The organism is Amycolatopsis albidoflavus (assembly GCF_039525725.1).
Lineage (GTDB): Bacteria > Actinomycetota > Actinomycetes > Mycobacteriales > Pseudonocardiaceae > Amycolatopsis > Amycolatopsis albidoflava.
This window is the reverse complement of record NZ_BAAAHV010000011.1, coordinates 257,991-370,111: the sequence shown is the minus strand read 5'-3', so window position 1 is coordinate 370,111 and position 112,121 is coordinate 257,991. Positions and strand designations below refer to the sequence as shown.

The 112,121-nt window shown below is 70.3% G+C and carries 107 protein-coding genes and 1 pseudogene (2 of these 108 cut by a window edge); 47 read left to right on the top strand and 61 right to left on the bottom strand.

What is annotated here, in order from left to right:
* Positions 1-1,687, bottom strand: the 5' portion of a protein-coding gene (locus tag ABD156_RS16330) for an AfsR/SARP family transcriptional regulator (RefSeq protein ID WP_344273303.1). 1,427 nt of this gene lie to the left of the window's left edge; 1,687 of the gene's 3,114 nt are visible here — the first part of the coding sequence; the start codon lies at positions 1,685-1,687; its stop codon lies beyond the left edge, outside the window.
* A gap of 391 nt (positions 1,688-2,078) precedes the next feature.
* On the opposite strand from ABD156_RS16330, the gene ABD156_RS16325 reads away from it, so the two are divergent.
* Both ABD156_RS16325 and ABD156_RS16320 read left to right on the top strand, forming a co-directional pair.
* Positions 2,079-2,693 carry a hypothetical protein gene (locus tag ABD156_RS16325; protein WP_344273300.1) on the top strand — a complete coding sequence of 205 codons (615 nt, stop codon included), beginning with the start codon at positions 2,079-2,081 and terminating at the stop codon, positions 2,691-2,693.
* A 115-nt stretch (positions 2,694-2,808) separates the two neighbouring features.
* A complete protein-coding gene (locus tag ABD156_RS16320) occupies positions 2,809-3,339 on the top strand; it encodes a hypothetical protein (RefSeq protein ID WP_344273297.1) in 531 nt (176 codons plus the stop codon).
* Between the two features lie 89 nt (positions 3,340-3,428).
* On the opposite strand, the gene ABD156_RS16315 is transcribed toward ABD156_RS16320, so the two are convergent.
* A complete protein-coding gene (locus tag ABD156_RS16315) occupies positions 3,429-4,001 on the bottom strand; it encodes a TIGR03086 family metal-binding protein (protein WP_344273293.1) in 573 nt (190 codons plus the stop codon).
* 458 nt (positions 4,002-4,459) lie between these two features.
* Here ABD156_RS16315 and ABD156_RS16310 point away from each other — a divergent pair, with 458 nt between their 5' ends.
* Entirely contained in the window at positions 4,460-8,413 is a 3,954-nt protein-coding gene (locus ABD156_RS16310; protein WP_344273291.1) for a Pls/PosA family non-ribosomal peptide synthetase, read from the top strand.
* On the opposite strand, the gene ABD156_RS16305 is transcribed toward ABD156_RS16310, so the two are convergent.
* Complete coding sequence (locus tag ABD156_RS16305; protein WP_344273288.1) at positions 8,410-9,246, bottom strand: SDR family oxidoreductase; 837 nt, start codon at positions 9,244-9,246, stop codon at positions 8,410-8,412. The two genes, ABD156_RS16310 and ABD156_RS16305, sit on opposite strands and share 4 nt — an antisense overlap.
* 107 nt (positions 9,247-9,353) lie before the next feature.
* On the opposite strand from ABD156_RS16305, the gene ABD156_RS16300 reads away from it, so the two are divergent.
* Both ABD156_RS16300 and ABD156_RS16295 read left to right on the top strand, forming a co-directional pair.
* Positions 9,354-10,286, top strand: coding sequence for a LysR family transcriptional regulator (locus ABD156_RS16300; RefSeq protein ID WP_344273285.1), 933 nt, complete (start codon positions 9,354-9,356; stop codon positions 10,284-10,286).
* 149 nt (positions 10,287-10,435) lie between these two features.
* Positions 10,436-10,903, top strand: coding sequence for a hypothetical protein (locus ABD156_RS16295; RefSeq protein ID WP_344273282.1), 468 nt, complete (start codon positions 10,436-10,438; stop codon positions 10,901-10,903).
* Positions 10,904-10,951: 48 nt separating this feature from the next.
* Here the strand turns inward: ABD156_RS16295 and ABD156_RS16290 are convergent, their stop codons facing one another.
* Positions 10,952-14,749 (bottom strand): nSTAND1 domain-containing NTPase, encoded by a 3,798-nt coding sequence (locus ABD156_RS16290; protein ID WP_344273278.1) that lies wholly within the window; start codon positions 14,747-14,749, stop codon positions 10,952-10,954.
* A 265-nt stretch (positions 14,750-15,014) separates the two neighbouring features.
* Entirely contained in the window at positions 15,015-15,989 is a 975-nt protein-coding gene (locus ABD156_RS16285; RefSeq protein ID WP_344273275.1) for an alpha/beta hydrolase family protein, read from the bottom strand.
* Positions 15,990-16,119: 130 nt separating this feature from the next.
* Here ABD156_RS16285 and ABD156_RS16280 point away from each other — a divergent pair, with 130 nt between their 5' ends.
* Positions 16,120-16,752 carry a transglycosylase SLT domain-containing protein gene (locus ABD156_RS16280; RefSeq protein WP_344273272.1) on the top strand — a complete coding sequence of 211 codons (633 nt, stop codon included), beginning with the start codon at positions 16,120-16,122 and terminating at the stop codon, positions 16,750-16,752.
* 28 nt (positions 16,753-16,780) lie between these two features.
* Here ABD156_RS16280 and ABD156_RS16275 read toward each other — a convergent pair whose 3' ends face one another.
* From ABD156_RS16275 to ABD156_RS16260, 4 genes are read right to left on the bottom strand one after another with little or no spacing between them, the layout of a single operon-like run.
* Positions 16,781-17,464 carry a hypothetical protein gene (locus tag ABD156_RS16275; RefSeq protein ID WP_344273269.1) on the bottom strand — a complete coding sequence of 228 codons (684 nt, stop codon included), beginning with the start codon at positions 17,462-17,464 and terminating at the stop codon, positions 16,781-16,783.
* On the bottom strand, positions 17,461-17,883 hold the full coding sequence (locus ABD156_RS16270) for a hypothetical protein (RefSeq protein ID WP_344273266.1): 423 nt from the start codon (positions 17,881-17,883) through the stop codon (positions 17,461-17,463). Before ABD156_RS16270 ends, ABD156_RS16275 begins: the two co-directional genes overlap by 4 nt.
* Positions 17,880-18,278 carry a DUF6389 family protein gene (locus ABD156_RS16265; RefSeq protein WP_344273264.1) on the bottom strand — a complete coding sequence of 133 codons (399 nt, stop codon included), beginning with the start codon at positions 18,276-18,278 and terminating at the stop codon, positions 17,880-17,882. The genes ABD156_RS16270 and ABD156_RS16265 overlap by 4 nt, the downstream gene beginning before the upstream one ends.
* 22 nt (positions 18,279-18,300) lie before the next feature.
* Positions 18,301-19,956, bottom strand: a complete 1,656-nt coding sequence (locus ABD156_RS16260; protein ID WP_344273260.1) for a hypothetical protein — start codon at positions 19,954-19,956, stop codon at positions 18,301-18,303.
* A gap of 316 nt (positions 19,957-20,272) precedes the next feature.
* Between ABD156_RS16260 and ABD156_RS16255 the strand changes: the two genes are divergently transcribed.
* Positions 20,273-21,463, top strand: a complete 1,191-nt coding sequence (locus ABD156_RS16255) for an epoxide hydrolase family protein (protein WP_344273258.1) — start codon at positions 20,273-20,275, stop codon at positions 21,461-21,463.
* A gap of 11 nt (positions 21,464-21,474) precedes the next feature.
* Here the strand turns inward: ABD156_RS16255 and ABD156_RS16250 are convergent, their stop codons facing one another.
* A complete protein-coding gene (locus tag ABD156_RS16250) occupies positions 21,475-22,365 on the bottom strand; it encodes an AraC family transcriptional regulator (RefSeq protein WP_344273255.1) in 891 nt (296 codons plus the stop codon).
* A gap of 38 nt (positions 22,366-22,403) precedes the next feature.
* On the opposite strand from ABD156_RS16250, the gene ABD156_RS16245 reads away from it, so the two are divergent.
* Entirely contained in the window at positions 22,404-22,805 is a 402-nt protein-coding gene (locus ABD156_RS16245) for a nuclear transport factor 2 family protein (protein WP_344273252.1), read from the top strand.
* Between the two features lie 3 nt (positions 22,806-22,808).
* Here the strand turns inward: ABD156_RS16245 and ABD156_RS16240 are convergent, their stop codons facing one another.
* The 3 genes from ABD156_RS16240 to ABD156_RS16230 form a co-directional block, all read right to left on the bottom strand.
* A complete protein-coding gene (locus ABD156_RS16240; protein ID WP_344273249.1) occupies positions 22,809-23,291 on the bottom strand; it encodes a hypothetical protein in 483 nt (160 codons plus the stop codon).
* A gap of 235 nt (positions 23,292-23,526) precedes the next feature.
* Positions 23,527-23,952 carry a hypothetical protein gene (locus tag ABD156_RS16235; RefSeq protein WP_344273246.1) on the bottom strand — a complete coding sequence of 142 codons (426 nt, stop codon included), beginning with the start codon at positions 23,950-23,952 and terminating at the stop codon, positions 23,527-23,529.
* A gap of 170 nt (positions 23,953-24,122) precedes the next feature.
* On the bottom strand, positions 24,123-24,770 hold the full coding sequence (locus ABD156_RS16230; RefSeq protein ID WP_344273243.1) for a hypothetical protein: 648 nt from the start codon (positions 24,768-24,770) through the stop codon (positions 24,123-24,125).
* A 68-nt stretch (positions 24,771-24,838) separates the two neighbouring features.
* Here ABD156_RS16230 and ABD156_RS16225 point away from each other — a divergent pair, with 68 nt between their 5' ends.
* The 4 genes from ABD156_RS16225 (at position 24,839) to ABD156_RS16210 (ending at position 27,534) form a co-directional block, all read left to right on the top strand.
* Complete coding sequence (locus ABD156_RS16225; RefSeq protein WP_344273241.1) at positions 24,839-25,147, top strand: hypothetical protein; 309 nt, start codon at positions 24,839-24,841, stop codon at positions 25,145-25,147.
* Positions 25,148-25,296: 149 nt separating this feature from the next.
* Positions 25,297-25,461 (top strand): hypothetical protein, encoded by a 165-nt coding sequence (locus ABD156_RS16220; protein ID WP_344273237.1) that lies wholly within the window; start codon positions 25,297-25,299, stop codon positions 25,459-25,461.
* Between the two features lie 82 nt (positions 25,462-25,543).
* Positions 25,544-26,188, top strand: a complete 645-nt coding sequence (locus ABD156_RS16215) for a carbonic anhydrase (protein ID WP_344273234.1) — start codon at positions 25,544-25,546, stop codon at positions 26,186-26,188.
* 224 nt (positions 26,189-26,412) lie between these two features.
* Positions 26,413-27,534 (top strand): glycosyltransferase, encoded by a 1,122-nt coding sequence (locus ABD156_RS16210; RefSeq protein WP_344273231.1) that lies wholly within the window; start codon positions 26,413-26,415, stop codon positions 27,532-27,534.
* Between the two features lie 89 nt (positions 27,535-27,623).
* Here ABD156_RS16210 and ABD156_RS16205 read toward each other — a convergent pair whose 3' ends face one another.
* From ABD156_RS16205 to ABD156_RS16195, 3 genes are read right to left on the bottom strand one after another with little or no spacing between them, the layout of a single operon-like run.
* Positions 27,624-28,064 carry a GlcG/HbpS family heme-binding protein gene (locus tag ABD156_RS16205; protein ID WP_344273226.1) on the bottom strand — a complete coding sequence of 147 codons (441 nt, stop codon included), beginning with the start codon at positions 28,062-28,064 and terminating at the stop codon, positions 27,624-27,626.
* 25 nt (positions 28,065-28,089) lie between these two features.
* Positions 28,090-28,410, bottom strand: a complete 321-nt coding sequence (locus tag ABD156_RS16200) for an NIPSNAP family protein (RefSeq protein ID WP_344273223.1) — start codon at positions 28,408-28,410, stop codon at positions 28,090-28,092.
* A gap of 7 nt (positions 28,411-28,417) precedes the next feature.
* Positions 28,418-29,368: an NADP-dependent oxidoreductase gene (locus ABD156_RS16195; RefSeq protein ID WP_344274474.1), complete on the bottom strand. Its 951-nt coding sequence runs from the start codon at positions 29,366-29,368 to the stop codon at positions 28,418-28,420.
* A gap of 136 nt (positions 29,369-29,504) precedes the next feature.
* Here ABD156_RS16195 and ABD156_RS16190 point away from each other — a divergent pair, with 136 nt between their 5' ends.
* The 3 genes and pseudogenes from ABD156_RS16190 to ABD156_RS16180 form a co-directional block, all read left to right on the top strand.
* Positions 29,505-30,485: a GlxA family transcriptional regulator gene (locus ABD156_RS16190; protein WP_344273220.1), complete on the top strand. Its 981-nt coding sequence runs from the start codon at positions 29,505-29,507 to the stop codon at positions 30,483-30,485.
* A gap of 519 nt (positions 30,486-31,004) precedes the next feature.
* A complete protein-coding gene (locus ABD156_RS16185; protein ID WP_344273217.1) occupies positions 31,005-32,618 on the top strand; it encodes a M4 family metallopeptidase in 1,614 nt (537 codons plus the stop codon).
* A gap of 108 nt (positions 32,619-32,726) precedes the next feature.
* A pseudogene (locus tag ABD156_RS16180) lies at positions 32,727-33,665 on the top strand (M28 family metallopeptidase); the annotation flags it as partial.
* Positions 33,666-33,682: 17 nt separating this feature from the next.
* On the opposite strand, the gene ABD156_RS16175 reads toward ABD156_RS16180, so the two are convergent.
* Positions 33,683-35,704, bottom strand: a complete 2,022-nt coding sequence (locus tag ABD156_RS16175; protein WP_344273211.1) for a hypothetical protein — start codon at positions 35,702-35,704, stop codon at positions 33,683-33,685.
* Positions 35,705-35,827: 123 nt separating this feature from the next.
* Positions 35,828-36,490, bottom strand: a complete 663-nt coding sequence (locus ABD156_RS16170; protein ID WP_344273208.1) for a FadR/GntR family transcriptional regulator — start codon at positions 36,488-36,490, stop codon at positions 35,828-35,830.
* A 171-nt stretch (positions 36,491-36,661) separates the two neighbouring features.
* Between ABD156_RS16170 and ABD156_RS16165 the strand changes: the two genes are divergently transcribed.
* Genes ABD156_RS16165 through ABD156_RS16150 form a run of 4 tightly spaced genes read left to right on the top strand, consistent with a single transcriptional unit; the run spans position 36,662 to position 41,349 of the window.
* Positions 36,662-37,675 carry an ABC transporter substrate-binding protein gene (locus ABD156_RS16165; protein ID WP_344273205.1) on the top strand — a complete coding sequence of 338 codons (1,014 nt, stop codon included), beginning with the start codon at positions 36,662-36,664 and terminating at the stop codon, positions 37,673-37,675.
* A gap of 4 nt (positions 37,676-37,679) precedes the next feature.
* Positions 37,680-38,492, top strand: coding sequence for an ABC transporter ATP-binding protein (locus ABD156_RS16160; RefSeq protein ID WP_344273202.1), 813 nt, complete (start codon positions 37,680-37,682; stop codon positions 38,490-38,492).
* Positions 38,493-40,082 carry an ABC transporter permease gene (locus tag ABD156_RS16155; protein ID WP_344273199.1) on the top strand — a complete coding sequence of 530 codons (1,590 nt, stop codon included), beginning with the start codon at positions 38,493-38,495 and terminating at the stop codon, positions 40,080-40,082.
* Between the two features lie 46 nt (positions 40,083-40,128).
* Positions 40,129-41,349: an amidohydrolase family protein gene (locus ABD156_RS16150; RefSeq protein ID WP_344273196.1), complete on the top strand. Its 1,221-nt coding sequence runs from the start codon at positions 40,129-40,131 to the stop codon at positions 41,347-41,349.
* Between the two features lie 12 nt (positions 41,350-41,361).
* Here the strand turns inward: ABD156_RS16150 and ABD156_RS16145 are convergent, their stop codons facing one another.
* Entirely contained in the window at positions 41,362-42,171 is an 810-nt protein-coding gene (locus tag ABD156_RS16145) for an IclR family transcriptional regulator domain-containing protein (RefSeq protein WP_377926387.1), read from the bottom strand.
* Positions 42,172-42,299: 128 nt separating this feature from the next.
* Here ABD156_RS16145 and ABD156_RS16140 point away from each other — a divergent pair, with 128 nt between their 5' ends.
* The 4 genes from ABD156_RS16140 (at position 42,300) to ABD156_RS16125 (ending at position 45,858) form a co-directional block, all read left to right on the top strand.
* Positions 42,300-42,863: a flavin reductase family protein gene (locus tag ABD156_RS16140; RefSeq protein WP_344273192.1), complete on the top strand. Its 564-nt coding sequence runs from the start codon at positions 42,300-42,302 to the stop codon at positions 42,861-42,863.
* Positions 42,864-42,886: 23 nt separating this feature from the next.
* Positions 42,887-44,455 (top strand): 4-hydroxyphenylacetate 3-hydroxylase family protein, encoded by a 1,569-nt coding sequence (locus ABD156_RS16135; RefSeq protein ID WP_344273189.1) that lies wholly within the window; start codon positions 42,887-42,889, stop codon positions 44,453-44,455.
* A gap of 79 nt (positions 44,456-44,534) precedes the next feature.
* On the top strand, positions 44,535-45,272 hold the full coding sequence (locus ABD156_RS16130) for an adenylyltransferase/cytidyltransferase family protein (RefSeq protein WP_344273186.1): 738 nt from the start codon (positions 44,535-44,537) through the stop codon (positions 45,270-45,272).
* Between the two features lie 97 nt (positions 45,273-45,369).
* Complete coding sequence (locus ABD156_RS16125) at positions 45,370-45,858, top strand: beta-class carbonic anhydrase (protein ID WP_344273183.1); 489 nt, start codon at positions 45,370-45,372, stop codon at positions 45,856-45,858.
* Here the strand turns inward: ABD156_RS16125 and ABD156_RS16120 are convergent.
* From ABD156_RS16120 to ABD156_RS16095, 6 genes are all read right to left on the bottom strand, one after another.
* The gene (locus ABD156_RS16120) at positions 45,855-47,021 is read right to left on the bottom strand and encodes an ROK family protein (RefSeq protein ID WP_344273180.1); all 1,167 of its coding nucleotides are present in this window, start codon (positions 47,019-47,021) and stop codon (positions 45,855-45,857) included. The two genes, ABD156_RS16125 and ABD156_RS16120, sit on opposite strands and share 4 nt — an antisense overlap.
* A 104-nt stretch (positions 47,022-47,125) precedes the next feature.
* Positions 47,126-47,479 carry a 4Fe-4S dicluster domain-containing protein gene (locus ABD156_RS16115; RefSeq protein WP_344273177.1) on the bottom strand — a complete coding sequence of 118 codons (354 nt, stop codon included), beginning with the start codon at positions 47,477-47,479 and terminating at the stop codon, positions 47,126-47,128.
* Complete coding sequence (locus ABD156_RS16110) at positions 47,476-49,053, bottom strand: FAD-dependent oxidoreductase (RefSeq protein WP_344273174.1); 1,578 nt, start codon at positions 49,051-49,053, stop codon at positions 47,476-47,478. The genes ABD156_RS16115 and ABD156_RS16110 overlap by 4 nt, the downstream gene beginning before the upstream one ends.
* Positions 49,053-49,892: an ABC transporter permease gene (locus ABD156_RS16105; RefSeq protein ID WP_344273171.1), complete on the bottom strand. Its 840-nt coding sequence runs from the start codon at positions 49,890-49,892 to the stop codon at positions 49,053-49,055. Before ABD156_RS16105 ends, ABD156_RS16110 begins: the two co-directional genes overlap by 1 nt.
* A complete protein-coding gene (locus ABD156_RS16100) occupies positions 49,889-50,707 on the bottom strand; it encodes an ABC transporter ATP-binding protein (protein WP_344273168.1) in 819 nt (272 codons plus the stop codon). The genes ABD156_RS16105 and ABD156_RS16100 overlap by 4 nt, the downstream gene beginning before the upstream one ends.
* Complete coding sequence (locus ABD156_RS16095) at positions 50,707-51,711, bottom strand: ABC transporter substrate-binding protein (RefSeq protein ID WP_344273165.1); 1,005 nt, start codon at positions 51,709-51,711, stop codon at positions 50,707-50,709. Before ABD156_RS16095 ends, ABD156_RS16100 begins: the two co-directional genes overlap by 1 nt.
* 234 nt (positions 51,712-51,945) lie before the next feature.
* On the opposite strand from ABD156_RS16095, the gene ABD156_RS16090 reads away from it, so the two are divergent.
* Both ABD156_RS16090 and ABD156_RS16085 read left to right on the top strand, forming a co-directional pair.
* Positions 51,946-52,872, top strand: a complete 927-nt coding sequence (locus ABD156_RS16090; RefSeq protein ID WP_344273162.1) for a TauD/TfdA dioxygenase family protein — start codon at positions 51,946-51,948, stop codon at positions 52,870-52,872.
* Between the two features lie 260 nt (positions 52,873-53,132).
* Positions 53,133-53,894: a helix-turn-helix domain-containing protein gene (locus ABD156_RS16085; RefSeq protein WP_344273159.1), complete on the top strand. Its 762-nt coding sequence runs from the start codon at positions 53,133-53,135 to the stop codon at positions 53,892-53,894.
* Here ABD156_RS16085 and ABD156_RS16080 read toward each other — a convergent pair.
* From ABD156_RS16080 to ABD156_RS16055, 6 genes are read right to left on the bottom strand one after another with little or no spacing between them, the layout of a single operon-like run.
* The gene (locus ABD156_RS16080; protein ID WP_344273157.1) at positions 53,861-54,751 is read right to left on the bottom strand and encodes an acyl-CoA dehydrogenase family protein; all 891 of its coding nucleotides are present in this window, start codon (positions 54,749-54,751) and stop codon (positions 53,861-53,863) included. The two genes, ABD156_RS16085 and ABD156_RS16080, sit on opposite strands and share 34 nt — an antisense overlap.
* Positions 54,751-55,818 carry an acyl-CoA dehydrogenase family protein gene (locus ABD156_RS16075; protein ID WP_344273155.1) on the bottom strand — a complete coding sequence of 356 codons (1,068 nt, stop codon included), beginning with the start codon at positions 55,816-55,818 and terminating at the stop codon, positions 54,751-54,753. The genes ABD156_RS16080 and ABD156_RS16075 overlap by 1 nt, the downstream gene beginning before the upstream one ends.
* 5 nt (positions 55,819-55,823) lie before the next feature.
* Positions 55,824-56,612, bottom strand: a complete 789-nt coding sequence (locus ABD156_RS16070) for an enoyl-CoA hydratase/isomerase family protein (protein WP_344273154.1) — start codon at positions 56,610-56,612, stop codon at positions 55,824-55,826.
* On the bottom strand, positions 56,609-57,379 hold the full coding sequence (locus tag ABD156_RS16065; RefSeq protein WP_344273151.1) for an enoyl-CoA hydratase family protein: 771 nt from the start codon (positions 57,377-57,379) through the stop codon (positions 56,609-56,611). Before ABD156_RS16065 ends, ABD156_RS16070 begins: the two co-directional genes overlap by 4 nt.
* Complete coding sequence (locus ABD156_RS16060; RefSeq protein ID WP_344273147.1) at positions 57,376-58,650, bottom strand: MFS transporter; 1,275 nt, start codon at positions 58,648-58,650, stop codon at positions 57,376-57,378. Before ABD156_RS16060 ends, ABD156_RS16065 begins: the two co-directional genes overlap by 4 nt.
* A 47-nt stretch (positions 58,651-58,697) precedes the next feature.
* Complete coding sequence (locus tag ABD156_RS16055) at positions 58,698-59,873, bottom strand: CaiB/BaiF CoA transferase family protein (protein WP_344273144.1); 1,176 nt, start codon at positions 59,871-59,873, stop codon at positions 58,698-58,700.
* A 100-nt stretch (positions 59,874-59,973) separates the two neighbouring features.
* On the opposite strand from ABD156_RS16055, the gene ABD156_RS16050 reads away from it, so the two are divergent.
* Positions 59,974-60,912, top strand: a complete 939-nt coding sequence (locus tag ABD156_RS16050) for a LysR family transcriptional regulator (RefSeq protein WP_344273140.1) — start codon at positions 59,974-59,976, stop codon at positions 60,910-60,912.
* Positions 60,913-61,034: 122 nt separating this feature from the next.
* Here the strand turns inward: ABD156_RS16050 and ABD156_RS16045 are convergent, their stop codons facing one another.
* Positions 61,035-61,859, bottom strand: a complete 825-nt coding sequence (locus ABD156_RS16045; protein ID WP_344274469.1) for a DUF72 domain-containing protein — start codon at positions 61,857-61,859, stop codon at positions 61,035-61,037.
* Between the two features lie 75 nt (positions 61,860-61,934).
* Positions 61,935-62,264, bottom strand: coding sequence for a hypothetical protein (locus ABD156_RS16040; RefSeq protein ID WP_344273137.1), 330 nt, complete (start codon positions 62,262-62,264; stop codon positions 61,935-61,937).
* 362 nt (positions 62,265-62,626) lie between these two features.
* Here ABD156_RS16040 and ABD156_RS16035 point away from each other — a divergent pair, with 362 nt between their 5' ends.
* Complete coding sequence (locus ABD156_RS16035; protein ID WP_344273134.1) at positions 62,627-63,343, top strand: GAF and ANTAR domain-containing protein; 717 nt, start codon at positions 62,627-62,629, stop codon at positions 63,341-63,343.
* Positions 63,340-64,113, top strand: coding sequence for a GAF and ANTAR domain-containing protein (locus tag ABD156_RS16030; RefSeq protein ID WP_344273131.1), 774 nt, complete (start codon positions 63,340-63,342; stop codon positions 64,111-64,113). The genes ABD156_RS16035 and ABD156_RS16030 overlap by 4 nt, the downstream gene beginning before the upstream one ends.
* 7 nt (positions 64,114-64,120) lie before the next feature.
* On the opposite strand, the gene ABD156_RS16025 is transcribed toward ABD156_RS16030, so the two are convergent.
* Positions 64,121-64,375, bottom strand: a complete 255-nt coding sequence (locus ABD156_RS16025) for a hypothetical protein (RefSeq protein ID WP_344273128.1) — start codon at positions 64,373-64,375, stop codon at positions 64,121-64,123.
* Positions 64,376-64,598: 223 nt separating this feature from the next.
* Here ABD156_RS16025 and ABD156_RS16020 point away from each other — a divergent pair, with 223 nt between their 5' ends.
* Entirely contained in the window at positions 64,599-65,567 is a 969-nt protein-coding gene (locus ABD156_RS16020; protein ID WP_344273126.1) for a nitroreductase family protein, read from the top strand.
* A gap of 88 nt (positions 65,568-65,655) precedes the next feature.
* Positions 65,656-66,714, top strand: a complete 1,059-nt coding sequence (locus ABD156_RS16015; RefSeq protein WP_344273124.1) for a LacI family DNA-binding transcriptional regulator — start codon at positions 65,656-65,658, stop codon at positions 66,712-66,714.
* 38 nt (positions 66,715-66,752) lie between these two features.
* On the opposite strand, the gene ABD156_RS16010 is transcribed toward ABD156_RS16015, so the two are convergent.
* Entirely contained in the window at positions 66,753-67,220 is a 468-nt protein-coding gene (locus tag ABD156_RS16010; protein ID WP_344273121.1) for a hypothetical protein, read from the bottom strand.
* A 170-nt stretch (positions 67,221-67,390) separates the two neighbouring features.
* On the opposite strand from ABD156_RS16010, the gene ABD156_RS16005 reads away from it, so the two are divergent.
* The 4 genes from ABD156_RS16005 to ABD156_RS15990 are packed head-to-tail and all read left to right on the top strand — an operon-like array spanning position 67,391 to position 72,420.
* Positions 67,391-68,896, top strand: coding sequence for an ABC transporter substrate-binding protein (locus tag ABD156_RS16005; protein ID WP_344273118.1), 1,506 nt, complete (start codon positions 67,391-67,393; stop codon positions 68,894-68,896).
* Positions 68,893-69,831 carry an ABC transporter permease gene (locus tag ABD156_RS16000; protein WP_344273116.1) on the top strand — a complete coding sequence of 313 codons (939 nt, stop codon included), beginning with the start codon at positions 68,893-68,895 and terminating at the stop codon, positions 69,829-69,831. The genes ABD156_RS16005 and ABD156_RS16000 overlap by 4 nt, the downstream gene beginning before the upstream one ends.
* The gene (locus ABD156_RS15995; protein WP_344273113.1) at positions 69,828-70,661 is read left to right on the top strand and encodes an ABC transporter permease; all 834 of its coding nucleotides are present in this window, start codon (positions 69,828-69,830) and stop codon (positions 70,659-70,661) included. Before ABD156_RS16000 ends, ABD156_RS15995 begins: the two co-directional genes overlap by 4 nt.
* A 1-nt stretch (position 70,662) precedes the next feature.
* Positions 70,663-72,420, top strand: coding sequence for an ABC transporter ATP-binding protein (locus ABD156_RS15990; protein WP_344273110.1), 1,758 nt, complete (start codon positions 70,663-70,665; stop codon positions 72,418-72,420).
* Here the strand turns inward: ABD156_RS15990 and ABD156_RS15985 are convergent.
* The 6 genes from ABD156_RS15985 to ABD156_RS15960 form a co-directional block, all read right to left on the bottom strand.
* Positions 72,407-72,997 (bottom strand): dihydrofolate reductase family protein, encoded by a 591-nt coding sequence (locus tag ABD156_RS15985; protein ID WP_352267611.1) that lies wholly within the window; start codon positions 72,995-72,997, stop codon positions 72,407-72,409. The two genes, ABD156_RS15990 and ABD156_RS15985, sit on opposite strands and share 14 nt — an antisense overlap.
* Positions 72,998-73,117: 120 nt before the next feature.
* Positions 73,118-74,350 carry a hypothetical protein gene (locus ABD156_RS15980; protein WP_344273104.1) on the bottom strand — a complete coding sequence of 411 codons (1,233 nt, stop codon included), beginning with the start codon at positions 74,348-74,350 and terminating at the stop codon, positions 73,118-73,120.
* A gap of 35 nt (positions 74,351-74,385) precedes the next feature.
* On the bottom strand, positions 74,386-74,847 hold the full coding sequence (locus ABD156_RS15975; protein WP_344273101.1) for a DoxX family membrane protein: 462 nt from the start codon (positions 74,845-74,847) through the stop codon (positions 74,386-74,388).
* A gap of 126 nt (positions 74,848-74,973) precedes the next feature.
* Positions 74,974-75,441, bottom strand: a complete 468-nt coding sequence (locus ABD156_RS15970; RefSeq protein ID WP_344273099.1) for a DUF3291 domain-containing protein — start codon at positions 75,439-75,441, stop codon at positions 74,974-74,976.
* A gap of 32 nt (positions 75,442-75,473) precedes the next feature.
* Positions 75,474-76,118: a helix-turn-helix transcriptional regulator gene (locus ABD156_RS15965; RefSeq protein WP_344273097.1), complete on the bottom strand. Its 645-nt coding sequence runs from the start codon at positions 76,116-76,118 to the stop codon at positions 75,474-75,476.
* Between the two features lie 31 nt (positions 76,119-76,149).
* The gene (locus tag ABD156_RS15960) at positions 76,150-76,650 is read right to left on the bottom strand and encodes a MarR family winged helix-turn-helix transcriptional regulator (RefSeq protein ID WP_344273095.1); all 501 of its coding nucleotides are present in this window, start codon (positions 76,648-76,650) and stop codon (positions 76,150-76,152) included.
* Positions 76,651-76,778: 128 nt separating this feature from the next.
* Between ABD156_RS15960 and ABD156_RS15955 the strand changes: the two genes are divergently transcribed.
* A complete protein-coding gene (locus tag ABD156_RS15955) occupies positions 76,779-77,714 on the top strand; it encodes an NADP-dependent oxidoreductase (protein WP_344273093.1) in 936 nt (311 codons plus the stop codon).
* Between the two features lie 52 nt (positions 77,715-77,766).
* Here ABD156_RS15955 and ABD156_RS15950 read toward each other — a convergent pair whose 3' ends face one another.
* Positions 77,767-79,023, bottom strand: a complete 1,257-nt coding sequence (locus ABD156_RS15950) for an alpha/beta hydrolase (protein ID WP_344273090.1) — start codon at positions 79,021-79,023, stop codon at positions 77,767-77,769.
* A 95-nt stretch (positions 79,024-79,118) separates the two neighbouring features.
* Between ABD156_RS15950 and ABD156_RS15945 the strand changes: the two genes are divergently transcribed.
* Genes ABD156_RS15945 through ABD156_RS15930 form a run of 4 tightly spaced genes read left to right on the top strand, consistent with a single transcriptional unit; the run spans position 79,119 to position 81,307 of the window.
* On the top strand, positions 79,119-79,556 hold the full coding sequence (locus tag ABD156_RS15945; RefSeq protein WP_344273087.1) for a MarR family winged helix-turn-helix transcriptional regulator: 438 nt from the start codon (positions 79,119-79,121) through the stop codon (positions 79,554-79,556).
* A gap of 59 nt (positions 79,557-79,615) precedes the next feature.
* Complete coding sequence (locus ABD156_RS15940; RefSeq protein ID WP_344273084.1) at positions 79,616-80,272, top strand: TetR/AcrR family transcriptional regulator; 657 nt, start codon at positions 79,616-79,618, stop codon at positions 80,270-80,272.
* Between the two features lie 7 nt (positions 80,273-80,279).
* Positions 80,280-80,786, top strand: coding sequence for a pyridoxamine 5'-phosphate oxidase family protein (locus ABD156_RS15935; protein WP_344273080.1), 507 nt, complete (start codon positions 80,280-80,282; stop codon positions 80,784-80,786).
* Positions 80,787-80,812: 26 nt separating this feature from the next.
* On the top strand, positions 80,813-81,307 hold the full coding sequence (locus ABD156_RS15930) for a nitroreductase family deazaflavin-dependent oxidoreductase (protein ID WP_344273077.1): 495 nt from the start codon (positions 80,813-80,815) through the stop codon (positions 81,305-81,307).
* Positions 81,308-81,333: 26 nt separating this feature from the next.
* On the opposite strand, the gene ABD156_RS15925 is transcribed toward ABD156_RS15930, so the two are convergent.
* A complete protein-coding gene (locus ABD156_RS15925) occupies positions 81,334-81,795 on the bottom strand; it encodes an Asp23/Gls24 family envelope stress response protein (protein WP_344273074.1) in 462 nt (153 codons plus the stop codon).
* Between the two features lie 185 nt (positions 81,796-81,980).
* Between ABD156_RS15925 and ABD156_RS15920 the strand changes: the two genes are divergently transcribed.
* Positions 81,981-82,190: a CsbD family protein gene (locus ABD156_RS15920; protein ID WP_037812879.1), complete on the top strand. Its 210-nt coding sequence runs from the start codon at positions 81,981-81,983 to the stop codon at positions 82,188-82,190.
* Between the two features lie 57 nt (positions 82,191-82,247).
* On the opposite strand, the gene ABD156_RS15915 is transcribed toward ABD156_RS15920, so the two are convergent.
* From ABD156_RS15915 to ABD156_RS15895, 5 genes are all read right to left on the bottom strand, one after another.
* Positions 82,248-82,967 carry an alpha/beta fold hydrolase gene (locus tag ABD156_RS15915; protein ID WP_344273063.1) on the bottom strand — a complete coding sequence of 240 codons (720 nt, stop codon included), beginning with the start codon at positions 82,965-82,967 and terminating at the stop codon, positions 82,248-82,250.
* 302 nt (positions 82,968-83,269) lie between these two features.
* Positions 83,270-84,661 carry an MFS transporter gene (locus tag ABD156_RS15910; protein ID WP_344273060.1) on the bottom strand — a complete coding sequence of 464 codons (1,392 nt, stop codon included), beginning with the start codon at positions 84,659-84,661 and terminating at the stop codon, positions 83,270-83,272.
* Positions 84,662-84,698: 37 nt separating this feature from the next.
* Entirely contained in the window at positions 84,699-85,721 is a 1,023-nt protein-coding gene (locus ABD156_RS15905) for an ADP-ribosylglycohydrolase family protein (protein ID WP_344274466.1), read from the bottom strand.
* Positions 85,722-85,735: 14 nt separating this feature from the next.
* Positions 85,736-86,671 carry a carbohydrate kinase family protein gene (locus ABD156_RS15900; RefSeq protein ID WP_344273057.1) on the bottom strand — a complete coding sequence of 312 codons (936 nt, stop codon included), beginning with the start codon at positions 86,669-86,671 and terminating at the stop codon, positions 85,736-85,738.
* On the bottom strand, positions 86,668-87,387 hold the full coding sequence (locus ABD156_RS15895) for a GntR family transcriptional regulator (RefSeq protein WP_344273053.1): 720 nt from the start codon (positions 87,385-87,387) through the stop codon (positions 86,668-86,670). Before ABD156_RS15895 ends, ABD156_RS15900 begins: the two co-directional genes overlap by 4 nt.
* Positions 87,388-87,911: 524 nt before the next feature.
* Between ABD156_RS15895 and ABD156_RS15890 the strand changes: the two genes are divergently transcribed.
* Positions 87,912-88,496 carry a helix-turn-helix domain-containing protein gene (locus tag ABD156_RS15890; protein WP_344273050.1) on the top strand — a complete coding sequence of 195 codons (585 nt, stop codon included), beginning with the start codon at positions 87,912-87,914 and terminating at the stop codon, positions 88,494-88,496.
* Positions 88,497-88,539: 43 nt separating this feature from the next.
* Here ABD156_RS15890 and ABD156_RS15885 read toward each other — a convergent pair whose 3' ends face one another.
* Positions 88,540-89,706 (bottom strand): LLM class flavin-dependent oxidoreductase, encoded by a 1,167-nt coding sequence (locus ABD156_RS15885; protein WP_344273048.1) that lies wholly within the window; start codon positions 89,704-89,706, stop codon positions 88,540-88,542.
* 209 nt (positions 89,707-89,915) lie between these two features.
* Here ABD156_RS15885 and ABD156_RS15880 point away from each other — a divergent pair, with 209 nt between their 5' ends.
* From ABD156_RS15880 to ABD156_RS15855, 6 genes are all read left to right on the top strand, one after another.
* Positions 89,916-91,283, top strand: a complete 1,368-nt coding sequence (locus tag ABD156_RS15880; protein WP_344273045.1) for a purine-cytosine permease family protein — start codon at positions 89,916-89,918, stop codon at positions 91,281-91,283.
* Positions 91,280-91,687, top strand: coding sequence for a RidA family protein (locus ABD156_RS15875; protein WP_344273042.1), 408 nt, complete (start codon positions 91,280-91,282; stop codon positions 91,685-91,687). The genes ABD156_RS15880 and ABD156_RS15875 overlap by 4 nt, the downstream gene beginning before the upstream one ends.
* A 23-nt stretch (positions 91,688-91,710) precedes the next feature.
* Positions 91,711-92,499, top strand: a complete 789-nt coding sequence (locus ABD156_RS15870) for a creatininase family protein (RefSeq protein WP_344273039.1) — start codon at positions 91,711-91,713, stop codon at positions 92,497-92,499.
* A gap of 33 nt (positions 92,500-92,532) precedes the next feature.
* Positions 92,533-93,105, top strand: coding sequence for an NADPH-dependent FMN reductase (locus ABD156_RS15865; RefSeq protein ID WP_344273036.1), 573 nt, complete (start codon positions 92,533-92,535; stop codon positions 93,103-93,105).
* Positions 93,102-93,704 carry a 3,4-dihydroxy-2-butanone-4-phosphate synthase gene (locus ABD156_RS15860; protein ID WP_344273033.1) on the top strand — a complete coding sequence of 201 codons (603 nt, stop codon included), beginning with the start codon at positions 93,102-93,104 and terminating at the stop codon, positions 93,702-93,704. The genes ABD156_RS15865 and ABD156_RS15860 overlap by 4 nt, the downstream gene beginning before the upstream one ends.
* A 458-nt stretch (positions 93,705-94,162) precedes the next feature.
* Positions 94,163-94,894: a twin-arginine translocation signal domain-containing protein gene (locus ABD156_RS15855; RefSeq protein WP_344273031.1), complete on the top strand. Its 732-nt coding sequence runs from the start codon at positions 94,163-94,165 to the stop codon at positions 94,892-94,894.
* A 405-nt stretch (positions 94,895-95,299) separates the two neighbouring features.
* On the opposite strand, the gene ABD156_RS15850 is transcribed toward ABD156_RS15855, so the two are convergent.
* From ABD156_RS15850 to ABD156_RS15795, 12 genes are all read right to left on the bottom strand, one after another.
* Complete coding sequence (locus tag ABD156_RS15850) at positions 95,300-95,980, bottom strand: winged helix-turn-helix transcriptional regulator (RefSeq protein WP_344273028.1); 681 nt, start codon at positions 95,978-95,980, stop codon at positions 95,300-95,302.
* Between the two features lie 12 nt (positions 95,981-95,992).
* Positions 95,993-96,424: an acyl-CoA thioesterase gene (locus tag ABD156_RS15845; protein WP_116201763.1), complete on the bottom strand. Its 432-nt coding sequence runs from the start codon at positions 96,422-96,424 to the stop codon at positions 95,993-95,995.
* Positions 96,421-101,625: an SDR family NAD(P)-dependent oxidoreductase gene (locus ABD156_RS15840; protein WP_344273024.1), complete on the bottom strand. Its 5,205-nt coding sequence runs from the start codon at positions 101,623-101,625 to the stop codon at positions 96,421-96,423. Before ABD156_RS15840 ends, ABD156_RS15845 begins: the two co-directional genes overlap by 4 nt.
* Complete coding sequence (locus ABD156_RS15835; RefSeq protein WP_344273021.1) at positions 101,622-102,554, bottom strand: enediyne biosynthesis protein UnbU; 933 nt, start codon at positions 102,552-102,554, stop codon at positions 101,622-101,624. Before ABD156_RS15835 ends, ABD156_RS15840 begins: the two co-directional genes overlap by 4 nt.
* Positions 102,551-104,470 carry a CRTAC1 family protein gene (locus tag ABD156_RS15830; RefSeq protein WP_344273018.1) on the bottom strand — a complete coding sequence of 640 codons (1,920 nt, stop codon included), beginning with the start codon at positions 104,468-104,470 and terminating at the stop codon, positions 102,551-102,553. Before ABD156_RS15830 ends, ABD156_RS15835 begins: the two co-directional genes overlap by 4 nt.
* On the bottom strand, positions 104,467-105,405 hold the full coding sequence (locus ABD156_RS15825; RefSeq protein ID WP_344273015.1) for a DUF1702 family protein: 939 nt from the start codon (positions 105,403-105,405) through the stop codon (positions 104,467-104,469). Before ABD156_RS15825 ends, ABD156_RS15830 begins: the two co-directional genes overlap by 4 nt.
* Positions 105,402-106,664, bottom strand: a complete 1,263-nt coding sequence (locus tag ABD156_RS15820) for an ABC1 kinase family protein (protein ID WP_344273012.1) — start codon at positions 106,662-106,664, stop codon at positions 105,402-105,404. The genes ABD156_RS15825 and ABD156_RS15820 overlap by 4 nt, the downstream gene beginning before the upstream one ends.
* 293 nt (positions 106,665-106,957) lie before the next feature.
* The gene (locus ABD156_RS15815; protein ID WP_344273010.1) at positions 106,958-108,076 is read right to left on the bottom strand and encodes a cobalamin-independent methionine synthase II family protein; all 1,119 of its coding nucleotides are present in this window, start codon (positions 108,074-108,076) and stop codon (positions 106,958-106,960) included.
* Positions 108,077-108,291: 215 nt separating this feature from the next.
* Entirely contained in the window at positions 108,292-110,400 is a 2,109-nt protein-coding gene (locus ABD156_RS15810) for an acyltransferase family protein (RefSeq protein WP_344273007.1), read from the bottom strand.
* Between the two features lie 142 nt (positions 110,401-110,542).
* Positions 110,543-111,565: an LLM class flavin-dependent oxidoreductase gene (locus ABD156_RS15805; RefSeq protein ID WP_344273004.1), complete on the bottom strand. Its 1,023-nt coding sequence runs from the start codon at positions 111,563-111,565 to the stop codon at positions 110,543-110,545.
* A 50-nt stretch (positions 111,566-111,615) separates the two neighbouring features.
* Positions 111,616-111,894, bottom strand: a complete 279-nt coding sequence (locus tag ABD156_RS15800; protein WP_344273000.1) for a DUF1905 domain-containing protein — start codon at positions 111,892-111,894, stop codon at positions 111,616-111,618.
* A gap of 75 nt (positions 111,895-111,969) precedes the next feature.
* Positions 111,970-112,121, bottom strand: the end of a protein-coding gene (locus ABD156_RS15795) for an amidohydrolase (RefSeq protein ID WP_344272998.1). The gene runs 1,471 nt beyond the window's last position; the window shows 152 of its 1,623 coding nt (coding positions 1,472-1,623); its start codon lies off the right edge, out of view; the stop codon is at positions 111,970-111,972.

Genomic DNA, 112,121 nt, shown 5'->3' with positions numbered 1-112,121 from the left:
GCCGGTCCAGCGCCGCGACCGCCTGCGCCGTCTCGACGCCGGCCAGCGCGGCCACGGCCTCGGCGTCGAAATCCGCGCCGGGGATCAGGCTCAGCAACCGGAACAGCCGCTGTGCGTCGGCGGACAGCGCGGCGTGGGACAGGTCGAAGGCGGCCCGCACCGCGGTCTGTTCGTCGCCCGGCACCGCGAGGGCGGCGAGAAGGTTGCCCTCGCGCAGTTCCGCGACGTAGTCCTCGATGTCGGAACTGGGCCGGTCGGCGAGATTGGCCGCGGCGATCCGCAGCGCGAGCGGGAGATGGACGCACAGCTTGGCGAATTCGGCGGCCGCCTCCGGCTCGGCGCGGACGCGCGCGCCCAGGACGCCCGCGAGCAGTTCGACGGCGTCGTCTGGGTTGAGCACGTCGATCGTCAGCCGGCGCGCGCCGTTCACGGCGACGAGCCCGGTCAGGCGGTCGCGTCCGGTCACCACCGTCAGGCACCCGGGCCCGGCGGGCAGCAGCGGCCGGACCTGCTCCGGGCTGACGGCGTTGTCCAGCAGGACCAGAATCCGCCGGTCGGTCGTCATGGTCCGGTACAGCGCCGCCGCGGTCTCCGGGTCCGAAGGGATGCGGGACGGCGAAATCCCCAGCGCGGCAAGGAATTGCGCGAGGATTTCGGCCGATGACGCCGGGGTGCCCGGTGCGTGGCCGCGCAGGTTCGCGTACAGCTGCCCGCCCGGGAAGCGGGACCGGACGCGGTGCGCCCAGTGCACGGCCAGCGCCGTCTTGCCGACGCCCGCAGTGCCGGAGACCACGGCGATGCCGCCGGTCGCCAGACTGTCCAAAAGCGACAGTTCGGCCGTCCGTCCGGCGAAGCCGCGCGGTTCGGCGGGCAGCTGCTTCGGGACCCGGTGCGTCTGCCGGGGCTCGGCGGGCACCGCGGCGCCGGGGTCGCGCAGCACCGCCGCGTGCGCGGCCTGCAGTTCGGGCCCGGGGTCGATGCCGAGTTCGTCGGCGAGCCGCGTCCGCATTTGCCCGTACAGCCGGAACGCCTCGCCCCGTTGCCCGAGCGCGTGATGGGCGCGGATCAGCAGCGCCTGCGCGGCTTCGTCGAGCGGCTGTTCCGCGGCGGCTTCGGCGATGCCGGGCAGGACCTCCGCGGCGGCGCCGGTGTCGATCATCGCCCCGGCGTACCGGCAAAACGTTTCGCGGCGCTCGGCGACCAGCGAAACGACCTTCGGGTGACCGGCGAGCGGCGGCAGGTCGGCCAGCGGCCTGCCGTGCCACAGCCGGAGCGCCTCGCCGAGCGCGACCACGACGCGGGCGGTGTCGGCGTCGCGGTGCGCGTCGTTCGCCTCGGCGATGAGTTCGCGGAACCGCCACAGGTCGACTTCGGCGGCGTCCCGGCGCACGGCGTAGCCGCCGCCGACATGCGGCAGCACCCCGCTGCCCGCTCGCGGCGCACGGCCGGGTTCCAGCAACCGCCGCAGGTGCTTGACGTGTGTCTGGACGACGTTCACCGCACTCGGCGGGGACCGGTCGCCCCACAACGCGTCCACGAGATCCCGCAACGCCACGGCGTCCCCGCCGGCGAGCGCGAGCAGCCCGAGCACCGCGCGCCTGCCGGGCGGGCCGAGGTCGAGTTCGGCGCCGTCGCGCCACGCGCGCAGCGATCCCAGCACTTGGATGTGTACCGATTTCGTCGCCACCGTGGCCCCCAGCTGTCGGCTGCGCGCCAGAACGCTCTCGGCTGCAGGACAAACGTAATGGGTTCGGCGGCCGGCACACAAGAAAGTGGCTCCGCCCGGGCTAAAATACCGCCGACAGCCGGGTGCACGCCAGGGCCGTCCGCCGTCACGGAAGACCATTTCCCGGTCGCGCGCAGTCCTTTGTGGACTCTCCGCGAATCGCCGGTGCGGGCGACCGCTTTCCCGGATCTCGTTGCGGACTCCCCGTTTCCGGCCGCGATCCGCAGTCCAATGGCCGTCCAGTCTCCGTCCAGTACCTCCTGATGAGGTGTTTCGGCGGCGGCCTCGCGCCGTCGAATGCCCAATTCCCGAAACGTGCCCCAAACCGGACAGGAACAGAAAAGAGACGGACATGGAAAATCGTGCCTGGAAGGCATGCGCCCGGGCGGCGGTGGCGATCGCGGTCGGCGTCATGGCGCTGACCACGGGAGTGACGGCGGCTTCCGCCGCGCCGCGTTCCTCGGTGATCGACGTGACCCAGGGCCCGTTCGACCTCGTTCTCGCGAATACCGGGGCCAGAGCCGCGACCCCGGCCGACGACCCGATCACCGCGTTCCACGGCTTCAGCACCTTCCAGAAGCTCGTCATCCAGTCGCAGGGCTTCGATCTCGAAGGAGAGATCCACGGCAGGCTGCGCAGCTACAACTTCAAGGCCCTGTACCAGGTCTACAACCTTCCGTCCTCGGACAGCTGGAAGGTGTGGGTCTTCAGCTTCAAGCACGACAGCAGCCGGAGCGTGCTGAAGGAGACCTACCGCAACGAGCAGCTGATCGACGTCAACATCGACCTCAAGTTCCACGTCGCGGCCGCCAACCTGCGGGGCGTTTCGTCCCTGCGGATCGGTTTCGAGACGCTGCGGCTGCAGTTCAACGGGACGACCAAGGACTTCACGGTCGTCAACGGCGCGTCCGGCGGCGCCAAGGACCAGAACAACAACGACGTCCCGGTGGACTTCCAGCAGGTCTGACCGGGACTCGCCGCCGGCCCTCCGACGTGCCGGCGACGGCGGCGGCCGGCGCGACGCCTCCCCTGGCGCCGGCCGCCGCCGGATTTCTCCCCGCTCGAGCACCGAAGGAGTCGGCATGCTTTTCACGGAACCTCGCGCACTGCTCGCCAGCCGTCGGCCCGGAACCTCGCACGACCGCGGATCGCCCGGCGCGGCTTGGCGGAATCCGGCGAGATTCGCGATAGCCGCCGCGACCGCGACGGCACTCCTGGCCGCCGGCTCCCCCGCCGCGCTGGCGGCCGACGCGCATTTCGTGCCGGAGGCCACCGTCGTCGGCTGGGACGGCACCGTCGCCACAGTCACGTTCCGAGAAGTGAATGTGGCGTTGGGAGGCCGCACGACCACGATTTCCACCAAACTGACCGCCGACGTGAAAGCTTTCTGCACGAACGGCGAGACGACTCTCGATGTCCACGCGTCCGCGACCGGCTTGACCACGGCGGACTACCCGATCAAAAACGGCACCGTCGCCGGAACCGCCAAATTCCCGGTCCAGGTGAAGATCGAGCACGATCCCGGCTACACCTGCGTGCTGCGCCACAAGGAGATCACCGCGTTCCTGGACGACTTCCGGACCGGCGCGACCCTGGTCCACCACCAGAACTGACTTGCCGGCCCGTCCGCGCCCCGCCGACGCCCTCGCGGCGGGGCGCATTCCACCGTCCGGAAGCAGCTTCGCAGCCTGCGAAAACCCCGTCAGTCCACAGTGGACGGACGACGGCCGAGGAAGCCGACGAGGCGGTCCAGCAGCGGCGCGTCGCCGGGCACGCGCACCGGGACGGCGAACATGTAGGGCTGGCGCAGATCCTGCTCGCTGAGCCCGCGCGCGATGCCGTCGGCGGCCTGGACCAGTGCGTCGCCGAAGGGGCTTTCCTGCCCGGTGGCGGTGGCGAGATCCCAGCCGTGCACGACGTGTTCCAGCACCAGATAGCCGAGCACGGCGCGGCCGGGCATCGGCCCCCACGGCAGCGAATGCTCGGCGGCGAGCACTTCTTCCCGCGACCACACGCCCACCGCCCGGACGGCCGCGGCACGGTAGGCGGCGAAGACGTCGGCGCCGGCGAGCCCGACGGTCAGCTCGGGGTCGAATCGCTTGGCGTCCGCCAGATCGGCGTACTGGATCAGGCTTTCGACAACGTGCTCCACGACACCCAGCGCGGTGAAGTCCGGGCACGGTGTCGGCAGCCGCCACTGGTCCGGCTCCACGGCGCGAACGAGGCCGCCGAATCCCTCGGCCGCTTCGTCCAGCATCCCCGCCAGCTCTGTCATCGCGCCACTGAACCACCCGGCGGAGGCGAGGTCAAACCTCCCGCGCGACCGAGCAGAGCACGCGTCCGCCGGTCGGACCGGACAGCTCCGGCCCGCCCCTCGGCCACCCGTTCGGGTAACAGCACCGTGCCGTCCGGCTTCCTCGCCCGCGACCGCCGGAATCGGTGCACAACTGCTGAACACCAGGGAAAAACACCCGGCCGGAATGCCCGGCTGAGCGTTTTGTCTTGTGTCGCGGGCCACCGGATCGCGGTTACTCAGGCTTCTCACAGCGTCGCGTTCATAGCCTGCGACGCGCTTGGGGGTCCCGAACGAACGAGGAGCACGTGACCGTGGCATCAGGTGCTGCCCGGAAATCAGCGCGGGCCAGGATCGCGGCGTCGTGTTCGATCACCGGATTGTCGGCTTAGGACACATCAGCGCGCTCTCCCCCGCCGCCCACCGCAGAAGGAAGCCTTGTGAGCGAGGAACTGTCGCTTTCCCTCGAGGACACCGCGCAGCTCCGCCCGGTGCCGCGCCGCACGCCCGGCCCGGTCCGGCTGCACGCGTTCTTCGAGCGGGCCTGTGACGAGACCCCGGACGCCGTCGCCCTCGAATGCGGACCGGACCGGCTCTCCTACCGGCAGCTCGACGAGCACGCGAACCGGCTCGCGCACACGCTGATCCGCCGGGGCATCGGCCCGCACCGGCGGGTCGGCCTCCTGATTCCGAGGTCGACGCCGATGTACGTCGCCCTGCTCGCGGTGCTGAAGACCGGAGCCGCGTTCGTGCCGATCGATCCCGCGGCGCCCGCGGACCGCGTCGCCTACGTCGCCGCCGACGCCGCGCTCGACCTCCTGCTCGTCGCCCCCGAACTGGCCTCGGCCGCGGCCGAGGTCCGCTGCCCGGTGCTCCGGCCCGGGGAACTCGCGGCCGAGGCGGCGAGCGCCAGCCCGGCGCGGCCCCGGCTCTGGCCGGCCGAGGACGAGGTGTGCTACGTGATCTACACCTCGGGGTCGACCGGGCGGCCGAAGGGCGTCGCGGTGAGCCAGGCGAGCATCTGCAACTTCATCGGGGTCGTCGCGGACATCTACGGCGTGCGCCGCACCGATCGCGTGTACCAGGGCATGACGATCGCGTTCGATTTCTCGATCGAAGAGGTCTGGCCCACCTGGGCGGCGGGGGCCACGCTCGTCGCGGGTCCGGTCGGCGCGGACCGCATCGGATCCGGCCTCGCGGACTTCCTCGAACGGCGCCGCGTCACGGTCCTGTACTGCGTGCCCACGGTGCTGGCCACGGTGGACCGCGACCTGCCGGGCATCCGCACGCTGCTGGTCGGCGGCGAGGCCTGCCCGGCCGAACTGGTCCAGCGGTGGAGCAGGCCGGGCCGCCGGATGCTCAACACCTACGGTCCCACCGAGGCGACGGTGACCGCGACCTGGTGCGAACTGCTCCCCGGCCGTCCGGTCACCATCGGCCGCGCCCTGCCGAGCTACCGGATCCGGCTGCTGGACGAGCGGCGGCGGCCGGTCCCGGACGGCGCCGTCGGGGAGATCTGCATCGGCGGGCCGGGCGTCGCGCTCGGCTACCTGAACCGGCCGGACCTGACCGCCGACCGGTTCCTCGACGACCCGCGGATCACCGGCGGGGGCAGGCTTTACCGCACCGGCGACCTCGGGCGGGTGCTGCCCGGCGGCGAGATCGAGTACCTCGGGCGCGCGGATTCCGAGGTCAAGATCCGCGGGCACCGCATCGACCTCCAGGAGATCGAGAGCGTCCTGATGGAACACGCGGAGGTGGCGGTCGCCGCCGTCGCCCCGCATCCCGCCGCGCCGACCGAGGACCTCGTCGCGTACCTCGCGTTCACCCGCGGCGGCCACGACCGGGACGCGATCGTCGCGCGGCTGCGGGAAAGCCTGCGCCGGCGGCTGCCCGCGCCGATGGTCCCCGGCTACGTCGACACGCTCGCCGAACTGCCCATGATGCCGAGCGGCAAGGTCGACCGCGCCCGCCTTCCCCGCCCGTCCGGCACCCGGTTCCACGCGGTCGCCGCCGCGGCCCCGGAAACCGGCGCGGAACGGGCGATCGCCGCGGTGTGGGGCGAACTGCTCGGCACCGCCGAGGTGTCGGTGACCGCCGATTTCTTCCACGACATCGGCGGCCATTCGCTGCTGGCCGCGCGAGCGGTTTCGCTGCTGCGCCAACGGGGAGTGGCCCCGGACGCGTCCGTCGCCGACGTCTACGCCCACCCCACGATTCGCGCGCTCGCCAAGGCATTCGAGAACCGCGCGCCCGCGCACTCGCCCCGCGAACCGGTCGAGGCGGAGCCGAGCGTCGGCCGGGCGCGGCTGTTCGGCTGGGGCACCGCGCAGGTCGGTGCGCTGTGCCTGCTTCTCCTGCTGCTCGGCGGACCGGCCGCGGCGGTTCTGGGGCAAAGCGCGGGCGTCCTGTCGCTCGGCACCGTGTGGCTGCTGGTCGCGATCGCGCCCGTCCTGTACCTGACCGCGCGGTTCCTGCTGCCGATCGCCGGCGTCCGCCTGCTGTCGCGCGGGATCCGGCCGGGCGAGTATCCATTGTGGAGCGCCGCGTACTTCCGGGTGTGGCTCGTCAGCGGGCTGCTGGCGCTCGCCCCGCTCGGGTCGATGAGCGGATCCCCTTTGCTGCCCTGGTATTTGCGGCTCCTCGGCGCCCGGGTGGGCCGGCACTGCCAGCTCGCGACCGCGAATCTGGGCCTGCCGTCGCTGCTGACGATCGGCGAGGACGTCAGCGTCGGCTACGGCGCGCACGTGCAGAGCGTGCGGGTGCGGGGCAACCGGGTCGAGATCGCCCCGGTCGTGCTGCACGACCGCGTGTTCGTCGGCGCGAACGCGGTCGTCGAGCCGGGCGCCCGGCTCGACGTCGGCTCCGGCCTGGCGGAAATGTCGGCCGCGACGGCCGGGCAGCGCATCCCGGCCGGGCAGTACTGGGCCGGTTCGCCCGCGCAGCGTTGTGCGGAGACCGACCCGCTCGTCGCGGCGTTGCGGGCCCGGGCCGGGCAGGCCCCGTCCCGGGCGTTGCAGGCCCGGTTCGCGGCGGCCTGGCTGGGCATCGAAATGCTGCCCCTGGTGTTCCTCGCCCCGTCCATCGCGCTCGGCAGCTGGCTGTATCTCACGCAGGGCGCTGTCGGCGGATGGTGGGCGTGCCTGCTCGCCGGACCGCTGACCGCGGGCACGGTGTGTTTCGTGGTCTTCACTGGCAAACTGCTCGTCCTTCCCGTCACCCGCCCCGGCGTCCGGTACGTCGCCTCCTCGTTCGGGCTGCGCAAGTGGATCGCGGACAAGCTTCTCGGCGCGAGCCTCGCCGCGACCAACTCGCTCTACTCCACGCTGTACACGCCCGGCTGGCTGCGCGCGCTCGGCGCCCGCATCGGGCCGCGCGCCGAGGTGTCGACGGCCTCCCAGCTCGACCCCGGCCTGCTCACGCTCGGCGCGGAAAGTTTCGTCGCCGACATGGCAGCGGTCGGAGCCGCGACGTACTGCCACGGCCAGGTCGCGGTCGGCCGCACGACAGTCGGGACCCGGTCGTTCCTCGGCAACGCCTCGTTCCTGCGCTCCGGCGCCACGGTCGGCGACGGCTGCCTGATCGGCGTGCACACCGCGGCTCCAGCGGACGGCAGCCCGGACGGCACGTCCTGGCTCGGCACCCCGCCGATCCGGCTCCCCCGCCGCCAGGACAGCGGCCAGTTCGCCGACGAGCTGATCTTCCGGCCGACCCGGCCGCGCGTCGTCGAACGGCTGGTCATCGAGTTCTTCCGGATCGTGGTTCCCGGCAGCCTGCTCGCCGCGGCCGGCTATCTCGTGCTGCTCGCCCAGCTGCAGGCCGGGAAATCGTCCGGCGTGCTCGCCGCCGTCCTCGTGACCCCGGCGGCGGCCCTGCTGAGCGGGTTCGCCGTGGTGCTCGCGGTCGCCGCCGCGAAATGGCTGATCGTCGGGCGGTACCGGCCGCGCGTCGAACCGCTGTGGAGCCGGTTCGTGCGCCGCACCGAGTTCGTCACCGCGCTGTACGAAACCGCCGCCGTGCCCGCGCTGCTGGGATCGCTGGCGGGCACCCCGCTGATGGGCCCGCTGCTTCGGCTGTTCGGCGCGCGGATCGGCAAGCGCTGCTGGATCTCCACGACGTACCTGACCGAATTCGACCTGGTCCGGCTCGGCGACGACGTGTGCGTCGGCCCGGCGACCTCGCTCCAGACCCACCTCTTCGAGGACCGGGTGATGAAAATGTCCACTGTGGACATCCGGGGCGGCGCGAGCGTCGGCGCGCGGTCGGTGGTGCTGTACGACAGCGTGGTCGGCGATCGCACGGAGGTGGACGCGATGTCCCTGGTGATGAAGGGAGAACAGCTTCCCCCGGGGACCGCTTGGCGCGGCATCCCGGCGCGGGGAGTGTCCGGCTAGCCCGCGCGGACGCGCAGGTCCTCGACATCCGCGGTGGCAGCGTTGTCCCGCTGAGCCTCGATTTCTTCCAGCCGCTCCCGCAGCGCGCCGGTCATCAGCCGCCAGGCATCCGAGCCCAGCACCAGGCGGCGCGGCGGATTCGGCGACACCGCGGCGCGGATGACGCCCGCCACCGTGCGTTCCTGGCTGTCGGTCATCTCCTCGACCGGGATCGGCTCCTGGTCGGCCGGCCCGCCTCGGTACGGCGCGCTGACCGGCACCCGGGTCGCCGCGTCGAAGAACCCGGTGCGGACCATGCCCGGCTCGATCAGGGTCGTGCGGACGCCGAACGGCTCCACCTCCGCGGCCAGCGCGTCGAAGAAGCCCTCGATGCCCCATTTGGTCACGTGGTACAGCGAGAACGAGGGAAACGCGAGCTGCCCGCCCATGCTCGACATCTGCATCAGCAACCCGCCGCCCTGCGCTCGCAGGTGCGGCACCACCGCACGGGCGAGCTGGATCGAGCCGGTCAGGTTGGTCGCGATCATCTGGTCGATCTGCGCGTCGGTCAGGTCCTCGGCGGTGGCGAACACGCCGTAGCCCGCGTTGGACACGACGACGTCGATGCGCCCGTGCGCGGCGAACGCCTCCCCGACGACGGCACGCACCCGCGCGGTGTCGGTCACGTCCAGCGCCCGCACCCAGAGGCGGTCGCCGTAGCGCGCCGCGAGGTCGTCCACCTGCTCGGGCCGGCGCAACGTGGCCGCGACCCGGTCCCCGCGCGCCAGCACCTGCTCGACGAGTTCCCGGCCCATCCCCCGGGAAGCACCGGTCACGAACCAGCTTTTCGACATGATCGTCTCCTGTCTGTTTGAGCCTGCCGGAATCAACAACCTCAAGCATGCCAACAAAACTCCATGCGCGGGATGACACTTCCGGATCGAAGCCATACGCTCGCCGTATGGGTGAGGTAACCGTGTCCGGGCTGCGGGTCGTCCGGGAAATCGCGCTGACCGGATCGTTCACCGCGGCGGCGCGGCTGCTCGGCTATTCGCAACCGGCGATCTCGCGTCAGGTCGCCGCGATGGAGACGGCGACCGGATCCGCGCTGTTCCTCCGCGAAGGCCGCGGCGTGCGGCTCACCCCGGCGGGCGCCGTCGTGATGGACCACGCGGGCCGGATCCTGGCCGGCGTCGAGGCGTTGCACCAGGATCTCTCGGCCCTGGACGACCGCTTGTCCGGCCGGATCAAGCTGGGCGCCTTCCCCGCCGCGACCGCCGTCCTGGTCCCCCTGGCGATGGCCCGGCTGCGCACCGAACATCCGGGCCTTGAAGTGACGCTGGCCGAAGGACCGACACCCACCCTCCTGCGGCAACTGCGCGCCCGGCGCTTGACGCTGGCCGTCATCGGCGCCGGCGCCGGACTCCCGGACTACGACCTGTCCGGCCTCGGGCAAGAGATCGTGTCCGCCGGCGGCCTGTGCGTCGCCGTGCCCGCCGGTCACCGGCTTGCCAACACCGACACTGTCCCCGTCGCCGAACTCGCCGGCGAAACCTGGATCGCCGGGTCGGGCACCGGCGGCGACCCCCAGTTCCAGGCTTGGCCCACTCTCGCCGACCCGGTCGTCGGCCACGCCGTGCGCGGCTGGCCCGCCCGGCTCGGCCTGGTCGCCGCGGGACTGGGCGTATGCCTGGTGCCGGAGGTCGCCGCACTGTCCATCCCGGCCGGGGTGACCACCGTCGACGTCGACGACCCGGCCTGGCTCGGCCGGTCGACTGTCGCGGTCACCCCGCCGGACCCGGACGCCGAAACCGCCGCGGTGGTCGCCGCTCTGCGCCACGCCGGCGAGGAAATCCGGCACCGCCGCCGGAATCCCGCGCGGCCCGGGACGTAATGCGCGAACCGCCCAGCGCGTTGTTCACAACCGGTTGTTCACGTCTGCGTTTTCCGGCGGTGAACAACGGGGCCGCCCTACAACGAACTCCGGACGGGCCCGAGGCCGTCGACGCGACGGCCGCGGCAACGGGTCCGGAAAGGGGAATCATGTTGCGGACAATCGTCACCAGGGCGATGGCAGTCGCCGCGGTGGGAATGCTGCTGGCGGCGCCGGCCGCCTCGGCCACGACAGCGCAAGTCCGGGCCGGCGACCACCTGACCGGCGCGTTCGTGAAGTTCCACACCACCGACAACGACAAGGACGGCGATTCGCACGTCACTGTCTTCGTCAAGGAGCGGGACGGGACCATCGCCGCACGCGTCGACAACGATTTCGGGCGGTTCCCGGACAACAGCGACAACGGCCCGTTCGGGCTGGAGATCGTGGACCCCGCCTCGCGCGACGACTTCGCCGGCGGGCAGGTCATCGTCCGGATGGACCCCAAGGGCCACGACACCTGGGAGTTCACCATGTACGTCGAGCTGCAGTTCGACAACGGCCGCAAGAAGAACGTGCAGTCGGAGAACCTCCGGCTCACGCAGGACGGCCGCCAGCAGGCGTTCCCGATTCCCTGACGGTTCGCGCCGCGTTGTCCTCCTCTCGGGGCGGGGAGGGCAACGCGCTCAGGGACAGGGCGGCCGGTAGTCCAGCTCGGGGAAAGAGGCGTCCCATTCGGCGCGGCTGATCCGGGGGTAGCCGAGCGCGCAGGCCCGCGCCGCCGCCCGCTCGGGGCTCGTCTCCCACAGCCGCACCGTGTGATCGCTCGACGCGGTGAGCACGAACCGGCCGTCCGGGCTGAACGCCGCCCCGGTCACCCCGTCGCTGTGCCCGCTCAGCACGCCCTGGTCGACCGGCTTGCCCGGATCGCCGACGTCCCACAGCCGGACCGTGCGGTCCTGGCCGCCGGTGACGAGCCGGCGGCCGTCCGGGCTGAAGGCCACCCCGTAGACCGCGTCGGAGTGCCCGCCGACGACCGCGGTCGTCCGGGGACTCCTGGGGTCGCTGAAATCCCACAACCGGACGGTGTGGTCGTTGCTTCCGGTGGCGAGATGCCTGCCGTCGGGGCTGAAGGCGAGCCGGCCGATCGAGTCGGCGTGCCCGGTTCCGGCCGACACGAGCCGGGGGTGCCCGGGATCGGCGACGTCCCACAGCCGGAGCACGCCGTCCTCGGCCCCGGTGCCGAGCAGCCGCCCGTCCGGGCTGAAGGCGACCGCGTCCGCACCGCCGGAATGGCCGGCCGCGACGCCCAGCAGCCGCGGCCGGGACCGGTCGGCGAGGTCCCACAACCGCACGGTGCCGTCCCAGCTCGCGGTGGCCGCCAGCCGCCCGTCCGGGCTCAGCACGGCCCGGCTCACCGCGGCCGTGTGTCCGGTGAGGACACTCAGCTCGCGCGGGCGGGCGGGATCGGCGAGGTCCCACAGCCGCGCGGTCCGATCGCGGCTCGCGGTGATCAGCGACCGCCCGTCGCGGCTGAACTCCGCGGTGAACATCGCGTCCGGCTGCCGGATCGTCGCCAGCGGCCGCGGTCGCAGCGGATCGGCCGCGTCGAGGAGGCGGACCGTGCGGTCCATGCCCGCGGTGGCGATCATCCGGCCGTCGGCGGAGAACGCCGCCGAGACGACGGTGTCCGCATGGTCGGCGAGCGGGAGCGCCGCGAGGTCCGTCAGCCGGAGCGTCCGGTCGCCGCCGCCGGAGGCGAGTGTGCTGCCGTCCGGGCTGAACGCCAGCGCGTAAACGGTGTTGGTGTGGCCGGCCAGCGCGGCGATCCGCGGCGCGCGGGCCGGGTCGGTGACGTCCCAGAGCAGCACGGTGTTGTCGTCGCCGGCGGTGGCGAGCAGCTTCCCGTCCGGAGAGAACCGGAGCGTGGTGACGGCCGCGGTGTGTCCAGCGAGGACGGACACCCGCCGCGGGCGTTCCGGATCGCTGACCTCCCACAGGTTCGGCGAGTAGTCCCGGTCGTCGGCGGTGGCGAGCAGCCGCCCGTCCGGGCTGAACGCGGACCTGCTCTGGCCGTCCACAGTGGACATTCGGCGGGGCTGCGCCGGATCGCGCACGTTCCACAGCGCGGTGCCGTGGTCCGGGCCGGTGAGGGCGAGCAGCGAGCCGTCCGGGCTGAGTTCGGCGGAGCGGACCGAGCCCGCCGAGACGGGGACGGCGCCGACTTCCCTCGGCGCGCGAAGGTTGGTGAGATCCCACAGCCGCACCGTTTCGCCGCCGGTGGCGAGCAGCCGACCGTCGCGGCTGAACGAGACGGCGGTGACGTTCGAGGTATGTCCAGTGAGGACAGTCAGCCGCCGCGGGCGAGCCGGGTCGGCGAGGTCCCACAACCGCACCGTGCGGTCCGCGCCCGCGGTGGCGAGCACCCGGCCGCCCGGCCGGAACCGTGCCGCACCGGTGTTGTCGCCGATCGTGCCCAGCTGCCGGGGCTGGAAGGGATTGGCGACGTCCCACAGCCGTACCGTGCGGTCGGCGCTCGCGGTGGCGAGCAGGCGCCCGTCCTCGCTGTAGCTCGCCGAGTAGACCCGGTCGGTGTGCGCGGTGATCCTCGCGGCGTACGGCGTCGCCAACGTGCTGAGCAGGCCGTCGCGGGTCTCCGGCATCGGAGCCAGCCGGTACGCGGCGAGACTCAACTGCACCGAGAGCGCCGGATTGGTCGCACGGATCGCGGCGGCGTCCCCGACCGCCTTGCGGGCGAGCGCGGTGTCGCGCCGTTCGGTTGCGGTGTTCTCCGCCCGCACCGCGACCACGATGGCCCCGGCGGCGAGCAGCAACAGCACCGCGAGCAGCCCGGCGAACTGCTGCAGCCTGCGGGTCCGGCGGCGCACCGCGGCCTGTTCCCGGGCCCGCGCGGCCAGGCTGGCGGCGAGGAATTCCCGTTCCGCCGGATTCAGCGCTCCGCCGTGGTCGCGCGCCCAGTCGTCGGCGAGGGTGAGCCGGGTGCCGCGGTGGAGGGCGCCGGGGTCTCGGTCGACCGACTCCCACGCCTTGGCCGCCTCGGTCAGTTCCCGGTGCACGCGCAGCCCGTCGCGGTCTTCGGCGAGCCAGTCGCTCAGCCGGGGCCAGTTCCGGATCAGCGCTTCGTGGGTGATCTCGACGGTTTCGCGGTCGATGGTGAGCAGCCGAGCCGCAGCCAGCACTTCGAGGACCGCGGCGTCGTCCTCGCCGGTGTCCACTTCGGCCAGGTCGACCCGGCGCTTGGTGTCCTCAGTCCCCTCGCCCAGCGCTGTCAACCGCACGAACAGCCGCCGCGCGATCTCCCGCTGCCGCTCGGTCAGTGCGGTGTAGACCGTCTCGGCGGTGCGGGCGACCGCGTGCTCGATCCCGCCTGCCGCCTCGTACCCGGCCACGGTCAGCGTTGCGCCGCTTCGCCGCCGCCAGGTCTCCAGCAGCGCGTGCGAAACCAGCGGCAGCACCGAGGGCCTGCCGACCGCGTCCGCGACCAGCCGCGACACGAGCGCCGCCTCGACCATGCACCCCGCGGCCGCGGCGGGCCGGGTGATCGTTTCCCGCAGGTCCTCCGGGGTCATCGGCCCGACGAGCACCTGCGCGCCGCGCAGCGCGTCCACCAGCGCGGGATAGCGGGCGCAGTGCCCGTAGAAATCCGCCCGGACCCCGATGACGACGCGAGCCCTGCTCGTCGGCCCGGATGCCGCGGCGACCAGCGCGTCGATCAGCCACTCCCGCTCGTCCTCGGCACGGCAGAGCGTGAAGACTTCCTCGAACTGGTCCACGACGAGCAGCAGGTCCACATCGGACGGCCGGTCCGCCATCGCCTGCCGGATCAGCAGACGCGCGTGCGCCGGGTCGGCGGCGAGTTCGGCCCGCAGCGCGGGCGCGGATCGCCCGGTCGGCCCGGCGAGCGCGACCGCGAACTCCTCCACCGGACACGCGCCCGGGGTCAGCACCACCACCGGACTGCCGCCGCGCCCGGCCCGCGCCGCGAGCCCCGCCCGCAGCACCGAGGACTTGCCCGAGCCCGAGGCGCCGAACACCCCGGTGAACCGGCGCCGCGCCGCCAGGTCCGCCAGTTCCTCGACCACCCGGTCCCGGCCGAAGAACCGGTCCGCCTGAGCCGCCTGGAACGCGGCGAGCCCCAGATACGGCGCCCGCTCTCCCGGCTCGCGCTCCTCCTCCGGCCCGGCGGACCGCTCGGCGGCGATCTCGGCGACCAGGGCGTGCCAGCGCTCGCGCCACTCCTCGACGTCGCCGCCGCAGCCGCGCACGTAAGCCAGCGTCACCACCAGACTGGGCACCCGGCGGCCGCTCGCGGCCGTCGACAACGCGGCCACCGAGTAGTTCACCCGCCCGGCGAGCTCGCGGTAGGTGGGAGTGCCCGCTTTGTCCCGCAACCGGCGCAGCCCAGCGGCGAACCTCCCCAGCGCGCTGTCCTCCGCGTCCAGCGGGCGCTCACTACGCGGCACCGTCACGCTCCCTCGACCGATGCCATTGTTGACAGCCGCGTTGTGCACCGTCCAGCTTTCCGGCGGCAGACAACACTGTTGCCTTACCAAGATCTCCGCGCGAACGGTCAGGACGCGCGGAGATTCGGGGCGATCTTGGGGCCTCAAATGGCGAGATCGGCTGATGTGTCGAATATGCAGCCAGACGAAGCGTTCTCGCTCTTTTCCGCGGCCGAATGCATGCTTCGCTGCCGGATCAGCAATTCTTCCCGAGTTGCTTCAGCCCTTACCGCAGGCGGCTGGAGAAGAACGACACGATCTCGCGGACCGCGTCGCCGCGCTGCTGAGCCGGTGTCAGCTTGCCGACGCAGCTCGCGGGCGCGTCGTCCTCGCCGCCGATTTTGCCGGGCGACCATTCGGTGTTGTAGAAGTTGTGGTTCGCGCCGGCGAGCGTCACCGAGCTGACGTCGGGGTTCTTTCCCTTGGCGTCCTTGACGTACTGCAGGCCTACCGTGCCGACAGCGCCGTCACAGCTGCTGACTACGACCTTGAACGGCACCCGGGTGACCAGGACGTCGCTGTTGTCGTCCTCGGTCGAGTTGAAGTAGACCGGCGCGAGCGGGACGACCGCGCGGATCCGCACGCCGGCGGGCCATTCCGGCGTGTGTTTGTCGGAGGCCTGCCACATCACTCCCTTGCCGCCGCGGGAATGGCCCATCGTTCCGACGCGCGAGAGGTCGACATGTCCGCGGAACCGCCCGAGAGTGCTCGCCAGGGGGCCTTCGCCGCGGGCGAGGTCGCGCCACAGCTGCAGGTGCTTGTTGACCAGGTGGGCGCGGGCGAAGTAGCCCTCGTCGCCGAGGACGTGCGCGTTGATGGCGTTGGCGCTGATCGACACGACGACGAAGCCGCGTTCGGCCAGCTTCTCGCCGAGGTAGTCGTAGCCGCGGTAGCTCGGCAGCGTCCGCTGTCCCGGCGGGCAGGGCCAGTCGCCGCCCGGGGTTTTCGCGACCGGGTCCTGGCAGCTCCACCAGCTGCCGTGCTCCTGGACGATCAGCGGATGCGGGCGGGCGCCGAGGTCGCGCGGATAGTGCACGACGGCGGCCAGCTCCATCGGCACGGACACGGTGGGGTCGCGGAAAGCCTGATCGCCGAGGTTGTACTCGACGACGCCGACGCCCTGCGCCGCGGACGCCTGCGGTGCCGCGATGGTCACCAAGGCCAGCGCCAGTACGGCGAGGGCCGTGCGAAGGAAGTTCATGGCGCACAGGGTGCCGAAGAAGTGTCAAGGACTCATGAGCGTCGGCCGGGCCGGTCGCTTCGCGAACTTGGCCGCCGAACGGCGACTTCTGCCAAGGTGGAAGCATCGAGGCGGAGGAAAGGCGGACACGATGCGGAATTGGCGAAGATGGCTGGCGGCGGCGGTGCCGGGATTGTGCCTCGCCGCCTGCACTGGCGCCACCAGCCAGCCGGAATCCGCACCGGCGGCCCCGAAGACGCCGGTTTCCGCGACGTCGGCCCCCTCGCTCAGCGGAAGCCAGGACACGGCGAAGTTCGCCCCGACGGCCCGGAAGCGCGCGCAGGAGGCCGGGGTGTCGCCGCGGCTGGTCATGGCGATCCTGTTCAACGAGTCGTACAAACCGCACGACCCTGGTCTCGAGCGCGCCTGGCAGCGGATGAAACCGGGAGCCGCGTTCGGGGTCGCGAACATGCACGAGGCGACCTTCGACGCCACGAAGAAGGGCAGGGCGTTCGCCGGGCGCGCCTGGGACCAGCTGCCCGACGATCCGGACCTGGCCATCCAGGCTGAAGCCTGGTACCTGCACGACCTGGCCGCGCAGCTGCCCTCGCACCGATCCGGCTCGATCACCTCCGACGAGCTCCTCGCGCTCGGCTACAACGCCGGGCCCGGCGCGATGAAGACCTTCGCGCGCGGGACCAAACCCGGCCCGCAGGCACAGTCCTATTTGGACACACTGCGCGGGAACTGGGGAAAGGCCGGCCAGGCGCTCGGCGAGTCCTGAACGGATTCGCGTCCCGGCGGGCCGGCACTCACCTGACGTCCGGCGAAGGGATTTTGACCGACCGGTACCCGGTGCCGTCGCGGCGCGGCGTCCAGCGTCGCCAGTGCTTGGCCGAGAGCCGCACCGGGGCATTCTCCCGCACCTGGGCGGCCGCGGCATCCAACCGGTCGTCACCCGGGAACGAAAGCCACAGCGACAGCGAGCAGGACGCGGAGCCGATCGTCGCCCGCACCCCGGAGGCGCCGAGCGTCCGGCCGTATCCGTCGACCGCGAACCCAGCGGTGTCCTCAGTGGACACTCCGGCGTACGGTTCGCGTGTGCCCGCGTCGACCAGACGCACGGGAATGTTCAGCACCAGGCAGGCAAGGGACCGACTGTATTGCGTGACGTCCTCCGGCCCAGCGGCGTCGAGCGCATCGAGAACCGCGCGCACGCTGTCCTCCCGGACGCCCCATTCCCGGTGCGTGCGCACAGTTCGCCTCGGCCCGCCGAGCAGCTCCGCCGCGATTTCCTGCCAGCGTTGGGTCCGCTCGCCGGGCCCGCCTGCCCAGAGCTGGAAGGTCAACGCCGATGCGCCGACAGGTTCCGTGCAGGCGTCGAGGAACGCGCGCACTTTCGCGTGGGCCGCCGAGGGCTTGCGGATGCGCAGCGCGTGCGCGCCTCCCGAAGCAGCCGGAAGACCGTCGTAGGTCACGATGTCCGGGCACGTCATGATGGCGCCGCACCTGAGGCGTTGTCCCGAAGGAAGGCGAACCGGGCTCGCTCGGATTCCGCGTCGAAGTCGGGAACGCGCGCCGCTACGCGTGTGACGAGTTCGTCGAGCGCGGCATGCACGGCCGGGCGCAGCAGCGCGGCTGGATCCGTCGTCTGCAGCGCTTCCTCGCTGTTGAAGCGAAGCTCTCCGCTCACAGTGCGCTTGGCGAGCATGACCCGGGGCCGACGCAGTCCGGTCGGCTCGGTGACGACAGAGAGGTCGCCGCCGACGGTCACGAACAGGTCGAAGTCGAACTGCCATTCGAGCCGGCTGAGTTCGGCGCGGATCCGGGTCAGTTCGGAGATCACGTCGAGCGGGATCGCCGGTCCGCCGTAGACAGTCCGGAAGGACAGGCGGTCCGGAAGCACCGTGCTCACGCGGCGGTTCCGATCCGCCAGAACCCCTCGGGCGCGCCAGCGGGCATCAACGGCGTGATCCACTGCGTGACGACGTCGACGACAGCCGCTTCGAGGTCGTCGCGCGTCCAGCCGCGCGGCCGCGGCGGAACCTCGGGCGCCCAGCCGTCTTCGCCCCACACCACCCCGAAAAGATGCCGACCGTCGTCGAACCGCCGGTCGAGCGCGAACGCGTCGCGCCCCTCGAAGCGGGCCCACACGTCGAACGGGCCTTCGCCGTCCTGATCGACGAAGACGTCGATCACGATGCCGTCGGCGCCCGCCGCGGCCCAGAATTTCTCGAGCCTGGCGGAAATTTCCTGCGCCGCGACGCCGAGGATTCCGGTCACCGCGGCCCGGTAGTCACCCGTGTCCACGGGGCGAGCTTATCGCCGAAGGTCAGGAACGGGTCAGAAGCGTCCAGTCCGCTGTGGACTCGGCCACCCGGAAGTGCTGCGCCAGATAGCCGCCGTAGATCCGGGTCATCGCCTCGACAGTGTCCTGGCAGCAGCCCTGTCCGGCCCGCAGCTTCGGCACCATGACCCACTGCGCGTCCCGGAATACCTGGTCGGCCGCCGGGTGGGTGCGTTCGTCGAAGCTGATCTCCAGGTCCCACCAAAGCGGGCCGCCGGTCACCGGCGCCAGATCGAGCGCGAACGCGAAGGGGTTGGCCAAGGACATGCTCGCCACGCGATCGCCGGGCCGGACGTGGCGGCGCAGCAACGCGAGACCGTCGTCCAGCATGGCCGGGACCTCGGCGGCATTGCGGTACGCGGTCTGCCACGTCGCGTCGGCCGGGACGACGAAGTCGCCGAGGTGCGGGCTGGCGATCCGCTGCGACGGCGGAGGAACGGCGACCACATCCTGGCGTGCCGCGCTGATGCCGAGCGCCAGCGCGTCTTTCCCGGCGATCGGCGCCGTCGTCACCACGAGCAGCAAGACGAGCCCGGCGAGCAACGGCACCGGAATCCGGCGGCCGCCGTCCCCTCCGGTCCAGCGCGGCAGCTCCGGTTTCAAGACCGCCACGAGCACGAGCGGGATGACGACCAGCGCGGCGAGGTCGGACTTTTCCGGGCTGTCCGCGGCGGAGATCACGACGCTCGAACCGAGCACGAACAAGGTGATCAAGAGAAGACGCCACGGCCGCGCCGAATCTCCGCGCCGTCGGGCGAGGAAGAAGAGACCGGCCACGACGAGCAAGGCGAGCGCGCCGACCGGAGCGTTGTACGCGACGGCGTGCAGCAGGAGACTCAGCCGCTTTCCGCTGCCCTGTGCGGCGAACGCCGTCGCGACGTCGCCCGCGTAGCCGATCGGGCTGATCCCGAAACCCAGCCAGAACACCGCCACGATCAGCCCGAAACCGCCGGCCAGGCCAGGCAGCTCCCGCGCGACGAGGGTCCGCAGGAACAACCCGAGCACTACCGCGACCACGCCCATCAGGAAGAAGTTCGCCTTGTCGTAGGCGAGCAGCCCGAGCAGCACGCCGAGGACGGCACCGTCGGCGTGCGGCCGCCGGGTGCGCGGCCGAAGCAGCACGGCGAGCAGAAGCGCGGAGTAGAGCAGCCAGCCGAATTTGTTGTAGAGCATCGCGTAGGTCGTGGTGCCCGGCGAGTAGCCCGGCGGCCGGACGGAAATGACCAGCAAGGCCATGAAGACGGTGAATCCTGTCGCATACCCGCCGGGCAACCGCCGATGGGAAACGTATCCGGCGAGCACCGCCGCGACCGGGAGAAACAGCAAACAGCCGTACGTGACTGCGGCAAGCGAAGGAACCGCTTGCATCTTCATGCCGAGCGAAGTCAGCATATAGACCAGCGGGCCGATGGCGTTCGAGAAATCGGTTCCCGGAACCTGCCCCTGCGCGATCCGGTACCCGCCGTCGAGCAGGATGAAATTGTCCCACGGCGCCACGAGCGCGACCGGCCCGAGCCACCAGGAGTACAGGCCCAGCAGGACAACTCCGGTCACTGTCAGCAGCGGCCACCGCACCCGCCGGCGTTCCTCGGGCACGGAAACCTCGGAATCGCCGAGGCGGACATCATTTTCTGCCGACATGCGTTTCCCATCCCCGGGATTCGTTCGACTGATCATTTCTGGGCGGCAGAGACCCGGCCGCCCCGCGATGCCTCGTAATCGAGAGGGAAACACCAGGCGTTACATTCTCCGGCCCGTCATTTCGAGAAGGGAAAATTATCGACAAGATAATTGCTTGCACTATTTTCGACTGCTCCGGCAGCGGGATAATTTACGCCTGCGGGCGCTCCCGGTGTGCCGCCGACGGGGACGACGCGTCGACGCAGAGCAATTATCGACTCGCACACAGCAATCTCAGACCTGGAGCCGGGATCCGCCCGGGCCTACGGTTCGTTCCGTGGCTGATATTTCCGCGGACGACCCGCTGCCCCGCCCCGAGCCCTTCGCCATCGGCGTCGCCGAAGAGGATCTGGCCGATCTGCGCACCAGGCTGGACCGGGTCCGGCTGCCCGAACACGAGACCGTGCCCGACACGGCCCAGGGACTCCAGCTGGCGCACCTGGCAACTCTGCTGACTGCCTGGCGCGAGCACGACTGGCACGCGCGGCAGGAACAGTGGAACGCCATCCCCCATTACCGGGCGGTTCTCGACGGCCTGAGCATCGCGTTCTGGCACGTGCGCTCCCCCGAACCGGGCGCGCTGCCGCTGCTCCTGACACACGGCTGGCCCGGCTCGATCCTCGAATTCGAGAAGGTCATCGGGCCGCTGAGCGATCCGGTCACGCACGGCGGTTCCGCGCGCGACGCCTTCCACCTGGTGATCCCGGCGCTGCCCGGGTTCGGGTTCAGCGAGCGGCCCCGGGAGCAAGGCTGGGATCCCGGCCGCACCGCACGCGCGTGGGCACAGTTGATGACGGTGCTCGGCTATCCGCGTTTCGGCGCGCACGGCGGGGACTGGGGCGCGTTCGTGAGCACCGAACTCGCGCGAATCGTGCCCGAGCGCGTCGCGGGCCTGCATCTCACGATGCCGGTGGCCTCGCCGATGCCCGACGACCTGCTCGCGCCCAGCCCCGCCGAACAACGCGTCCTCGACCGGCGCACCCGGCACCTGACCGACGGCTACGGCTTCGGCGTGCAAATGAGCACACGCCCGCAGACCTTGGGTTATTCGCTGGTCGACTCCCCCGCCGGGCTGGCCGCGTGGCTGGGCGAGAAATTCGCCGCCTACTCCGACAACCGTCCCGAAATCGGTGGCGGCGTAAGCATTTCGCAGCAGATCGACAACATCGCCCTGTACTGGCTGACCGGCACCGGCGCCTCGTCGTCCCGGTGGTACTGGGAGGCGATGCGCTGGGTGCCGCGCAGCGCGGAAGCGGAGAACGCGCAACCGGTGACCGTGCCGACCGCCTGCTCGATTTTCCCGGCCGACCCGTGGCCGACCGTCCGGCACTGGGCCGAACGCCGGTACCTCGATCTGCGCTCGTGGCACGAACTCGACCGCGGCGGCCACTTCCCCGGTCTGGAGCAGCCGGACCTGCTGGTGTCCGAGATCAGGGAAGCGTTCCGGCACGCGCGAACCGGTTCCTGATGCCGTCTCGGTCAGGAATCGCGGTACACCGAGGGCCGCATCCCGGTGTGTCGCAGGAAAGCCGTCGACAGCACCGCCGGGTTCGCGAAGCCGCATCGTCCGGCGATTTGGGAGATCGTCAGATCGGTGTCGCGCAACAGCCGTTTCGCCTCGTCGATCCGCAGCCGGGTCAGATACCGGTACGGCGTAGCCCCGGTCGCCTCCTTGAAGACCCGCACCAGGTGGTACACGCTCAGGTGCGCCTCCGCGGCAAGGTCGGCGAGGGTGATCGGCTCGGCGAGCCGCTCGCGCATCGTCGCGACCACTGTCCGGACCCGCGGGTTCTCCCGCTTCGGCGGTGCCCCAGCGGACAGCCGGGCATGGCGGGTGAGCAGTTGCATCGTCAGGAACGCCGCCGCGGACTCGGCGTACAGATCGTCGGCCTCGCCCGCGCCGCCGAGGGCTCGGACGATCTCCTCGACCAGCGGATCCCCGGCGGTCAACGACGCGGCCATCGCGGCGAAGTCCACCGCCGCACCACCGAGCTGGGCTGCGGTCGCGTCGACGGTGGTCCGCGGAAGGTGAACCTGCACGCTGTTCAGCACCTCGTCCGCCCGATAGCGGCGCACGGCGGGCTGATCCGGCGGCATCAGCTCGAGGCGCCCCGGTGTCCACGGAGTGCGCGTCCACCGGCCGCCTCTGCGCGTCTCCATCACCGCGCGTCCCCTGGTCGGCAGCACCAGGTGCAGATCCGCCGCGGCCGGGAGTTCCATCTCCTCGGCCACCGGGACGTGCTCGAACCGCTGCACCAGCAAGGACTCCCAGCCGGAATCCTCCCAGCTGCAGTACGTCCGCCGGACGTAGCGGCCCATTTCGAAACCGGCATACGGCTGGAGATCCAGCCGCGTGGAGTCGAACACCATGATTCACAGGCTATCGACGCTCGACACCAGGAGGTTCCATGACCGCCGCCCGCACCGCCGCCCAGGCTTTGCACGCCGCCGTCCGGAGGCGGGACAAAGCGGCGTGGCTCGATCTGTTCGCCGCGGACGCTCTGGTCGAAGACCCGGTCGGCCCCTCGCAGTTCGACCCGGAAGGCGCCGGGCACCGGGGCCGCGACGCCATCTCGGCGTTCTGGGACCAGGCCATCGCACCCAACGAGTCGATCGAGTTCCTCTTCGACGATTCTTTCGCCTGCGGACACGAAGTCGCCTTCACCGGCCACGTCCGCAGCCGGCACGACGGACAGGTGCTCGAGGCCGAGGGCGTGTTCGTCTACCGGGTGGACGAGGCGGGCAAGATCGCCGCCGTGCGGGCTTTCTGGGAGGTCGAGCGCACCATGCGGACGATGCGGCCCGCCTGACCGCTACGCGCGGCCCGAGAGCCGGAGATGGGCTGCGGTCCTCCGCCAGGACAGCCAGAACGCCGCGTAGGGAATCCCCGCGAGCAACCCTAAAACGGAACTGCCCAGGCCGACGAAGTAGATCGCATAAGCACCGAGCCGGTCGAAGTGCACGGTTTGCTGAAGGAGCCAGATGATTCCCGCGCTCTGCAGGACGGCCCCTGCAGCGATCAGGATCACCGCCGCCACGGTCAAGCGGCGGAGACGGTGTTCCCAAGGCAGCAGAGGGACGGCGTGACGCCGCTCGTCCTTGGGGACCCGCCGCCAAGTCACCGCCGCCACCACGCCGGCCGCCAGGCCCAACCCGGTGCAGCACATCCCGAAAGCGAAAGCGGCGGCACCGCCGATATCGGCACCGCTGTGGGGCGGCGCGGTGATCTCGGCGAGGAATCCCAGGCCCAGCAGCACCGCTCCGGCGCCGAAGAGCCAGATCGCGACGAACTTCAACGTCCTGACAGTAGTTCTCATGGTTCCTTCCGACTGAATGACGCTTCTGCGAGGCGCCCCGACAACCGGGTCGCCTCGCAGTCCCCCCTGATCACTCAGCCGTTCGCGTCGGACACCAGCAGTGAACAAAACGCATGAACAACTGATTTCAGGCAAACGCATCTTATCCGGTCGTAACCCGCCTGGCGGAGCCGTGGAACGGTGTCGCCGAATGGTTATCGAGCGCCGCTCCCGCTCAACCCTCGCGAGGGGCCGGGATCACGACCCCGTCCGCGGGCCGGTTGCCGCGATAGCGGGCCACCGCGACGCGGACGCCGTTGCGGAACGCGTCCGGCATCGCCGCGAGGACGGTGCTGCGCGGCACCGGACGCGGAACGTCGAGCCCGGTCATCGGCCGCGCGAGGCCGATCCCGCGGACCGTCCAGCGCGGCCGCCCGTCCTTGTCCAGGTCGGTGAATTCCAGCGAGACCGGGCGCATCGCCGCCACGCGCACGAGCCCGCTGTCCGGCCCGGTCGGGATCAGGACGTCGCCCGCGTCGAGAAGGAGGCACACGCGCGGGACCGGCTGGAGGCCGTCGATCGCGACGATGCCGCGGCGGCCGCGTTCGGGCGACCGGAGCAGCCGGACGCATTCGCGATGCGTCAGCTCCACGTCGACCATCGCCCCGCTCCTCCCCTGCGCCGTGTCCCGATTCCACCCCGCGACGGGCGGGAACGCCCACCGCCGGACGTCACTTCCTCAAGGGACTCAAGGCCTTCACTGCCCCAGGGATGAACTATTCGCCAGAAAAGTCGATCACGCCAGCCCTGTTCACCGGGTCGTGGAGCACGCTAGCCGCGGCTGTCCCACGGACTTCCGGCACTCGTTCGGGTCGCGCTGCCGCCGGGCGGCAGGTCGAGAATGTCGAGCAGGCTTGGGTCTTCGTCGATAGCGTGGTGCAGATGCCCGGTCTTGGCGGTGCCGCGGTCGAGGTCCGAGGCGCCGAGAAGATGCCAGACGCCGTCGCCGCCGTGCTGGACCCGCAGAATCGGCTCGCGGAGCTCGAACACCTCGGCGCTCTGGACGCAGGTCGTGCCCAGCAGCCAGTGCCGCAGCCACCAGGCCCGCCGGTCGCGCTCCATGACCAGATCGGCCACCGCCCAGACGAACGGCAGGTCCCCATGGGCACGCGCCTGCTCCGCGGTCAGGTGCGGGCCGCCCTCCGGCACGCGCTCGAACGGGTCGTCGACCAGGGAGAACGCGTGCCCGTCCCCGTGGTCGAAGATGACGGCGTGGAAGGTCCCGCCGCCCGGGTTGCCCGCCCCGATCCCGACCGAAAGCCGGGCGACGTGCGGTTCCGCCCCGGTGGTCCAGCCGAGCGCGTACGACGCCAGCTCTCCCCGAGGCCCGACGAACTCGCCGAACGCCCGCCGATCCATGCCGGTGACCGCGCTGGTCGGCACCTCGACCAGGGTGCCCTCCACTACCTCGATGTCCACTGGCGAAAGATAGCGGATCAGCTGGTCGGAGCCGGGGCCAACGCCGATGTCGTGAGTACGGTGACGCGATGGACTCCCGGGATTGGCACGCACTGCCCGGACCGACGTGGTACCGGCCGGCGGAAGCCGCTGCCGCTGCGGGAGATCTGGCCAAGTCAGCGTCTGCGGACGACGCCGCCTCGGCGGTCCGCCGTTTGGTCGACGCAGTCGGCAACGACCATGCCGGGACCCTGTACCCGGCCGCGGTCCCGGCGGTACAGAAGAGTCCTCCCGATGATCTGCCCACCCGCCGCCGACGTGAAGCGGCTTCGATCGTCCCGTTCCGCCGCAGCACTGGTTGCGCGTCGCTGTCCGGACACCGTGCACTCCGTTCCTGAGCCGAGCTCGTCGGCGGCAAGAGTGCGCTGCCCCGGAGGGAGGGGTCCCGGGATCGTCGGCGCGCAACCCGGCCGCAGCCCGCATAGCCCGGGCGCGCCGGGGTACCCGTCGGGTGAACCGCGATTTCCCGCGACGGTCAGGAGGACCCATGCTCGCGCTGCTCGGTCTGCTTTTGGTGATCTGGCTGGTGTGCATCGTGCTCGGGGTGGTGATCAAGGGCCTGTTCTGGCTGATCGTGGTGGGCGCGGTCCTGTTCGTGGCGACCGCGCTGGTCGGGTTCGTCAAACGGGAGGCGCTGGGACGCGGACGCTAACCGCTCCGGCCCGCGTCGAAACCTCCCGGCGGCGAGACGATCGCAACACCCGGACCGGCCCTTCCCGGCTTAGGCTGAAGCCATGGCCGACACGACACCGCCGACTCCGCAGGAAGCGTTCGACCTGCTCATGGCCGGCAACCAGCGCTTCGTCACCAGCGCCCCGGAACACCCGAACCAGGACGCGGCCCGGCGCGCGGCGATCGCGCCGAACCAGTACCCGTTCGCGGTCCTGTTCGGCTGTTCCGACTCCCGTCTCGCCGCCGAGATCATCTTCGACCGCGGTCTCGGCGACCTGTTCGTCGTGCGCACCGCGGGCCAGGTGATCGGCGGCGAGGTGCTCGGCAGCATTGAATACGGCGTCGACCTGCTGAGCTGCCCCCTCGTTGTCGTCCTCGGCCACGACTCGTGCGGCGCCGTCGGCGCGGCCCGGGCGGCGCTGGAGGACGGGCTCGCGCCGGTCGGCTACGTCCGCGACGTCGTCGAGAAGGTGACGCCGAGCGTCCTCGCCGCGCGGGCGGCGGGCCGGGTCGAACCGCACGAGATTCTCGCTGAGCACGTCAAGCACACCGTCGACCTGTTGCTCGACCGCTCCCGCGTGCTCGCCGACCGGGTCGCGGACGGCCGGGCCGCCGTCGTCGGCCTGCGCTACCGCCTGGCCGACGGCAGCGCCGAAGTCGTGGCCGCGCACGGCATCGACGTGCCCGCCGCCAACTCCCCGGCCTGAGCGACCGGCTTCGCCGCCCTGCGAGGCGGCGAAGCCCGTCCGTGAGTCCCATGTGGACAGACCGGCGCGCGACGGCCTTTCGGGCAGCGTCGGTGCGCGGGAAAGGCAGCACCGCAACGGTTTCGCCCCTTGCCGTCCTTCGACCGGCATAAGATCGTCTCCGACACCAGGAAAGCTGCGCGGAATTCCCTGCGGCGCCGCCGCGTCGAAGGACGAACGATGCCATGAAACTCCTCTTCAGCGCGACCCCCGCTTTCGGCCACGTCCTGCCGCTGGTTCCGCTCATGCAAGCGGCGCTCGACGCGGGGCACGCCGTCGGATTGCTGTCGAGCGCCGGATTCCGGGCCTCGGTCGCGGACGAACTTCCGCCGGAGGTCGAATTCCTCGCCGCCGGAGCGATGCCGGGCGAGTTCTCCGAGGAAGCGGCCCGGCGCACCGGAGCCGACGTGTTCCATCCGACGCCCGCGGTCATCGGCGAGATCTTCGGCGGAGCGCGGGTCGACCTCGGACTCTCCGAGAGCATCGGCAAAGCCGCGGACTGGCGTGCTGATCTGGTTGTCGCCGAACCTTTCGACGCCATCGGCCCCGCCGTCGCCGCTCGGCTCGGAATCGCCTGGCACCGCGCCGGAATCGGTCCGGCGCTGCCGGCGGCGATCAGCGACGAGATCGATCGCGCGGCCTCGGCCCGATCCGGCCGATCGGTCCCGGCGTCGAGCTATCTCGACCCGTGCCCGCCGCAACTGCAGGACCCGGACTGGTCCCCCGCCTCCCCGGTGCGCCCGGTCCGGCCCCAGGCCCACCGCCGAGCCAAGGACGCCGCGCTCGAACTGCCCGAATTCGACACCCCCGGCAAGCCGACGGTGCTCGTCACCTTCGGCACCATCTTCTCCGACCCGGACGTTCTTGCCACGGCCGTGGCAGCAGTCGCCGACAGCGGGGCCACCGCGATCGCCACGCTCGGCGCGTCGCTCCGGCATCCCGCCGCGAGCCAAGAGGTTCGAGCCGATCCGACGGGCGTGCGGTACGTGCCCTTCGTGCCGCTGGGCCAGTTGTTCGACCGGGCCGATCTGGTGGTCGGCGCGGGCGGCGTCGGCACCATTCTCGGCGCCCTGGCGCACGGACTCCCCATGGTGCTCTGGCCGCAGGGCGCCGACCAGCCGATCAACGCCGCCCGCGCGGCCGCGTCCGGGACGTCGATCACGGTGGACTCGGCGGCCGGGATTCGCGCCGCGGTGACGGAAGCGCTCGAGAACAGCGCCTATCGCCGCGAGGCCGGGAAGGTCGCCGCCGAGATCGCCGGCCGTCCCGATCCTGGTGCCGTGATCGCCGAGATCGCCCAGCCGTAGCAACGATTTGTCTGCCACCCGCGGCGACCTTCCTGATGGACGCGTCTCGACAAAGCCGCGGACCCGCCGTCCGGCACCCGGCGGGTCAGTCAGCGTCCGGACACCTCGAATCCGACCGCGGCCAGCGCCTCCTCGGCCGCCGCCCGGTCCTGCTCGTCGCTGCCGCCGGAAACGCCCAGCCCGCCGACGCACTGGCCGTTCTCCACGATCGGACAGCCACCGCCCACCGCCGTCATCCGCGGGTGCCCGGCCGGCGGAGCGACCCTCGGGTCGGCGACGTACTCGTTCCACGTGTGGGTCGGGATGCGGAAGGACGCCGCGGTCCAGGCCTTTTCGAACGCGACCTCGGCGGTGAGGAACGGCGCGTCGTCGGCCCGGTCGAAGGCCTTCAGGTGCCCGCCCGCGTCGGTGATCGCGACGGCCGCCGCGAAACCGATCCGGGCCGCGGCGCCGTGCACCGCGGCGACGAGCGCGGCGGCAGCGGCCTGGGTGACCGACGAGACGGGTGTCGTTTTCCGGAGGGTGCTCATCGAACTTCCTTGCCCGGCAAGCAGTTCATCGCAGCGGCGACGCCGGAGTCGGAGCCACCCGCGTGACGACGCTCTTCTCCGCGATCAGCAACTCCCGGACCGCCGGGCCGATCTCGTTCTTCCAGCGGTCGTGCTGGTACACGGCCTGGTAAAGCGCCTCGCTCTGCGCCTCGTCCTCGAAACGGCGCATCCAGACGTAGCCGTCCTCGTGCTCGGCGTCCACAAAGGACGCCGTCACGTCCATGCCCAGCGAGGCCTGGAACGGGATGACCACGTCTTCCATGTAGCGCACCCACTCCGCGCGGCGTCCGGGCCGGGCCTGGTAATGGCGGATTTCGTAGTACACGGCCGGGTCACTCCGTCACTTCGAGAACGAGCTTGCCGCGAGTGCGGCCCGCCTCGCCGCGGGCATGAGCGACGGCTGCCTGCTCGAGCGGGAAGGTTTCCTCCACCTCGACAACGACCTCGCCGGCGTCGATCAGGCCCGCGATCGCGGTCAGCGCGGCCCCGTCCGGCTCGACCAGGAATGGCGTGACGCGCACGTCGGCCGCTCTGGCCGACTGGGCCAGTTCCGGCGAGACACCGGCCGGGACGGCGACCAGCAGGCCACCAGGACGCAAGACCTGGAGCGAACGGGTGCTGGTCTGGTCCTGCGCATCGCCGACCAGGTCGATGACGACGTCCACGTCGGCGACGGCTTCCTCGAAACGGGTGGTGGTGTAGTCGATGGTCTCGTCGGCACCGAGTTCCTTGAGCCACGGATGCCGGGCGGCGCTGGCGGTGGCGATCACGTGGGCACCGAGGTGCCGTGCGAACTGGACCGCGAAGTGCCCCACCCCGCCGGCGGCGGCCGTGATCAGGACGCGCTGGCCAGCCTGTACGTCAGCGGTGTCGACCAACGCCTGCCAGGCGGTCAGCGCCGCCAGCGGCACGGCGGCCGCGTGCACATGGTCGATGCTGGCCGGTTTGCGGGCCCACTGACGGGCCGGTGCCGTGACGTACTCGGCATAACCGCCCGCCGCGCGCGGGAACCACGGCATGGCGTAGACCTCGTCGCCCTTCGCGAGCGTCGTGACGCCGAAGCCGACCTCCTCGACGACGCCGGACACGTCCCAGCCCAGTACCAGCGGGAACGTCTGCATCCCCGCCATTCCCTGTCCCTCGCGGGTCTTCCAGTCCACCGGGTTGATCCCGGCGGCGCGCACGCGCACCAGCACCTCCGTCGGCAACGGCACCGGCCGCCCGACCTGCTCGACGGCCAGCGCCTCCGGCCCGCCGAATTCCCGGATCGTGACTGCCCGCATGTGCTCGCTCATGGTGTTCTCGCTCATTCCCGTCCCACTCTGGTCCTGCGCCGGGAGTGCGGCGCGAGACCAGCGTGGCGCGCGCTCGCGACCAGGAGTGAGTGGCCGGGCAGACACCTATCGTACTATTCCAGCCATGCCCCATCGCGTAGTCGTGCTTGCCCTCGACGGAGTCCTGCCGCTCGATCTGGGCATCCCGGCGCGGGTGTTCAACGAGGCCTGCGAACCGGACGGCACCCGGCTGTACTCCGTCACCACCTGTTCGCTCGGCGGGAAACCGGTGCGCACGCACGAGGACTACCGGCTCGTCGTCGAGCACGACGAGTCGGCACTGGAGACCGCGGACACCGTCGTGCTCGCCACGCAGGAGCCCAGCGAACACCTCCTCAAGACCGGAGAACTCCCGTCGGAAGTCGCCGCCGCCCTGGCCCGGATCGGACCGCGGACCCGCGTCGTCAGCCTGTGCACGTCGGCCTTCCTGCTCGCGGCCGCCGGACTGCTCGACGGCCGGCGAGCCACCACGCACTGGGCGCTGTGCGACGCCCTGGCACGGCTTTTCCCCGACGTCGCCGTCGATCCGGACGTGTTGTTCGTCGACAACGGGCGCATCCTGACCTCCGCGGGCGGAGCGGCAGGCATTGACCTCTGCCTGCACCTGGTCCGCCGCGACCACGGAACCGCGGTGGCCTCAGCGGCCGCGCGACGCTGCGTCGTCGCGCCGTGGCGCGAAGGCGGGCAGGCGCAGTTCATCGAGCACCCGGTACCGCAGGACACCGACCGTTCCACTTCCGCGACCCGGCAATGGGCGCTGGACCGCCTCGCCGAGCCGATCACGCTCGACGAAATGGCCCAGCACGCGCACATGAGCGCCCGCACCTTCACCCGGCGCTTCCGCGGCGAGGTCGGCAGCAGCCCGCTGAAATGGCTGGCGCAGCAACGGCTCGCGCACGCCCGGCTGCTGCTGGAATCGACCGACCTTCCCGTCGCGCGGATCGCGACCGCCTGCGGTTTCGGCGATCCGGTCGCCCTGCGCAAGCACTTCTACACCAATCTGGGCATGTCACCTCTCGCTTACCGTCGCGCCCATCACGTGCCGGAGCCGTTGGCAGCACAGTGAAATCCAGTCACCCATCCTCGAAGAACCCCGTTGAAAACGGCGGCCGCTGAAGTCATAACCCCGGACCTCGCCGAGGCGTCGGCGTAGCGCATCGCACGCGCGAGTTCGCCCGGGCGGGTCACGACCCCGAGGCTCACCCCTCGTCGACGCCCGGGCGACGCGACCTGGCCGCACTGGTGCGCAAGAAAGCTCGCAACGTCGCCGTCGTCCCAGGCAGTGAAGCAGGAAGCCGGAACAGCCGGCCGTTTCCGCGCGAACTTTTCCGACATTCGTACGGCACCCGGGACATTCCCTACGAAAGTCGGCCCGGCGCCGAACGCACCGAGAATCCCAGCACCGGCAAGGCATATACCAATTGACCGGCGAATCCGGAACATTCCGTTGGTCCGTTTGGAGCATTGACGCCCCGATGCGCCGATCCTTTACTCGACTGTGCTCGGCCGCATACCCACCGTAAGCGGCCGGGCGCGTTCCCTCTCCCCGCACCCATCGTCCTGCCTTCATGGAAGGAAGACCTCGATGCCCCATCGCGGATTCACGACGGGCCTGGCGGCTGCCGCCGGGCTCGCAATGACGCTCGTACTGCCGACGGCCCCGGCCAGCGCGGCCTCGGAAGCGCAGCCCGCGTCCCCGGACGCGGCCGCCGCTCGCGCCGCTGACCAGGCGGTCGCCTCCGGGCTCGCCGCGCTCAGCCGCGGTCCGGCGGAGGCGTTCCGGCGCGTCGGCCTGACCGCGGGCGACGCCGGACTCTTCTACGGCGCCTACGAGCGCACCTACCAGGGCCTGCGGGTCGTGGGCGGGGACGCGGTCGTCGTCGCAGACGGGGCCGGGAACGTCCGCGGCACCAGCGCCGCGGAAACCGCGCCCATCTCCGTGGGGACGCAAGCCGTTCTCGACGCCGCCAAGGCAGTTTCCGCCGCGCGCGCTCAACTGCCCACTGTGGACAGTGTGAGCACGCCGGAGAAGGTGGTGCTGGCCGGGACGAATCCGAAGCTGGCCTACGAGGTAGTCGTCTCCGGGCGCACCGCCATGGCACCGAGCAAGCTGCACGTGTTCGTCGACGCCGTCACCGGCGCGGTGCTCGACAAGCGGGACGACATCAAGACCTTCAGCTCCGGGGCCAAGTCCCAGCCGCAGTCGAACGCGGTGAACGCCGCGGGCACCGGCAACAGCTACTACGTCGGCACCGTCTCCCTCGACACGACGCAGTCCGGCTCCACCTACTCCCTGCGCGACCCCGGCCGCCCCGGCCTCAGCTGCGGCCGCGAGGGCGGGTCTGTCTACAGCGGACCGGACAACAGCTGGGGCAACGGCTCGGGCACGAACCTCGAAACCGGCTGCGTCGACGCCCTCTTCAGCGTCCAGACCGAGTGGAAGATGCTGAAGGACTGGCTGGGCCGCAACGGCATCAGCGGCACCGGCCGGGGCTACCCGGCGTCCGTCGGCCTGAACGACGTCAACGCCTACTGGGACGGCTCTTCGACGCACTTCGGCCACTCGCAGGACAACCGGCGCCAGGCCACCTCGATGGACGTCGTGGGCCACGAGTTCGGGCACGGCATCTTCCAGACCACCCCGGGCGGCGCGGGTTCCGGCAACGAGAACGGCGGCTTGAACGAGTCGACCGGCGACATCTTCGGGGCGATGACCGAGGCGTACGCGAACAACGCGAAGGACCGTCCGGACTACGAGGTCGGCGAAGGCGTCAACCTGGTCGGCCAGGGCCCGATCCGCTACATGTACAACCCGTCGAAGGTCGGCGACCCGAACTGCTATTCGTCGTCGATCCCCAGCACCGAGGTGCACGCCGCGGCCGGTCCGCAGAACCACTGGTTCTACCTGCTCGCCGAGGGCTCGAACCCGGGCGGCGGCAAGCCGGCCAGCCCCACGTGCAACAACAGCAGCGTCACCGGGGTCGGCATCCAGAAGGCCGCCAAGATCTTCTACAACGGCCTGCTGAAGAAGACCTCGTCGTGGAACCACCGGGCCGCCCGCAAGGCGACGCTGGAGGCCGCGATCGCGCTCTACCCGGGCAGCTGCACCGAGTTCAACGCCACCAAGGCAGCCTGGAACGCCGTCTCCGTGCCCGCCGTCTCCGGCGAGCCGACCTGCACGGCGCGGCCCGTGCGCTGACCTGACGCGGCCGGGTCCCGCTCCCCGCCGACCGGCGGGACCCGGCCGCGCATCAGGCAGTCCCCGTCCCCGAAATCCCCGCTCCCCCAACCGAAGGAACGCATCGTCATGAAGTGGAAGACAAGACTCGGCGCCGGGGTCACCGCCCTGGTGGCCGTGCTGGGCGTCGTCAGCGTGCCCGCGGCCACCGCCGCGCCCGCCTCGACGCTCGCCGCGCCGGACATCTCGCTCGCCAACATCAAGACGCATCTCAACCAGCTGCAGACCATCGCCCGCAACAACGGCGGCACGCGTTCGCCGCGCGGCGGCGGTTACGCGGCCTCGGTGTCCTATGTGGAGAACCTGCTCAAGAACGCGGGCTACACGACGAAACGGCAGACGTGCACGAGCTGCACCGGCCAGTCGCAGAACCTGATCGCCGAATGGCCGCAGGGCGACGCGAACCAGCTCCTCATGCTCGGCGCGCACCTCGACTCGGTGAGCGCCGGTCCCGGCATCAACGACAACGGTTCCGGCAGCGCGTCGATCCTCGAGGTCGCGCTGACGCTGGCCCGCACCAACCCGGCGATGGCCAAACGCGTGCGCTTCGCGTGGTGGGCCGACGAGGAATCCGGCATGGTCGGCTCGCGGTACTACGTGAGCACGCTGTCGGCCGCCGAGCGCGCGAAGATCAAGACCTATCTCAACTTCGACATGATCGGCTCGAAGAACTGGGGCTACTTCGTCTACGACGACGTCGCTTCGGTCAAGGCCGTCTTCGACGAGTACTTCGCTTCCATCGGCATCGAGACGGAAGGAGACACCGAGGGCGACGGCCGGTCCGACCACGCGTCGTTCAAGCGCGCGGGCATCCCGGTCGGCGGCCTCGCGACCGGAGCCGGCGACATCAAGAGCTACGAACAGGCCGACAAGTGGGGCGGCACGGCGGGCGCACCGTTCGACAACTGCTACCACCGCGCCTGCGACACGACGGCGAACATCCCGGACACGCCGCTGGAGAAGAACTCCGACGCGATCGGGTACGCGGTATGGAAGCTGGCTGCCGCCGCTCCCGTTGCGACGGCTCATCGCTGAACCTGATCGGACAGCTGCTCCGGGTCGTCGCCACCAGGGCGGCGGCCCGGAGCGTCCGGCTGCCCGGCGAGAATCGGTTCGATCAGGAACGGGCGGTATCCCGCCGTCTCGGGCAGGTCGAAATGCTCGAACGCGTTCCGCTCCAGATGCCACCGGACGACGCGGCGGGTCGACCCGCGGTTCGGTTGGGAAAAGACCAGTGTGTCCGGGGTTTCCCAGATCGGCGAGGTCGACGGGCCACCGCTCGCGTCGCAGCCCTCGGGGAGCGGATATTCGGCGGTTGTCCCCGCGTCCAGGTCGAGCACCTCGACCGCGGGCGGCTCGTAACCGGACGAATGCATCAGCGCGCCGCCCGGCACGAAGCGCCAGCGATGGGGTTCCGGCAGCTCCCGCCGCTCCCCCGACGCGGTGAACACTGTCGCCGCTCCGGCTTCTTCGCGCACTTGAGCGCCGGAAAGCGGGTCGAGCTGATGCAGAGACGAGGCGAGGTCGACCGGTTCCTGGCCTGGCGTCCAGCGGGAAGCGGTGCGCGTCTGGTATCCCGACGTGGTGGTGAAATAGACCGAGCCGTCGTGAATGCCCAGGACGCTGCGGGTCAGCTTCTCTGATTTCGGCAGGCTCCACACTTCCTTGGCGGCCACGTCGAACACGTGCACCTGGTCCCAGGTCTGCCGGCCAACATGTGTTTGCACACCCGCCAAGTACCGTCCGTCGACGCTGCGGACCGGCAGTATTCCCAAGTCCACCGGCACTTCGATGGCAGCACCGGTCCAGTCGATCAGCTGTCCTTGTTCTCCGGAACCGGCAACGTAAATGCCTGCCAGCGTCTCGAACGCGCGGTAGCGGTATTCGCTCTCGACCCGGCCGAGAACCACCGGTTCGCCCGCGCGCCACACGACAACCGTGCCGTCGCCGGAGACGAAACCCGCTTTCGGCGGCGAACCGGCCACGGTCGCGGGTTCGTCTCTGCGCACGGTCTTGACCCGCATGCGTACCGGCCTGGTCGGCTGCGGTCGAGGAGGAAGCGCGGTAATCGCACCGTCTTCCCGGTGGATCAGCTTGTCGCTGACCGCATACGCGAGCAAGGGCTCGATCGTTTCCTCCGGCACAGCGAGCAACTCGGCCAAATCCCTTACGTGCGCCGGATTCGACCACGCGGCGACGTTGACAAGATCGGCCGCGAGCCAGACGTAGACGGCCCGGACCGCGGCGGCGTCTATCCGCTTCGCCTGTTCGTCCGGGAGGTCGAGCACCTCCGTGGCCCGCCGCGGCTTTCCCGCCTCGTATCCGCCCTTGCCGTCCTCCACCAGCAACCCAGCGGCGACCAGCAACGGAATCCCGTCCCGGCGCGTGCGCGGCGGGTCGACGCCTAACTGGGCACACACACTTTCCGACGGCTGCTCGCCGGTCAAGGGTTCGTCCAGCCAGCCGTCCGGGCGAAGCATGCCGACGAGCGTGAAGTACCACGACACTTCGATCACCTCGTACCCGAGTACTTCCCGCCAGCCCGGCTCCTCCCGGTGAATCGCCGGACGCGTGCGTTTAAGCCACCGCGGCGCTTCCAGGACCTCACGCGGCCAGAACTGGAACAGCCAGACGTCGCCCTCTTCCCCGGCTTCCGCCGGTTTCCGGCACATCCGGACGCGGTAGAACCCTTTCGCTCCCAGACTCAGTTCCTGGCTGAGGCTCCCGCCGGTCAACCATCCCAGGCCAGCGGTCCCCGAACGGCTGTGAAAGGGCGATTCGACGATGTCCTCCCAGTCGCCGAGTCGCACTTCTGGTGGCCCGTCGTGCGCTTCGCAGCGGATTGCCTGACAGAAGTGGTCGGCCGTGGCGTGCAGCCAGCCGTCGCCCGCGGTCGCGACTGTGCCGGACACTGTCTGTGTCCCGTGCTCGCCGAGCAGTTTGTTGTCCAGCGCGGGCAAAGTCTTGTCGCGGTACACGTCTCGAAGCACGATGGTGCCGTAGTCGGGCGAGTACTCGTCGTCCTCGCAGAACTCCAGAAGCGTCATGCCGAGAAAGGTAGCGGCGGGGTCCGACAATTTCGGCGGCGGCGATCTTCCGGCGGAGAGTCCGATGTGGTCAGTTCTCCGTCATCCGCCGGAAAACATCGAGAAGAGAACGGAATCCCGCGCTCAGCCCAGCAACCGGCGAAGGAAATCCCGGTACGCCTCATGCAAAAACTGGCACACCTCGACCGCCGCGTCGACCTCCCCGCCCAGCATTCCGCCTGCCAGCAAGCGATGCCGTTCCAGATCGTCCCGATCCATCACGTGCCCCTTGGGATCGATCTGCACGATCTGGTCGATCTCCGCGGTGTGCTCGTCCCACAGCCGGATCAGCGACTCGGATCCCGTCGCCTGCACCAAAGCCCGGTGCAGCGCGTGGTCGGACTCGCTGAGTTCCTGCCCCGCCTCAACAGTCTTCTCCAGCCGGTCCAGCGCCTCGCGCACGGTCGCTTGCCCCTCGGCGGAGACGCCGCGCCGCCGGGCCAGCTGCAGCGCTCCGACTTCCAGGACTTCCCGCACCAAGTCGATGTCGGTCAGCGACCGCTGCACCTCCTGCGACTGCGCCGCGACGTCCTTTTCGGTCACGAACGCGCCCCGGCCGACCTGGATCTCCACCAGGCCCAGCGAGCTCAGCATCCCCAGCGCCTCCCGGACCACCGGACGCGAGACCTCGAATTCCAGCGCCAGCCTCCGTTCCGACGGCAGCTTGCTCCCGCCCGGGTACCGGCCGTGCCGGATGCCCCGGAAAAGCTCGTCCGCCACCCGCGCGCGCTGCGTACTGAAGGCCACCGCCTCCTCCTTCTCCCCTGTCGTGCCGGAGGGTCCCCCGCCACGGCAGCTTAGGCCGCGCCGGCCGTCCGCGACCGGCGGAGCAAACTGGTATTACCGGTATTGCCTCTGTCCGGATTTGAGCTTAGCCTTCCTCCACGGCACCCGACCACTGCAGGCAGAGGAGCAAGCGTGGACGACAACCTCCCCCGCGCCGGGATCAGCCGGCGCGACGCGCTCAGACTGGCCGGAAACGGCGCACTCCTCGTCGGCGCCTCCTCGCTGCTGAGTGCTTGCGGCGGCGGCAGCTCAGGCAGCCAGGACTTCAGCCTTCAACTCGGCTGGGTCCCGGACGCCGAGTACTCCGGCTTCTTCATGGCCGCCGAGAACGGGCACTTCGCGAAGAACGGCTTGACCCCGAAGATCCTCCCGGGCGGCCCGACGACCAGCCCGGAACCGATCGTCCTCACCGGCAAGGCGCTGCTCGCGGTCGAGCCGGTCCCGGAGAACGTCGCGAACGCCGCGCAGCGCGGCAACGACCTGAAGATCGTCGGCGCGCAGTTCCAGCGCAGCCCCGAATGCTGGGTCTCGCTCGCCAAAGCACCGGTCAAGACGCCGGGCGACATCGTCGGCAAGAAGCTCGGCATCACGCTGTCCGGCAAGAACACCGCGCTGGCGTTCCTCCGGAAGAACGGCGTCGACCCGGCGAAAGTCACGCTCGTGCCGATCAGTTTCGACCCCGCTCCCCTGGTCGCCGGCGAGATCGACGCGCTGTGGGGCATCGCGACCAACCAGCCGGTGACGCTCGGCGAGAAGGGCACCCAGACGCACACCATGCTGCTGGCGGACTACGGCTTCAACCGGATGCAGGACGTCCTGGTGACGACCGGTGCCGCGCTGAAGGATCCGGACAAGGCGGCGCTGCTGAAGAAAGTCGTCGCGGCGAGCCAACAGGGATGGCAGGACGCACTGGACAATCCGGCCGCTGCCGCGCAAACGACCGTGACCAAGTACGGCAAATCCCTTGGCCTGACGGCGACTTCGCAGGTCAAGACGCTCGAAGCGATGAAGCCGTTCATGCAGGCCGCAGCGGGCGGGCCCGTGCTCACCATGTCGGACGCGTTGATCAAGGACACCGTCAACGCGCTGCAGAACATCGTCGGTGTCAAGACTTCGCCCTCCTTGTTCACCAATGAACTCTTCTGACGCCATGGCCGCCGCACAGACCCTTCCCGGCCGTCCGGACAAGGACGACCAGGGCGGCCTCGACCTGTCCGGCGTGACGAAGACCTTCCACGACGGCAAACAGCACGTCGAAGCGGTCCGGGAGTTCTCGCTGACCGCGCCGAAGGGCGCGTTCGTCGGGATCATCGGCCCGTCCGGCTGCGGCAAATCCACCGTGCTGCGCATGCTGGCCGATCTCGACACACCGACGTCCGGCACGATCTCCGTCAACGGCGCCGCTCCGCGGGAACTCCGTTCACAGCACGGGATCGGGGTCGCCTTCCAGGACGCGGGCCTGCTCCCCTGGCGCAGCGTCGAAGCGAACATCACCCTGCCGCTGCAGGTCTCCCGGCGAACGCCGGATCCGCACGACGTCGCCGAACTCATCGACCTGGTCGGCCTGTCCGGCTTCGGGAAATCACGGCCGTCTCGGCTTTCCGGCGGCATGCGGCAACGAGCCGCACTCGCCCGCGCGCTCATCAACCACCCGAGCCTGCTGCTGCTCGACGAGCCGTTCGGCGCGCTCGACGATCTCACCCGGCAGCGGCTGAATTTCGAATTGCAGCGGATGTGGCTGGACCGCGGCACCACGACTGTCCTGGTCACGCACAGCATTTCCGAGGCGGTGCTGCTGTGCGACACCGTCGTGGTGATGAGCCCGCGACCCGGCACTATCTCCAAGGTCGTCACCATCGATCTCCCCCGGCCGCGCACCGCCGCGACGCTGCGCGAACCGAAGTTCCACGAGCTGTGCGACGAATTGTCGGCGGTGCTGTTCGAGAACCCGGCGGGCAGCTGAATGCCCCGGCGCACGATCCGCAGATACGGCGGTGCCGCCCTCGCCGCTGTCGCCATCATCGCGCTGTGGCAACTGATCTCACTGTCCGGACCGTACGCCAGCGTCGTTCCGTCACCGGCCGAACTCGTCCGGCAGATGTGGAGCGACCGCGGCTTCTACGGTCCCAACATCGCCGCGACGATGAGCGAAGCGGCGCAAGGGTTCTTGTGGGGCAACGTCCTCGCGATCGCCGCCGCCCTGCTGACGTCCCGGTACCGGATCCTGCAACGGATGCTGGAACGGTTCGCGGTCACCGCGATCGCGTTGCCCCTGGTCGCCGTCGCGCCGATTCTGTCGATCCTGTTCTCCTCCGGGACGCCGAGCGTGATCCTGGCCGCCCAGTCCGTGGTGTTCCTGACCGTCGCGTCCGTCCTCTTAGGACTGCGGTCGGTCGGAGCCGGTTCGGTCGACGTCATCCGCGCCGCCGGCGGCAGCGAATGGACCGTGCTGCGCCGCGCCCGGATCCCCGCCGCGCTGCCGCATCTGGTCGGCGGACTGCAGATCGCCGCACCGAGCGCGCTGCTCGGCGCGATCATCGGCGAGTACCTCGGCGCCGACCACGGACTCGGCGTCGCGATGATCCAGGCGCAGGGCGCGTTCCAGGTGGCCCGGCTCTGGGGTCTGCTCGTCGTCACGTCACTGCTCGCCGCGGTGTGTTACGCCGCGATCCCGCTGATCGCGAAACTGCTGGTCCCCGCGTTGCGCTCGGTCGAGACGACCCTCGGCGCGGCCGAACGCGCCGCGCCGAAACCGAGCGCGGCCCGGCGACTGCTCCGCGGCGTGCTCAGCCTGGTGAGCACCCTCGCCGTCATCCTCGCCGCTTGGTGGGGCATGGCGATCCTGCTGCCGGGCGCGTCCTCGATCGCGCCAGCCCCGGACCGCGTCATCCCGTACCTGCTCCACGGCCAAACCTCGCTCGGCACCACGGACGCCAAGTCAGCCCAGGCGCTTCCGTACATGCTCGGCCAGCTGCTCCGGACGCTCGGCGACACCGGGCTCGGCCTGTTCTCGGGAGTGGCACTCGCGGTGCTCGTCGCGATCGCCGCCTTCGAGTTCAAGGCGATCGAGAGCGCTGTCCTCGGCGTGTCGGTCGCGCTGCGCTCCATTCCGATGCTCGCGATCATCCCGTTGCTCGCCCTGGTTTTCGGCCGGGGACTGGTGGCGGTCACCGTGCTCATCGCGGTGATGACCTTCTTCCCGACCGTCGTCAACATCCTGCTCGCCATGCGGGCGATCCCCGCCGCGGCCGAAGACATCCTGCGCTCCGCCGGAGCACCGCGCTGGCAAACGATCCTGCGGTTGCGGATCCCGTACGCGCTGCCCGGGCTTCTCGCGTCGGTCAAGATCGCGATTCCCGTTTCGATCGGCGCCGCGATGGTCGCCGAATGGCTGTCCACCGGCAGCGGACTGGGCGCGACGCTCACCGTGGCGGCCGCCGTCTACGACTACGACTTCATCTGGGGCGCGGTCTTCCTGATCCTGCTGACCTCGCTCGCGGCGTACCACCTCGCCGCCGCGGCGGAGGCCAGGCTGGCCGCCCGCCGCTCCTGAATCCCGCTGACCCCGCGTCCCCCGACGCGGGCAGAGAGGAGAAGCAATGCCACGCACCGTGCTGACGAACGGGCGGCTCAACGGAGCCCCGGAGGCACAGACGCTGGTGATCGAAGACGGACGGATCGCAAAGGTCCTCGCCGTACCGCCGCCCGCGGAGCCGGGAGAAGAACGTCTCGACCTGGCAGGCCAGATCGTCCTCCCTGGTTTCGTGGACGGGCACGCCCACCTGGACATGAGCCTGTGGGGCGAGCCGTGGGTCCGGCGCACGTCGGAGGCCATCACGATGGAGCAGATGTTCGCCGACACCCTGCAGGACTGGCGGGAAACTACGACGCCCAGCGCACTGCGCGGCGGCCGGTTCCTCGCCGAATGCATCCGCCACGGGTCGACCAACGTGCGCACTTTCGCCAATGTCGCACCGGAAATCGGCCTCGAGGGCGTGCACGGGATGCTCGAAGTGCGCGCCGCCTTCGCCGAGCAGGTCGACCTGGAGATCATCGCGTTCGGGCAGATCGGCGTCCTCAGCCATCCCGGAACCGCCGATTTCCTCGACGAGGCACTGAAGCTCGGCATCGACGGGGTGGCCGGAGTCGACCCGGCCGGAATCGACGGCGACGCCAAAGCCTCCCTCGACACTATTTTCGGACTGGCGGGCAAGTACGGCGTCGCGGTGGATTTCCACCTGCACGAGACCGGCGAACTCGGCCGGTGGCTGATCAAGCAGATCGCCGAACGCACGAAAGCGCTGGGGCTGCAGGGGAAAGTGTCCCTGTGCGACGTCTTCTGCCTCGCCGAGCCCTGGCCGACGCCGGACCAGCTCGCCGAAACCAGCCGCGTCCTGGCCGACGCGGGAATCGCCGTCGCCGTCGGCGTGCACGGCCTCCTGCCGGTGCCGGACGTGCGGCGGCTGGCCGAGTTCGGGGTCCCGATGTGCCTCGGTTCGGATTCGTCCCGGAGCCGCTGGTCGCCCTGGGGCGACGGAGACATTCTCGCGCGGGCGATGATGCTGTCGTACAAGTCGTACTTCCGGCGCGACGAGGATCTGGAGTTCGCGCTGTCGATGACTTCCCAGCGGGGGCGGGCTGCTTTCGGTTACGAGAAGGCTGATCTCGCCGCGGGCGATGTCGCCGATCTTCTGGTGCTGCCAGGCGAAGCGCTCGGCGAGCTTGTGGTTCTTCCGCCTCCGCGCAGCCTGGTGATGAAGCGGGGAAAGATCGTCGCGCGCGACGGGGCGCTCACGCAAAGCCCTTCGCTGATCGGGTAACCCACCGGCAAATCAGTAGAAGCCGTCCCGCTTCACCGGCGCGGGCCTCGGGTCGTACCCGAGGTCCGTGCTGATCGCCGCCGCGGTTTCGAGCAGCACCGGGACGGTTTCCGCGCGCAGCCGCTCCGGGGCGAACCGCCCGGTGGTCGTCGACGAGGCGAGCGCCGCGACGACCGCCCCGGTCCGGTCGCGCACCGGGGCCGACGCGGACAGCAGGCCCTCCTCCAGCTCTCCGTCCACAACGGACAGACCGGCGTCGCGCACCGCGGAGAGTTCGAGCCGCAGCTTCGCCGGATCGGTGACGGTGCGCGCGGTGTACGACCGCAGCGGCACCTCCTCCAGGTAGCGGGTGATCCGTTCCGGCCCCGCCCACGCCAGCAGCACCCGGCCCATCGAGGTCGCGTGCGCGGGCAGCCGGGTGCCGACCGCGACGTTGATGCTCATGATCCGCCGCACCGGCACCCGCGCGACGTACACCGCCTCGTTGGCGTCGAATTCGGCCAGCGACGCGGACTCCCCCGTCGCCTCGGCCAGCCGCAGCAGGTGCGGATGCGCCAGGTCGATCATCGCCCGCGTCGCCGTGTAGTGCTGGCCGATCGTCAACACGCGCGGGGTGAGCGACCAGCGAGGTCCGTCGCTGGTCACGTAGCCCATCCGCTGCAGGGTCAGCAGCAGGCGGCGGACCGCCGGGCGGGACAGGTTCGTCGCCGTCGCCAGTTCGGTGAGCGTGGGGTTGGTGCGCTCCTCGTCGAAGGCGAGGAGCACGGCGAACCCGCGCTCCAGGCTCTGCACGAAGTCGCGCTCGTTTCCGGCTGCCGTCACGCTCCGCAGTATTTCACCCGCTCCGGGCACGGCCTTGACCTCCGCCGCCTCCTGATGCATCCTTCCTCTCACTGCACGCATAGCGTTCACTTCGTACGCATAGCGTACATCGCACGAGGAGGTGCGAGATGACGGTTCCGTCCCGCGAACTGCGCGACGCGTTCGGCCGGTTCGCCACCGGGGTCACCGTGGTGACCTGCCGCAGCGACCAGGGGACCCCGCACGGGGCCACGGTCAACGCGTTCACCGCGGTCTCGCTCGAACCCGCGTTGTGCCAGGTCACGCTGACCCGGCGATCGAAGGCCTGCGGCTACCTCGACGGCGCCGCGTTCGCCGTCAACGTGCTCGGCGCGGACCAGGCAGACACCGCCTGGCACTTCGCCGGACGCCCGGCCGATCCCGGGCCGGAGTGGGCCGAAGGGCCGGTCGCGCCGGTCCTGGTCGGCTCCGCCGCGGTGTACTCCTGCCGCCCGTGGCGCACCTACGACGGCGGCGACCACCTGATCGTGGTCGGCGAAGTCGTCGACATCGCCGTCGAAGACCGGCAGCCGCTGCTGTTCTACGCCGGCGCGTTCCGCGAACTCGGCCCCCGCGAGACCGGCACCCACTGGGGCGGCTCGCTCGACTGCCCCGAGGCCGGCTGGTTCGGCGCCTCGACCACGTTCACCCCGCTGCGCCCGCACGCGGCTTGACCCTCATCCGAAAGGACATCGCGATGACCATCCAGCAGGACCGCTCGGCGGCCGCCGCCCCCACCGCTTCCGCGCCGATGACCGGCGACGAGTACATCCAGTCCATTCAGGACGGACGCGAGGTGTGGATCTACGGCGAGCGCGTCAAAGACGTCACGACGCACCCCGCCTTCCGCAACCCGGTCCGGATGACCGCCCGGCTGTACGACGCGCTGCACTCCCCCGACACCCGCGACGCGCTGACCGTGCCGACCGACACCGGCAACGGCGGCGTCACGCATCCGTTCTTCCGCAGCCCGCACACCGTCGACGACCTGCTCGCCGACCGGCGCGCGATCGAAACCTGGTCGCGGATGACGTACGGCTGGATGGGCCGCAGCCCGGACTACAAAGCCAGCTTCCTCGGCACGCTCGGCGCGAACTCCGACTTCTACGCGCCGTTCGAGGACAACGCCAAACGCTGGTACAAGGAGTCGCAGGAGAAGGTCCTGTACTGGAACCACGCGATCATCAACCCGCCAGTCGACCGGAACCTGCCGCCGGACGAGGTCGGCGACGTGTTCATGAAGGTCGAGAAGGAGACCGACGCCGGCCTGATCGTCTCCGGGGCGAAGGTCGTCGCGACCGGTTCGGCCATCACGAACTACAACTTCATCGCCCACTACGGGCTGCCGATCAAGAAGAAGGAGTTCGCGCTCATCTGCACGGTGCCGATGGACGCGCCGGGCGTGAAGCTGATCTGCCGCACCTCCTACACCCAGCAGGCCGCGGTGATGGGCAGCCCGTTCGACTACCCGCTGTCCTCCCGGATGGACGAGAACGACACCATCTTCGTATTCGACAAGGTGCTCGTGCCGTGGGAGAACGTGTTCCTCTACGGCGACATCGAGAAGATCAACGGGTTCTTCCCGGTCTCCGGCTTCATCCCGCGCTTCACCTTCCACGGCTGCATCCGGCTCGCCACGAAGATCGACTTCATCGCCGGGCTGCTGCTAAAGGCGCTGGAAATCACCGGCAGCAAGGACTTCCGCGGCGTGCAGACCCGCGTCGGCGAAGTCGTCGGATGGCGCAACACGTTCTTCGCGCTCGCCGACGCGATGGCGCGCAATCCGGACGAGTGGACCAACGGGACCCTGCTGCCCAAACTCGACTACGGCCTGACCTACCGGATGCTGATGATCCAGGCCTACCCGCGGATCAAGGAGATCATCGAATCCGACGTGGCCAGCGGCCTGATCTACCTGAACTCGCATTCGGTCGACTTCAAAACCCCCGAGGTGCGGCCGTACCTGGACAAGTACGTGCGCGGTTCCAACGGCTACGAGGCGGTGGACCGGGTCAAGGTGATGAAGGCGCTGTGGGACGCGGTCGGCTCGGAATTCGGCGGACGGCACGAACTCTACGAGCGCAACTACTCCGGCAACCACGAGAACGTGAAGGCGGAGCTGCTGTTCGCCGCCGAGGCCCAGGGCACCACCGAGTCGATGAAGGGCCTGGCCGAGCAGTGCCTGTCCGAATACGACCTCGACGGCTGGACCGTGCCGGACCTCATCGGCAACGACGACGTCTCGTTCCTCAAGAAGCGGGGCTGACCGCCTGATCCGCCGCGGCGCCTCCGCGTTCCCCGGGGGCGCCGCGGTTCCCACCTCGGCACCAGCGCGGGAGGTTCGCGTGAGCACTGTTTTCTGGCACGGCACCACCGGCGTGCCCGGCGGCTGGGGCCGGTCCGTCGTCGCGCTCGGCGTTTTCGACGGCTTGCACCGCGGTCATCAGCGCGTTCTGGAGAACGCTGTACGCCTAGGCCGGGAGCGCGGCGCGCCGGTGGTCCTCACGACCTTCGATCCGCACCCGGCGACGATCGCCGGACGACCGCGCGACACCAGGCCGGTGGCGACGCTGGAACATCGCGCCGAGCTGGCGCGGAGCCACGGCGCCGACGAGGTCCTGGTCCTCTCCTTCACCGAATGCCTCGCGCGGACGTCGGCCGAGGATTTCGTCGCGGAGGTCCTGATGCGCACCCTTCACGCCACCGCTGTGGTCACGGGCAGCAACTTCCGGTTCGGCCACCGCGGAGCCGGGGACACCGCCCTGTTGCGGAAGCTCGGGCCTGCCTGCGGTTTCACCGCGCACGCCGTCGACCTGCTTCCCGGTTGTTCTTCGACGCTGGTCCGCACCCTGGTCACGACGGGCGATCTTGTTGGTGCCGCGGCGGTTCTCGGCCGTCCGCACCGGGTGCACGGGACTGTCGAAGGGGAAATCTTCACGCCGTGCACCACGTTGCTGCCGCCGCCGGGGAAATACTGGGCTCACACCCCGTACGGAGAGCGGACTGTCGCGGTGGAAGCCGGTCTGCTGATCGCGGATTTGCCGGACGGCCCGACCGCGGTGGATCTCGTCGGCACGAGGTGAACTCGCGGCCGGGTCCGCCCAGGTGGTGGACACGATTGCGCCCGGATGCGAGGAGCGGTCCACTCGGCCCGTCCACCCTTCTCGCGGAAGGATCATCATGTCCGTCACCGACGAGCTTCTGGCCAACAACGCCGCGTACGCCGCGAATTTCACCGGGCCGCTCCCCCTGCCGCCCGCCAAGCACGTCGCGGTGCTCGCTTGCATGGACGCCCGCCTCAACGTCTACGGGGTTCTCGGTCTCGAGGAGGGCGACGCGCACGTCATCCGCAACGCGGGCGGCGTCGTCACCGAGGACGAGATCCGTTCTCTCGCCATCAGCCAGCGGCTGCTCGGCACCACCGAAATCATCCTGATCCACCACACCGACTGCGGCATGCTCACTTTCGGCGACGATGAGTTCCGGAACTCGATCCGGCGCGAGACCGGCATCAAACCCGCTTGGGCCGCCGAGGCTTTCACCGACGTCGAGGAGGACGTCCGCCAGTCGCTCGCGCGAATCCGGACGAGTCCTTTCATTCCGCACCAGGATTCGGTCCGCGGCTTCGTTTTCGACGTCGCGACCGGGAAACTCGCCGAAGTCCGCTAGGCGAGAAACGCGTGCGGGTCGGTGTAGAGCGCGTCCAGTTGCACCGCCCCGGCGGCGACGCCGAGCAGGTCCCGGCCGGGAAAACTCGTCGGGAGCACTCGGCTCGCCGCGTCGACGCGTCCCCGGGACCGCGCCGAGACCTCCGCGCGCACGGCGGCCCGGCAGGCAGGCAGATCCGCGATCCCCGGCTCGGCGACCACCAATACCTCGGGATTGACCACGTCGAACAACAGCGCCGCCGCCCGGCCGATCGTGCGGGCCCGGCCGAGCAGGACGTCGAGCGCGACCGGATCTCCGGCCCCGGCTGCCTCGACCGCCTCCGCGATGGACGCTCGCCCGGCGCGAGCGGTGACCGCCCATTCGGCGGCATCCGCCTCGAAACAACCGGACCGTCCGCAAGCGCAGCGCGTGCCCGGCGAGCCGAGCGGAAGGTGCGCGACGGTGCCCGCCGCCGAGCCCGGGCCGCGATACAGCCGTCCGCCGGAGACGATCGCGGCGTCGACCACGTTGCCGACGAACAAGTGCACCAGCGAACCGCCGCCTCGGGCAGCGCCGAACATGGCCTCCGCCGAGGCCAGCGCGCGGGCGTGCCCGTCGACCCGGGTGGGCAGGCCGGACAGTTCCGCCAGGATCGGCCCGGCCGGCACGTCGTACCAGCCGAGCGAGGAATGCTCGACGAGCACGCCGGCGTCCGGGTCGACCCAGCCGCCGCTGGCCACGCCGAGCCCCACCGGGACGCGGCCTTTCTGATGGTGCTGCCGGAATTCCCGGAGCCGCGCCGCCGTCCCGACAAGGATCCGCTCGGGTTCGCCGCCAGGATGCGGCACCTGTTCCGAGGCGAGGACGCGGCCGCGCAGGTCCAGTGCGGCGAGGGTGGCGAAGTGGTGCGCGATGTGCACGCCGAACACCACGTGCCGGTCGGCGGCGATGTCGAGTTCGGTCCGAGGCCGCCCGGCCCGGCGGTCCGGTGGCTGGGCCGCCGGGCGCGTGGCGAGGAGGCCGAGGGCGGCGAGGCTCGCGCACTGCCTGCTGATCCCGGCCGGGCTGATTCCGGTCAGTTCCGCGATCGCGTCGCGGGCCAGCGGGCCGTGCGCGAGCACGGTCCGGAGCACCGCCGCGGCCGAGGTGATGCCGTGGTCGCGCGCGAGAACACCCGTCGTCATCGATCAGCTCCCGGCTCGCTCTTCACGTCCGTGAGGGGAACCCTGAGGGACTCTGAGTCCCTCAGGGTTCCCCTCACGGACCGCGCCAACGCTGGTCTCACCGGTCAGCTCGTGATCGGGTCCGCGCCCGGGCGCAGCGGCGGGCCGATCGCCAGGCTGGGAGCCGGTGCGCGGCCCTTTCCCCATCCGAGCCGTTCCCGGTAGCTGCCCAGCAAACCGCCGTCTGTCAGCAGATCGGCGTCCTTCGCCATCGCCCCCTCCGGTTCCGGCGACGTCCGCGGCGAGACGAACAACGCGTCGACCGGGCAGTTCGCCTCGCAGTGGAAGCACGTCTGGCAGTCGTCGTGCCTGCTGATCACCGGGATGCCGTCTGTGCCGCGGTCGAAGACATTGGTCGGGCAGACTGTGATGCATTTGTCGCAGGCGATGCAGCGCTCCGCGGACACCAGTTCGATCACGACGCCGCCTCCACGACTGTCCTTTCCGGACGGACCCAGACCGTGTCGAGACCGCCGGTGTGCAGGCGATGCCGCTGGCCAGGATCCTGCGCGGGGAAATCGAGCCGCTTCGCCATCCCCCGCGTTTCGGTGCGGGCGAGCGCCGACCGGTACATCCACCGGGCGTGCGCGGCCATCGCCGCCGCTTGCCGGGTGCGGACGGACAGTTCGCCGGTGCCGCCAAGCGACGCTCGCAGCCCGGTCCAGACGTCGTCGAGCGAGGCGAGCGCCGGGGTCAGCACATTCCCGTGCCGCAGGTAATTCTTGTCGTAGGGCAGGACTTCGCGCTGAATTGCGGCGATCACTTCGCGGTGGTCGCCGTCGGCGCGCCCGCCCGGCCGGAGCCCGGCCTCGCCGAGCGCGAGCGTCCGGCGGTTGTGCGCACGGGATCCGAGCGACCGGGCGTAGCGGGCGGCTCCCCGTCCGGCCCAGGAGCCCGACGACATCGCCCAGGCCGCGTTGTGGCTGCCGCCGCCGGTGAAGCCGCCGCAGATCAGTTCGCGGGTGGCCGCGTCGCCCGCCGCGTACAGGCCGGGAACCGTGGTGGCGCAGTCGTCCGAGACGATCCGGATGCCGCCGGTTCCGCGGACCGTGCCCTCGGCGATCAGGGTGATCGGGAACTTCTCGGTGAACGGGTCGACGCCCATCCGGTCGAAGGCGAGGAAGAAGTTCGGCTGGGCCAGCCGCATCGCCGCGCGGGACTGCTCGTCGGCCCGGTCCAGACGGCAGTACACCTTGCCGCGCAACAGTTCCCGCGCGATCGGCGAACGCCGGACACCGCTGGCTCCCTCGAGCACGCTGCCGTCGGCCCGGAAGAAGGTGGCGAAATGGTAGAACGCGGTTTTGGTGACCGAGGTGCCTTCCGGAGCGATGCCGTAGGCGTTGGAGAACTCCATGCCGGACAGCTCGGCCCCGGCTTCGGCGGCGAACAGCGCGCCGTCCCCGGTGTTGACGTCGCAGCCCAGCGCCTTGGACAGGAACGCGCAGCCGCCGGTGGCCAGCACGACCGCGCCGGCCCGCACCCGGTAGTCCTGCCTGCCCTGGCGCTGGTAGCCGGCCGCGCCCGCCACCGCGCCGGAGGGATCGGCGAGCAGTTCGGTCACCGGGCTGTGGTCGAGGATCCGCACCCCGGCGCGCCGGACGAGAGCCCGCATGCGGCGCAGGTATTCCGGGCCGTGGAGACCGTTGCGGAGCTGGCGTCCGTCCGGGCCGACGGGGAACGGAAACCGGGCCGAGACCGCGAGTTCGTTGACCCGTTCGTAGGTCTCGTCCAGCACCCGCGCAGCCCATCGCCGGTCGGCGAGCCTGCCGCCGAGTTCCTCGCGCGAATCCATCGCCGCCTCCCGCGCGGCCGGGTCCGGGGGCACGTACCAGACGCCGGTGCCCGCGGCGGCCGTCGCGCCGCTGGTTCCGCAGTAGCCTTTGTCCGCCAGTACGACCTCCGCGCCGTCGCGGGCCGCGTGCAAAGCCGCCCACGTCGCGGCCGGGCCGCCGCCCGCCACGAACACATCGGCGGTCAACTCGAGCGTTTCCATCAGGCGGTCCCTTCCGTGCGCCAGGACGTGAACCGCCGTTCGACGGTCACGAGCAGCTGGTTGAACGCGACGCCGAGAACGGAGATCGCGACGATTCCGGCGTACATCTGCGGGATGGCGAAGTTGTACTGCGAGAAGTTGATCAGGTAGCCGAGCCCGGCCTTCGCGCCGACCATCTCCGCGGCGATCACGACGACGATCGCCGCCGCCCCGGCGAGCCGGATGCCGGTGAAGATCGTCGGCACCGACGCGGGCAGCACCACCCGGGCGAACAGCCGCGGCGCCGACAGGTCCAGCGAGCGCGCCAGTTTGAGCAGGGTCGGGTCGACGGAGCGGACCGCGCTGATGGTGTTGAGCAGGATCGGCCAGGTGCAGGCGTAGAAGACGATGGCGATCTTCGACGTCTCGCCGATGCCGAGGATCAGCACGAACACCGGCAGCAGCGCCAGCGCCGCGGTGTTGAGGAACACCTGCACCAGCGGGGTCAGCACGTCCGAAACCGGTTTGTACCAGCCGATCAGCACGCCGAGCGGCACCGCGGTCACGACGGCGAGGGCGAATCCGGCCAGCGACCGGGTGAGGCTGGCCCCGGCGTTGGAGGCGAGCTGCCCGTTGCCCGCCAGATCCGCCAGCGCGCTGAGGACGGTGTGGAACGGCGGCAGGAAAACCGGGTCCACCAGACCGGCGCGCGGGGCGATCTCCCATGCCGCGAGCAGCAGGATCAGCGCGATGCTCTTCACGAAGGCCGCTTGGAACCGGCCGCGTCCAGCTCGCGGGCGGGGTGCTGCGGGCTCGGTCCGCTCGGTTCTCGTGGTCTCCGGGACAGTGGTGACGCTCATGCTCCGACGGCCTCCTTCTCCAGTTCGTGCGCCCGGGCCACCTCGTCGTGCAGCAGTTCCCAGATCGCGTGCCGGTACCGGGCGAACTCGCCGGTCGAGCGGACGTCCGCGACCTCGTCGCGCCTCGGCAGGTCGATGTCGACCACGCTCTTCACCCGCCCCGGCCGCGACGTCAGGACCACGACGCGCTGTCCCAAGTAGACAGCCTCGTCGATGCTGTGGGTGATGAACAGGACGGTTTTCCCGGTACGCCGCCAAATCCGCAGCAGCTCGTCCTGCAGCGACTCCCGGGTCTGGGCGTCCAGCGCGGCGAACGGCTCGTCCATCAGCAGCACGTCCGGGTCGTAGGCGAGGCTGCGCGCGATGGCGACGCGCTGTTTCATGCCGCCGGACAGCTCGTGCGGATGCCGGTCGGCGAACTCCAGCAGGCCGACGAGATCGAGGTACTCCCTCGCCCGCCGCGCCCGGTCGGCCCGCCGCACGCCGGTCGCCTCCAGGCCGAATTCGACGTTGCCCTGCGCGGTGCGCCACGGCAGCAACGCGTACTGCTGGAACACGATTCCCCGGTCCCGGCCAGGCCCGCGCAACGGCGTTCCGTCGAGCTGGATCAGCCCGGTGTCCGGTTCGGCGAGCCCGCCGAGCAGGTCGAGAAGCGTCGATTTGCCGCAGCCGCTCGGCCCGACGATCACCGCGAACTCGCCCGCGCCGATCTCCAGGTCGATGCCGGCCAGCGCGGTCAGTTCGCCGCCGGATCCCCGGGCTGGGAAGGTTTTGCCGACATCGGCGAACCTGATTCCGCTGTGCACCCCGCTCATCACTGGCCCTTCGCGTACGAGTTGAACTTGTTGGTGTAGAGGTCGCCCGCTTTGACCGAACCCGGCCGGATGTCGCCGCGCCCGCCCAGCCAGTCGATCCAGAGCTGCAGTTCCTTGTCGGTGATCACGCCGCCGTTGTCCGCGACGCCCCAGGAATTCCAGTACTTCAGCGGGTCGGTGTCTTCGTTCCGGTTGCGGCCCTTGACGATCTTCGTGAAGCGTTCGATGACCTTCTCGCGCGGCGTGGTCTTGCTCCATTCGATGGCCTTGGCCACTCCGCTGACGAACGTGCGCACGGTGTCCGGATTGCGTTCGATGAAGTCCTTTCGCAGCACGTAGGTGCCGGCGGTGAACGCGCCGAGCAGCTGGTAATCGGTGAACAACGGCCGGATGCCGCCGCGCGCGAGCGCCTTGTCGCGCAGGATGCCGTCCAGCACGGCCACCTCGATGTTGCCTTGGCGCAGCGATTGTTCGGTGTTCACCGGGGGCAGCGCGACCGGTTCCGCCTTGGCGATGTCCTCTTTGGACAGTCCGTGGCGCTGGAGGTAGATGTCGAGCATCGCCTCGGATTGCGCGCCGAGGGTGTTCATGCCGATCTTCTTGCCCGCCAGGTCGTGCGGCCTGCGGATCGGGCTGTTTTCCAGCACGTAGAAACCGTTGAACTCCAGCTTGTCCACGCCGTAATAGCCGAGCACCGAGGTGATCGGGGCCCCGGCCGCGGCGAGTTTGACGACCGCTCCGTTGAACGCGCCGCCGAAGTCCACCTGGCCGGTCGCCGCGGACTGGATGTCCTGCGGCCCGCTGATCGTGTCGCCCACCCACTGCAGCGTCACGTCGCCGAGGTAGCCCAGGTCGGCGGCCAGTTCGGGCGGCGTGACCTGGCCCGCCCAGCCCTGGTAGCGCAGGGTTTTCGTGGTGCCGCCGCTCGCCGCGGCGCAGCCGGCCGCCGTCGCCGCGAGGCCCGCGAGGGCAAGTCCCAGAAAGTTCCTTCGGCTCGTGGTCACGGTGGCACGTCCTTTTTTCGAACAGGGGAAAAGGGAGCACGGAATGGCCGGAAGCGGCGTGCGGATCAGGCTGGCAGCAGGCTTTCCGGCAGGCAACGACGTCCCACATCCCGGACTCGCGGCGGCTGCCCGGATTCTGGGACGAATTCGGTTCACCCTGAACGCAATCTTGCTTTCCGGGCTCGCGCCCGCTCAGTCTTGAAGGCAGCCGAGCACACCGAATGGGAGTACCTGATGACCCTCGCCGACGCAGTGGACACGCGCCTCGCCGTGCACAAGACCGGGGCCGCCATCGGCGCCCGGATCGACGGAATCCGGCTCGGCGGCGATCTGCCCGCCGACACCGTCGCGCAGATCCGCGACGCCTTGCTCGCGAACAAAGTGATCTTTTTCCGCGAGCAGCACCACCTCGACGACGAAGGGCAGCAGGCGTTCGCCCGGCTGCTCGGCGAGCTCACCCAGCCGCATCCGACGGTCCGCAGCACCGGGCTGGGGAACATCCTGCCGATCGACGCCCAGCACGGGAAAGCCAACAGCTGGCATTCCGACGTCACGTTCGTGGACCGGGTCCCGGCGATCAGCGTGCTGCGAGCGGTCACTCTGCCCGCCTACGGCGGCAGCACGACCTGGGCGAACACCGCGAACGCGTACGCCAAGCTGCCCGCGTCGCTGCAGGCGCTGGCGGAACGGCTGTGGGCGGTGCACACCAACGCCCACGACTACGCCGGCCGCGCCGACGAATACCGCGTCGGCGGGGTCGACGTGAAAGAACAGTCCTATCGGGACGAATTCCGGTCCGAGGTCTACGAAACCGAACATCCGGTCGTCCGCGTCCACCCGGAAACCGGCGAACGGGTCCTGCTGCTGGGACATTTCGTGAAGCAACTGGTCGGCTTGTCCAGTACCGAATCGGCGACGATCTTCGAGCTGCTGCAGGCCCGCGTCACCCGGCTGGAGAACACCGTGCGCTGGCAATGGGCGCCTGGCGACGTGGCGATCTGGGACAACCGCGCCACGCAGCATTACGGAGTCGCGGACTACGACGATCTTCCTCGCCGCCTGCACCGGGTGACGGTGTCCGGCGATGTGCCGGTCAGCGTTGACGGGGTCCGCAGTACTGCGCGGCTCGGCGACGCCGCGGAATACTCGCCACTGGCCTGAACACGCGTCCGGCCGTGCTGCGGTTCAGCACGGCCGGACGTGTCGTTTTTCAGCTCAGACGCGGGAAAAGGGCGGCCATGCCGCGCCCGGTCCAGCCCGCCACGCTCGGGGCAGTGAGCGACAGTACGCTCGAGGCGACGCCGTTGGCGTCCACGGCGACAGTGTCCCGCCTCACGGGTCGCCGTCGTGCTGTGCGAGGGCCTCGCCCCAGAGCGGAGGGACCAGGTGAGTGTGATTCCCCTCCCCCGGAGTCTTTGCTGATGGCGCGCGATCCTCGGCTCACGCAACTCGGAGCGTTTCTGCACGCCCGCCGCGACGAAGCCCCACCGCCCGACTCCGAGACGGGCCGCCGACAGGTGCCCGGCCTCCGCCGCGCCGAGGTCGCCGCCGCGGCGTTCGTCAGCGACGAGTACTACACCAGGATCGAGCAGGGCCGGGTCCTGCCCAGCGCCGATGTGGTCCGCCGCGTCGCCGCCGCACTCGAACTGGACGACGACCAGACCCGCTACGCGCTCGATCTTCTGGCCGACCCCGTCGCCCCGCCGGAGAATCCCGAACCGAGCGATCCGCTGCGCCGCCTCGTCGACCGGATGGGCGACGTGCCCGCTCTCCTCGTCGGGCCGGCCACCTCGATCCTCGCCTGGAACCCCGCCGCCGCCCGCCTGCTCACCGACTTCGGCGCCATCCCGCCAGAGCAACGCCGCTTCGTCCAAATGGTGTTCACCGACCCCGTCCTGCAAAGCCGGTTCACCGACCTGGAAGCCATGCAGCGCACCGTGATCGGCATCGTCCGCGCCAGCACTCCGGCAGGCCCGCCCACCGGAGACTGGATCGACGACCTGCTCCGCACTAACCCCGACTTCAAAGCCCTCTGGGAACGCAACGACGTCGTCCGCCCGCACACCAGCATCCGCGTCCGGCTCCGCCTGCCGGACGGAGCCGAGGAAACTTGGGACCAGGTAGTGCTCCAGGTCGTCGACGACCCCCATCAGCGACTGATCACGCTCGTCCCCGCCGAGTAAGGAGCAGTCAGCGACCACAGGGCCGTCTCGTCGACCGGCACCGCATCCACGCCTTCGTCGCCCCATCGCGCGCCCTCGTCGCAATCCGCCCACAGCAGCCTGGTTCGCCAATGCAGTGCGGCCTCGTACGTGATGCCCATCGCGCCGTGCAGCTGGTGCGCGGTTTGGGCGATGCGCGGGGCCACCGTCGCGGAGACCTCGCGGGCAGTAGCCAGCGCGAACGCGAGGGCGCCGTCGTCGCCGAAAAGGCGGGACCTGGCCTCGTGCGTGACCGTTTCCAGTTGCCGGACATCGACTTTCAGCTGTCCCAGCGTGGTCCGCACCGCCGGGATGGCGGTCAGCGGCTTGCCGAACTGGACGCGGTCGGTGACGTACCGCCGAGCTTCGGCGACCGCGCCCTGGGCCGCGCCGAGCATCTCCTGGAGCCGGAGGACCTCGGACAGCGCGGCGAGCCGCAACGGGATTTCGGTCGGCGGCACCAGAGAATACGGCCGGTCCGCGAGATCTCGTCCGGCTTCCTCGAACGCGCTGCCGTCCGCGATCGGCGCCCAGATTCCTTGTGCAGCAGGGTGCACGGCGATTGCATCCACTGTGGACAGTGGAGTCCCGGCACGGGCAACCAGCGTCTGGCGGAGCGGGAGCGCGATCCCACCGCGGCCCAGGGCGGTGACCGCGCCGCAGGCCGCATCGATGAGGTCGTCCTCCGGCGCGTCGGCGCGGAGGTCGTCCAGGATGGTGGTCCAGCCGAGCCCGGCGGCGATCCGCCACTGCTCGCGCAGGTCGCCGGGGCGTTCCCAGCCCGCGATCACCTCGCTGACCGAGGCGTCCAGGTCGGCTTCCAGGGTGGGTGTGGTCATCAGTTGTCCCTAGCGATCATCGACAGCATGACGGGGGCCGCGCCGCCCCGCAGGCCGGAAGCGGGGGCGGCGGCGAGGGCTTGGTCGTAGAGCGCGCGGACCTCCGGGGCGGCTCGCGGCATGAGCGGCCGCGCCCAGTCGATGACGCTGAGCTCGAACTCGTGGCCGAGGTATTTGCTCGTCGCGGCGGGCACGACCGGGGAGCCGCCCGCGTCGAGCACCTGCGCGGTCTCCAGCACCCAGGCTCGCAGGATCTGCAACCGAGCGGCCAGTGCGCGCAGTTCACGCCGGGCGGTGTCGTCGACGAGTCCAGCGGCGAGCACGGCGGACAGCAGCGGATAAGTCGAGAGGAACCGCTCCGGGCCGCCCCGTTCGAACGCGAGCTGCCCGACGACCTGCCGCCAGCCCTCTCCGACGCGGCCGATCGCCCACCGGCCCGGAACGGCCACCTCGTCCAGGACGACCTCGTTGAAGTGGTGCTCGCCGCGCAGGTCCAGGATCGGCGTGACGGTGATCCCCGGGGAGTCCAGCGCGACGACGAACTCGGTGAGCCCGTCGTGGCGGTCGGCCTCGCGGGAGGTGCGGGCCAGGACGTACAGATGGCTCGCCCGGTGCGCGCCGCTGGTCCAGATCTTGCGCCCGGTGATGCGCCAGCCGTCGCCGTCCCGGACGGCGGACGTGCGCAGCGACGCCAGGTCCGAACCCGCGTCCGGCTCGCTCATCCCCAGCGCGAAGGTGTATTCGGCGCGCGCCAGCGGCGGGCAGAATTCCTCCTGCAGTTCGGGGCTGCCGTGCCGGAGCAGGGTCGGCCCGATCTGCCGTTCTCCCACCCAGTGCGCGGCCAGCGGAGCACCGGCGCGCAGCAATTCCTCGGTGACGGCGAGCCGGTCGACGGCAGTGCCGCCTCCGCCGCCGAGGCGTTCCGGCCACGAGACGGCCAGCAGCCCGGCTTTGCCGAGTTCGCGGCTGAAGTCCAGGTCGTAGGAGCCCGCCCAGGAATCGCAGCGCGGGGTGAACGGATGGGCGGCGAGGAAATCCCGCACGCGGCGGCGAAGGTCTTCGGTCATCTGGCTCACTCTCCGAGGTACTGCGCCGGGCGCTTGCCGACGAACGCCGCGAGCGCTTCGGCGGAGTCGGCGGTCGCCTGGACGACGGCTTGGTGCGAGGCGATCAGGTCCAGCGAGGTCCGCAGGTCCGCGTGTTCTCCCGCCCGCACCGCGCGTTTGATCAGCTCGACGGCGACCGGCGGCCGGGACGCCAGTGTCGCGGCGAATTCCCGGGCCCGCGCCGGAAGCTCGTCGTGCGGGCAGGTCTCGTCCGCCAGCCCCCAGGCCAGCGCCTGGTCCGCGTCGACGAACTCGCCGGTCCACAGCAGCCGCAGCGCTCGCGACCGGCCGACGATCCGCGGCAGGTAGTGGCAGCCGCCGTCGCCGGGGACGAGACCGACCCGTACGTACCCTTCCGAAAACCGGGCGCGCTCGGAGGCGATCCGGTAATCGCACATCAGGGCCATGTCCATGCCGGCGCCGACCGCCGCGCCGTTGACGGCGGCGATCAGCGGTTTGGCGAGGTCTTCCGCGGCCATGGCCACCGGGTGCACGTGCTCGGTCATCAGCCGCCTGCTGCCCAGCGGGGTGCGAGGCTGGCCGAGGTCGCCGAGATCGGCTCCGGCGCAGAAAGCGTCGCCGGTGCCGGTGACGACGACGGCGCGAACCTGGTCGTCTGCTTGGAAAGCGCGGTACGCCTCGGCCCAGGCACGCAGCATTTCGCCGGTAAAGGCGTTCTTCTGCCGCGGCCGGTCCAGGACGATCCAGCCGACGTGGTCCTCGACGCGGACGTCGAGGCCGGGTGTGGAAGTCATCGCGACTCCTTCCTGATGGTGAAACGGGTTGCCGCCCAAACCGGGCTTCGGCGTTCGAGAAAGGACGCGATCCCTTCCCTTGCTTCGGCGCTGTCGCCGAGCCGCGCGGCGAGTGCGGCCAGCTCGCTCGCGTGAGTGCCGTAGAACTGTCGCGCGGCTGTCGTGGTCAGATGCTTGGCGGCGGCGAGTGCTCCGGGGGCGGCAGAGCGCAGCCCGGCGAGCACCGGTTCGAGCGCCTCGTCAACGTCGTCGGCGGCGAGCGTGATCAGGCCGATGCGCGCGGCCTCGGCGGCGTCGAAGCGTTCTCCGGTGAGGTAATAGCGAGAGGCGGCGCGCGAATCGAGGCGCGGGAGCACCGTGGTCGACAAGACGGCCGGGGCCAGCCCGATGTGCACCTCGGTGAACGCGAAGCTCGCGGCCGGGCTCGCCGCGACGATGTCGCACGCGCCGAGCAGCCCGAGCCCTCCGGCCCTGGCGTGCCCGGCCACGCGAGCGACCACGGGTTTCGGCATCTCGACGACCGTGCGCAGCAGGTTCGTCAACTGCTCGGCGGTGAGACCCGTGCCCGCGCGGGCTTCGGCCAGGTCGATGCCTGAGCAGAAGGTCTCGCCGGTGTGCGTGAGCAGTACCGCGCGGACGGCCGGATCCTCAGTCGCGCGGCTCAGCTGCACGGAGAGTTCGCCGACCAGCTTGGCCGACAGGGCGTTGCGGTTGTGCGGCGAGTCGAGGACAAGGGTGGCGATTCCGTCTTCGTCAGTACGCTTCATGCGGCACTGACGCTTTCCGGTGAGAGCGTGGGCAGCCGCCGCTGGTCTCGCTCCGGATTGATCAGCACTGTGCCCACGACCGCTCCCACCAGCAACAGCGCGCCGCACACCCCGAACCCCGCCGCATAACCGTTTCGCGCGGTGAGGAAGCCGCCCATCACCAACGGCGCGAACACTCCGGCCGAGGTGGCGACGGCAGTCGTCGCGGCGGTCACAGCAAGGCGGCGCTCCGGCGGGACCAGTTCTCCGATGAGCAGCCACACCATCGGATAGAACGCGCTCGGCAGTCCGAACGCGACCGTGATCAGCACGATCGCCGTCACCTTTTCCGTATGTGGAAAGAGAATCATCGCGGCCCCGGAGACTGCGAGCAGCGCCATCCCAGGCAGGCAGTACGCGCGCCGACTGCCCGCTCCCCGGCGGCGGAACCTCGTGGAAACCGCGCCCATCACCACGATCACGACGGTCGCGAACAAGGACGGCAGCGCGGAAAGAGTGCCCGCCTGCTGAGGCCCGATCCCGAGCCCGGAAGACAGGTAGCGGGGCAGGAAACCCAATGCGGTGGTGGTCGCCCAGAAAGCGACGAAGCCCGCGAGGACCGCGCCGAGCACCGTTCCCGACCGGAAAAACACCCGGTACGGCACCGGTTCGCGGCTCGCGCCGGAGGGCACGGCCGACTTGGCGTACGGCCCGTCGTTCGCGAACAGCAGCCACGCCGCCGCCCACACCACCGAAAGCGCGAACAGCACGCCGAACGCCGTCCGGTAGCCGAAGTCCGCGATGATCCAGCTGAGCAGCGGCGCGCTCGCCACGACGCCGAGTGTCGGTCCAATGTGGACCAAAGCGTTCGGCAAGGCCCGGTCGCGGGTGGGGAACCAGCCGTAGACGGTGTGCGTCGCGGCGGGCACCGCGGGCCCTTCCGCCGCGCCGAGCGCGATCCGCGAAGCGATCAAAGCACCGAAGCCGAGCCCGGCGGCCATCGGCAGCGCGGTCAGTCCCCAGATCAGAGCGAGCACAGCCATCACCCGGGTCGTGCGGCGTTTCGCGGCGGCGAACCCGACGACAATGCCGGAAACGCTGAACAGAAAATAGAAACTGGACTGCACGAGGGCGTAATGCTCCTCGCCGAGACCGAGGTCTTTCATGATCGGCACAGCGGCGAGCCCGACCACTGTCTTGTCCGCGTAATTGATCAGCAGAAACAGCAGCACGAGCGCGGTGACGGCCCACGCCCTGCCGGGACGCGGGACGAGGGGTTCGGATGACGCCATGGGTTCTCCGTAAGGGACGACGACGTTGTCGTGGGGACGGGCTCGGGTCAGTCGAGGCGGGAAGGGTCGAAGCCCGCTTCGGCCAGCACCTGTCCGGTGTCCGCGCCGACGGGCGGGAAGTGCCGGTAGATCCCGGGCGGGGTGCGGGAGTAGCGCACCGGCGGGGCCACGAGACGGCAGGCGCCCTCGGTCGGGTGCTGCACCGTCTGGACGAGACCGCCTTGCCGGGCGTACTCGCTCTCGGCCGCCTCCTGGAGGCTGTACACGGGATGCGCGGGAATGCTGACGCGGTCGCAGAACTCCTGCCACTGCGCGGAAGTGAACTGCGGGGTGAGTTCGCGGACCTGGCCGTACAGTTCGTCGGCGTGCGCGACGCGGGCCGGCATGTCCGCGAAGCGCGGATCGGCGGAAAGCTCGGGACGGCCCGCGTGGGCGAAAAAGTCGCGCCAGTTGCGGTCGTTGTAGGGCAGGATGCACATCCACCCGTCGGCCGTGCGGCACGCCCGGCGCTGTTTGCTCAGCACGCGCGGGTAGCCGTAGCCGGGCTCCTCCGCCGGTTCGAGCGAGGCTCCGGCGAGGTGCTCGACGAGGTTGAACGCGATCATGGTGTCGGCCATCGGCACCTCGACGTGCTGGCCCTCGCCGGTGCGGTCGCGATGGCGCAGCGCGGCCAGCACGGACTGGACGATGAACAGGCCGCACACCTTGTCCGCCAGCACGGTCGGCACGTAATAGGCCTCGCCGGTGACCTGTTCGTTCAGCCAGACCAGACCGGAGGCGGCCTGGAGGATGTCGTCGTAGGCGGCGTTGTCGCCGAGCGCGGAATCGCTCCGGAAACCCTGCGCGCTCACGTAGACGAGCCCGGGCAGGCCGTCCGCCAGGTCGTCGTAGGCCAGCCCGAGCCTGCGCAGCGCGCCCGGCCGGACGTTGGTGACGAACGCGTCGGCAGTGGCCAGCAGCGCGAGCAGCGCGTCCCGCCCGGCCCCGGTCTTCAGGTCGAGGCACACGCTGCGCTTGTTGCGGTTGAAGTTCAGCGCCGCGCCCGCCATCCCGGGGTGCCGGCGCGGCTCGAAGTGCCGGGTCGGATCCCCGCCCGGCGCCTCGACCTTGACCACGTCCGCGCCGAGGTCGGCCAGCTGCGCGCCCGCGTACGGGCCCATGATCACGGTGGCCAGCTCGACGACCCGCAATCCGGTCAGCGGGCCGGTGGGCGTTTCGTCCATCGCTCGTACCTCCTGTGTCCTCGGCAGCTGGACCCAGTCAAGACGAGGTCATTCATCTGCCGCCAATACTTCTTGGCCCGTTATCCATATGCTTGGGGATATGGATCTGACGACTCGCCTGCTGGAGCAGTTCGTCGTGCTGGCCGAGGAGGAGCACTTCGGCCGGGCCGCCGAACGCCTTTCGATGAGCCAGCCGCCGCTGAGCCAGGCGATCCAGCGCCTCGAACGCGGCCTCGGCGTGCGGCTGCTGGAACGCAGCACCCGCGCCGTGCGGCTGACCGCGGCCGGCGCCGCGTTCGCCCGCGACGCCCGGCATCTGCTCGAAGCCCAGCAGGCCGCCGTCGGCCGCGCGCGGCGGATCGCCGACGGCGCCGAAGGCGAACTCCACCTCGGCTTCATCAGCGGCATCTCCTACACGTTCCTGCCGCGGGTGCTCCGGCTGACGCGGGACCGCTTTCCCGGGCTGCGCCTGCACCTGCACCAGAACACCTCGGCCGAACTGGCGTCGATGGTCCGGTCCGGCAGGCTCGACCTCGCCTTCGTGCGCGGCCCGCTCGCCGATCCGGACGGGCTCGACCTGCGCACGGTGGCGGCCGAACGGCTCTCCGTCGCGCTGCCCGCCGGACATCCGCTAGCCGGGCGCACCGCCGTGGGACTGGCCGATCTCGCGGGCGAAAACTTCGCGCTGCCCTCGCTGACCGCGCTGGCCGGACTCGCCGAACAGGTCGCCGCCGCCTGCCGCGCCGCCGGTTTCGCCCCGCGCGACGGCGCCCGGGCGGACAGCCTCCCCGGCTTGATCAGCCATGTCGCGGCGGGGAGTTGCGTGTGCCTGGTGCCCGAACAGGTGCCCGCCGGAGCGCTGCCCGGGGTGGTGTTCCGGACGCTCGAAGCCGCACACCGGGAGGGACCGGACGACGACCTGGCGCTGACCATCGTCGCGATCGTCCGCGCGGGACAACGAGATCCGGCCGTGGAACGGGTTCTGGCACTGGCACGCGACGAACGAACCGACGCGGCACGAGAATCCGCTCACGGCTGATCCCACACCCAGCCGTCCACAAAGGACAACAGGATCCCGCCGCGCAACAGGCTCTGGCTCTCGCACGCGACGAACGACCCGACCCGGCAACGGAATCCGAGCCCGGCCGACCCCGCGGTCGCTCAGAACAGCGTCGCGGGCTCGACCGGCTCCGGCTCCGGCAAGGCATCCACGTCAGGCGCCAGCGCCCGCACGTCGTCGTGGAAGCGGCGGGCGAGCGCGGGCGCTTCGGCGTTGTCGGGAGTGTGCACGAAAACCGTCGGCGAACGACCCTCCCGCAGCCACCCCGCGACCACCTCGGTCCACGGCCGCCATCCCTCGACGGTCTCCTCCACCGAGTCCCGGCCCAGGTAGCGGACGACCGGCCGGTCGGTCAGCGCGCGCGTCCGGCGCGGCAGCCGCGGTTTCTTGGCCCAGGCGTCCTGCTCCGCCTCGCTGGACGGCGGGCTCTGGAAGAAAACCGTGGTGTCGAACGGCACCCACTCGGCGTCCGCGGCGCCGAGCGTCCCCTCCAGCAGCGACGTCGCGCTGGCGTCGGCGAAGAACTCGGGATGCCGCACCTCCACCGCACGCCGGAGATTCGCCGGAAGGCGGCGCAGGAAACGGCCGAGCGCATCGACGTCCGAGGGGCCGAACGAGCCGGGCACCTGCGTCCACAGCACCGCCCGCTCGCCGAGGGGTTCGATCGCGTCCAGGAACGCCCGCATCTCGGTCTCGACTCCGGCGAAGCGGCGTTCGTGCGTGACAGTTTTGGGCACCTTCACCACGAACCGGAAGTCCGGGCCGGTCTGCTGCGCCCACGTCTCGACGGTGGCTCGGGCGGGAGTCGCGTAGAAGGTGGTGTTGCCTTCGACCGCGTTGCACCAGCCGGCGTAGGCCCGCAGGCGCTCCTTCGCGGGCAGCGACTGCGGCAGGAACCGCCCCGGCCACGCCTTGTGCGTCCACATCGCGCAGCCGACATGAAGACGTGCCACTGTCGTCCGCCCCCTCTCTCCTCAGGGGAAATTACTACCCGGGCGCGGCTATCCGTGGGTCCGGGGCCGGTAGTCGCCGTACTGCTGCCGGCGGGCGGGCCCCCGGCGGCGGAGCAGGTGCGCGGGCACGTAGTGGCTGACCGGCCGCGACCACTGGTCGTCGGCGGTGACCAGCTGATAGGTGACCCAGCCGAGCAGCCCGCCGTCCTCGCGGCGCGCCCATTCGAACAGCAGCCCGGGATGCTCTGTCTCGATCCGCAGCCCGGCCCGGTCGCGCGGCGCGAGGATCTCCGTGCCGAGCACGAGCAGCTTGCGCACGCCCACCCACACCGGAATCGGCGGATCCACTCTCCGCACGGTCGACGGCCACTCGCTCACCTCTGGCTCACCTGCTCGCTTCCCTGCTCCGGGCCGCCCGCGGTTCCCGGCGACCCGAAACGGGAGTCGAACATGTGTTCGCATGAAGTGTCAAATTGGACTGGACAGCGGAGCGCGCCATGAGCTTCGGGCATCCGCCGCTTGTCCTGCGCAGCCGGGACTTCCGGAGAGGGGACGGTGTGCGCGACGGCACACGCCGGGCACCGGTCTGTCCATTGTGGACTCGCCCGGCCGATGGCGGGCGGACGCGGCAGGACGACCGGAGTGCCGCTTTCCTCGCGAAACAGGCCGGACTGCCCGTCCGCGAGGCGTCTCGTAGGGTGGAGGGTCTGGGATGTCCGGCCGCAAAGGGGGCCACGAAGGTGGAGGGCCAGCACCGGCAGCCGCTGTGGAAGGCACTCGCCGCCGCGCCCGACGAAGCAGGCCGCCGCGGCAGCTGGGCGCAAGGAGTGTGCCTCGCCTGCGTGGAGACGATGGACCAGGTCGACGCCGCGATCCTGGCGCTGCGGGCGGGCCCGCGGTCGGAGGAGGTGCTGGGGGCGAGCGACGCCTGGGCGGCCCGGCTGGCGGAACTGGAGTACACCGCCGGGGAAGGGCCGGGGGCGGAGGCCTTCGACACCGGAAGCCCGGTGCTGGTCCCGGACCTGACCGCCGACCAGGTGCGCTGGCCCGGGTTCGCCCAGACCGCGCTCGCGGCGGGCCTCGGCGCGACCTTCGCGTTCCCCCTGCAGTTCGGCGGCATCCGGCTCGGCACCCTCGAACTCGCCCGGCGCCGTCCCGGCGGGCTGACCAGCGCGGAGACGCGGGACGCCGCGCTCGCCGCCGACCTGGCCACCGCGGCGCTGCTGCGGCAGTCCCGCGAGGCCGAGCTCGCCGGGGTGGAATTCGCCCCGCGCACGGTGCTCTCCTACCAGGACGTGCACATCGCCACCGGCATGCTCTCCGCCCTGCTGCGGATCAGCCTCGACGACGCGTTCGCCCGCCTGCGCGCCCACGCCTACAGCACCAACCGGCCTCTCCTCGACGTGGCCCGGGACGTGCTGGAGCGCCGCATCACCCTTGAGGAGTCGTCCGAATGAACCATCCCACCGACGAGAACGCCGGCCGCCGGACGCCCGCCGGGCGCGTCGGCCTCCTGCCCGCGGACGCGCCCGCCGCGCTGGCCGCGATCACCTCCCGCCTGGTCGGCGCCTCGGACAACGCCGCGGTGCTGCGCCTGATCGCCGAGGTCGGCACCGGCCTCCTCGGCGCGCGCGGCGCCGCGGTGCTGCTGAAGGACCCGGGCGGCGAGCCCGCCGTCCTCGCGGCTTCGGACGAGACCGCGCAGTTCGCGGAACTGCTGCGGACCGACGTGCGCCGGGGACCGTGCGTCGACTGCATCGCGACGGCGGCCGTGGTCGCGGTCCCCGATCTGACCCTCGAACGGGACCGCTGGCCGGGCTTCGCGACGGCGGCGCTGGCGGCCGGGTACCAGGCCGTGGTCGCGGTGCCGCTGCGGCTGGACGGCGAAGCGGTCGGCGGGTTCACCCTGCTGTTCGCCGCGCCGACCGAGCCGCAGCCGTGGCAGCTGTCGCTGGCGCAGGTGGTGTCGGACCTCGCGGTGCTGGCGCTGGTCCGGGAAACCGGCCCGCGGCGCGCGGACCGGCTGTTCGAGGCCACCCTCGCCTCGCTGAACGACCGGGTCCGGCACGACCAGGCGGTCGGGGTGGTCGCCGGCGTCCTCGGCACCGACCCGGACACGGCCCGCGCGCTGGTCAACGACTACGCGGCCCGGCACGACCGGCCGCTGCGCGACGTCGCCAGATCGCTGATCGACCGCACCCTCGACCCGGCCGACCTCACCGGCTGACACCGGGTCAGGCCCAACCCCAGTACTCCGGATCCGCCCCGCTCTCGGCAGCGGCATCGGCAACCGCCGTCACCCGCGCCGCTTCCGCCCCCTCCCCGCCCGCACCGCGGGCCAAGACGCCCAACGCCTCCGCGGCGTCACATCCCTGCGTGCACTGGACAACGCCGACCGCCTCGCCGATCGTCGTCCGTTCCGCCAGCGACGCGCTCAGCAGCCGGGCCGCCGCGGTGCACGCGGCCTCGTCGAGGCGCTGAGGGGACATGCCCCTACCGTCCTCTCCCGTTCCGGTGCGCGCCAGTACCCGGCGAGACCGGACGGGGAGACCCGCTGGCGTCCCGAATGCGAGGTCAGCGAACTTCGCGGAACGAGGCCGCGGATCGCTCCGAATTGATGAACCTTCGCCTCTATCGCGGGCCCGTGCGGGGGCGCACCATGGAGCCTGGCACCGACCGGACGCACTCCCCCGACTCCAGCGGGAAGCAACCATGCCGAATTCGCGGGTTCCCGGCCCCGCCGCCGTCGAGGCGGCGGTGGCGGCGGCACTTCTCGCCCCAGGCGCCTCCGACGCCCCGCTCTGGCAGTGGCGCATCGGCTACCGCACCCTCCACCTCTACGCGGAGCCGAGCCGGCGGCGAGCGGCCGACGATCCCGCCGGGCGATGGCAGACGCTCAGCAGCGGCGCGGCACTGCACCATCTCCGGATCGCCTTCGCCGGTCTCGGCTGGGCGTGCGCGGTGGACCGGTTGCCCTCGCCGGGCGAACCGGACCGGCTGGCCGTCGTGACGCCGCGGCCGGGCGAGCCGGGTCCCGGAGAAGCCGCGCTGGCGACGTCGATCGCGCGGCGCCGCGAGGACTTGCGGCCGTGCGGCGGACGACCGGTGCCGTCCGACTGCCTTGGCCGGCTTTCGCACGCAGCCGCCCGCGAAGGCGCGGTCTTGCACCCGGTGGAAGACCGCGCAGTCCGCGGCTATCTCATGACCGCGGGCGGCGAAGGCACCAGGGTTCCCGCCCAAATGCGTCGCGAAGAGGCGTACGCACGCAGCGCGTCCCTCGTCGCTTCACAGGGTGTTCTCGTCCGCGCTGCCGCCGGGACGGCGGGAAACCGGCCGCCGCTCGCGCGAGGCGAAGCCGAACCTCGGAACGACGGGGCGTCCCTGCTCGTGCTCAGCACGCCGGGCGACGACCGCCTTGCCTGGCTGCGCGCCGGAGAGGCGCTGAGTTCGGTGCTGCTGACCGCGACGGGGTACGGATTGTCGTCCGGGCGGCTGAGCCGGACCGGGCCGCGGCTGCGCGAGACTCTCGCGGAGCGCGTCACGCTCGGCCAAGCGCCGCAAGCGGTGTTGTGGGTGGGACGGCCGCCGGTCGGTGTGAAGCGACTGCAGCGGACGAGGTCGCAGGCGAGCGTCGACGACGTGCTCGAACCGCTTCAGGCGCCAGCGAAACATCGCTGCTGACCGGCCCCGGCAGTTCCCCGGCACGGTCGTCCACTTCCCACTGTGCCGGATGGACGCCGCCCGCGCTCCGGTGCTTTAGAGTGGCACCGTGGCAGCGGAAACCGGGGAATACCGTGACGCCGCGCGCCCCGGGCGCCGGCCGGTCCTTTCCGATGTCGCGCGGCTGGCCGGGACCTCCACGGCGGTGGTCAGCTACGTCCTCAACGACGGGCCCCGTCCGGTGGCCGACAAGACGCGGCGCAAGGTCGAGGACGCCATCCGGCTGCTCGGCTACCGGCGCAATCCGCTCGCCGGGGCGTTGAGCGGCGGCCGGTCCAATTTGGTCGGACTGCTGGTGCCGGACACCGCGAACGCCTTCTACGGCGAGATGTCGCGCTGCCTCGAAGCGGAGGGCCGCCGCCGGGGATTGCTGACGCTGCTCGGCAATACCGCTTACCGGCCGGGGCTCGCCGACGAATACGGCGAGGCGTTCTCCGAACTGCGGCCGCGCGGGATTTTCGTGACGACCGGCGAAAAACCGCGGCTGGCGGCCGAAACACCGTGCGTGTTCCTGCAGTGGGCCGCACCGGACGACAGCTCGCCCAGCGTGGTGTTCGACGACTTCGACGGCGCGCGGCTCGTCACCGAGCACCTGCTCGGGCACGGGTACGAAGACATCTTTTGCGTGGCAGGCGAAATCGCGGTGGGACCGGCCGAAGGCCGCGAAGGAGGCTGGCGCGAGGCGATGGCGGACGCCGGCCTGCCCGCCGAGGGCAGGCTCGTCCGGACGTCCTTCGACAAGGTCGAGGCGGGCCGGGCGGTGCGCGACGTGCTGACGAGCGGCCGCCGGATCCGCGCCGTCTACGCGACCACCGACGAGCAGGCGCTGGTGACCATCCGCATCGCGCACAGCCTGGGGTTGCGCGTGCCGGAGGACCTCGCGGTCGTCGGCTTCGACGGGACGAGGGAAGCCCGCCTCGGCAACGTTCCGCTCACCACGGTGCACGTTCCGCTGGAGGAATTCGCGGTGCGCGCGTTCGACGCCTTGGACGGCCGCGACGATCCGTCAGTCGTGCTGGACGGAACGCTCAGCGTCGGCGTCACGTGCGGCTGCGAACCCGGCGCCACCGAGGAAGCCGCACACGCCGGAGCGGCCGCCAGCGGATAACCGCCCCGCCACGGCGAAATCCGTGACGGGGCCGTTCGCTACCGCGCGAGAGTGTTGTGCTCGTCCGAGGCGTACTCCGAGTTCAGCGACAGCGCGCTGAACCGGAACGGCCGGTCCACCCGGGTGAACCCGAGCGGGCAATGCCGGGTGCCCGCGGGCAGATACACCGAACCGCTCGTGGTGATCACGTGCCGGACGCCCTCGACGTCGAGGTAGATTTCCGCGCCGAGGTCGTCGGGGTCCTCCGGATTGTTCCCGTGCCAGATCAGGACCTCGTCGTAGTCGTGCTGGTGCTCCTTCACCCACTGCACCGGAGTGTCGCATGCGCCGATCCACGTGTAGGTGAGGTGGATCTTGCTCTCCGGCACCTCCTTCGCGCGCATGAGGGCGAGCGATTCGCCGACGTTGGGCGGTTCGACGACGCCCGCCGCCGCGCCCTCGTTGACGAGGTCGTCGAGACAGTTGGGCATTTTCCTCACGAACAGGCGCTCGTACGGACTGGTCATGCGGCTGCTTCCTCCTCTGCTCCCGGGACGGGCCGAGCCGGCCGCAGCACACTCTAAACGATTAGCTTCTCCACTTGTAGACTCTTCCCTCGCGCCGGAACTGGCCGTACCCTGTGGCGACGCCTGGCAGATCTAACGGTTTAGATTTCTGGCTTCCCTGGAGGTTCCCAGTGTCGCGCGGACCCCGATGCCTGCCCGTTCTCCTGCTCGCCGCCGCGCTGCTCGCCGGCTGCGGCCGTCCGGACGACGCGGACGACCCGGCCGGCGCCGGCACGCTCCGCATCTCCGTCTCGACCGACGCGGGCGAGGTCCTCAACCCCTACGCCAGCAACCAGGGCCCGATCCAGGAGCTGCGCAGTTCCCTGGTCTTCGAGGGGCTCACCGCGCTCGGCCCGGAGGGCAGGACCGAATGGCGGCTGGCGACCGGCATGACGCCGAACGCCGACCGGACACAGTGGACGATCACCCTGCGCCCCGGCGTGAAGTTCAGCGACGGCACCGAGTTCACCGCGGCCGACGTCGTCTCGAGCATCAAGTACCTGCGCGATCCCGCGCACGCCGCGCAGGGCCTGGCGCTGATCCAGATGATCGACCCCGCCTCGATCCAGGCCGTGGACAAGCTGACCGTGCGAGTAGGGCTGACCGAGCCGTTCAGCCCGTTCAAGGACATCTGGACGAGCGTGCTGCTGCCGATGACCAAAACCGGGTCGGCCCCGGCGAAGCCGATCGGCACCGGGCCGTTCGCGGTCAAGTCGTTCGCCGCGGGCCGGGAGTCCACAGTGGAGCGGTCCGACGGCTACTGGGGCAGGAAACCGAAGCTCGCCGCCGTGCAGCTGATCGAGTACCAGAGCCAGCAGGCGCAGGCGAACGCGCTGCTGTCCGGCCGGGTCGACATCGCGTCGAACACGACGCCGACGATCGCGAAGTCGCTCGCCGGCCGCGGCGGCATCCAGTTGCTCGACAGCAAAGGCACCTTCAGCCTGCAGATCGGGCTCGACACTGCCGTCGCGCCGTTCCGCGACGTCCGGGTGCGCCAGGCTTTGCGGCTGCTGGTCGACCGGCAGCAAATCGTGTCCAACGTCTTCAGCGGCTACGCCCGGATCGCGAACGACTACGAGACGACCACGCCGCAGTGCGCCGCGCCGAACCTCCCGCAGCGGGCTCCGGACATCGCGGCCGCGAAACGGCTGCTGGCCGAGGCCGGGCAAAGCGATCTGTCGTTCGCGATCACCACCGACGGCCTGCTGCCCGGCATGTCGGAGCTAGCGCAGGTCTTTGCGCAGAACGCCGCGCTGGCGGGCGTCAAGGTGACCGTCAACGTGGTCCCGACGCCGGAATTGCTCGCGAAATGGGGCCAGTGGCCCGCTTTCGTCGACTACAACCCGGTCCCCTACCTGCCGTCCGTGCTCGGCGGGCTGCTGCCGGACCGGGTCGGCAACGCCGCGCACTGGAACGACGCCGCTTTCACCGGCCTGGCGGGCGAACTGTTCAGGTCGCCCGAGCAGCGGCAATGCCCGCTCATGAACCGGATGCACGAAATCGAGTACACGAACGGCCCGTACATCATCCCCGCGTTCTCCGACGTGCTCCTGCCGCACCGGGCGGCGGTGCAAGGGCTCGTGCCGGACGTGAACGGCCGCCCGCTGTCGTTCCTGACCGACGTGACCGTCGGATGACCGCGCGCTGGCTAGTGCGCCGGCTCGCGCTCGGCGTGCTCGTGTTGTTTCTGGTCTCGGTGCTGGTTTTCCTGGTGACGCAAGCCTTGCCGGGCGACGTAGCGCGGATCGTCCTCGGCAAGGACGCCACCGTCGAGCAGGTGGCGAATCTGCGCCACCAGCTCGGCCTCGACCAGCCGCTCCTGGAGCAATACGGCCGCTGGCTCGGCGGCCTGCTCACCGGGCATCCGGGAGTGTCGCTGCAGAACAAGGAACCCGTCGCGGAAATCCTCGGGCCGCGGATCGTGAACTCGTTCACCCTCGGCTTCATCTCGATGGCGCTGATCCTGCCGCTCTCGGTGGCCGCCGGGGTGCTGAGCGCTGCGCGCCGCGACAGTTTCGCGGACAAGGCGTTCGTCGCGGTCACGTCGCTGAGCATGGCACTGCCGCCGTTCGTCGTGGGGATGCTGCTGATCGCGCTCTTCGCCACCACGATGCTCGGGGTGCTGCCGGGAGTTTCGGACATCCCGCCCGGCGACCTGCCGTGGGGGCATCCGGCCGAACTCGTGCTGCCGGTCGCCACGCTCACGTTCATGGGGGTGATGTACTTGGGACGCTTGGTGCGCGCTTCGGTCATCGACGCGCTGGACAGCGAGTACGTGCAGATGGCCGTCCTCAAAGGACTGAGCCGTCGCCGCATCCTGTTCCGGCACGCGCTGCCCAACGCCATCGCGGCGAGCCTGCCCGCGGCGGGCCTGGTCGCGGCCGTCACGATCACCGGCGTCGTGGTCGTCGAATACGTGTACTCGTATCCCGGGCTCGGCACGGCGCTGGTCAGCGCGGTGAACTCGCACGATCTGCCGGTCCTGCAGGCGTGCGTGCTCATCCTCGCGGCCACGTACTACCTGTGCAATCTCCTCGCGGACGTTCTCGCCGCGGCAGGGCGCACCCGATGAGCGTTTCGGTGGCGCGCCGCGCGGCTCGGACCGGTCGCGCCCGGCTCGGGCTCGGATTGCTCGCCGCGATCGCCTTCGTCGTCGTCTTCGGCCCGTTGCTCGCGCCGTGGCCGCCGACCGCTATCGTCGCGCCTCCGCTGGAGGGACCGAGCGCGCAGTTCCCGCTGGGCACCGATCTTTTGGGCCGGGACGTGCTCAGCCGCTTGCTGTCCGGCGGCGGCACCCTCACCTGGATGACGCTCCTCGCCACCGGAATCGGCGTCGTCCTCGGGGCGCTCATCGGGCTGACCGCCGCCTACCGCGACGGCGTCGCCGACACCGTCCTCATGCGAGCGATGGACGTCGTGCTGAGCTTCCCGGAGACCATCTTCGTGCTGGTGTTCGTGGCCGCGTTCGGCCGCCACCCGCTGCTCACCGCGTCGCTCGTCGGGGTCGCGTTCGCCCCCGGCGTCTCGCGAGTGCTGCGCGGCGCGGCGCTGCCGGTGTTCGACAGCGAATATGTGTTGTGGGCCAAGGCGAACGGCTTGCCCGGCCGGCAGATCGTCCTCGGCGAAGTGCTGCCCGGCGTGACGTCGCCGCTGATGGTGGAAACCGGAATGCGGCTGGTGTGGGCGGTCACCGCGATCGCCTCGCTGAACTATCTCGGCTTCGGCATCACACCGCCCGCTCCGGATTGGGGGCTTATGGTCAGCGAAAACCAAGACGGCCTCGCCGTCGCGCCGCTGCCGGTGCTGGCACCGATCGCGCTGATCCTCATGATGGCTCTCGGCGGCAACCTCGTGGCCGAGTCCGTCGCCAGGACAGTCAGCCGCACGGAAGGAAAGAGCTGACGTGGCCAAGGAAGTCGCGGTGTCGGGCGTGACCGTCAAAGCCGCCGGACACGCCATCGTGCAGGACATCGGCTTCGAACTCGGCCGCGGCGAAGTCCTCGGCGTGGTCGGCGAATCGGGGTCCGGCAAAAGCACTCTCGCACTCGCTCTGCTGGGTTTCGCCCGCTCCGGCGCGACCATCACCAGCGGACAGGTCGTTGTCGACGGAGTAGACCTGCTTTCCCTGCCGCCAGCGGAATTGCGCCGCGCACGAGGCCGGAAAGTCGCCTATGTACCCCAGGATCCGGCGACCGCGCTCAACCCGAGCCTGCGTGTGTCGACTCAGCTGACCGAGGGATTGGGCCAGCCCGCGCGGACCCGGGTACGGCAGTTGCTCGACACCGTCGGCCTGCCCAGCGACGACGCGTTCCTGCGCCGCCGCCCGCGCCAGCTTTCCGGCGGCCAGCAGCAACGGGTCGCCGTCGCGATGGCGATCGCGGCCGGTCCGCGGCTGATCGTGCTCGACGAACCGACGACCGGGCTCGACGTCGCCACCCAGGCCCGGGTGCTCGACCTGGTGCGGGAACTGTGCCGGGCCCGCGACCTGGCGGCGATCTACGTCTCGCACGATCTCGCGGTGGTCGCCGACGTCGCCGACCAGGTGATGGTCATGTACGGCGGCGAGGTCGTCGAACACGGCCCCGCCCGCTCGGTGCTTACTCGCGCCGCACATCCCTACACCCGCGCCCTGCTCTCGGCCGTGCCGTCCGCGACCCATCGGCACCGGCTGGTGCCCATCCGCGGCCGGGCCCCCAGCATCGACGACGCCCGTGCCGGGTGTGCCTTCGCACCGCGCTGCGACTACGCGACACCTTCTTGCAGCACAACGCATCCAGCGTTGGCGCTCGCGCCCTCCGGCACCCTCGCACGGTGCATTCACGCGGAAGAAGTCACCCGGAATTTCCGGACCGTGCCGCGCGCTCCCGAACCGGTCGTACCTCCCGCGAACCAGCCAGCCCTGTTGTCCGTCTCCGGCCTGAACGCCAGCTACCGCGGACGACAGGTCGTCTTCGACGTCTCCTTCGACCTGCGGCCCGGCCAATGCCTCGCCGTGGTCGGCGAATCAGGCAGCGGTAAAACCACCATGTCCCGCTGCCTCGCCGGACTGCACCCCGAGCATCAAGGCGAGGTGACCTTCGACGGCAGCCCGGTCCCGGCCGCCGCCTCCCGGCGAGACTCCCGCACTCGGCGCGAACTGCAGTACGTCTTCCAAAACCCTTATGGTTCTTTAAGTCCACATCGGACAGTCGAAGACGGCCTGCTGGTCGCCCTGCGCCACTACTTCGGCGTACACGCCCGCGAAGGCCGCCGCCGAGCCCGCGCCGCGCTCGACCGCGTCGAAATCCCGTCGCGACTCGCCGACCGCTACCCGTCGGAGCTGTCCGGCGGACAACGCCAGCGAGTCGCGATCGCCCGGGCTCTGGTGTGCGAACCGAAACTGATCATCTGCGACGAGGTGACGTCCGCATTGGACGTCTCGGTGCAAGCGTCCGTAGTGGAACTGCTGCGCTCCCTGATGGACGACGGCCCGTCGATGATCTTCGTGACGCACAATCTCGCGGTGGTACGCAGCATCTCGGACGAGGTCGTCGTGCTCAGCGAGGGCCGGGCCGTCGAAGCGGGACGGACTGACCAGGTGCTGACGTCGCCGTCGCACGCGTATACGAGAAGCCTGCTCGCCGCGACGCTGGACGTGCCCGACCAGATCAGCCCTCGCTGACGCGGCGGTAGCGGATGTGGGTGGTCAGCGGCGAATGCAGCACCTCGACCGGCTCGAAGCCGAAGGACTCCACCCCGTCGAACATGCGCTCGCCGGAGCCGAGCAGGACAGGCGCGATATCGAGAGTGAGCTCGTCGATCACCCCGGCGTTCAACGCCTGCCGAACGGCCGACGCCCCGCCGGCGATGTCCACTCCCTTGTCCCCAGCAGCCTCGCGCGCCGCCGCGTAGGCAGCGTCGAAGCCTTCGGTGACGAAGTAGAACGTCGTCCCGCCCTCCATCGGAATCGGCTCGTGAGCGTGATGAGTCATCACGAAAACCGGCGCGTGATACGGCGGTTCCGCGCCCCACCAGCCGGACCAGTCCTCGTCCCAATCGCCGCGAACGGGGCCGAACATGTTGCGCCCCATCACATACGCGCCGCGAGGCCGCATGAGCCACTCGGCGGCGGTCTTGTCGGCGTCGTTCGCCCGGGGATCGCCGATGTGCCACCCGTGCAACTCCCGCCCCCGCACCCCGAGCGGCTCGTCCCGGCTCTGCCCCGGCCCGGCGACGAAGCCGTCCAGCGAGATGGACATATGACAAGTCGTGTCCGCCACGGCGAGCCTCCCGAGTGATTGCGGTTTGCAAGCGGTTGGAGGGAAGATAGCAGGTGCGGGGCGGTGCGCGCTATCCGTGCGGAGGAGATTCTCCGCGGGTCAGGTCGCCAGGCGGCGCAGGAACGTGGTCGTCCGATGCCACGCGAAGTACGGTTCGGAGGCCGCCCGATGGGCTCCGCAGCGGCGTCCGGCCAGGTGCTGCATGCGCAGTTTCAGGCTCCCGGCGGGAAGCTCGTCGAGCCGCACGGTCTGAATGCAGCCGGTTTCGTCGACGGTGACCCAGCCCGATTCGTACAGCACGTCGCAGCCGAAACTGCAGGCGAACATGGCGATGTCGCGGAGGTTTCGTCGTTCGTCGTCAGTGCAGGCCGCGCGTTTCTTCACGTGCGCGGCAACCAGGAACTCCAACGGGAACTCGTCGCCGCACAACGCGCAGGGAGCCGAAGTGCGTCCGTTGGCGAGCAGCTTGCGGAGCCGGGTCTGTTCGGTCCGGACCTTGACCTGTGCCCGCACGTCCAGCTCGCCGAAGTGGACGTCCGCAGCGTCCGGTTCGGCGCCTGAGCTGTTCAGCGTCAACGTCGTCGGCGAATCGGCCCTGCTGACGCCCGGCAGGTTCGCCAGCACCGCCCCGACGAACGTGCTCCGGTGACCCAGTTCGGCAACCGAAACCTCGAGCGTGCCGCGCGCGGCGAGCACGTCCAGCCCGTGCTGGATGTCGCGGAGGGGCACGGGCTGCCCTTCCGGCGACCGATCGGTGCCCACCAGCACCGATCCGCCCTCGACCTTGAGAATCTGGTTCTCCTTGCCGGTGGGGGTCGAGATCGTCTCGCCGGTGAGACCCCGGAGGAGGTCCTCCGCTCGCGGCAGCACCCCTTCCGAGGCGGGCGCCGCCAGATCGGCCGCGAGCCGGGCCGCATCGTCCGGCCCGTAGCCCGGAACCTCCAGCCGCAGCTCGATCCGCTTCTGGTTGTTGCTCTCCTTCGTCGCGCCGTCTTTCAGGCCGACCTTCCCCGCCGCCCGGGTGATCTGCAGTCGCACCTGCTTGATGTCCCGCTCGTCGGCCAAAACGACCGGAGCCGGGACAATGCTTCGCTCTTCCTCGGGCAGACGAACGGTCTGCCTTGACGCCACGACGCCGGACACCACGACTGCCTGCCGGTCGCGAAGGCGGTTGAGCAACAGCTCCAAGGCGTCGTTGTACTGGTCGTTGCGCGGCCGCGGCCCCGCTCCCCGGCCGCCCGCACTCTCCATGACCAGGCTCAACCGCCCGTCGTCGGCCGCCACGGAGAACCCAGCGTTCAGCTCATTGCCCTCGTCATCACTCGCAAACACGAGACCAGCCTTCCAGACAGGACCGCCGGCCACGATCAGAAAAGCGACCCCACCGCGACAGCCGCGCACACCGACAGGAACAGCCCGCCCACCGCGAAGCCCAGCGGTTTCTGCCGCCAGGCCGTGTGGCGGTCCAGGGCGTACCAGCCGGGGCCCGTCAGCAGCAGGGCCAGTGCCATCGCCGCGAGCGTCAGTTCCAGTTCGAATCCCGGGCTGGCGCTGCCGAACAGGCCGCCCGACCACTTCACGCGGACCGCGCTCAGAGCCACGCCCAGCAGGCCGGCCGCGGCGAGCGGGGTCAGCAGGCCCAATGCCAGCAGGACGGCGCCGCCGACCTCGGTGATGCCGGTCAGCCAGGTCAGGAACTCGATGTTGTGGCTGAAACCGTAGCCCCGCAACAGGTTCTCGAAGTGCGCCATCCCCGCGCCGCCGAACAGGCCGAAGACCTGCATCAGCCCGTGCGCCCCCATCGCGACCGACAGCATCAGCCGCAGCACCAGCAGACCGAAGTCCAAGCCGCCATTCTCATCCGACCAACGAGACATGTTCGCCACGCCGACACCCTAGCCATCCCGCGCGCCGCTCCGGGCGACCCACCGGACGTGTCGCCCGACAAGACCGCGTCACGGCGCGGAGGCAGCGCCTTCGGGCAGATAACTGTCCCGGAAACCGAACGCGCTCGGCGAGGGCCCCTTCCCCCGCAACAGTTCCAGCCGCTCGACGGCCTCCTCGACCGTCGGAATGTGCCCGGCGGGAACCCACCACAGCACCTGGAACGGCGACTTCGGCAGCGCGAACCACTCCGAGCGGCGGCGCAGCATGTCCAGGTGGCCGCTGCGGTAGACGTAGTCCCACAGGGCGTCGCGGGTTTCCCACACCGACATGTTCACCAGGACGTCGTCGCCGAGCGAGGTTCGGATCGCGGTGGCGTCGTTGCCGCCGTCCTCCACCAGTCGCCATACGAAGCCGGGCGCGCGGTCGGCGACCTCGTTCAGCGTGTCGAGCATCGAGGTGAAGCCGTGCATGCGGGCGTCCGCGAGCGGGAATTTCAGGATGCCCACGTTGAGCTGGGCGAGGTGATGTTCCGTCACTCCTTCACCTCACCATCGCCGGGCCTTCTATGTCAACTCTCATTATTTTTAGAACGCTCGACGACCACGCAACACAGTCCGGGGCGCGGGTCCATGCGAGCGGTCAGGCCTTCGGCGTCTTCGAGCAGCCCTTCCAGCAGCGCCAGATTCATGCCGCACACCAGCCCCGGATGCCGCTGCGAGAGGACATGGAAGGGACAGTTGGCAAGACGCAGGACGTCGTCGGCCAAGCGGGGCTCGTACCCGCGGGCGGCCAGCAGGTCTTTCGCGGCGGCGAGGTCTTCGACAGGCCCCGCGGCGGCGCGGCCCTCCCGCCGGGCGGCGGACTGGAGCTCGGTGTCCAGCCGGGCGACCTCCGCGACCTCGGCCAGCAGATCGGCGGCGGTGCGGTAGTCGCGTGCCGGGACGGAGAACTGCCGCTCGGCATCGGACCGGCGGTAGAGCTTCGCCGGACGGCCGGCCCCCGGGCCCGAGCGTCCGCTCAGCCGCTTGCTCTCCGTCTCCAGCAGGCCCGCGTCCACGAGTTTGTCGAGATGGAAGGCGGCGAGCGTGCGCTGGATCCCGGCCCCCTCGGCCGCTTCGTTCCGGCTCACGTCGTGGTCCTGGGAAACCACGTAGTCGTACAGCCGCCGCCGGACGGGATCCTGCAGGACGGCGATCGCCTCGATGTCTTCCACGCCGCCATTCTAAGAACAACGAGGATATGCGTTAGAGGTGCTCATTCCTCGCCGAGCTCCGGCGAGTGGCGACCGACCGCGGCGGTTCGGCGCGCATGTGGTCGCGGACGCGGGCCATGATGCCGCCCAGCGCGTCGAGGTCCGAAGTGGACAGTGGGGCGACCAGCAACCGGCGGACGACCTCGACGTGCCCGGGAAGCACCTTCGCGACCAGCTCCCGGCCCGCCTCGGTGACCGCGACGACGGTGGCCCGCTGGTCCTCCGCACTGGGACCGCGGGTGACCAGCCCCGCCTTTTCGAGCAAGCCCGCCTGATGGGTCAGGCCGCTGCGGCTGTAAACGACGCCGTCGGCCAGCTCCGTCATCGTCAGCGGCCCATCGGAATGGGAGAGCCGGGCGAGCAGCTCGAACTGCACATAACTGAGGTCGCCCTCGGCCCGCAGCTGCTGCGTGACGGCGTGCTGCAGCAGGCTCACGGCCTCCATCAGCGAGAAGTAGGTGTTGAGCTGCCCGGGCTCCAGCACGTCCGCCATGCGATCAGTCTAGATGCTTCGAAGTCGAATCATTGTGGCCGCCCTCACATCCGCGGGACTTTGCTTCGATATCGAAGCATACTCGTCCTCAGGTTGCTTCAACTTCGAAGCACATTCTGGAGGATGTCATGAAAGCAGTGCGCTACCACCGCTACGGCGGAAGCGAAGTCCTGGCCTTCGAAGAGGCCGAGCGCCCGGCGCCCGCCGAGGGACAGGTGCTCGTGAAGGTGGCCGGCACCTCGTTCAACCCGGTCGACCTCGGCATCCGCGCGGGCGGCCTGCAGGAGGTGTTCCCCTTGGCGTTCCCGCACATTCCGGGCGTCGAGGTCGCCGGGACGATCGCCGAGGCGGGTCCCCGCACCGACGGCCGTCAGGTCGGCGACGCGGTCGTGGCCTTCCTGCCGATGAACGCCGACGGCGCGGCGGCCGAGTACGTCCTCGTTCCCGCCGAAGCACTGGCTGCCGCCCCGCAGACGGTCGACCTGCCCGACGCCGCCGCGCTGCCGGTCGGCGGACTGACCGCGTGGCAGGCGCTCTTCGACGACGCTCACCTGGAAGCGGGCCAGACGATCCTGATCAACGGCGCCGGCGGAGCAGTCGGCGGCTACGCCGTTCAACTCGCGCATCAGGCAGGCGCGACCGTCACCGCGACCTCGAGCCCCCGCACCGAAGAACGCCTCCGCGAGTACGGGGCCGACCGGATCATCGGGCACCTCGACTTCGCCTCCGGCGCGCCCATCGCCGACGGCGGGCCGTTCGACGTCGTACTCAACCTCGTGCCCACCACTCCCGAGGAGACCGCCGCGCTGGCAAACCTGGTCGCCGACGGTGGCGCGCTGGTCAGCACCACCACTCCCCCGCCGGAGAATCCGGGACGCGGGATCCGCACGGCCCGGGTGTTCGTCGCCAGCGACGCGGAGCAGCTGGCCGAACTCGTCTCCCGGGTCGACGCGGGGACCTTGCGGATCACCGTCGCCGACCGCCGCCCCTTGGCGGATCTCCCGGCGGTGCACGATGAAGCGGCGTCAGGGCGACTGGTCGGCAAGACCGTTCTCGTGCCCTGACAGCGACCGGTTCGAGCGCCGAAGAAACCTTCGGCGCTCGAACCGCGCAGCTTCAGTTCCGCGCTGCCGCCAAACCGGCCGGTGTCGCGCCCAGCCACCAGCGCGGGTCCGCCGTTCCCTCGGTAGTGCGGCCGTCACGGTGAACGAAGAACCGCTCGTCCCGGCCCGGCGTGTCGAACTCCCCGTCCAGCCCGCGCATCAGCCATTCCGCGCCGAACGCGAACACCTCCGCCGCCGTCCCGCCCAGCGGATGGAATTCGTCCTCGTAGACCCGCATTTCCTTGGGAGCACGGATCTTCTCGTAAGTCTCGAGCGCGTTCTCCACCGGCGTCAGCTCGTCGAATTCGCCGATGCCCAGCAACACCGGGCACCCGATTCCCTCCACCAGATCGCCCAGCGGCATCTTTTCCTTGAAGTCGCGGTCAAATGCGGCCTCGTCGGCGTAGCCCGCCATGTACAGATAGTTGTTCTTGAAGCTCGGCTGCGCCCGTTCGAAGATCGTCTCGAAATCACCGGACACCGCTTCGAACGCCGCCACCGCGCGCAACCGGGTCCCCGGCGAGGCCGCGGCGCGCAGTGCCCAATAGCCGCTCATGCTGATGCCGAACATGCCGATCCGGTTTTCGTCCACTTCGGACAGACCGGCGAGATACGCCGCGTAGGTTTCGAGAGCGCGTTCGTAGTTGTCCAAGGTCACGGTGAGCCCGCGCGCCCGAGTCTCCCCCTGTCCCGGCCCCTCGATCGACAGCGCCACCACTCCGCGCGAGGTGTAATAGCGCTCGGCCGCGAAGATATAGTCCTCCTTGATCATGTCCATGCCAGGCCCGAGAATCACCGCCGGGGCACCGGAAACCGGCTGCGCGGGCAAGTGCAGCAGACCGAAAATCTTGCCGCCCTCGAAGTCGAGTTCGACCCGCTGGACCGTGTTTCCGCGAAGCTCTCCCAACCGGGCCACGCACGAATCGCAGCGCCCGCGGAACTTCGCCTTGCGCCCGTCGCCGGAGTCGAAGATCGAGTACTGCGCGCGGCCGTACATCACTGCCGCCCGCAGGTACAGATCCGACGCCGTCCTGCGATACCCGAGCCGCTCGTGATGCGCCGCCCGCTCCTCGGCCTGACCAGCGACGACCGCCCACGCCTTCGGCAGCATCGCTCCGGCGCGCACCATCGCGAACACCTTGTCGAAGTCGGCGTGATCGTGCCCGAGCTGTTCGAGCGTGCCCTTGCCTTCCGGGTGCAACGCGTCGAAGCCGCCTTGCGCCAGCGCGATGTCCAGGGCCCAGCTCTGCCCGGCCGAACGTGTCGTCATGCTCGCCTCCTCAACTAACTAAGTACTTAGCTAATGTGCCACGGCTAGACTCCGCCCGGCAAGGAATGCGGCGGGCACCACAGGAGAGCGAACCGATGGGCGACGAGGCGATCACCCGGCTGGCGCGAGCCGCTTACCGGCTCAGCGCGGCCGATTCCCGGCTGCGCGGCCGCGCGACCCGCAACGCCGAAGCCCTCTCGCTCGCGCACGCCCGCGCGCTCAAGAGCCTCGCCGAACACGGGCCGATGACGGTCAACCAGCTGGCCGGGCACGTCGAAACGACCGGAGCGGCAGTCACTCAACTGGTCAACGGCCTGGCCGGCGCCGGTTACGTCACGCGCGAACGGGCCGCCTCCGGAGACCGCCGCACGGCGATCGTCGCCCTGACCGACGCGGGCCGTCGACGGCATGAGGAACGGGAACAGGTCCTCGCCGCAGGGCTGCGCGAGCTGACCCAGGACCTCGACGAACGCGCGATCGACGCCGCGGGTGTGGTGCTCGACCGGCTGGCCACGCTGTACGACCGCCTCTGATCGATCAAGGCGCGAGCGAACTCTATCAACTGATTGAATCGACTGATAGAGTCCGCGCCATGGGCACCGAGGCCGCGCGGATCCCCGCCAGTCGCGGGACGGCGACCGAGCAGCGCCTGATCGCCGCCGCGGAACGGCTTTTCGCCGAACAGGGCGTCGGCGCGGTGTCGCTGCGGACCGTCATGCAGGCGGCGCAGACGAACGTCGCGGCGATCCACTACCACTTCGGTTCCAAGGAAGGCCTGCTCGACGCCGTCCTGCGCAGCCGCCTCGGCCAAGTCGCCGGCGAGCGGAACGCGGTGCTGCGAGAGGTCCCCGAGAAGGACGTCACCGCGCGCGAACTGGCCCGCGCGTTCGTGCAGCCGGTGGTCGCGGTGCTCGAATCCGGCGGCGAATGCTGGATCCGGCTGGTCGGCCGGTTGCTGGCGACCGGCGGCGACGGACTGGACGCGGTCGCCGAATCGTTCTTCGAGCGCAACGCCGCGTTCGTCGAACTGCTCGACCGGCTGAGCCCGGGCGTCCCCCGCCGGACGCTCGATTTCCGGCTGTCCCAAGCGATGACCGTGACGTTGAACGTCCTCGGCGACGTCGGCCGCACCCGCCGCCTGCACGGCCCGGACGCGGCCGACTGGACCACCGGCCAGATCGTCGACGACCTCGTCGACGTCGTGACCTCCGTACTCGCCGGCCCGCCCGGGGCCGGCCGCGGGAAGTGAGGAACCGATGGGAACCAAGCAGCGAGCGCAGATCGAGATGACGCCCGAGGAGGTGTCGGCCTACCTTTCCGCCCAGCGCACCGCGACGCTGGTGTCGCTCGGCCCCGGCGGGCATCCGCACGCGGTCGCGATGTGGTTCGCGGTCATCGACGGCGTGCTGTGGTTCGAAACGAAAGCCAAGGCGCAGAAGGCAGTCAATCTCCGCCGCGACCCGCGCGTCACGGTGCTGATCGAGGACGGCCTGACCTACGACGTCCTGCGCGGCGTCTCGCTCGAAGGACGGGCCGAGGTCGTCGACGACCCGGAGGCGCTCTGGGCGGTCGGGGTCAACGTCTGGGAGCGATACCATGGCGAGTACACCGACGAGGTGAAACCGATGGTGGAATTCATGCTCCGCAAACGGGTCGCGATCCGCGTCGACGTCGAGCGAATCCGCTCGTGGGACCACCGCAAGCTCGGGCTGCCCCCGATGCCGCTTGCCGGATCGACCGCCGCGCAACCGCCTGCCCGCTGACGCATTCGCCCCGCCAGGAGGTCACGATGGGACGCTTTTCCCTTCCCGAGCAGGCGCCGAAGGGCCTGGACTCGCCGGTGACGGCGGCGATGATGAAGTACCTGGCCAGAATCCAGACCAAGGTCTTCACCCTGACCGGCGGCCGGATCGGCAGCAAATGGCGCGTGGGAGCCGGCTTCCGCAAGCCGGTGCCGACGCTGCTGCTGGAACACCGCGGCCGCAAGTCCGGCCGGTTGTTCACCACCCCGCTGCTGTACTTGCGTTCGGGCGACGACCTGGTCATCGTCGCGTCGCAGGGCGGCCTGCCGAAGCATCCGCAGTGGTACTTCAACCTGCTCGCGGAGCCGGAAACCCGCGTGCAGCTGAAGGGCCGCCGCGACGTCCCGGTCACGGCGAGGGTCGCGCCGGCGGAAGAGCGGCGCGACCTCTGGCCGCGGCTGGTCGAACTGTACGGCGACTTCGCGAAGTACCAGGAGTGGACCGACCGCGAGATTCCGGTCGTGGTGCTCACGCCTCGCTGACCGCGAGCCTGGCCCGCAGTTTCAGCTCACTGCACCCGGCCGCTGTCGCCGGACGCGTCCTCCTCGTCGTCCGACGGCAGGTGCAGGTCGCCCACGTTGATGTTCACCTCGACCACCTCGAGCCCGGTCATGCCTTCGACCGCGCTGATCACGTTCCGCCGGATCGACCGCGCGACATCCGCGATCGAAACGCCGTACTCCACCACGATCTGCAGGTCCACCGCGGCCTGCTTCTCCCCCACCTCGACCGAAACACCCTGCCCGGCCGACGCCGTCGCACCCGGAATCCGCTCCCGCAGCGCCGAAAACGCCCGAGCCGCACCACCGCCCAGTGCGTGCACCCCGTGGATTTCCCGCGTCGCCAAACCGGCGATCTTCTGCACCACCACGTCCGCGACCGAGGTCGTCCCCTGCGAACTGGTCAGCGGCCCGGCGTTGACCTTCTCCACGTCCTGGGACTTGGCCGCCGCGTCAGTCGTCGAAGCCATCGATTCTCCTCCGGTCGTTTCCCGTTGTTTCAGGTCACCGGGTTCGACTCCGGAACCGCGCGAAACTCACTCCCCGAACGAGTGGCGACGGTCACATCATCGGGTGAGTGACGATTCCGGATCCGCGTTGTCCTTACCCCTGACGCATTCTCGCGTCCGTTGTTCGGCGATGAAGGAGGACATCCATGTCGATGGGCGACAAGATCGGCGCCAAGGCAGACGACTTCGGCGGCAAGGCCAAAGAGGCGGCGGGTTCGCTGACCGGCGACGAGAAACTCGAGAACGAAGGCAAAGCCGACCAGGCGAAGGCCGGGATCAAGGAAGCCGCCGAGAATGTCAAAGACGCTCTCGGCGACGCGGCGGGCAAAGTCAAGAACGCGCTGAAGAAAGACTGACTTTTCTCCTGAGGACGCGGGGTCCCGGCACCATCGCCGAGGCCCCGCGTTCGCTTTTCAGCGCACCTGTTTCAGCAGGTTCTCCACCGCTGTTACAACCACGTCCGGACGGTCGAGCGGGATGTCGTGGGAACTGTGCTCGGCGGTGACCAGAGTCCGGTTCGGCGCGACGTGGGCGAAGTCTTGCTGGGCCTGCCGCCACAACTGGGCGTCCTCCGGAGTCGGAAACGGCGTCTCGGCGGATACGATCACGGCAGCGGGAATGCCGGACGGCCAGGTCAGCTGGTGGTACGCCGCGTGCACCGGTCCGTAACCGTCGGCTTGGGCGAGAAGCTGACGGGTCTGCCGGGTCGAAGGCGCTTTCTTGAGATCTTCGACTTGTTTCTCGTTCAACGCCACCAGCTTCGCCGTCTCGCTCGGGGTGAAGAACTGCGGCAGGTTCGCGTCCACGAGCACTGCCCCCGCTACCCGGTCCGGGTGGCTGCGGGCAAAGGAGAACGCGACTTCGCCCGCCAGTGAATGCGACACCAGGACCACGTTCTTGGTGACGCCCAATTGCGTCAGCCCGGCAGCGAGATCGGCGGCGGCGTTGTCCGCTCGCCACGGGCCGGGCGACTCGTCGCTTTTGCCCTCCCCCGCCCGGTCGTAGGCGATGACCTCGGATCCGGTCCTCGCGGCAAGATCCGGAGCGACCTTGCTCCATTCCGACGAATCCATCCCGCCGCCCGCGTCGAGCACAATCGCGGGCAACCGGCCCGGTGTAACGGAAAACGCCATGGTGCGCCCGTGCACAGGTACCAGGTGCAACTCGGCCGTCGGAGGACCGGCCTCGGCATTGCACGCAGTCAACCCGCTCGCGATGACCATCGAAGCCGCCAGGACGACAACAGGCCGACGGAATCTTCGCCGTCGCACACCAGAATCAGTCACCGAATCCCCTCCGCGCGCCAGGAACGGCACTCCAAAAGTCCTTTATGGACAGAAGCGCCCGATCAATCCCAGCATCGCGAACAACCCGGTCGAGCGCGATACCGCTGCCTACCCGAACGCGGTAGGGCCAACCCCACCCAGCGACGCTCTCAGGAGTGCTCCCCGAAGGAAACCGAACGTTCTCCCGCCGCGGCCCGCCGTTCGGCCAGGTCCTTCTCCACCGCCGGGTAGATCCGCTCCAGCCGGTAGGCCCAGAACAGGACGATCAGCAGCACGAACAACACCATCGGCACGTACACGAACAGCGCGTTGATCGCGGCCAGCGCCGAATCCGGCTGGGTGTGGTTCAAGCCGTTGTACCCCGCCGCGCCCATGACCCAGCCCAGCACCGCCGCGCCCAGGCCGTAGCCGAGTTTCTGGCCCATGCTGCCCGCGCTGTACAGCACGCCTTCCAGCCTGCGGCCGTTCTTCCATTCGCCGTACTCGATGGTGTCGGGGAGCATGCCCCAGATCGCGCCGAAGATCGGGATGCGCCCGATGCCGCGCAGGATCGACCCGGTGACCGCCAGGGTCATGTTCGTCGGGTCGATCGCGATGACCAGCGAACCCGCGACGAAGATCGCCGCGCCGACGATCATCGGCGCGATTTTGCCGAAACGGTGGTACACCGGCTGCATGAACAACATTCCGAGCAAGGCCGGAATGTAGAGCATGAACGACATCAGCGCGGCGAAACCGGCATTGCCGAGGAAGTACTGGGCGAAGTAGGCAGTCGCCCCGGTGTAGAGCGATTCCGCGACGCTGAACACGATGAAGATCGCGAACAGCAGCAGCCAATACCGGTTCCGGGCCGCGAGCTTCAGCGATTCGACGATCCCCGGCTGATCCTTCGGCGGCGCGGTGTCGACGATGCGCTCCCGCGTATTGCGGAAGGTCACGAAGAACAGCACCGCGGCGAGAGCGCCGAAGAGACAGAACGTGATGATCCACGCACGCTGGTCGTCGCCGAGCGCGCTCACCAACGGCAGAGTGAGGACGGTGACGACCAGCGAGCCGAGGGTGGCGCCGAACATCCGGGTGACGTTGAGCCGGGAGCGTTCGGTGAAGTCCCGCGTCATCCGGGTGTTCAGCGTTCCGTACGGGATCACCGCCGCGCTGAGGGCGATGTTCATCAGCGCGTAGGTGATCGCGATGTACACCAGCGTCGGCGTCGCTTCCATGCCCGGCACGGTGAACACCAGGATCAGCGCGATCGCGAACGGCGCGGCGGCCCACAGCACCCAGGGACGCGCCTTGCCCCAGCGGGTCGACGTCCGGTCGACGATCGCGCCCATCCCGACGTCGACCACGCCGTCGAACAGCCGCGCGATGAGCACGATCGTGCCGACCGCCGACGCCGCCGCCCCGATCACGTTGGTGTAGAAGAAAACCACGTAGGTGGCCAGCGCGCCCCAGGCGATGTTCGTGGCCAGGTCGCCGCCTCCGAAGGAGAGACGTTCCTTCCAGCTCACCGTGGCGAATTCTTCGTTGCCTGCGCTCATCGTCGAGCGTCCCTTCGGATCGGGGTGGGGAGAGGGGTCAGTGCCGGGTCGCGGCCAGGAGTTCGTCGGCGAGCGCGGCCAGGTCGAGATCGTTCGCGCGTTCCACCTCGGCGACGGCGGCCTCGTCGATCGCCTCGATCCCCCGGTAGGCGCCGGCGATCGCGGCGGCCATGCAGCCGATGGTGTCGCTGTCGCCGCCCGCGTTGGCCGCCAGCCGCGCGACGCGCACCGGATCTCCGCCCGCGGCAACGAAAAACCCGAGCGCGGCCGGCACTGCTTCCGCGGCGGGCAGGCCGACGCCGATCTCCCCGGCGATCAGGTCGATCGCGTGCTCGTCGTCGCGGGCCGTGATGGCCAGCGCGACCGCACGCTCGATCCGCCGTTCGACCGACGCGCCCGGCACGTCGCGACCCTCGGTCCGGCCGAGCTCGGCACCGGCCCGCGCGCCGTCAACGGCAGCGCGGACGATGTCGACGATCTCCGCGCCAGGAGTGCACGCCCGCGCGACCGCGGCGGCGATGGCCGCGGCGCCCGCGACACCGGGCGGCGTGTTGTGACTGGGCACGCAGGTGGTGAACGCGGTCCGGACAGCCGATTCCGGGTCGCCGTGGTGGAACAGCCCGACCGGCCCGACCCGCATCGCGGCGCCGTTGCTGGCCCCTTGGGTCATGATCGTCCCGGTCCGGCCGACCTCGCGCGGGTCCTCGCCGCGCTCCAGCCGGGCGATGGCCTCCCGGGTGGTCGGCCCGGCGAAATGCGGGAAGTAGTTCTCGTTCTTGGACCATTCGATCAGCAGCCGCGCCATGTCGTCCGGGCTCAGCGCGGCCCCGGTGCGGGCGAGCAGCCGGGTCAGCAGGATCATCTGGCTGGAGTCGTCGGTGATCTGCGCGGCCGCGCGGCCCTTGGCGTAGGGCGCTCCGGGGAGCGGGGCGTGGAACTCGGTGACGTAGCCGCCGAACGCGGCGCGGATCTGGTCCCGGCTCAGTTCCTCGGTCGGCGCGCCCAGCGCGTCGGCCAGGCAGGCCGCGGCGAGACTGCCGTGGATCTTGGAACGCAGCACAGAATTCAACTCGGTTACCTCTCAGTCGTGATGGTGATCAGGTCGTCTGGCCAGTCGCCGCGCCGCGAGCCGGACAGATAGGTGCGGCCGCCGACGGCGGTGACGCAACGGGTCGCCTGGGCCACCGCCCGGCGAAGGCTTTCGCTCGCTTCGGCTCCGGCGAGCAGAGCGCCCAGGAACGCTCCCGCCAGCGCGTCCCCCGCGCCGGTGGTGTCGACGGCGGTCACCTCGCCGTTCAACCGCGCGCGATGGACGACGCCGTTATTGTCCACAGTGGACGCTCCGTGCGCACCCTCGCTGATGACCACGAGTTCCGCACCGAGGTCGATCAGTCGCTGGGCAGCGGCACGCGGGGTGGCGGCGAGTTTGGTCGCCGAGGCGGCGTTGAGGAAGACGATGTCGCTGAGCCCGAGCAACCGCGCGAACTCCGGCTGATCCGGCTCGAACGCGTCCGGTTCGAGGTCGACGGCTACCCGTGCTCCGCGTTCCCGGCCGAGTTCGGCCACGGCCGCGGCCCACTCGAGGTCGTCGGCCAGCGGCGCGACGAGGTCCGCGCCCGCCAGGACCGACGCGTCGATCTCCTCGATCGCCGGAATCTTGATCCCGGTGTCGGCTCCGGTCAGCGCCTTCTCCCCGCTCGCGTCGAGCTGGACGAAACACATCCAGGTCGGATGCGCGAGGTCGCGCAGGGAGTGTTCGAGCGACACCCCGAGCCTGCGGAGTTCGGCCAGCGCGTCGTCGGTGTCCGGTCCCGCTCCGGTCTTCGTGATCAAGTCGACCGCGATCCCGTGCTGCGCGGCCGCGGCGGCGAGGTTGGCGCTCATCCCGCCGCCGTAGACGCCGGACAGGGAGCCGATGGCTTTGTTGTCATTGCCCGCGATGTGCGGGACCCGCACGAAGTAGTCGATGCTCGCGTCCCCCACGACGACGAGCCGCGGCCGGGCGCTCATCGCTCGCTTCTGAGGTCGATGTCGAGGTGATAGCGATCGCCGCGCAGGATGTAGCGGGTGAACTCCAGCGGACGCTGATCCGCGCCGAACGACGTGCGCTCGCGCAGCATCGCCGCGGCCCCCGGCTCGACCCGCAGCCGTTCGGCCTCCGCCTCGGAGAGATTGACGGCGCTGACCCGCTCCCGGGCGTGGGTGGGCTGCGCGTCGCGGCCGGAAAGGAAGGCGTACAGCGAATCCCCGGTGAACTCAGCGAAGTCGATTCCGGGCTGCGGCACCAGATAGTGATCGAGAAAGACGAACGGATCGTCGCCGATCCAGTAACGCCGCTCGATGTGGCTCACCGTGTCGCCGGGTTCGAGGTCGAGCGCCTTGGCGACCGCTTCGGCGGCGGGTTCCTCGGCATTGCCGAGCAACTCCGGCCGGATCGCGAAGCCGCGCTGCCGCAGCTCACGGCCCAGACCGAGCATGGGACTCATCGCCCGGATCTCGTTGGACGCGACGATGCTGCCCCGCCCGTGGAACCGCTCCACGAGGCCGAGCCGCTGCAGCTCCTGGAACGCGCGCCGCACGGACGTCTGGGACACGCCGTACTGCGCCCGGAGCTGACTCTCCGAGGGGAGCCAGTCACCCGGCTTCAGCCTGCCGCTGAGGATGTCGCGCTGGATCTCGCTCTGGATCGTGCGATACAGCGGCGCACGGCTTGGTCGACCGGTCATGCAACTTAGTGTACTAAGTGTGTCAACTAGCCTTCGGGACGCCTCCGCCCGAGGTCCGTGAAGGACTCCCTGAGGGAATCTGACCCCAATACCAGGGGCTTAAGCTGCGCAACCACGCGCGCCGACCGTCCACAAAGGACGCCAGCGCCCGCCGAATTGCCCGATTTGTCGCCAGGTGGCCGGGTCTTGACGTTCGTGAGGGGAACCCTGCGGGACTCTGAGTCCCTCGGGGTTCCCCTCACGAACGCCTGGCCTCGCCCAGATCCTTCGACCTGGGCAAACTGCACCCGCGGCGTCGCCGTAAGCCCCTGGCATTCCCTCAAGGGGCCCCTCACGGAACCAGATTCCCTCAAGGAGTCTTTCACGGACCCGTGCGCAAGCTGAGAGCTACATCGCCGCACTGCCGCGGACTGCGGCGGCCACAGTGCTGTCCGCTCAATTCGCCGAGCCTTTCCCTTGCGCATTACGGCGTTTCCCCCGCACAGTCCACTTCGGAACACCCCCGCTCCGGTATAGTCGGGCCAATGCGAACCCCTCCCTCCCCCGATTCCGGATCCGCGCCGGATCCGGCGCAGGTGCTCGGGGCGCGGGTGCGCGAACTGCGGCGCGGCCGCGGGCTGACGCTCAAGCAGGTCGGCGAGGTTTCCCGCCTGTCGCACGCTTTTCTCAGCCAGTTCGAGCGCGGGCTGGCCGCCGCGAGCGTCAGCACGCTGCAGCGGATCGCGGTCGCGCTGGACACCACCGTGTCGGCCCTTCTCGCCGGGCCCGCGGAGCAGGGCGTCGGATTGCTGCGGGCCGACGAGGGAATGGTGATGCCCGGGGCCGAAATCCCGACCGGTTCCACGGCGCGCGCGCTGTCGCGGGCGGGTTTTCCGGTGCAGCCCATCGAATACACCGGCGGCCCGGCGGAGTTCGGCGAGTATTTCGAGCACGTCGGGCAGGAGATGCTGTACGTCGTCACCGGGCGGATCGAGCTGGATTTCGCCGACGGGCGCCGCGAGCAGCTGGGCGAGGCCGACGTGGCGACCTATCCGGGATCGCGGCCGCATCGCTGGCGCAGGCTGGGCGACGAACCGGTCCGGGTCCTGCTGATCAACGCCGGGGAATGACGGACCGCGCGACCCGGGGAGGGCCGCGCGGTCCGGGAGCCGGTCAGCGCAGCAGCGGCACGACCTGTTCGGTGTAGCGCCGCATCTGCTCGGCGGCCATGTCGTAGGTGTGCCCGGGGAAATGCGGGAACACCACCAGGTGTTCGAGGCCGAGCGTGTCCTTGTGGTGCTGCACGATCTCGGCCACCTCCTCCGGCGTGCCGACCGCCCAGCACTTCTGCCGCGTGGACTGCTCCAGCGTCGGCACCAGCCCGGCCGGCGCGCGGTTGCCGTCGTCGCCCTGGTAGCCGCTGCTCCAGCCGAACGGCGCGAGCAGGTTCCAGAACTCGTCGTGCCCGATCCGCCCGGTGCGCCAGGCCTCTTCGTGAGTGTCGGCGATATGCATGGGCAGCACCAGAATGCGCTTCTCCCCCGGTGCCAGCCCGACGCCGTGGCGCTGTTCGTACAGCTCGGCGTAGCGCTCCCACTGGTCGCGGATGTAGCCGTGGTACTGGTTCCACCACACGCAGCCGTGGCCCACCTCGGCCGCGTAGTCCAAGGTGGGCGGGCTGGTGACCGCCTGCCAGATCTCAACGGGATGCAACGGACCCGGCACGAGCGTCAGCGTGTCCGCCTCGTGGTCGGGGTCGCGGTTGTCCGGCGGCGGAAGTTCGAAGAATTTCCCTTGGTACGAGAAGGTTTCCTGGCTCAACGCCGTGCGCACGATGTCCATGTACTCGGCGAAAACCTCGCGGTTGTGCCCGTCGATGACCTTGCGTTCCTCGGCAGACGACAGCACGCCGATGTCAGCCTGATGCGCGGTGAGGCTGCGCAATTCGCGCGACACCGTGCCCCGGCCGACGCCGAGCACCGCGCGTCCGCCGGAGAGATTGAGCAGGCTGCTGAAGTCCTCGGCCAGCCGCAGCGGATTCCACTGCGGCACGATGCTGAACATCGAACCCAGCTGGATCCGCGAGGTCCGCGCGGCCAGATGCGCCTCGAGCATCATCGCGTTCGGCACGACCTCGTAGCCCTCGTGCTGGAAATGGTGCTCCGCCAGCCAATAGCTGTCGTATCCCAGCTCCTCGGCCAGCACGCCCATCCCGACCAGCCGCTCGTGCGCGTGCCACACCTGCTCGCGGGTCGCGCGGCGCCGCGCGGCCGGCACCGGGTTCCCGGCCAGCACGTCCGGCATCTCGACCGAACCGAAGAAGAACACTCCGTGGCGCACAGGGCCTCCATCCCTCCCGGGCTGGGCCGGGCTGTGAGCAGACGCAAAATGTAACTAATATCAACACTGTGCGGCTCGACCTGCGGAGTGTCAAGCCCAAACAAGCTCTTGACATCTCGGGAAGGCTCAGCGCAGGCTGTGGCAGCCGTGTTACCTATATCAACATGGACGGTGAATCCGCCGCAGGGGGTTCTTCCGCTGGAGGACAGATGGTCAAAGACGCCCACGCAGTCCGCGCACCCGCCGTATCCGTCGAGCACCACGGCATCGAAAGGATCCCCGACGACCAGCGCCACGGTTCGCCGCGCTCCGCGTTTTCCCTGTGGTTCGCGGGAAATCTGCAGTACTCGGCGCTCGCGGTCGGCGCCATTCCCACCGCGTTCCTCGGCCTGGGATTCGGCGAAGCCGTCCTCTCGCTGGCCATCGGCATCCTGATCGGCAGCGTGCTGCTGGGCTTCGCCGCTTCGATGGGGCCGCGCGCCGGGGTGCCGCAGATGATCCAGTCGCGCATTCCGTTCGGCTACTACGGCAATTTCCTGCCGGTGCTGCTCCTGTGCCTGACCGGACTCGGCTACTTCGCGGTGAACACCGTGCTCGGGGCCTACATCGTCCGCGAACTGTTCGGGCTGCCGTTCCTGGTTTCGCTCGTCGCGGTCGCGGCGGTGCAGATCGTCATCGCGATCGTCGGGCACGATCTGGTGCACCAGGCCGAACGTTTCCTCGCGATCGTCGCGTCCGTGCTGTTCGTGATCCTCACCTGGTACGGCCTGGCGAAAGGCAACCTCGCCGCGTCCGGCGACGTCCTGCACCGAGGCGCGGGCGGGGTCGCCGGAGGCATGCTGACCACCGTCGCACTCGCTTCGACCAGGACGTTCGGCTGGTGCATCGGCGGTTCCGACTACACACGCTACCTGCCGCGCGACACGTCACGGCGTCGTGTGCTGGTCGCGGCGTTCTCCGGCGCCTCGCTGGCCGGACTGTGGATGGCGGTCGTCGGGGCCGCGATCGGCACCGTGATCACTGTGGACAGTCCGACCGACCTCGTGGCGAAGCTGATCCCGTCCGGGCTGGCCGCGGTGATCCTGGTGGCGCTGCTGGCGGCCTCGATCTCCGGCAGCGTGCTGGACATCTACACCGCGTCGCTCGGCCTGCTGATGGTGGGTGCACGGGTGCGCCGCTGGATCTCCGCGATCATCATCGGCGTGCTGGGAACCGCGGTGGGGTTCGTCGCCGGGCACAACGCCGGGTCCGTGTTCGGCACCTTCCAGAATTTCCTGTTCCTGATGGGCTATTGGATCGGCCCCTGGCTGGGGATCGTCGTCGTGGACACGCTGGTCTTCGGCCGCCGCGAGCCCGACCCGCAGCGGTATTTCGACCGCACCCGGCGGTTCCGTCCCGGCTTGGCGGCGTTCGTGCTCGCCATCGCGGTCTCGGTGCCGTTCATGGACCAAAGCCTCTACACCGGAGCGTTCGCGGCCCGCTTCCCGCAGTTCGGCGACCTCACCCCGTGGGTCGCGGGCGCGGCGGCCGCCTTGGCCTACTACCTCATCCGACGCTACCGAAAGGCCGACGAGTGAAGAAACAAGCGCTTGGCCCATTGAAGTACGGCACGACGGTCCAGCCCTGGGGAAGAGGAGCCGCGGCGGGCGGCTTCGTCTTCCTCAGCGGAATCGACGGCGTGACCGACGAACACGGCCGGCCCGCCCACGGCGTCGCCGCACAGACCCTGGTCACGCTGAATCGGGTGCACCGGCTGCTCGCCGACGCGGGCGCGGCGTTCGAGGACATCGTGCAGTTCGACCAGTTCCTCGCCGATCCCGCCGACCGCGCGGAGTACATGCGGGTGCGCGATGCCTGGCTGGCCGAGCACGCGCCGAAGCTGCTGTCCGAGCGTTCGTACGCGTCGCTGCTGATCTACCCCGCGCTGGCCACTCCCGAGATGCGAGTGGAAATCCGGGCCGTCGCTTACCTCGGCTCCTGAGCACACTGGAAGGAGAATTCCCGATGGCTTCACGGTTTTTCGCCGAGCTGCGGGCGTCCCAAGTCGAGGCCGCCTGCGGGCCGTCCTCGGTCGCGGTGCTGCCCGTCGGCGCGATCGAACAGCACGGCCCGCACCTCCCGCTGGCCACCGACGCGCTCGTGGCCGAAGCAGTGTCGAAGGAAGTCGTGGCCACCCACGGCGAAGACCTCGATTTGTGGCTGCTGCCGACGATCAGCTACGGCCGGTCCGTCGAACACACCTGGGCGGCGGGCACCCTGTCCCTGTCCACTTCGACCTTCGCCGCGACGCTCAACGACATCGGGCGTTCGGTCGCCGCCGCCGGCATCCGCAGGCTCGTCCTCGTGAACGGGCACGGCGGGAACGTGTCCGAGATCCAGACCGCGCTGCGCGACCTGCGCCTTGCCTACGGTCTCCTGACCTTCGCCGTCAACGTCTTCCTCCCCGAGTCGCACGACCCAGCCTGGGCGGCGAGCGAAAGCGGGCTCGGGATCCACGGCGGGGCCGCGGAAACGTCCCTGGTACTGCACCTGCGACCCGACCTGGTCGACCTCGGTTCCGCGCAACGGCGGATCCCCGCGCAGATGGCCGACAACGTGCACGCGCGGTTCGGCGGCAGCGTCAGTTTCGGCTGGCTGGCCGACGATTTCGGTTCGGAAGGCTACCTCGGGGACCCCACACTGGCCAGTGCCGAGGCGGGCGCGCGCGGCTTCAAGTCGCTCGTCGGCACTCTCGGCGACCAGCTCGCGGAAATCGCGCGCTTCGACTTCCCCGATTCCGCCCGGACGCGCTAGCCCAGTCCCTTCGCCGCAGGAAGCCGGTCCACCATGCACAACCCCCTGATCGTGGGCATCGGCGGCACTGTCCGCCCCGATTCCTCTTCCGAACGAGCGCTGCGCGCGGTGCTCGAAGACGTGCGGGCACACGGGGCCCGCACCGAACTGTTCACCGCACGAGACCTCGGATTCGCCATGTACGAACCGGATCTCGCGCATCGATCCCCGTCCGCGACCGCGTTCCTCGACGCGATCCGCCGCGCCGACGGCGTCCTGATCTCGACACCCGGATACCACGGCGGTTTGTCCGGCCTCCTCAAGAACGCGCTGGACTACCTCCAGGATCTCGCCGAGGACGACCGCCCTTACCTGCACGGACGCGCTGTCGGCTGCATCGTCAGCGCGTACGGGCCACAGGCGGGGGTGACGACGTTGACTTCCCTGCGCTCGACCGTCCACGCCCTGCGCGGCTGGCCGACCCCGCTCGGCGTCGTGGTCGACTCGACCGGCCAGCCGTTCACAGCCGACGGCCGGGTCGCCGACCGGAAACTCGCCGCGCAGCTCGCCACCGTCGCCGAACAGGTCGCGCGGTTCGCGACGGCGGAGATCCGGACCGTCGCGTGACTACGGCTTCGTTCGACGTCCTCCCGCTCGACGCCTTGCTCGCGCCCGGACGGCCGCTCGTGCTCTCCTCCGAGACCGACGCTGCCCTCGTCCTGCCCGCGGCCGAGGCGTCCACGACCGCGCTGGCGTTCGTCGTCCGGCATTCCTCCGGCCTGGTGGGCGTCGCGCTGCCCGGCGACCGGTGCGACACGCTCGAACTCCCGCCCATGCGCCCGAGCTTCCGCCGAGGTCCCGGCTGGTGCGTCGCCGTCGACGCCGCGACCGGCGTCAGCACCGGGATCTCGGCCGCGGACCGGGCGGAGACGATCCGTCGCCTCGGCTGCCGCGACACCCGGCCGGCGGACCTCCACCGCCCAGGGCACGTGCTGCCTTACGCCACCCACCCGAGGGGGATCCGCGGTCGGCTCGCGATCCCCGAGGCGGCCGTCGAACTGTGCCGGCTGACCGGATTGCCCGCGGCGGCGGCCTTTGCCGCGCTGGTCAGCCCATCCGATCCGAGGCGGATGGCTGCGCCGGACGAATCGGCTGCATTCGCCGCCGCGCATGGCTTGCCGGTGCTCGGTATCGCCGCGGTTCTGCAGCCGACTGCCTCTTGCTGACTGGCCCGGGACTGCCGGGATGACCGCCCTGGGTCTGTCGGGGCCGCTCGCCATCGCAGCGCTTTACGCCAGGGCCTCCGACGTCATCCGGGAATTCGGCGTCGCGCTGCTTTCGGCCGGGCCTCGGAGCGCCGTCTCGACGACGTTCCCGCTGGTTTCGCCCGCGTTGCCAACCCTCTCGATAGTCCTTTGTGGACGAATCGCGGACCGGAGTTGCCCTGGCGGCAGCGCTTTTCGCCGACGCCTTCGAATCCGTTGCCCGGTCCTGACGGGCGACCCCTGATCTGGTGACTGGTGTCGCCTGTCCGGCTGGCCCGGCCCCCCGGTCCCGGTCGCCGTCGGTCATCGACCGCGGACACGACCGGGTCGATCTTCCTTAGGCCCCTGGTCGCCCGCGTCGGCACTACCTTAAATTCAAGCGAGCCAGAGTCTTCGACACGCACCTGCGGAGGTAGAGGATGCCTGCTCCGAACGACGAGAAACCCGAGGAGCCCGGTTCCGGCAAGGACCGCCGGGACTTCCTGAAGGGGGCCGCCGCCGCGGCCGCGCTGGGGGTGGGCGGGGTCGCGGCCGGCGGTCTGCTGGGCGGGCAGCAGGCCCAGGCCTTCCCCCAGCAGACCGGGCTGCCGCCGATCGGGGCGGAGATCCCGTGCAGCTGCCTCGCGATCAACACCCCGCTGCAGATCCGGACGTCGCTGGTCAGCGTGGATTTCCGGGGCGGGATCAAGGTCCGGGTCGACGTGAACCCGGACGACCCGGTCAACTCGGTGCGGCTGCGCGTCGTCGGGCACCGGGTGTCGGCCGAACTGCCCGGCGCCGCGGGCATGGACCAGGGCGGCGGCACGATCACGATCGAGCAGAACGACATCGACGTGGACGCCAAGAGCCTGCTCAAGCTGACCCAGCGGTTCCCGCCGCGCTACGAGCAGGTCATGGTGCTGAGCTTCACTATGACGATCGACCAGCCCGAGGACCTGCTGCGCCGGGCGGGCATCCAGTCCCGGAAGGCGTACGAGCCGCTGGTGCTGACCACGAAGGACCCGGCGCAGCTGGTCGGGAAGCTGACCCAGTTCCCGCCCCGGGGCGACCTCTACCAGTTGCAGAACCCGGTGGACCTGGTGCTGCCGGACGACCCGGACACGACGATCGCGACGATCCAGAAATTCCCGGTGAAGGTGGGCGGGCTCTGAGGCTCGGGCTCGCGGAGCGGCCTGGTCCCACTCGTGCGCGGGTGGGGCCAGGCCGCTTCTGCGGGTCTGGCGCCGTCGGATGCGGCGGCAGAGCTGCCTCGCTCGCGGCGCGGAATGGGCGCATCGTGGGGCACCGCGCCACGACAGCCGGATCGTCGACGACCGCGCGCCCCGCCGAACCACCAGACGCGCATCGTCGAATACGGCATCCAGATCGCCAACGCCTCGGCCACCCGCTAGCCAAGCCCAGCACCTGGCTACCGGATCACCGGGACAGGTATTCGAGCCCCATCCCCGCAAGCCGCCCGACTCACGGCCGAATCGGGCCGCTACGCCAGACCCGACACCGCCCGAGCACCCCGCCGATCACCACCGCTGGTCTCCCCGCCCGCACAACAGCCCACTTCACGCACCCGAACGCGAACCGGGACGCTCCATCAATCCCAGCACCGTCGAGCAGCGCACCACCGCTTCCGCGTCGCCGGTGAACGTCAGCTTCCCCGTCGCCAGCGCCTCGAACGGGCCGAGTGCCCCGGCGCCGATGCGGACGAACGTCGTCGCGTCGGTGCGGATGCTCAGCACTGGCGATTCAGCAGGCCCGCGCGCCGTGGTCAGGGAGCCGCGGTCGACGGTCAGGTGGAAGGTTTCCTCGTCCACCCTGAATTCGTACGTCTCCGCCACCTCCGGCAGCCGGCTCGCGTCTGCCATGGACTGGACGGCCAGCAGCGCCCAGTGCGGCCGCGTGACCATGTCGGCGCTCGGTTCGCCCAGCAGGCCGATGCCCCACTTCGACAGCGCCAGCACCGGTTCCCGCAGCTGTTCGCCCAGCGGGCCGAGCCGGTACGCGTGTCCGGCGCCGGTTTCGGAGCGCTCGACGATCCCGGCGGCGCTCAGCTTCTTGAGACGGTCCGCCAGGAGATTGGTGCCGATGCCGGGCAGGTCCGCGAGCAGCTCGGTGTAGCGGCGCGGGCCGAGGAGCAGTTCGCGCACGATGAGCAGCGTCCAGCGTTCCCCGACGATGTCGAGAGCGGCGGCGAGCCCGCAGTACTGGCGGTACTGCCGCTCCCCTCTTGCGGTGGTCGTCACCGCCCCAGCGTACTACTGGATTTTCAAGTACGGCGTGAGGGCCGTCCGGAGTTGCTCGGGGACGGGAACCGGTTCGAGTCCGGCGGGTCCGCGAGTCATGCAGGCGACGGCCTGGTGCCCGCGGGCCACGAGTTGCGGCACCGCGACCTCGGTCCGGTAGTAGTCGAACGCCATCGCGACCCGGTGGCCCTCGAGTTCGGTCAGGGTCATGCGCAGTTCGACGACATCCCCGGCGGTCAGTTCGCCGAAGTACTCGCAGCCGCAGCCGGTGGTGACCACGGCGAAGCCGTCGGTGAGCGAGGCGAGGACGTCGGGGGCGTGTTCGGCGAGGAACCGTTCCCGGCAATGTCCTTGCCAGCGAACGTAATGCGCGAAGTAGACGTTGCCGACGAGGTTGGTCTCCTCCAGCGTGACGGGATGGCGGTACCGGTACGCCGGGGTCACCGGGCACCGCCGACGGTGAGCAGTGCGATGGCGACTGGCAGCCGGTATCCGTCCACGGTGAACACCGCGGAGGCGATCCTGGCGCGGCCGGCTGCGAGGACGAGCCATCCTCCGTCGTAGGCTCCGGAAAGCCTTGCATCCGAAGGACTCGCGCTCACTTGCGTCAGGCATCGCGTCACGGTCGAGGCTCGTGCGGCCAGAAGCTCGGGTGGCTCGTCGCAGGGGCCGGAGATGACGCGGAGCAACCCGGCGTCTGGCGGCTCGTGTGGTTCGACGAACTCCCAGGCGCTGGCGACCGGGCAGGAGCTGTCGGCGTCCACAGTGAACGGTTCACCGATCGACACTCGCAGCGACGGATCGAGTCCGAGCGCGACGGCCGTCCGGGTGATCGCCACGGACAGCAAGGCCGGGGGCCAAGGCCGGTCGTCGGGCAGCGGACCGGTGTCGGCCAAGCGCAGGCCGGTCCATCGGACGGCGGGGCGGCCTTCCGCGTCCGTGGCCAGGACGTCCCAGGTGTAGCGGCCGTCGGCGGCGTGTTGTTCGGTGCCGCGGAGGTCCCATACGCCCGTCGCGCGCGGGTCGAAGTCGACGCGGTCGCAGGCGATGGGCAGGAGACGGCGCGTCGGGACGCAGGATTGCAGAACGTGCACGGTGGCGTCGTGCGCGGCTGGGTCGCCGAGCACCGAGGTGTACCAGGGTTCGTCGTTCGGAGTGATAGTGGCCTGACAGGACCATGGGTCCGGGACGGCCACCGCGGCGACGCGGCGGAACTGTCCATTGTGGAACAAGAGCTGGTCGTAAAGGTCGGCTGGTTCGATCCGGCCGCGATCGGGGACTTCGGGCGGCGCGGTGGCGTTTTCCGAGGGAGACAACGGGAAAGCGGCGCTGAAGTGGTCCACGAGGAAGCCGGATTCGGCGCAGCGCAGCACGGTGGTGACGACGTCGCCCTCCCGCAGCGCGCAGACTCGGACGACGTGCTCGCCGGTGTCGGGGATGACCACAGGCCGGTCGAATCTGACATCGCAGGCGGTCGTCAAGGCTCGGCCCGCGACTGTCGATGCGGCTTGCGCCAGGGCCTCGAGCCCGACGACGGCGGGCAGCAGCGCCGTCCCGTCGACGCGGTGGCCGTCCAGCCACGGGTCGGTGTGCAGGGAAAGCGTCGCGTCGGCGACGAGTTCGACGCCGGGATGGCCTGCCCGGATCCGCTGCAGGAACCGGCCTGTTCCCGCCGGGAGTTCCTCGCCGAGCCGTCCGTGCACTGACACATCGGCGGACGTCGACGGCGTGCGCAGCAGGCGCAGGAACAGTTCCGTTCCTTCCTCGACCGGGATCGGCGTGGCGCCGGAACGGGCGAGGGCCTGCGCCGCGCCCATGCGTTCGGCCATGCCGGTGCCCGACCACGCGGACCAGGCGAGGTCGAGCACCCGGCAGCTCGGCAGTTCCTGGGAGAGCCGTCGGGCTTCGGCGCGCAGGAGGCCGTTGGCCAGTGCGTAGTGGCACTCCCCCGCCATCCCGGCCGACCCGATCACCGAGCCGAACGTGACCAGCAGCTTCAGCGATTCGGGCGGGACAGCCGCGAGCAACGCGCGGAGCCCGGCGATCTTCGGGCGCAGGTGCGCGTGGACGCGGTCGGGTGTCAGGTCGGCGAACCGGGCGGGCTCGTTGATGCCGCTCGCGTGCAGCAGCGCGGTCACCGGCCCGGTTTCGGCGGTGAGCTTTTCCACGGCGAGCGCGACCGCATCGGGGTCGCCGACGTCGGCGGCCTCGTAGGCGACGCGGATGCCGTCCGCCCGGAGCCGGTCCAGATTGGACTGGAGGAGTTCGTCGGTCTCCGGGTGGGAGCGGCCGAGAACGGCGAGGGCGAGGCCGGTCGTGCTCGCCACTGCGTGCGCGCAGGCGTAGCCGATGCCTTTGCCACCGCCGCTGACCAGCAGTACGTCTTGGTCGTCGAGTGGTGTTTCGGCAGGCACCGCGGACACAAGCTGCTCGCGCGGTTCGTACCAGGTGCCGTCCTCGCCGAGGACCAGTTCGCGGAATCGGCCGGGTTCGGCGTGAAGCGCGGAGAAATCCGTCGCGTGCACCGGGATTCGGGCGAGCGTGATGCCGATCTCGGGATGTTCCTGGTGCAGCGAGCGGAAGAAGCCGCTGATCGCGCAGTCGTGCGTCACCACTACGAGTGCCTTGTGGCGCAATGCTTTTCGCGCGGCATCGAGCAGTGCCTCGACGTCTTCGGGGTCGGCGAGGCACACGGTTTCGGTCGGACGCCAGGGTTCCGGCCGGGCCGGGACCAGCGTCTCGGTGAAACAGCCGAGCCACGGCCGCACGCCCAGTGTCTCCGCGTCGGATTCCGCGCTCTCCGGGAGTCGTTCGATCTCCGCGATCACCTCGCCGACCGAACTGTCGGCGAACGCCATCGACACCGACGGCAGCGTCCGGCCGAGCGCCGACGCCGCCTCGACGACGAGCTGGGTCGCCCGCAGCGAACTCAGGTTGAGGTCGGCGAGCAGGCGGGCGTCGGAGCCGATGAGCGCCGCGTCGAGTTCGGTGGCTTCGGCGAGCAGGCCGGTGACCGTCGCGGCCGCATCGCGGGCCGGAGCGGCGTCCATGGCCTCCCTCGGCGCGGGGATCACCGACGGCGCCACGGAACAGGGGTTCGTGAGGAACTCCGGTTCGCGGTCGAGGTCGACGGGGCGCGCGGACCGTCCGGCGAACCACGGGACGAGACTCGCCGCTGCCCCGGCGGCGAACAGCGCGGCGGCGGAATCGGCGGCTGCGCGATCGCCGGTGTCCAGGCTGACCGTCGGGGTCTTCTGACCGGCCAGGGTGCTCAGGGCGCGGCCGGGACCCGCTTCGCAGAACAAGTCCGCCTCGACGGCCTCGACCGCGGCCCGGAACTGCACCGGCGCGCAGAGTTGCGTGACGAGCAGTTCGACGAGGTCGTCGCCCTCGGTCAGTTGCCGACCGTACACAGTGGACATCACGGCGCGGCGTATCGGAGAAAATTCGATGCTGCCGAGGAATTCGCGCCACGGAGCAGCGCAGGAGGCCATGGCAGGGCTGTGGAAACCGTGTGACACCGGAAGCCAGGTGACGCGGAAGCCGCGCCGCTCGGCCTCGCGCGCCACCACCCGGAGTTCGGTCACCGGGCCGGAAAGCACCTGCGACTCGACGGAATTGTCCGCGGCGAGCACGACGTCCGTATCTGCGCAGAGCGCTTCGGCCTCGCTCGTCGCGACAGCGAGCATCCCGGTGCCGGACGTGCCGTATTCGCCCATGATCCGCCCGCGTTCGACGGCCAGCCGTTCGCCGTCCTCCGCGGACAGGCAGCCCGCCCACGTGAGCGCGGTCAGTTCGCCGAGACTGTGCCCGATCGCGACGGTGGCGGTCACACCCAGTTTCTCGAGCCGGGACAGCGCCGCCTGGGACGCGCGGTAGATCGCCGGCTGGGCCAGCGTGGTGTCGGCCGGTTCCGCGCCGCTCGCCCCCTGTCCGGGGAACAGCAGCGCGACCCGGCCCGGCACGGCGTTTCCCAGCCAGGATCCTGGTGCCGTCGAGAGCTGTCCGCGCGCCAGCGACGGCACCTCGGCCGCCGCGCGGGCAGCGAGAGCGGCGAGTTCGGCCGGGGTTCGGGCGACGAGCGCGGCCCGGACCGGCCCGGCCGGGTCCCGGCGTCCGTAGTGGCAGGCCAGGTCGTGCAACTCGGCTCGCGACAGGCGTGGCGCGGCCTCGGCGATCCGGCTCAGCTCAGCGGCGACCCGAGCGGGATCCGGTCCGCTGACAGCGATGACTTCGAATTCCGGAGCCGGACGGCTCGTCACCGGCGACCGCACCGAGCGGGGCCGCGCCGGGGAACCCAGCACGACGTGGGTGTTGATGCCGCCGAAGCCCATCGCGCTCACCCCGGCGAACCGGCGGCCGTCCGGCCAAGGCTCTGGAGCGCGCAGCACCCGCAGGGTCTCCCCGAGCGCCGGATGCGGCGCCGCGCAGCCGGTGGTCGGCGGCAGAAGCCCGGACGACACGCTCAGCGCGGCCTTGACCACCCCGGCCGCGCCGGCGGCCGCCTTGGTGTGCCCGATGTTCGCCTTGACCGAACCGAGCGCGGCGGCCGAACCGGCTCCGGACCGGGCCCGGTTCAACGCGGTCAGCTCCACGACGTCGCCGACCGCCGTCCCGGTGCCGTGTCCCTCGTACAGCCCGATCTCGGCGTGTTCGACCCCGGCCATCTCGCCCGCCCGGCGCAACGCGAGCAGCTGCCCGTCCGCCTCGGGCCGGGTGATGCCGCCGCGGCCGTCCGAGGAGACGCCCCAGCCGAGGATTTCCGCGTACACCGGCAATCCCGCCGCCCGGGCGTCTTCGGCGCGGGCGAGCGCGAGCATCCCGCAGCCCTCGCCCGGCCAGAATCCGGCCGAACGCTCGTCGTAGATCCGCATTTCCTCGGCGGCGAGCGCGCCGGTCTTGGCGAATCCGACCAGCTCGAACGGGTCCAGCGACAGGTCCACTCCCCCGGCCAGCGCGAAGTCGGCTCCTCCGTCTCGGAGCGCCCGGCAGGCGGTGATCACGGCGAGCATCGACGACGCGCACGCACCGTCCACTGTGTACCCGCCGCCGTGGAAGCCGAAGTGGTTGCAGATGCGGCCCGCGATCGTGTTGGCGAGACTCCCCGCCAGCGTCTCGTCCCCCACTTCGGGAAACGCTGCCAGGTAACGCTTTTCGACCGCGGCGAGGTCCACGTCGTCGAGCGTCGCGCGCAGGACGTCGCGGACATAAGGCCAGCGCAGCCGCAGCGCCCGGGCGCGGGTGACTTCGCCGGTCAGGCTGTTGCCGACGATGACGGCTACCCGATCGGCGTCCAGGCCCACACCCGACGGATGCCCCGCGTCGGCAAGCGCGCGGTCCGCGGTCTCCAGCGCCAGCCAGTGCGCGGGGTCGGCGGCACGGAACGTCGAGCCGGGGATCCGGAACGCTTCCCGGTCGAACTCCCAGTCCGCCAGCACTGCGGCCTGGGTGCTGTAGGTCCGGTCCGGGACGCTCGCGTCGGCGCTCCAGTAATCGGCGAGGTCGAGCCGGCCCGGCGGCAGCCGCCGGAACGCGCGGCGTTGGTGGAGCACGGTTTCCCACAGCTGGGCCGGGCCGTCGGCGTCCGGGTAGCGGCAGGCCATCCCGACGATCGCGATCGGCTCGCCGGGTTCGCGGCGGGTCACGCGGGTTCCCGGGCGGGCACCGGATCGGCGGCAGTGCGCTGTGCCGGAACCAGGACAGTCCACTGAGGACTCTTGCGGGCGGCGACCGCGAGCACCACAGCGCGCAGCGCGCAAGTGATCGTCAACGCGAAGAACAGGCCGAAGACGACGTGGAATTGCACCAGCACGCCGTAGACCGCGGCCGTGGCGAGACCGAAGCAGACCTGGTTCCGACGGGACGACGGCGTCGTGCCGGGGTCGGTGATCATGTAGTTGGTGAACAGGACGAACGCCGTCCCGGTGATCGGCAGCACCGCGCTGACCAGCGAAATGTCGGTGAACAGCGCGCGCAGCACGGCTTGGCCGAGGAAGCCGCCGACCCAGCCGAGGATCAGCGGCACCTTGCCGGTGAGCTTGGCGTTCAGCATGGTCCCGGCGATGAGCAGCAACGCGGGCACGACCGCGCCCCACCAGCCGGTGACCCATTCGGTGAACTCGTACGGCGGCGCGATGCCGACCCAGCCGAACAGCAGCAGGACCACCACGATGCCGACGTTGCTCGGGTTCAGCACGTGCCTGCTCTTGCCGCCGATCCGCACCCGCACGAGGTACTTCGAGGCGACGCCGACGACGGAGGCGAGCACGGTCGGCATGAACCGGTCGTTGGCGTACAGGAGCATCGCGCACGCCATGCCGGTGATGTAGGCGGGAAGCAGGAAGTCGGCCACCGCGCCCGGTTTGCCGAGGTACCGGGGCCGGCGCCCGGCGGTCGCGGACTCCACCGACTCCAGCACGATCTCCGCGCTCAGCGCGGCGAACACGGCGACCACCGGCGTGAGATACGCCTGTTCGAAGCCCAGCACGGTGTGCCCGAGCACGGTCAGCACGGTGATCGACGCGCCGAACCGGCGCAGGGCGGCGGAACGGCGTTCGCTCGGCGACTTGGTCACCGGTCCTCCTCGATGGTGCCGTCGGGGTTGAGGCGCAGCTGGTGCCAGCCGGGCGGAAGCGTCACCGAACCGTCGTGCCGGTGTCCGCAGCCGTCCCGCCACGCCACGCGGACCGGTACGGAGGACGGCGGTTCGCTGCCCAGGCCGAAGTGCAGATCGGGAGCGTTGACGCCGTTGTGCCCGTTGGCCGGGTACACCTGCTGCAGCCGCTTCCCGCCGCCCGGCGCGGCGACCTCCGCTTCGGCCCCGATCGCCGGCGACGTCGGCCCCGGCGCGTTCGCGCGGCACGCGTTGTCGCCGACGGGTTTTCGCAGGCGCAAGCCCAGGAAAGCACCGGCTGGCGAGGTGTTGCGGTACAACGTGGACGGTGCCCATTGGTTGGCGACGACGAAGTCGAGCCGGCCGTCTCCGTCGACGTCGCCGACCGCGAACGAGCGGCTGACCGCGTCGGTGCCGACCCCGACCTGGTCCGCGACGTTCACGTAGCGGCCGTCCGAGCCGCGCGCGAAGAACGTGTTGCGGTCGTGTCCGGACAGGTCGGTTCCCTCGGTGAAACGCGGCCACAGCGCGGGATGGCTCAGCACGAGGTCGTTCGACATCGCGGTCTCCTGCAACTGCGCCCACCGGTTCACCTCGCCGGCGACGAAACCGGTCGCGTGCATGACTTCCTCGGAACCGGAGTTGCCGAAGTCGGCGGCTTTGACGTCCCACGACCATCCGGTGCGGGACAGGCCGAGGTCCTCGCTGTGGTCGTCGTAAGGTGCGACGCCGTTGCGCAGCTGGTCGGCGGTGTCGGCGCGGTCCGCGGTGGACTGGTAGGCGAAGTTGCTTTCCTGCAACGCGTACGGCTCGGTGATGTTGCTGACCAGGATGTCCGGGACGCCCTTCGCGTCGAGGTCGGCGAAGGCCACGCCCATGCCCTTGAACGAATCGTTGCCCAGCACCTTCGACTTCGGCGTCGTCGCGTGCCGCGTGCCGGTCGCCGTGCGGAACGCCGCATGGCCGGGGGTGGATTCGTTCACCAGCAGGTGGTCGGGGCCGAAGTCGTTGGCCACGTAGAGATCCGGCCGTCCCCGGCCGCCGATGTCCTGGGCGGCGAGCGCGAGCGCCCACCCGGTCCGCGTGCCCGGCGGGAAAGCGTCGGGCTCCTCGGCGAACCGGCCGGCTCCGGCGGAGCGGAACAGCCGGAGCGTGCCCCCGTTCACGGCGTGGGACAGCGAATCGTTCATCACCAGTTCGGGCTGGTGCGCGGTGGGATCGAGCACCCGCGCGCCGTCCGGGAAGTAATTGCCGAACACGAGGTCGGTGTGCCCGTCGCCGTCGAAATCGCCGATCGTGGCGGCGTTGGTGTTCCAGACCTGCCACGGGCTGACCAGCTCGCGCGGCCGGAACGCCGCCGCCGACGGAGTGTTCCCCGGGAGTCGCTCGAAGATGACGGGGGAACGGCCCCAGTAGTAGACGATGACGTCCTGGCGGCCGTTCTCGTCCACGTCGGCGGGAAGGCAGCCCATCGGGGCCGCGAAGGACGGCATCTCCAGCCCCGACGGGACCAGGGTGAACGGCTGGTATCGCGCGCCGGTGCCGGGCGCGGGTTCGACGGTGACGGTGTCCGTGCGGGGATCCACCAGGCAGACGTCGTGCGCGACCGGGCCGCCGTCCGCGGCGAACAGCGCGGTCGCCGCGCCCACGGAGGAGATCCAGGACCGGATCTGCTCATAGGCCGGCGCGACGGTCCGCACGTGCCGTCCGCCGGGTGCGTTGTCCGGGCTGACCTGGGCGGCGGTGAACGAAAACTGGTGCGCCAGATCGGTTTCCTCCGCTGCGGACGGCTGCGGGACGACCGTGAACGCGAACACCGCCGCGCAGCCGAACAGCGCGACCAGGCGGGCCAGATGCCGGCGCAGAAAGGGTCTCATCGGCTCTTCCTCTCCCAGAGATACCGGATTTCCGCGCGCCATCGCTGGTAGTGCGCGAGCGTGGACGGGTAAGGCGCGCACTGTCCGAGCGCCAGGACGGTCCAGTCCGCGGCGACGTCGGTACTGGCTCCGGCCAGCACTTCCGCCGCTTTGTCGGTGTGCGCGGGCACGATCCCGCTGACCCGCCGCGCGGCGCAGGCGAACGCGCACCCTTGGGCCAGGTGCGCGCGGTACGTGCCGGACAGGTCGGCGAGCCGGGCGAGTTCGGCGGCGTCGGCGCCGCCCGCGTAGGTCGCGGCGAGGCCGATGCCGCTCCACAGGTCCGCCTGCCGTCCGGCGGGGAACTCGGCGATCCGCAGGGCCACCCCGTCGGGGTCGGCGCATTCGCAGAACCACAGCGCCCGGCCGAGCCCTTGGTCGCGGACCTGCCGCGGTCCGCGGCCGATCCCGGGTTCTACGCGACGGCGTCCGACGACCCGGTCGGTGTGGAAAAAGCCTTGGTGGAAGCCGTATCCGTCCCAGGCCAGCCAGCGCAGCAACGGATCCGTCGCCGTGCTCCGGAAGGGGCGCAGCCGCAGACGGGCGCAGGCCCAGCCGACGCCGACGTGCACGAGGTGCGGATACTCCGCGGCCGGTCCGTTCAGCAGCGCCCCGAGCCGGCCGCGCCGGAGCGGGAGGAGCACGTCCAGCAGGGCACAGCCCATTCCCGCGCCCTCGAACGCGAACCCGCGCAGTTCCGGTTCGAGCGCGGACACCTGCTGGCCGAGGACGGCGGGGTCCGGTTCGATCGAGGCGTTCAACCCGGTCAGGAAGGCACGTCCGGCCGATTCCAGGACGCCGCGAGCCGGGCCGGGGCGCAGCCGGAACCGGCGCAGGCCGAAGTCGACCTGCCGCGGGTCCTGGCGCAGCGCCCGGGCCACGATCCCGGCGCTCACCTCGCTTCCCGCGGCGCGGCCACGACGTGTTCCATCAGGGCGGTGACCAGCATCGGCCGGGCCTCCCGCTGGAAGTCGACGTCGGGATGGAATTCCCGGACGCTGCCCTCCAGCACCAGCAGGGACAGGATCGGGAACACGAACTGCGGGTCGGCGTGGAGGCCGTGCCGTCGCTGGATGTCGAACAGCTTGGCAGCGAAGGAAACCAGGTCGAAATCGGCGGCGTTGCGTCCGGTGTGCTTCTCCACCAGCGCGGCCAGCTCCGCGCGGAACCCCTCGGTGTCGCAACCTGGCGGAGCTTTCGCCGTCGACAGCACAATGTCGGCGCAGGCCTCGCCGTCGCCCTGGCTCATGCAGTAGAAGAAAGCGGCGAACTTCTCCCGCGCGGACTCCGACAGCCGGACGGTGAACCCCGCGTCCAGGATCACGATCGAACCGTCCTCGCGGAAGTAGAGGTTGCCCGGGTGCAGGTCGCAGTGCACCACTCCGTCCAGGAAAAGCATCCGGTAGACCGCGCGCAACGCCCGCACGACCGCGTTCCGGCGCTCTTCCTCGCCGAGATCCTCCGGACGGCGGCGCACCAGCCCGTCGAGGAAGTCCATCACCAGAACGTCCTCAGTGGACAGTCCGGGATGGATACCGGGAACGGTCACTCCGTCTGCGGTGCCGAGTGCTTCCCGGAAGCCTTCGAGCCGCTCCGCTTCCCTCGCGAAATCCAGTTGCGCGCGAATGCTTTCGGCGAGCTGCGCCGCGACGGCGGCGACCGGCACGCCCCGCAGCATCGGCAGCCTCGCCGCCAGCCCGGCACCTCGTTCCAGCATCGCGAGGTCAGCCGACAGCGACCAGACGATGCCCGGCCGGCGCACCTTCGCCGCGACCGCCCGGCCGTTCGGGAGCACCACCCGGTACACGCAGGCGATGCTGCCCGCGCCGACCAGCTCCGGCTCACCCGCCCCAAGCCTCAGCGCGGGCGGCATCGTGCGCGGCGGGACCGGACGAACCTGGTCGTGCAGCCGGGAAAGCGCGCGGCACACCCGAGGCGGCAGGATGTCCGCTCGCGTGCTCAGAAGCTGGGCGGCCTTCACGAACGCAGGACCCAGCGCCACGACCGTGTCCGCCAGCCAGACGTCTCGCTCGAACCGTTCGCCGCGCAGCCACGCCGCCGCTGTCGCCGGTCCCAGCAGCAGCGACCGCCCGGCGAGCACCGCGAACGCACGTGCGGTTCGCAGCACCACCGTGCCACCCCTCGAAAACGTCATCTCTCCCCTTCGCCGCCTGGGCTGGATGCCCGACAACCGACGTTACAACCGGTAGTGCGAGATGTGCTCCGAGTGACCACAAGACCATCCGTTTCAGCGAAACCGGGGCGGAAACACTCGGCCGGGCAAGGTGTTTCCCTATCGGGGCAGGGAAACCGGCCGGGCTCGCTACCGCCCCTAGGCCGCGGGGCACGGCCGCAGCCTCGGTCGTGCCCGCGACTGGCACGATCCAGGCACGGTGAACCACCCTGCGTAGCCGTCGCCCGGCCGGTTTCCCTTACGCGGCGCGATACTCAGTCGACAGCGGCGGCCCGTTGCGCTTCCCGGCTGTTGCGGGCCGCGGGAAAACCGACTCCGAGCTGGTCCGCGGCGAGCGCGGTGCCTTCCAGCCGGGAACGGATCTTGGCGAACGCGGTGCTGCGCGACGTCGACTGGTCGTCGGCGAACGGGGAGAACCCGCAGTCGTCGCAGGTTCCCAGCTGCCCCACCGGGATATGCCGGGCCGCGCGCAGCACGCGGTCACGCACCTCTTCCGCGGTCTCCACCCGCGGGTCGATCGGATCGATCACCCCGACGAACACCCGGATTCCCGGCCTGAGCTGATCCGCGACAACGCGCAACACCCGGTCCGGATCGGACTCGCTGGCGAGCTGGAGGTAGAAATTGCCGGCATTGTGCTGAAAGAGGGCCGGAAGCAGGTCGGCGTAGTCGACGTCGAGGCTGTGCGTCGAGTCGAGGTCGCCGCCGGGGCAGGTGTGGACGCCGATGCGCGCCCGCTCGGATTCGCTGAACCTCTCCAGGACCCGGTTGTTCAGCTCGACGAAATCGCGCAGGACCTGCCCGCTGGGGTCGAGCTTCAGCGACAGGCGTCCCTCGGTGAAATCCAGCTGGACAACGTGCGCGCCCGCGTCCAGGCATCCGCGGATATCGGCCTCGGCGCCGTCGACCAGGTCGTCGAGGAAATTCTCGCGCGAATAGCCGTCGATTCCGGATGCCGGGTACAGCAGGGACAGCGCGGAAGGCGCGATCACCGCCTGTTTCACCGGAAGGTTCGTGCACTCCCGGGCGGCCCGCAAATAGCGCTCGGCGTGTTCCTGGTAGCGGAACGGTCCGGAGGTCAGGCACGGCAATTGCCGCTGGTGCCCGTCGGCGAACGGGATGACGACGCCGTCCGCGGAAAGGTTCTCAGAGCCCGCGATCGGGTAGGTGACGAAGCTGGGTTTGCGCTGCTCGCCGTCGGTGACCACGGTCGCGCCCATCGCCGCCTGGCTTTCGATGGTCTCGCGAACGGCCCGGTCGAGAACGGAGGCGAACGCCGCGTCGCCGAGCTGCCCGCTTTGCCGCGCGGCAAGGGCGCCGAGCAATTCGGGCGAACGGGGGATGCTGCCGATGGGCTCGGAAGGAATGGTCATGCGGCGAGCCTAGAAGCGGGGCGCGGGGAGGATCGAAGAAATACACCGCTGGACGTCGCTCTCCTTCTTTCGTGCCGTTACCGGCTCGAAAGTGTTGACACGGCACCGCGGCGGGGCGAGTCCGCTTTATTGGCGGAGTGTGAAAAAGGTGCTTTTACCGCACTGACAAGAATGCAGTGCCTGTCCGCGAGACTTATTCGATTCCTTGCCGTCCCCTAATCCGGGATGCCCGCTGCCGCGGCGATGCCCTGCTCCAGGCTCAGGCTGTAGTCCAGGTTCAAATGGTCGGCGTCGTAGTACACACTGACCTTCCCGATCACCGCATAGCAGCGGTGCTGGTCGCAGAAGGAGTCGGTCAGGTCGAGCAGCCGGACCTTCGGGTCGGTGCTCGCCTTCGCCGCCGCCGTCAGCGGGTCCGCCGGTTGGGCGACCGACCGGGCGACCGCGCATTGCCTAGGGTCGTCCGGATTCAGCACTACGCAGTCGGTGGCGCGGACAAGTCCGTTGAGCGGCGGGTCTGCCATCACGAACACCGTCGCGCCGGTGCCGGTCCACTGCGCCCAGTACGAGTTCAGCCCGTCCTGGTACTGCTCCGCTTGCGACCGTCCGCTGTGGTCGTCGGCTCGCTCATGCCTGCTGTAGAACGACGTGAACACGTACGCGGGCCGCGTTTTCGCGATGTCGCCGGCCATCTGCTTCGTCCAGGCCATGCACCGCCGGTCGAGGGCGGTGCCGTGGTAGTTCAGGGCTTGGATCCCGGCGAACGGGCAGCCGCCCAGGTAGCTCGTGTACATCAGCCAGTGGTTCTTGCGGGCGAGGCTCAACAGCGGGCCTTGCCATTGCTGAGCATGCGAATCGCCGACCAGCCAGACTACCGTGGGGTTGGCCGCGCCTTGGCTGAAATCGCATTTGGTGGTCGTCTTCGTGCCGTCGTTCGCCGAGTACTGCGACAGCGGCGGCGGGCAGTCCGCGGGCGGCGTGTAGTACCGGTTGGCCGGACCCATCTCGACGCTCCTGGCCGGGCCGAACGGGTCAGCGCACGCGTTGCCCGCCATCAGCGCCCTCGCGCCGTGGCAGGGGCCGGTCATCTCGGCGGCCAGGTCGCGCGCCGCTTGGTCGACGTGCCGTTGGTAGGTCCAGGTCAGGCCGCCTGCCGCGGCGCACACCACGAGCATTCCGGCCGCCATGGCGGCGAAGGTCGCCCCGGCGGTGCGGCTCAACGGCCGCCAGGTCCGGAGCGGGTCCTCGACGAGCCGCTTCGACGCGTACGCCGCGATCAGGGACGCGGCCACGATGCCCGCCTTGACCTGCCAGGTCAGCGTGCCGGCGACGAGCGCGCCGGGGAAGGCGAACGGGACCAGCATGATCAGCGGCCAATGCCACAGGTACAGCGAGTAGCTGACATTCCCGAGCCACTGCACCGGAGGCGACGAGGACAGCGGGGTGTGCCATTGCCGTCCCTCGCGGCTGCCGCCGAAGATGACCAGCGCGGTGCCGACGGCGGGCACCAGCGCGGTCGCACCGGGGAATGCGGTCTGGTCGTCGAACAGGATCGCGGCGACGGCGACAGCGGCGAAACCGGCCAGTGCGGACAGATTCGCGGCGATCTTCGGCAGAACGTATTTCGCGCCGCCGAAGGCCAGCAGCGCGCCGAGCGCGAACTCCCACACCCGCACCGGCGTCACGAAGTACGCCTGGCTTTTGGACACGTCGGTGAACCAGATGCTGAACCCCAGCGAGGCGGCCCCCACGATCGCGACACCGGCGATCCGCGCCCGTCGCGCCCGGATCCTGAACAGCACCAGGAGAAGCAGCGGCCAGAACAGGTAGAACTGCTCCTCGACCGAGAGCGACCAGTAGTGCTGGGACAGGCTCGCCGACTGGGTGAAATGCGAGTAGTCGACGGAATGCGCGGCCAGCAGCCAGTTTTCCCAGTAAAGCGCGCTCGCGATGACTTCCTGCGCGTTGGACTCCCAGCGCGGATAGGGCATCAGGAAGTACGCGGCGACAATGACGAAGGCCAGGACGAGAAACGCCGCGGGCAGCAGGCGGCGCACGCGGCGGGCGTAGAACTTCGCGAGCCGGATCCGCCCGGTGCTCGCGACCTCGCGGACCAGATGCGAAGTGATCAGGAAGCCGGAAATGACGAAGAAGACGTCGACGCCGACGTAGCCGCCGGTCAACCGCTGGGGCCAGAGATGGTTCAGCACGACCAGTCCGACCGCCACGGCGCGCAACGCCTGGATGTCCGGCCGGAATGCCGGTCTTCGCTCCCCTGACGACTGCGAGGGCCGCACAGGCCCGCTCAACGTCCCCGTGCCCATTCCGCCCCTTATGTCCCGCCCCGCTGAAAACTCAGTGATGCTAGCGGGACCGGCCGACGGGCTCGGCACGGGCTGGCCGAATCGCCGACGCGACGTGCGCAAAGAGGGGACGGCAGCTGCCGTCCCCTCTTTCGGTCCGCGTTCAGCGCCAGCCCAGCTCCGGAGCGACGTGGGTCAGGATGCTCTCCAGCACATGGGCGTTGTAGTCCACCCCCAGCTGGTTCGGCACGGTCAGCAGCAGCGTGTCCGCGGCCTGCACCGCCTCGTCTTCCTTCAGTTCCCGCACCAGCTCGTCCGGCTCGGCCGCGTACGAGCGGCCGAAGATGGCTCGGGTGTTTTCGTCGATCATGCCGATCTGGTCGCGAGAGTTGCGGTCGCGGCCGAAGTACGCGCGGTCCAGGTCGTTGGTCAGCGCGAAGATGCTGCGGCTCACCGAGACCCTCGGCTCGCGTTCGTGGCCTGCTTCCTTCCACGCTTCGCGGTAGGCCTCGATCTGCTTGCGCTGCTGGACGTGCAGCGGTTCGCCGGTCTCGTCGTCCTTCAGCGTGGAGCTTTGCAGGTTCATGCCCAGCTTCGCCGCCCAGACCGCGGTCGCGTTCGAGCCCGAACCCCACCAGATGCGGTCGCGCAGGCCTTCGGAGTGCGGTTCCAGGCGGAGCAGGCCGGGCGGGTTGGCGAACATCGGGCGCGGGTTCGGCTGGGCGAAGCCTTCGCCTTCGAGCAGTTTCAGGAACACCTCGACGCGGTCGCGGGCCATGTCCGCCTCGGTCTCGCCGTCGGCGGGGGCGTAGCCGAAATAGCGCCAGCCGTCGATGACCTGCTCGGGGGATCCCCGGCTGACGCCCAGCTGGAGCCTGCCCCGCGAGATGAGGTCGGCCGCGCCCGCGTCCTCCACCATGTACAGCGGGTTCTCGTAGCGCATGTCGATCACGCCGGTGCCGATTTCGATCTTCGACGTGCGCGCGCCGATGGCCGCGAGCAGCGGGAACGGGCTGCCCGCCTGGCGCGCGAAGTGGTGCACGCGGAAGTACGCGCCGTCGACGCCCAGCTCCTCCGCCGCGACCGCCAGGTCGATCGACTGGTGCAGGAAGTCGGAGGCCGACCGGGTCTCGGAGTGCGCGCTCGCCGACCAGTGGCCGAACGAGAGGAAGCCAATCTTCTTCACGCATCGTCAAACGTTCAACTACCCGGCATCATTCCCGGGCGTCCGAGGACTCACCGGGCGAGGCGTTCCAGCAGGACGACGGTCACCGTGTCGCCGGCCTCCTTGCCGATCGCCTTCCGGAGTCCGGCGTTGACCGGGAGTTTGTGGGTGCCGTCGCCCAGCGCCATGAACGAGCTGCGGAACGGCTCGCCGTCGACGGTTCCGCGCACCTTCACCAGGCCGCGGGTGCCGAAGAACTCCGCTGAGCCGGGCCAGACCAGGTAGGTGTGGCCGCCCTTGGCCGGGCTCTTGCGCAGGGTCGCAGTGAATTCCTCGTGGAGTTCGGTCATGATCGGTGCTCCTTGCCCCCGGATGGCTGGTCATCCCGAGGTACGAACCTGGTCGCGGGATTTCGACATCGGCTCTCACCCGTGCGTGCGGCGTCCGTTCAGGTAGGTGGCCTGGACGGGGATGTCGCGGATCGCGGACGGGTCGGTGTCGTGCGGGTTGCCGGCGAGGATCACCAGGTCAGCGGCCTTTCCCTCGGCGAGGCTGCCGACGTGCCGGTCGAGGTGGA

Coding starts and splice junctions, on each gene's coding strand:
- ABD156_RS16325 (WP_344273300.1), top strand. CDS start 2,079: ATGGAAAATCGTGCCTGGAAGGCATGCGCCCGGGCGGCGGTGGCGATC.
- ABD156_RS16320 (WP_344273297.1), top strand. CDS start 2,809: ATGCTTTTCACGGAACCTCGCGCACTGCTCGCCAGCCGTCGGCCCGGA.
- ABD156_RS16315 (WP_344273293.1), bottom strand. CDS start 4,001: ATGACAGAGCTGGCGGGGATGCTGGACGAAGCGGCCGAGGGATTCGGC.
- ABD156_RS16305 (WP_344273288.1), bottom strand. CDS start 9,246: ATGTCGAAAAGCTGGTTCGTGACCGGTGCTTCCCGGGGGATGGGCCGG.
- ABD156_RS16300 (WP_344273285.1), top strand. CDS start 9,354: ATGGGTGAGGTAACCGTGTCCGGGCTGCGGGTCGTCCGGGAAATCGCG.
- ABD156_RS16295 (WP_344273282.1), top strand. CDS start 10,436: ATGTTGCGGACAATCGTCACCAGGGCGATGGCAGTCGCCGCGGTGGGA.
- ABD156_RS16285 (WP_344273275.1), bottom strand. CDS start 15,989: ATGAACTTCCTTCGCACGGCCCTCGCCGTACTGGCGCTGGCCTTGGTG.
- ABD156_RS16280 (WP_344273272.1), top strand. CDS start 16,120: ATGCGGAATTGGCGAAGATGGCTGGCGGCGGCGGTGCCGGGATTGTGC.
- ABD156_RS16275 (WP_344273269.1), bottom strand. CDS start 17,464: ATGACGTGCCCGGACATCGTGACCTACGACGGTCTTCCGGCTGCTTCG.
- ABD156_RS16260 (WP_344273260.1), bottom strand. CDS start 19,956: ATGTCGGCAGAAAATGATGTCCGCCTCGGCGATTCCGAGGTTTCCGTG.
- ABD156_RS16250 (WP_344273255.1), bottom strand. CDS start 22,365: ATGGTGTTCGACTCCACGCGGCTGGATCTCCAGCCGTATGCCGGTTTC.
- ABD156_RS16245 (WP_344273252.1), top strand. CDS start 22,404: ATGACCGCCGCCCGCACCGCCGCCCAGGCTTTGCACGCCGCCGTCCGG.
- ABD156_RS16235 (WP_344273246.1), bottom strand. CDS start 23,952: ATGGTCGACGTGGAGCTGACGCATCGCGAATGCGTCCGGCTGCTCCGG.
- ABD156_RS16225 (WP_344273241.1), top strand. CDS start 24,839: ATGGACTCCCGGGATTGGCACGCACTGCCCGGACCGACGTGGTACCGG.
- ABD156_RS16220 (WP_344273237.1), top strand. CDS start 25,297: ATGCTCGCGCTGCTCGGTCTGCTTTTGGTGATCTGGCTGGTGTGCATC.
- ABD156_RS16215 (WP_344273234.1), top strand. CDS start 25,544: ATGGCCGACACGACACCGCCGACTCCGCAGGAAGCGTTCGACCTGCTC.
- ABD156_RS16210 (WP_344273231.1), top strand. CDS start 26,413: ATGAAACTCCTCTTCAGCGCGACCCCCGCTTTCGGCCACGTCCTGCCG.
- ABD156_RS16205 (WP_344273226.1), bottom strand. CDS start 28,064: ATGAGCACCCTCCGGAAAACGACACCCGTCTCGTCGGTCACCCAGGCC.
- ABD156_RS16195 (WP_344274474.1), bottom strand. CDS start 29,368: ATGCGGGCAGTCACGATCCGGGAATTCGGCGGGCCGGAGGCGCTGGCC.
- ABD156_RS16190 (WP_344273220.1), top strand. CDS start 29,505: ATGCCCCATCGCGTAGTCGTGCTTGCCCTCGACGGAGTCCTGCCGCTC.
- ABD156_RS16185 (WP_344273217.1), top strand. CDS start 31,005: ATGCCCCATCGCGGATTCACGACGGGCCTGGCGGCTGCCGCCGGGCTC.
- ABD156_RS16175 (WP_344273211.1), bottom strand. CDS start 35,704: ATGACGCTTCTGGAGTTCTGCGAGGACGACGAGTACTCGCCCGACTAC.
- ABD156_RS16160 (WP_344273202.1), top strand. CDS start 37,680: ATGGCCGCCGCACAGACCCTTCCCGGCCGTCCGGACAAGGACGACCAG.
- ABD156_RS16155 (WP_344273199.1), top strand. CDS start 38,493: ATGCCCCGGCGCACGATCCGCAGATACGGCGGTGCCGCCCTCGCCGCT.
- ABD156_RS16150 (WP_344273196.1), top strand. CDS start 40,129: ATGCCACGCACCGTGCTGACGAACGGGCGGCTCAACGGAGCCCCGGAG.
- ABD156_RS16140 (WP_344273192.1), top strand. CDS start 42,300: ATGACGGTTCCGTCCCGCGAACTGCGCGACGCGTTCGGCCGGTTCGCC.
- ABD156_RS16135 (WP_344273189.1), top strand. CDS start 42,887: ATGACCATCCAGCAGGACCGCTCGGCGGCCGCCGCCCCCACCGCTTCC.
- ABD156_RS16125 (WP_344273183.1), top strand. CDS start 45,370: ATGTCCGTCACCGACGAGCTTCTGGCCAACAACGCCGCGTACGCCGCG.
- ABD156_RS16120 (WP_344273180.1), bottom strand. CDS start 47,021: ATGACGACGGGTGTTCTCGCGCGCGACCACGGCATCACCTCGGCCGCG.
- ABD156_RS16110 (WP_344273174.1), bottom strand. CDS start 49,053: ATGGAAACGCTCGAGTTGACCGCCGATGTGTTCGTGGCGGGCGGCGGC.
- ABD156_RS16105 (WP_344273171.1), bottom strand. CDS start 49,892: ATGAGCGTCACCACTGTCCCGGAGACCACGAGAACCGAGCGGACCGAG.
- ABD156_RS16100 (WP_344273168.1), bottom strand. CDS start 50,707: ATGAGCGGGGTGCACAGCGGAATCAGGTTCGCCGATGTCGGCAAAACC.
- ABD156_RS16090 (WP_344273162.1), top strand. CDS start 51,946: ATGACCCTCGCCGACGCAGTGGACACGCGCCTCGCCGTGCACAAGACC.
- ABD156_RS16085 (WP_344273159.1), top strand. CDS start 53,133: ATGGCGCGCGATCCTCGGCTCACGCAACTCGGAGCGTTTCTGCACGCC.
- ABD156_RS16080 (WP_344273157.1), bottom strand. CDS start 54,751: ATGACCACACCCACCCTGGAAGCCGACCTGGACGCCTCGGTCAGCGAG.
- ABD156_RS16075 (WP_344273155.1), bottom strand. CDS start 55,818: ATGACCGAAGACCTTCGCCGCCGCGTGCGGGATTTCCTCGCCGCCCAT.
- ABD156_RS16070 (WP_344273154.1), bottom strand. CDS start 56,612: ATGACTTCCACACCCGGCCTCGACGTCCGCGTCGAGGACCACGTCGGC.
- ABD156_RS16065 (WP_344273151.1), bottom strand. CDS start 57,379: ATGAAGCGTACTGACGAAGACGGAATCGCCACCCTTGTCCTCGACTCG.
- ABD156_RS16060 (WP_344273147.1), bottom strand. CDS start 58,650: ATGGCGTCATCCGAACCCCTCGTCCCGCGTCCCGGCAGGGCGTGGGCC.
- ABD156_RS16055 (WP_344273144.1), bottom strand. CDS start 59,873: ATGGACGAAACGCCCACCGGCCCGCTGACCGGATTGCGGGTCGTCGAG.
- ABD156_RS16050 (WP_344273140.1), top strand. CDS start 59,974: ATGGATCTGACGACTCGCCTGCTGGAGCAGTTCGTCGTGCTGGCCGAG.
- ABD156_RS16045 (WP_344274469.1), bottom strand. CDS start 61,859: ATGTGGACGCACAAGGCGTGGCCGGGGCGGTTCCTGCCGCAGTCGCTG.
- ABD156_RS16030 (WP_344273131.1), top strand. CDS start 63,340: ATGAACCATCCCACCGACGAGAACGCCGGCCGCCGGACGCCCGCCGGG.
- ABD156_RS16025 (WP_344273128.1), bottom strand. CDS start 64,375: ATGTCCCCTCAGCGCCTCGACGAGGCCGCGTGCACCGCGGCGGCCCGG.
- ABD156_RS16020 (WP_344273126.1), top strand. CDS start 64,599: ATGCCGAATTCGCGGGTTCCCGGCCCCGCCGCCGTCGAGGCGGCGGTG.
- ABD156_RS16010 (WP_344273121.1), bottom strand. CDS start 67,220: ATGACCAGTCCGTACGAGCGCCTGTTCGTGAGGAAAATGCCCAACTGT.
- ABD156_RS16000 (WP_344273116.1), top strand. CDS start 68,893: ATGACCGCGCGCTGGCTAGTGCGCCGGCTCGCGCTCGGCGTGCTCGTG.
- ABD156_RS15995 (WP_344273113.1), top strand. CDS start 69,828: ATGAGCGTTTCGGTGGCGCGCCGCGCGGCTCGGACCGGTCGCGCCCGG.
- ABD156_RS15985 (WP_352267611.1), bottom strand. CDS start 72,997: ATGTCCATCTCGCTGGACGGCTTCGTCGCCGGGCCGGGGCAGAGCCGG.
- ABD156_RS15960 (WP_344273095.1), bottom strand. CDS start 76,650: ATGGCGGACGTGCTGGAGCCCGGGCAGCTCAACACCTACTTCTCGCTG.
- ABD156_RS15955 (WP_344273093.1), top strand. CDS start 76,779: ATGAAAGCAGTGCGCTACCACCGCTACGGCGGAAGCGAAGTCCTGGCC.
- ABD156_RS15950 (WP_344273090.1), bottom strand. CDS start 79,023: ATGACGACACGTTCGGCCGGGCAGAGCTGGGCCCTGGACATCGCGCTG.
- ABD156_RS15945 (WP_344273087.1), top strand. CDS start 79,119: ATGGGCGACGAGGCGATCACCCGGCTGGCGCGAGCCGCTTACCGGCTC.
- ABD156_RS15940 (WP_344273084.1), top strand. CDS start 79,616: ATGGGCACCGAGGCCGCGCGGATCCCCGCCAGTCGCGGGACGGCGACC.
- ABD156_RS15935 (WP_344273080.1), top strand. CDS start 80,280: ATGGGAACCAAGCAGCGAGCGCAGATCGAGATGACGCCCGAGGAGGTG.
- ABD156_RS15930 (WP_344273077.1), top strand. CDS start 80,813: ATGGGACGCTTTTCCCTTCCCGAGCAGGCGCCGAAGGGCCTGGACTCG.
- ABD156_RS15925 (WP_344273074.1), bottom strand. CDS start 81,795: ATGGCTTCGACGACTGACGCGGCGGCCAAGTCCCAGGACGTGGAGAAG.
- ABD156_RS15920 (WP_037812879.1), top strand. CDS start 81,981: ATGTCGATGGGCGACAAGATCGGCGCCAAGGCAGACGACTTCGGCGGC.
- ABD156_RS15915 (WP_344273063.1), bottom strand. CDS start 82,967: ATGGCGTTTTCCGTTACACCGGGCCGGTTGCCCGCGATTGTGCTCGAC.
- ABD156_RS15910 (WP_344273060.1), bottom strand. CDS start 84,661: ATGAGCGCAGGCAACGAAGAATTCGCCACGGTGAGCTGGAAGGAACGT.
- ABD156_RS15900 (WP_344273057.1), bottom strand. CDS start 86,671: ATGAGCGCCCGGCCGCGGCTCGTCGTCGTGGGGGACGCGAGCATCGAC.
- ABD156_RS15895 (WP_344273053.1), bottom strand. CDS start 87,387: ATGACCGGTCGACCAAGCCGTGCGCCGCTGTATCGCACGATCCAGAGC.
- ABD156_RS15890 (WP_344273050.1), top strand. CDS start 87,912: ATGCGAACCCCTCCCTCCCCCGATTCCGGATCCGCGCCGGATCCGGCG.
- ABD156_RS15880 (WP_344273045.1), top strand. CDS start 89,916: ATGGTCAAAGACGCCCACGCAGTCCGCGCACCCGCCGTATCCGTCGAG.
- ABD156_RS15870 (WP_344273039.1), top strand. CDS start 91,711: ATGGCTTCACGGTTTTTCGCCGAGCTGCGGGCGTCCCAAGTCGAGGCC.
- ABD156_RS15865 (WP_344273036.1), top strand. CDS start 92,533: ATGCACAACCCCCTGATCGTGGGCATCGGCGGCACTGTCCGCCCCGAT.
- ABD156_RS15855 (WP_344273031.1), top strand. CDS start 94,163: ATGCCTGCTCCGAACGACGAGAAACCCGAGGAGCCCGGTTCCGGCAAG.
- ABD156_RS15830 (WP_344273018.1), bottom strand. CDS start 104,470: ATGAGACCCTTTCTGCGCCGGCATCTGGCCCGCCTGGTCGCGCTGTTC.
- ABD156_RS15820 (WP_344273012.1), bottom strand. CDS start 106,664: ATGACGTTTTCGAGGGGTGGCACGGTGGTGCTGCGAACCGCACGTGCG.
- ABD156_RS15815 (WP_344273010.1), bottom strand. CDS start 108,076: ATGACCATTCCTTCCGAGCCCATCGGCAGCATCCCCCGTTCGCCCGAA.
- ABD156_RS15810 (WP_344273007.1), bottom strand. CDS start 110,400: ATGGGCACGGGGACGTTGAGCGGGCCTGTGCGGCCCTCGCAGTCGTCA.
- ABD156_RS15800 (WP_344273000.1), bottom strand. CDS start 111,894: ATGACCGAACTCCACGAGGAATTCACTGCGACCCTGCGCAAGAGCCCG.